The organism is Oceanobacillus sp. FSL K6-0118 (genome assembly GCF_038006665.1).
Taxonomy (GTDB): Bacteria; Bacillota; Bacilli; order Bacillales; family Amphibacillaceae; genus Oceanobacillus; species Oceanobacillus caeni.
Genome location: NZ_JBBOVR010000002.1, coordinates 173,015 through 254,739, shown reverse-complemented (window position 1 = coordinate 254,739; position 81,725 = coordinate 173,015). Strand labels below are relative to the sequence as shown.

Below are 81,725 nucleotides of genomic sequence, written 5' to 3'. Positions count from 1 at the left end.
TGAGGTAGATGAGTGCCCGAATGGAATAGAATTATAAGAGAATGGTCACTCATGAGGTAGATGAGTGACCAAATGGGATGAAATTATAAGAGAACGGTCACTCATAAGGTAGATGAGTGACCGTATGAAATAGAACAATAAGAAATTGGTCACTCATAAAATTCGATGAGTGACCAATTTTGATAGAACGGTAAAAGACCGGGAACACACAAAAATCATTACGGATGCTAAACTTTCTAATACTTCCCCAAAACCTCCCAAATCGGTTTATTCCGTTTCTCCATTTGTGCATATCTTTTTTCAAACACGTCACGTTCAGATTCAGAAAAAGATGTCTCTACTATTTTCTCACTAAAATTACGTAAGGCAGCTTGTACTCTATCCTTCATTTTCTCTACTGTCAGATTTGTTTGAAGTAGTTTAGATAAAGAAGCCATCACATTTGGGTCAACCTCAGGATAGGTGAATTTTGTTTCTTCCTCTTTTTTGCTAATTCGATAAAAATCTCGAATAAGGTTTGCCCGTTCGTAACTATTTCCTTCTACATCTAAATAAATTTGCACGGCTGCACCATCTCGTACTCTTCGTTGAGAGATTCCAGCGAATTTCTTTCCGTTAATACTTAAGTCATAATCACCAGGGCAATAGGAATGAACAATTTCATATGCTTCAATCTCATTCGTTAAATCTTGAAGCATATATTGGACAAAACTTACCATTGCTTCATAGCAATCATGAATAGAAACCTCATGGATCCCCGGAATAACGAGAGAAAGATTTAAGACCCCGCCATCTAAGGCAACGGCAAGTCCGCCAGAATTTCGTATCACCACGTTGTATTCTTTATCAGCCAAAAAACGAACCCCTTCGTCAATATACGGAAGTCGAGCATCAGGTATCCCTAAAACAATCGTTTTTGGGTGAACCCATAGCCGCATAACAGATGGAGAATCGCCATTGCTTACGGAAGTTGCTAAAGCATCGTCTATAGCAAAGGAACTTAAGGCTGTATAAGGTTTTCCGGAAAATGTTTCTATCTCGGAATGATCTATATATCTAAATGTCGTTTGCTGAATTACTTCTTTCCAATTTTTCATTTTCTGCACCTAACCCTTTTTATAAGTCCAGACTCAGTGCCCAGCGACTAGCAAGACTTCCCTCATCTCTGTATGTCGTTAAACGGACACTTCCTCTTTTCCACTAAGTATTATATAATATATATTAAAATTGTCGAAAAGAAACGGATGGAGAAAATGGCATATAAGGATCAGCAACTGTCGGAAGAAAAGGTTTTTAAAGATCCTGTACATCGGTATGTTCATGTTCGGGATCGAGTTATATGGGATTTAATCGCAACACCAGAATTTCAGAGACTGCGTCGAATAAAGCAACTTGGAACAACGAATTTGACTTTTCATGGGGCGGAACACAGTCGCTTTAATCATTCTCTTGGTGTATATGAAATTGTTAGAAGGATAATCAATAATTTTGAAAATCAATCACATTGGAATAAGGAAGAGCGGTTGCTTTGCTTATGTGCTGCTTTATTACATGATTTAGGACATGGGCCATTTTCACATTCCTTTGAAAAAGTATTTAAGCTTGATCATGAATATTTTACCCAACAAATTATAATTGGCGACACAAATATCCATAAAATATTGGAAAGAGTAAGTCCTGGCTTTTCGAAAGAAGTAGCTGACGTCATTGCAAAAACATATGAGGACAAGCTTGTCGTAAGTCTTATCTCCAGTCAAATTGATGCGGACCGAATGGATTATCTGCAGCGTGATGCGTATTATACAGGGGTAAGCTATGGCCATTTTGATATGGAAAGAATTCTAAGAGTAATGCGGCCGATAGAGGATCAAGTTGTCATTAAGTCAACGGGAATGCATGCGGTCGAAGATTATATTATGAGTCGATACCAAATGTATTGGCAAGTATATTTCCATCCCGTGACAAGAAGTGCGGAAGTTATCCTTTCTAAAATTTTACATCGCGCAAAAGAGTTGTATGAATCCAAAGAATTCACATTTAAATTAAAACCTATCCACTTTATTTCTTTTTTTGAGGGTAAGGTAAAGTTAGATGAATACTTAAAATTAGATGAATCGATTGTTTATTTTTATTTTCAAGCGTGGCAAGAAGAACAGGATGAGATTTTACGAGATTTATGCGAACGATTCATGAATCGAAGGCTATTTAAATACGTGGAATTTAATCCAAACTTACAAATGAAACAGTGGATGGAACTATATCAATTATTTCAAAACGCTGGTATAGATCCAGAATATTATCTGGTTGTCGACTCCTCATCCGATTTGCCATATGATTTTTATCGTCCAGGTGAGGAAGGGGAACGCCTGCCTATTCACTTAGTGATGCCTGATAACTCATTGAAGGAATTGTCTAGACATTCCGATATTGTAGAAGCGATATCAGGGAAAAAACGTACGGATCACAAATTATATTTTCCAAAAGACCGCTTGGATGCATTAGAAAATGAAGAACTTAAAAATAAGATTATGGAAATTTTATATGGCCAAGGAGAGGTAAGAGATGTTAGATAATCATGCAAAGTTAATGCAGTTTTTTTCAGTTGCCGAAAATGTAACGGGACGGAAAAAGTTGCAAAAGATGATTTATATCTTGCAAAAATGTAATATTCCATTTGAAGAAAAATATAATTTTCATTTTTACGGTCCTTATTCGGAGGAATTAACTTTACGGGTGGAGGAACTTTGTAATCTAGGTTTTCTCCATGAGATAAAAGAAGATAAAAGCAATTATTATCAATATAATTATACAATTACGGATGATGGTAAAGAATTTTTGCAGCAATTCGCATTAGATATGCCTAATTACGAAGAAAAGGTAGAAAAATTAAAAGAAAAAAGCTCGCGTTTCCTTGAATTAGTAGCCACTATGTTTTACTTTGATTATTTACCAATAGAAGAGATGATAGGAAAAGTTCATAAAGTAAAACCAAAACAAAACTATAGTGAAGAAGAAATAAAAGAAGCAATCCAGTTTATGAAAGAAATCACGCTTAACTAAGACCTATGTAGGATGATGCTGTATCCTGTTCGGTCTTTTCTTTTTTTGAGCCTACGCAAGAAGTCAGAACAGAGTGTATTTGGAATGCGAACGATTTGTATAAATTATAGTTTGCAATAAGTGAAACGAAGTATGAACTCTGGTAAAATTAGTGAAAATAGGAATAGAATAGACGCGAGTAAAAAGGGAGGATTTCTTTTTATGAGTAATGATAAAGATAAGAAAAATGCTTTTACCATTATTAAAGATGACTCAACGGATGGTCATGGTGGCTATGGCGGCGGAGTAATAAGTTTAGAAAACATGTCATCTGTTATTGTCGATCCGAATGAAAATGAAGCGTATGTCGATATGGATGCGATGCATGCACGTAGTAAAATAGAGCGTCGTGTAAAATGGACTCACGTAAAAGAAGAAGTACCAAATGGAAAGTTATACTGGATTGTCTGGGTAAATGTGGAACGTACGGAAGAAGGTAAGAAGTATAGTGGGGTAGCGGCAAGTGAAATTCGAGTAGACCGTGAAAATAAAAGAGCCTATAAATTCATGCCAGAGCATATTAAACATATGGAAAGCTCTTTAAAAGGTAAAGTTATGGTAGACCACATGGATGGCCATTCCAGAAAACTATTAAAAGATTATCTAGAGAACTTTGATAAGGAAATGTGGGAACTATCATCTGACGAGTTGAAAGAAGAGTTATCAAGGTAAGAAAATATGAACATTTTGTGAACATATTGTACTTTGTGATGGAACTTTGTAAAATAGGCTTACATGGACAAACATGTATTACTAGGACAAAAAAGAAACCGACAACGATATCGTTGTTGGTTTCCTTTTTTATGAACGAAAACACTAAATGTTTTAGTTATATTAATGGTTACGTTCCGAATAAGGAATCGAAAATTCTCTTAAAAGGCCCATCGTTACTATCTTCTTCTTTTGGTTTCATATCATGGGGAAAATGATCTGTACAATACTGTTTAGGTTCAGAGCCTTTTTCAAAATACATGACACGACTAACCTTGCAATACGGTGTGGCAAGATTGCCTGTTTGTGGATCGATTGCAACCCCAACAACTCCATTCGGTACTTCAAATGACTTTTCAGGTAAACCTTCATGGGCTTTTTCCATAAAGGAAGCCCAAACCTTTTTCGGATATCCTGATTCTGCTACTACTTCCATCACGCGATTATCATCATATCCGCCCCAAACACCGGCCACTAGCTGAGGACTAAATCCAATCATCCAACTGTCTGATTTTGTTGATCCTGACTTTCCCGCATACACGCGAGATAATTGATTGGCAATGGGAGCACCGGTTACAGAGGCATAGCCATCCAGTTGTCGATCGAACACTCCGGTCATCAAATCTGCAAGTATAAAGGTTTGCTTAGGATCAAGGACTAAATCTCCTAGATTATTATCTTTTTCGTAAATCGTTTTTCCATCACGGTTTATAATCCTTTCAATTGTGTAACTATTGATTTCATGGCCACCATTCGCTATCATTCCATATCCTGTAACCATTTCTTCTAAGGAAACGGAAGCAGATCCTAAAGCTAGTGATGGGACTTCTGGAAGTTCCCCAGATAAACCGAATCTTCTCGCAGTATTTACGAGCTTTTTAGGGGTTAGATATAAATTGGTTTTTACAGCATAGATATTATCTGATAATGCTAGAGCTTGTGCTAATGAAATAGGTTCGTAAGCATAATAGTCATTAAAGTTACTTGGACGATATACTTCTCCGTCCTCTAGCTCGAACGCAGTCGGTTTACTCATTAGCATGGTACTTGGGGTATATCCATTTTCTAAAGCAGCATAGTATAAAAATGGCTTGAAAGTAGATCCAGCCATTCTTCTTGCATTAACTGCACGATTAAATGGACTTTCTGAATAATCACGTCCTCCTACCATTGCTTTAATTGCTCCAGTTTTTGGATCCATAGCCAATGCACCAATTTGCATTTCACTTGCTTGATCTATCGTTTTGGAGACAGAATCTTCTAATCCAATTTGCATCTCACTATCGAGAGTAGTATATATTTCAAATCCACCGGAGCGAATTTCTTCTGTATCCAGTTCTAATATTTTTGCAGCCTCTTTCAAAACGGCATCTTGGAAATAAGGCCCAATCGAATCGTTGTCTTCCTTCTTCGTCTTAGAGTAAGCAAGGGTGGTTGTTTTGGCATTCTGATATTCGTCAGGTGAAATCATATTGTTCGTTAACATTAACTGTAATATTTGTTCTTGACGTTGTTCAGCATTTTCCTTATCATTTAACGGAGAATAATAGGTCGGTCCCTTTGGTATTCCCGCTAACATGGCCGCTTCAGCAACGTCCAGGTCTTTAGAAGATTTATCAAAGAAATAGTTACTTGCTGCTTCAATTCCATAGGAACCATGTCCGTAATAAATGGAGTTCAAATATCCTTCCAAAATTTCACCCTTGGAGTAATACATTTCTAAACGAACGGTATAAAAGGCTTCTTTTATCTTTCGGTCCCAAGTTTTTTCATGGGAGAGATAGAGGTTTCTAGCTAATTGTTGTGTTAATGTACTAGCCCCTTCTTTTAATGTTCCGGAAGTTACATTTTGAAGAATCGCACCAATAATTCGTTTATAATCAAATCCATTGTGTTCTTTAAAATGCTGATCCTCCACAATCAATGTCGCATTAATAATATGAGGAGACATATCGTTTAAATCAACCCAATATCGATCTTCCGCACTACGCTCTTCACCAATCACCTCATTGGAGTTATTGTAATAAATCGTATTCTCTTCATTCATAAGGGGTGGAGGACCTAATATAAAACTAATCGTATAGATTCCAATGATAGAGAGTAGAACAATGCCTACTAAAGTAGTGATTAATTTAAAAAGAAGTCGGTATTTTCTAAGTCTGCTTTTATTCATCACAAAACCTCATCATTCTAGTTTAACGTGTGTATTACTACCATTATGGGAAAAGATAAATACAAATAAACATTGAAATACGAAGGGAATTAGCTTTAGGTTAGGCAAACGCTGGATGTGACCTTTCTTAAGACCTTCTAATTCATTTAAAAAAATACTTGTTTTTTTCAAGAATTTCTCTATAATTTAAAAACGATTTAAAAAACGGTTTTTTACGGAAAAATAGATTTCTACATTAGGAGATGAACGAACGTTGAGTATTTGGTTCACAGAAAAGCAAACGGACAATTTTGGGATTACTGCAAAAATAAAGCAAACCTTTGTTTCTGAACGAACAGATTTTCAAGAATTACAAATGGTTGAAACAGAAGAGTGGGGAAATATGCTCATTTTAGATGATATGGTAATGACAACGGAGAAGGACGAGTTTGTTTATCACGAAATGGTTGCACATGTTCCGTTATTCACCCATCCAAATCCGAAAAATGTACTTGTTGTTGGTGGGGGAGATGGCGGTGCAATACGTGAAGTGTTGAAACACCAATCGGTTGAGAGGGTAACGCTTGTTGACATTGATGGAAAGGTTATTGAGTATTCTAAGAAGTACCTTCCAACTATTGCAAGCGGCTATAATGATAAGCGTGTAGAAGTAAAAGTAGAAGATGGTTTTATGTATATCGCCGATAGTAAAAAAGCGTTTGATGTCATCATGGTTGACTCTACAGAACCGGTTGGCCCAGCAGTTAATCTTTTCACGAAAGGTTTTTATGCAGCAATTCATGAAGCTCTAACAGATGACGGTGTATTTGTGGCACAAACGGATAATCCGTGGTTTAAAGCGGACTTAATTAAACAGGCCTTCCACGATGTGCAGGAGATTTTCCCTGTAACGCGTTTGTATACGGCAAACATCCCAACTTATCCGAGCGGTCTATGGACATTTACGATGGGAAGTAAAATTCATGATCCGTTAAAAGTGAAAGAAGAACGTTTCTTTGAAATGGAGACAAAATACTTTACTCCAGAAATCCATTTTGCCTCTTTCGTATTGCCTAAATTTGTGAAAGATATGACGAAATAAGGGGAGAAACAGACGTGAGATTTGACGAAGCATATTCAGGTAAAGTTTTTATTATGTCAGGTTCAGACTTTGAAAAGGCAAAAGCTGTTATTTATGGAATGCCAATGGACTGGACGGTTAGCTTCCGTCCGGGTTCTCGTTTTGGTCCAGGACGAATAAGGGAAGCATCAATCGGTCTTGAAGAATATAGTCCTTATATGGATAAGCATTTAGAAGAAATTGATTTTTTCGATGCGGGGGACATACCTTTACCTTTTGGAAATGCAGAACGAAGCCTTCATATGATTCGCGATTATATAGACCAGTTATTACAGTTGGAAAAGTTTCCGATAGGGCTTGGTGGGGAGCATCTTGTGACATGGCCCATCATTCAATCGATGTATAAAAAGTATCCCGACATGGCATTTATCCATATCGATGCCCATGCTGATTTAAGAGAGGAATATGAAGGAGAGTCTTTGTCCCACTCTACTCCAGTAAGAAAGATTTGCGATTTAATTGGACCTGAAAATGTTTATTCATTCGGCATTCGCTCAGGTATGCGTGAGGAGTTTCAATTTGCAAACGAAAGTGGTATGCACATGTCTAGATTTCAAGTAGCCGAACCACTACGTAAAATTTTACCGACCTTAAGTGGTAGAAACGTATATGTGACGATTGATATAGACGTCCTTGACCCGGCATATGCCCCAGGAACTGGAACAGCAGAAGCAGGTGGAATTACCTCCAACGAATTATTGGAAGCCATCCAATTAATTGCTGAATCAGACATCAACGTCATCGGTGCCGATCTCGTAGAAGTAGCACCAGTCTACGATCACTCTGAAAAAACAGCCATTGCAGCGAGCAAATTTATTAGAGAAATTTTACTTGGTTGGGTGAAGTAGTTAATCTGGAGCAACATATATTGAAAAAACATGCCTATTATAGCTATAATAGGCATTATATGACTTTAAGTAAAAGGGCGATAATATGAGTTCTGTTCAAAGAAATATAAAAGTTAAACTTCAAACCACTATTGATGACCAAGGTTCTAAGGAACATAATGAAATCAAAAGCACTGGGAAGTTTTATAAAAAAGGAAAAATGGACGTCCTTATCTTTGACGAGATAATGGAGAAAGAAATGAAAGTAAAAAACTTCATTACGATCCAAGAAGGCTCCGTCAATATTAAACGCACTGGCCTAGTATCAATGAATCAAAAATTTGATATCAACCGTCGCACTGAAAATGTATATAAACATCCACATGGTGCAATACATATGGAAACATTCACAAAAAAAATTGCGTATAAATTAAAAGACGAAGCCTGTGGGCAGCTCATTCTATCCTATACGGTAAAATTAAATGGACAGCCTGATGAACGGAAACACGAATTAATACTTAGTTTTAATGAGGAGGATTCCCAATGAATGTATTGGAACAAACAGAGGATACATTAAGACAGGAAATAGCAAATGCGGTAATCAATGCCAATCTAGCAACGAAAGAAGAACTTCCTGATATTGTATTAGAAAAACCAAAAGATAAAGCACATGGTGATTTTGCGGCAAATATCGCTATGCAATTAGCTAGAATTGCGAAAAAAGCACCTCGTCAAATTGCAGATGAAATCATTCAACATCTTGACCAATCGAAAGCATCTATTGAAAAAGTGGAAATCGCTGGTCCAGGATTTATTAACTTTTTTATGAAAAATGACTTTTTAGGCGACATTATTCCAACGATTCTTGAAGCAGGAGAAGCATATGGAAAAACGAATACAGGTAAAGGAGAAAAAATTCAAGTAGAATTCGTTTCCGTTAACCCTACTGGAGACCTTCACTTAGGACATGCCCGTGGTGCTGCATATGGTGATGTACTTTGTAATGTTTTAGATGCTGCGGGGTTCGAGGTTCAGCGAGAATACTATATTAATGATGCTGGAAATCAAATTGACAATCTTGCCTATTCTGTCGAAGCCCGTTATTTACAACAATTAGGAAAAGATGTTGAAATGCCTGAAGATGGTTATCATGGCCAAGCAATTATTGAAATTGCTAAAAAAATTGTTGCACAAGATGGCGATAAATGGGTAGACCGTAAGCAAGAAGAACGGATTGCATACTTTAAAGAATTCGGTTTACAGTCCTCTCTAGAAAATATTAAAAATGATTTAAAGGCATTTCGTGTAGAGTTTGATAATTGGTTCTCTGAAAGATCACTTTATCAAGATAACAAAATTGCAGATGCATTGAAAAAATTAGATGAAGGTAATTATATTTATGAAAAAGACGATGCTACATGGTTTAAGTCAACAGAATTCGGTGACGATAAAGATCGTGTGTTAGTGAAAAAAGATGGAAGTTACACTTATTTAACACCAGATATCGCTTATCATAAAGATAAATTAGATAGAGGCTTTAACCAGCTAATTGACGTTTGGGGAGCGGATCATCACGGCTATGTACCAAGAATGCGTGCGGCGATACAAGCTTTAGGCTACCCATCTGAAAAATTCCATGTAAAAATTATTCAAATGGTTAACCTTTTCGAAGGTGGAGAAAAGGTCCGAATGAGTAAACGAACAGGTAGAGCTATAGCATTACGTGATTTAATAGAGGATGTTGGGGTAGATGCAGCACGTTATTTCTTCGTAACTCGTTCCAATGATTCCCAACTAGATTTTGATATGGATCTTGCACGTTCACAGTCCAATGAAAATCCAATCTATTATGTTCAATATGCACATGCTAGAATTTGTACGATGTTAGAACAAGCAAAAAACAAAGGATTCAACATAGAATCTACATATGATGCAGGGCTACTAACAGCTGAAAAAGAAGTAGATTTATTGAAGAAGCTTGGGGAATTCCCTCAAGTTGTTGCAGAAGCAGCAGAAAAACAATTACCGCATAAAGTGACACAATACGTATTTGATTTAGCTACTTTATTGCATAGCTTTTACAATGCAGAGAAAGTGTTGGATCAAGAAAATAAAGAACGGACAAACGCTCGTATTGCTTTAATGAAGGGTGTACGAACTACGTTAGCAAACGGATTAAAACTGATTGGAGTTTCCGCTCCAGAAAAAATGTAGTAGACAAAGCTGTCATATCTGTAGAACTAGAAACATAAAGATATACTAGAAAACACTATTTCCTAATCATCATAAGGGGATAGTGTTTTTTGGTTGTCTAATAGACTAAAAACTTTAAATTTTTTAATTTTGGTTTGACTGAGTGCTCATTCATCATATATTATAAGTATAACACGATAACTTCAAGATCTTTCAGATAAATGGAATCGCTAACATTAGCTTGGAATTCACTTACAAGGTTGGCGATGGTCTTAGCTATACTCATGCGGGAAGAAAGTTTTATACTTTCCTAACTGCTAAACAAAAGGGGGAGAACGAAATGGAAACATTCCTAATCATCAATTGGATAGCTTTTTTAGTAGTTACGATTTATGCACTTTTCCTATTTGCAAAAGTTGTAGCTACAAGATTAGCTTATATCAAACTTGGTAAGAAATCCAAGTTTGATGGCGAGGTGAAAATGCGTTTAAAACGTGTGGGTACCATTGTCTTTGGTCAGTCCAAATTACTGAAGGATAAAAAATCGGGAACTATTCATGTCATGATGTTCTACGGATTTATCCTTGTGCAATTTGGAGCGATTGACATGTTTGTCAAAGGGCTTTCTCCAGGAAACCATTTGCCATTTGGCATGTTCTATCCGGGATTTGTCTTTTTCCAAGAACTTGTAACATTAATGATTCTCGTTGCAGTTATTTGGGCGTTCTACCGTCGTTACATTGAGAAGATTGTTCGCTTGAAAAGGGGATTTAAAGCTGGACTTGTACTTATTTTTATCGGGACATTAATGCTTTCCGTTTTATTCGGAAATGGAATGGCGATGATTTGGCATGGAGCGGAAGCGGGTTGGACAGAACCTGTTGCAAGTGTCATTGCAACGATCTTCGGTTTCTTATCTCCAGAAGCGGCGGCAGTACTTTTTTATGTCGCATGGTGGGTACATACGATTACACTATTATCTTTCTTAGTCTATGTACCACAGTCCAAACACGCGCACTTACTTGCAGCACCAATTAATGTCTTCTTAAGTAAGAAAGTACCTGGTAAATTGGAAAAAATTGATTTCGATATGGATGAGGAATCTGAGGAAAGTGAAGAGGAAATTTCCTTTGGTGTTGGGAAGGTAGAAGACTTTGAGCAATTCCAAATGTTAGACTTTTATGCTTGTGTAGAATGTGGACGTTGTACAGATGTATGTCCAGCAGCCGGTACTGGTAAAATGCTTTCCCCAATGGATATTATGATCAAGCTCAGAGACCATTTAACTGAAAAAGGAGCAGCAGTTACTGGCAAATCAGCTTGGGTACCTGCATATGCATTTTCTAATACAGCTGGAAATCAAGCAAGTGCTGGTGGAGAAGCAGCTGCAACGATTCAAGAAGTAAGCCTAATTGGTGACGTTATTACAGAAGCTGAACTTAATGCATGTACAACTTGCCGAAACTGTGAAGATGCTTGTCCAGTAACAAATGAGCATGTTGGAACAATCATGGATATGCGTCGCTACTTAGTGATGACGGAAGGAAAGATGGATTCTGATGTACAACGTGCGGTCATGAATATCGAACGTCAAGGAAACCCATGGGGATTATCGAAAAAAGACCGTATTAAATGGCGTGATGAAGATGAATCGATTTATGTACCGACTGTTAAAGAATTGAAAAAGGAAGGAAAAGAATTCGAATATTTATTCTGGGTTAGTTCAATGGGGGCGTATGATAGCCGCAGTCAGAAGATTGCTATCGCATTTGCCAAACTAATGAACAAAGCGGGAATTAGCTTTGCCATTCTTGGTAACCAAGAAGCAAATTCTGGGGATACAGCACGTCGTATCGGTAATGAATTCTTATTCCAAGAAATTGCTGAGAAAAATATTAAGACATTTGAAAAACATGGCGTGAAGAAGATTGTTACCATTGATCCACACGCTTATAATATTTTCAAAAATGAGTACCCTGATTTCGGATATGAAGCAGAGGTATATCACCATACGCAATTATTATATGACCTTGTGAAATCTGGAAAATTAGCACCAAAACGTGAAATTAACGAACGTTTAACATACCATGACTCTTGTTATCTAGGAAGATATAACGGCGTATACGACCCGCCAAGAGAAATCTTGCAATCTATTCCTGGGCTTGAATTGGTAGAGATGGATCGTAGTCGTGAAAATGGAATGTGCTGCGGGGCTGGTGGTGGCCTGATGTGGGCAGAAGATACAACTGGAAACCGTATCAACGTTGCACGTACAGAACAAGCACTAGCCGTTAATCCATCGATGATCTCAAGTGCATGTCCATTCTGTCTAACCATGTTAAGCGACGGAACCAAAGCCAAAGAAGTGGAAGAAGACATCAGTACCATGGATGTGGCTGAAATCCTAGCTCTATCTGTTTTAGTAGAAGAGAAGGAAGTAGTAATGGCATAAGTTAGTATGAAAGGGGGAAATAACATCCCCCTTTCTGAAAGTAAGGAAACTGAACGAATGCTCAGTCGGTCAAATTTATATATAAAAAGGGGAGTTTTAAGTGAAGAAAACCGTAATCGTTTCTGGAGCAAGAACACCTTTTAGAAAATTTGGAGGGGCCCTAAAAGCTTTAACCGCACCCCAACTAGGAGGAAAAGTGATAAAAGAAGCATTAAATCGAGCGGAATTAGACGGGTCAGAAGTAGATGAAGTCATTATCGGAACTGTACTACAAGGTGGTCAGGGACAAATCCCATCTCGCCAAGCAGCAAGGGAAGCAGGAATCCCTTGGGAAGTAAAAACAGAAACGATTAATAAAGTCTGTGCCTCAGGATTAAGAGCCGTTACATTAGCCGATCAGCTTATTCGCTTAGGAGACGAAGAAGTGATCGTTGCCGGTGGAATGGAAAGTATGTCCAATGCACCATATTTCATGCCAGACGCAAGATGGGGGAGTCGAATGGGAGATAGTAAGATAAAAGATTTAATGATTCATGATGGATTATCATGCTCCTTTACAGGCGTTCACATGGGGACATACGGGAATTCCACAGCAGAAGAATTTAACCTAACAAGAGAAGCTCAAGACGAATGGGCATACCGAAGCCATATGAAAGCAATCGAAGCAATAGAATCTGGGAAATTTAAAGAGGAAATCGTTGCTGTTGAAATCCCGCAACGTAAGAGTAATCCAATTCTAGTAGATACAGATGAAGCTCCAAGAAAAGATACAACAGTTGAAAAACTTGCAACCTTACGCCCAGCTTTTGATAAAGATGGAACAATCACTGCCGGGAACGCACCAGGAATTAACGATGGCGCAGGTGCATTTGTTTTAATGTCGGATGAGAAAGCTGAAAGATTAGGGAAAACTCCATTAGCTACTATTATAGGTCATGCAGAAGTCGCAGTAGAAGCGAAGAACTTTCCACAAACGCCGGGGGTTGTTATCAATAGACTATTAGAAAAGACGGGGTATTCCATTGAGGATATAGATTTATTTGAAATTAATGAAGCATTTGCTGCTGTAGCATTAGCAAGTGGGCTAATAGCTAAGGTGGATCCGGAGAAGCTAAATGTAAATGGTGGTGCGGTTGCACTAGGGCATCCAATAGGAGCTAGTGGTGCACGTATTATCCTAACGTTAATTTACGAATTAAAACGACGGGGTGGAGGACTGGGAATTGCTGCAATTTGTAGTGGTGGCGGTCAAGGAGATGCCATCTTAATTGAAGTGCCAAAACAATAATTCAAGTAAAGTATTAATCTATTTAAAAATTTGGAGGCAAAAAAATGAGCATTCAAAAAGTAATGGTAGTTGGTGCAGGACAAATGGGCTCAGGTATCGCACAAGTATTTGCTCAATCTGGCTATGAAGTTATATTAAATGATCTAAATCAAGAAGCATTGCAAAAGGGGATTCGCTTTATTGAGAAGGTTTTAAGTAAAGATGTTGCAAAAGGAAAGATAACGGAAAAAAACAAAGCGGATGCATTAAGTCGATTATCTACTTCTGAAAGGATAAAAGATGCTGGAGATTGTGACCTTGTCGTTGAGGCGATTGTGGAGAGTATGGAAGCGAAGATGAGTGTTTTTAAGGAATTAGATCAAATTGCTCCGAAGCATACCATATTAGCATCCAATACGTCTTCGCTTCCGATAACAGAAATTGCAGCGGTAACCAATCGTCCGGAAAAGGTAATCGGGATGCATTTTATGAATCCAGTTCCAGTGATGAAGTTAGTGGAAATTATTAGAGGGCTTGCGACGAGTGATGAAACATATAACACTATTGCTTATACTTCGAAACAATTAAATAAGATATCGGTGGAAGTGAATGATTTCCCTGGTTTCGTATCGAATCGGATTTTATTACCGATGATTAATGAGGCAATTTATACCGTCTATGAGGGGGTTGCCTCACCAGAAGATGTAGATACAGTAATGAAATTAGGGATGAATCATCCAATGGGACCACTTCAATTAGCCGATTTTATTGGATTAGATACATGCTTATCCATTATGGAAGTTCTTCACGAAGGATTGGGGGACAGTAAATACCGCCCATGTCCATTACTTCGAAAATATGTAAAAGCTGGGTGGCTCGGTAAGAAAACGGCTAGAGGATTTTATGAATATAGTTAATTGCACCTAATAGGGGGCTGTACAGATGGAGCTACGTTTTACAGAAGAACAAGAAATGATATGTAAGATGGTCCGTGGTTTTACTGAGAAAGAAGTAGCCAAAGAGATTGGTAGGATGGAAACAGAGGATCGATTTCCAAAAGAAATAGTTGAGAAAATGGGGAAACTCGGTTTAATGGGGATTTCCATTCCAGAAAAGTATGGTGGGAGTGGGATGGATTTCACTACTTATATCATTGCTATTCATGAATTGTCTAAAGTAAGTCCCGTATTAGGGGTAATACTATCGGTTCACTCTTCTGTTGGCACCAATCCGATTCTTAATTTTGGCACTGATGAACAGAAAAGGCACTACATTCCAAAACTAGCATCAGGGGAATATTTAGGGGCTTTTGCATTGACAGAGCCAGGTTCCGGTTCAGATGTGAAAAGCTTAAAAACAACCGCAAAAGATAATGGCGATCATTTCGTGTTAAATGGATCAAAAGTCTTTATAACCAATGGTGGGGAAGCGGATACGTATATTACTTTTGCTAGAACAGAGAAAGATGAAATTAGTGCCTTTATTGTGGAAAAAGACGCTAATGGACTGCAGATAGGGAAAAAAGAAAAGAAAATGGGGCTCCACGGTTCTAACACGGTACAGTTAAGCTTTGACAATTGTATCGTTCCAAAAAAACAGCTTTTAGGTAAATTAGGGGAAGGATTTAAGATTGCCATGTCTAACTTAAATGTAGGGCGAATTGGCATTGGCGCACAATCCCTTGGTATTGCAGAAGGGGCATTACAACATGCGATTGACTATGCAAAAGAAAGACAACAATTTGGCAAACCGATTGCAGCAAACCAAGGAATATCTTTTAAATTAGCTGATATGGCAACGGAAGTAGAGGCAGCGAAACTGTTAGTCTACCATGCGGCATCTCTAGTGGATAGAGGCCAAAATTGCGCTAAAGAGGCATCCATGGCGAAAATGTATGCTTCCAATACAGCTATGAGATTAGCAATCGAAGCAGTGCAAATCTTTGGCGGAAACGGATATACAGAAGACTTCCCGATAGAACGATACTTCCGCGATGCAAAGGTAACGCAAATCTATGAGGGAACAAATGAGATTCAACATATAGTTATAGCAAATCAATTACTAAATAACTGATTTATAGAAACGAGGGGGATAAATAGTGAATTTCCAATTAACAGAAGAACAACAAATGTTAAGAAAAATGGTCCGAGATTTTGCAGAAAACGAAGTAGAACCTACAGCAGCAGAACGTGATGAAGAAGAACGTTTTGATAGAAGCATATTCGACAAAATGGCTGAGCTCGGTTTAACAGGAATCCCTTGGCCAGAAGAGTACGGTGGGATTGAATCAGATTATGTGAGCTATGTCATCGCAGTGGAAGAATTGTCGCGAGTATGTGCCTCAACAGGAGTTACCTTATCTGCACATCTTTCCCTAGCAAGTTGGCCAATTTTTAAATATGGAAATGAACAGCAAAAGAAAAACTTCCTAACGCGTCTAGCAACTGGTGAAGCATTAGGAGCGTATGCTTTATCTGAGCCGGGAGCTGGAAGTGACGTTGCTTCAATGAAAACAGTCGCGAAAAGAGATGGCAACGATTACATCTTAAGTGGAAGTAAAGTATGGATTACAAACGGTGGAGTAGCAGATATTTATATTGTATTCGCAAAGACCGATTCAGATGCAAAGCATAAAGGGATTAGTGCGTTTATAGTGGAAAAAGGAACAGAGGGATTCTCTTTTGGTAAGAAAGAAAAGAAACTTGGTATTCGTTCATCCCCGACGACAGAACTTATTTTTGAAAATTGCCGTATACCGAAAGAGAACATGTTAGGTGCAGAAGGTGACGGATTTAAAATTGCCATGACTACACTGGACGGTGGAAGAAATGGAATTGCGGCTCAAGCCCTTGGAATTGCACAAGGTGCTCTTGATGCAGCCGTGAACTATGCAAAAGAACGTGAACAATTTGGTAAACCAATTGCAGCAAACCAAGGAATTTCTTTTAAACTTGCAGACATGGCTACCGAAATAGAAGCTGCAAGACTATTAACATATCAAGCAGCCTGGCTAGAATCAGAAGGTCTTCCATATGGAAAAGCATCGGCCATGTCGAAACTCTTTGCTGGAGATACCGCAATGAAAGCAACGGTGGAAGCAGTTCAAATTTTTGGTGGATATGGTTATACGAAGGATTATCCTGTTGAGCGCTATATGCGTGATGCAAAAATCACACAAATTTATGAAGGTACCAATGAAATCCAACGATTGGTTATCGGAAGAATGGTTACTAAATAATTAATTGGTGATAAAGATAGGCGAATACCGATATTCCTGGAGTGAATGCTGATATCCCAGGATAAGTGCCGATATTCCTGGAGTGAATGCTGATATCCCAGGATAAGTGCCGATATTCTGGGGATGAATGCTGATATCCCGAGATTAGTACCGATATTCTGGTGGTGAATGCTGATATCTCGGGATAAGTGCCGATATTCCGGTGGTGAATGCTGATATCTCGAGATTAGTGCCGATATACCTGGGGTGAATGCTGATATCTCGAGATTAGTGCCGATATACCTGGGGTGAATGCTGATATCTCGGAATGAATACTGATATTTCAGAAAGGTGGCCGCCCGAAGACCTTTTTAGCAGATATAGGCCCTGTACTAGAAGTCTATTTGGGCTTCGGATAAAAATACAACAACCTTACCAAATGAACGAATAGATGTAATTTGAAAGGAAGTAAAAAATGCATGAAATAGTAGAACGGATAAAAAACAAGGAAGTGCGTGCATTAGCAAGAGCAATCACAATGGTAGAAAATGACCATTCTGACAAATTAGAACTTCTTAGTGATGTCTTTTCTTTACAAAAGCAAGCAATATATGTAGGGTTAACAGGCTCTCCGGGTGCTGGGAAAAGTTCCCTTGTGAATCGGTTAATCTCACAGATTCGAAAGGAAGGAAAAACGGTTGCTGTCATAGCGGTTGACCCAACAAGCCCATTTAGTGGAGGAGCATTACTAGGGGATCGGGTTCGAATGAATGAACATTTTATCGATGATGGTGTGTACATAAGAAGTATGGCAACACGTGGTAGCTTAGGTGGACTTGCGCGGGCAACTAAAGATGCCGTTCGAATATGTGATGCGTTTGGATTTGATGTTGTCATTGTTGAAACCGTTGGGGTAGGCCAATCGGAATTAGACATTATGAAAATAGTAGATACAACAGCTGTTGTCTTAACTCCTAATAGTGGAGATGTTCTACAAATTTTTAAAGCAGGAATCATGGAAATCGCTGATCTATTTGTTATAAACAAAGCGGATTTAGATGGGGTTAGAAAGCTGAAGCGGTTATTAAGGGAACTTGTCATGATGACTGCAACGGAAGATCATATGGTAGAGATTGTGAAAACAATAACCACCCAAAACGAAGGTATAGATGAATTATGGGAGAAAATCAAGAAACATCACGATTATTTATATTCGACACAAGAAGGAAAACGAAAAAGGAATGCTCAATTCGAATTAGAGGTATACGAGTTAATTCGAGAAGAAATTTGGCGCGAGGTGAAAACCTTTATTGAGCATGATCATGACAACCTTCCAGCAATGGAATCAAATAATGATCCGTACAAGCAAGCGAAAGATTTATTAGTGAAGTGGAAGGAGGCCAAAAAGATTGAATAAAAATAAAGTGGTATCAAACGTAAAGGACCAGGAACTTATAAAAAAACGACGGGACCAAATGATAAAAGGCGCTATTACGTTATTTAAAGAAAAGGGCTTTCATCGAACAACAACAAGAGAAATTGCAAAAGCATCTGGTTTTAGTATTGGAACACTTTATGAATACATTCGAACGAAAGAAGATGTCTTATATTTAACTTGTGATGCGATATATGAACAAGTCCGAGAACGAATAGAGAATGCTTTTGAATTAGAGCAGCCTTCCCGCGAGAGTTTAGTGAAAGTTATTGAATCCTATTTTTATTTAATGGATGAATTACAAGAGGAAATTTTAATTCTATATCAGGAAGCGAAGTCTTTAAAGCAAGAAACAAGAGGTTATATTTTGCAAAAAGAGCGGTATATGGTGAATATACTGGAAAAGGTAATTCTAAATTGTATTCCTGAACAAATAACGAAGCAAGAAGCGATTATTTTAGCGAATAATATTTTTGTTCAAGGTCATATGTGGGGATTTCGCAGATGGATTTTACAAAAGCAATTTTCACTTGAAGAGTATATTCATTTGCAAATCAATGCGATTTTAAAGGCCGCTGAAAAGTAAATGGAAGGGGGAAATACAGTGGAACAAGTAGAAGTATACCGTCCGAAAAATCCTGTTCGTTTTGTAACTGCGTCAAGTTTATTTGATGGGCATGATGCATCCATTAATATCATGAGAAGAATTATCCAAGCTAGTGGAGCAGAAGTAGTTCATCTTGGTCATAATCGCTCTGTAGAAGAAGTAGTTCACGCAGCAATTCAAGAAGATGTTCAAGGTATTGCGATTTCATCTTATCAAGGTGGGCACGTGGAATATTTTAAATATATGATTGATTTATTAAAGGAATTGGGAGCGAGCCACATTAAAGTGTTTGGTGGCGGTGGAGGAGTAATTATCCCAAGAGAAATTAAAGAATTGCATGACTATGGGGTTTCTTGGATTTTCTCACCTGAAGATGGTCGTAAGTACGGACTGCAAGGTATGATTAACAAAATGCTAGAATTATGTGATTTTATACCGCCAATTGATTTGGAGAAAGACATGGAGAAACTTCTTCAAGGTGATCGAAATGCAATGGCTAAATTTATTACATTTGTTGAATCGGAAGAAACAGACCTGGAAGAAAAGCAACGTGTAGTAAACAAGCTAAAAGAAAAAGCGGGACCAAATACACCTGTTCTTGGAATTACCGGTACTGGTGGAGCGGGAAAAAGTTCCTTAACGGACGAATTAATTCGCCGATTTATGAATGAAGTGTTAGATAAAAAGGTAGCAATTATATCCATTGACCCGACGAAAAGGAAAACGGGTGGGGCCTTACTAGGTGACCGAATCCGTATGAACGCTATTTTTAGCGACCGTGTTTATATGCGTTCCTTAGCGACAAGAGATTCTAGAACGGAATTATCCAAAGCGATTCAAGATGTCATTGATGTTGTCAAAGCCTCTGGATTTGACTTTATCATTGTGGAAACGAGTGGAATTGGGCAAGGAGACGCCGCTATAACCGACATTACAGACCTATCCATGTATGTCATGACGTCTGAATACGGGGCACCGACCCAATTAGAGAAAATTGATATGATTGACTATGCAGATTTTATCGTGATTAATAAATTTGAACAAAAGGGTTCTGAAGACGCCTTAAATCAAGTTCGTAAACAATATGAACGTAGCCGTATGTTATTTCAACAAGAGAAGGAAAAATTCCCTGTCTTTGGTACGATTGCTAGTCAGTTTAATGATGAAGGAACCAATGCATTATTTGCTGCTATAATCGACACGCTGAATGAACGTTATGAATGGAATGTGTCTGTTGATTTTGAAAGGAATCGAATTGCCGAAAAACATAATCGTATTATCACCAATGATCGTCGCCACTATTTACGTGAGATTGCAGATTACGTTCGTAAATATAACGAAGATGCTGAAAAACAAAGTACAATTGCTCGTAAATTATATCAATTAGATGGAGCAATAAAGACACTCGAATACGAAGAGGCAACGGAAATATGGAATAAAAATCAGGACAACGTGGAAGAAATGGCAGCGGCTACAGAAGTTAGGTCCTTTAAACGTGAAGATGTTTTAACTAATTTAAAACAGTTATTGGACCGTTATGAAGAGCAATTAAATCCAACTGCGAAGAAGCTTTTAGATTCATGGGATGCTTTAAAGGATAGATATAGTGGAGACAAAATGACTTTCCAAGTACGTAATAAAGAGATTGAAATGGATATTACGACAGAATCTTTGTCAGGTCTTAAGATTCCTAAAGTTGCTTTTCCGAAATATCAAGATTGGGGAGAGCGATTAATGTGGATGCTAAAGGAAAATGTACCTGGCGCATTCCCATTCACTGCTGGGGTGTTCCCGTTCAAACGAGAAGGGGAAGATCCTACTAGACAATTTGCTGGGGAAGGAACACCAGAAAGAACAAACCGAAGATTCCATTATTTATCTAAGAATGATGATGCCAAACGGCTATCTACTGCATTTGATTCCGTAACATTGTACGGAGAGGATCCAGCTTACCGACCAGATATATTCGGGAAAGTTGGAGAAAGTGGTGTGAATGTTTGTACTTTAGATGATATGAAAAAACTTTATGCTGGTTTTGATTTAACAGATCCGCTAACCTCTGTATCGATGACGATTAATGGTCCAGCACCAATCATTTTAGCGATGTATTTTAATACAGCGATTGATCAACAGGTGGATAAGTTTAAAGAGGAACAAGGTCGTGAGCCTAGTAAAGAAGAATTAGAAAAAATTAAAGCAGATACATTATCAGTTGTCCGTGGCACGGTTCAAGCAGATATTTTGAAAGAGGACCAAGGACAAAATACATGCATTTTCTCTACGGAATTTGCGCTTCGAATGATGGGAGATATTCAACAATATTTCATTGATAAGAATGTGCGAAATTATTACTCTGTTTCGATTTCCGGCTATCATATTGCAGAAGCGGGCGCGAATCCAATTACTCAGTTGGCATTTACACTAGCAAATGGTTTTACGTATGTAGAATATTATTTAAGTAGAGGAATGGATATTAATAAGTTTGCACCGAATTTATCCTTCTTCTTCTCAAATGGTCTAGACCCGGAATATACCGTTATTGGAAGGGTGGCAAGAAGAATTTGGGCCATTGTGATGCGTGATAAATATGGTGCAAATGAACGTAGTCAAAAGTTGAAATATCACATCCAAACTTCCGGACGTTCCTTACATGCCCAAGAAATTGATTTTAATGATATTCGAACAACTTTACAGGCGTTACTTGCAATCCAAGATAATACAAACTCACTGCATACGAATGCCTATGATGAGGCGATTACAACGCCAACGGAAGAGTCGGTTCGTCGTGCCATGGCAATTCAAATGATTATTAATAAAGAGTTTGGTTATACGAAAAATGAAAATCCACTTCAAGGTTCATTCATTATAGAGGAGCTTACAGATTTAGTGGAAGAAGCTGTCTTACAAGAATTTGAACGAATGAATGATCGTGGTGGGGTACTAGGAGCAATGGAACGCCAATACCAACGTGGAAAGATTCAAGAAGAGTCCCTTTACTATGAGAGTAAGAAACACTCTGGTGAGCTTCCAATTATTGGTGTGAACACATACTTAAATCCAAACCCAACATCGGATGAAGAAATTGATTCCATGGAACTTGCGCGTGCCACTCAAGAAGAAAAACAACATCAGATTGTCGAATTGAAAAAATTTCAAGAAAAACATCAAGCACAAACACCAGAAGCATTGGAACGGTTAAAAGAAGTAGCAGCTTCTGGAGGAAATATTTTTGAAGAACTAATGGATACCGTAAAAGTAGCTAGCCTCGGCCAAATCACCAAAGCACTATACGAAGTTGGCGGACAGTATAGAAGAAATATGTAAGGAATATAAAGTAATAATGGCAAAAGGTGAAAAGCTTGAAAGAATACAAGGTACATGATCTCGATTATTAAAGTTGAGAAGAGTTATTTTCTCAACTTTTTTATGTTAAAATAAGGCATAAACCATACAAGATTGTTTATAATGTTAGGTATGTCTCTTGAAAAGCATATTACATTGTAGTTAAATATAGTCAGTATGAGTACGTGTTCAAAAAGGAGGATAAAAAGGACCGAGTCGGCTAAAGTCGCAACGTCCTGTTGCAACGCCGACACTAGCACGTCCTGTGCGTCGCAGTTCGAGGCGGCGTAGCTCCCGGCAGCGAAGCGTATGCAGTTAATACGTGAGCAAACGCCCTTGCACGCCGGAAAAGTGGTTTGCTTTTCCAAGGAGCGGAAAAGCAAGCCAACTAGAAACGTCGAAGTGTCATTTTTACCGGACTTTTTGAACACCTTCTACAATGGTTAAACATAGAAGGCATTTAAGCCATCATTATACAAGTCAAAGGAGTGCTAACCGTGAGCTTAAAAGATTATAGCCCGGAACAAATTGAAAATATGTCCATGTTAGAATTGGCAAGTATTATCTTAAAAGAAGAGAAAAAAGCCCTACACTTCAAGGACGTTTTTGACAAAGTTGCAGAAGTAAAAGGTTTTTCTGAAGCCGAAAAGGAAGAAAAAATAGCACAATTTTATACAGATTTAAACGTCGATGGACGATTCACAACATTAGGTTCTAATATGTGGGGATTAAAACGTTGGTACCCAATCGAGCAAGCAGACGAAGAAGTACATACTCCTAAGAAGAAAAAGAAAAAGGCAACGAAGAAAAAGCGTAAAGAAGAGGAAATTGATGAAGAAGAGGACTTCGAGGAGGAAGACGATCTTCTTGAAGATGAAGACATCGATGAGGTTTTCGATGACGAAGCTGAGGATCTGGACGAAGATGATGAGGAATTAGATCCGGACTTAGATGAATTCGATGACTTTGATGAGGATGAAGAAGAGATAGATGAAGAATTCGACGATGAAGAGCTTGATGACGACGAAGAAGAGGAAGAGAAATAAACGGTGGGATTTTACTACCGGACTTTTTGAACAACCTCTAAAAACAATTATTGACTTTTATTGAACTAGTGAGTACAATTTTACTTGGGCTCTATTTGACAGGAACATAGCGTCTCCCTACTGGCTTTAAGGGAGGCGCTTTTTATTTTTTACTCAGTAACCTTAGAATCTGTATAGATCATTTTGGCTTTCCGTGTTTTTCTCATAATAAATACAGGGAAGGTTTTTTGATTGATTGCAGATTTTTTCCATTAGAACTCATTTTATTGTTTTATTAGTACAAAATAGGTTTAAGTAACAACCTAAGAAAGAGGGATGAATTTTGACGAAGTATATTTTTGTAACAGGTGGGGTTGTATCTTCACTTGGAAAAGGCATAACAGCTGCTTCACTAGGCCGATTATTAAAAAACCGTGGTCTGAAAGTAACGATTCAAAAATTTGACCCATACATTAACGTTGATCCGGGTACAATGAGTCCATATCAACACGGTGAAGTTTTCGTGACAGAAGATGGAGCAGAAACAGATTTAGACTTGGGCCATTATGAACGTTTTATTGATATTAATTTAAATAAATATAGCAATATTACAACGGGGAAGGTCTATTCTAGTGTGATACGAAAAGAAAGACGCGGCGACTATTTAGGTGGTACCGTTCAAGTTATCCCTCATATAACAAATGAAATTAAAGACCAAGTATTTCGTGCTGGAGAGGCAACGAAAGCAGACGTCGTTATTACGGAAATTGGTGGAACGGTTGGTGATATTGAATCTTTACCATTCTTAGAAGCCATTCGCCAAATTAAAAATGATGTGGGAAGAAACAGTGTGATGTATGTACATTGTACACTTGTTCCATATATTAAAGCAGCTGGAGAACTAAAAACAAAACCAACCCAACATAGTGTAAAAGAATTACGTTCTTTAGGTATTCAACCTAACGTTGTCGTACTTCGAACAGAAGAACCAATTAGCAAAGAAATGAAAGAAAAGATTTCCCTATTTTGTGATATTGATGAAAAGGCTGTTATCGAAATGCCTGATGCGGATACACTATACCAAGTTCCACTTACATTACAAGAACAAAAATTAGACCAATTAACTTGTGATCACTTTGGCTTAGATTGTAGTCCGGCAAATATGGAAGAGTGGAAAACTCTTGTTTCCAAAGTAAGAAATCTTTCTAAAACCGTTAATATTGGTTTAGTAGGTAAATATGTAGAACTTCAAGATGCGTATATTTCTGTTGTTGAATCCTTAAAACATGCTGGTTATGTGTACAATGCTGACATTAATGTACATTGGATTAATTCAGAAAGATTAACAGAAGATGGAATTAAAGAAGAATTGAAAAGCGTAGACGGAATTCTAGTTCCTGGTGGATTTGGTGATCGTGGAATTGAAGGTAAAATTTCTGCTATCCGCTATGCACGTGAAAATAACATCCCATTTTTCGGGATTTGCCTTGGAATGCAGTTAGCATCGGTAGAATTTGCTCGTAATGTTCTTGGATTAGAAGGTGCACATTCTTCAGAAATTGATCCACAAACTCCACACCCAATCATTGACCTTTTACCGGAGCAAAAAGGTGTAGAGGATTTAGGCGGTACACTTCGTTTAGGTGCTTATCCATGTAAATTAGTGGATGGAACGAAAGCAAAAGCGGCATATGATGGAGCGGATTTAGTGGAAGAACGCCACCGTCATCGCTATGAATTTAATAATGATTACCGTGAACAAATGGAAGAAGCAGGCTTTATTTTTTCTGGTACAAGCCCAGATGGAAGATTAGTTGAAACAATCGAATTAAAAGATCATCCATGGTTTGTTGCTTGTCAATTCCATCCTGAATTCACATCACGTCCAACAAGAGCGCAAAGCTTGTTTAAAGGCTTTATTGGTGCATCTGTTGAACAAAAGGAAAAGTAAAAATAGTCAAAGCCCTGAACAAATTGGTTCGGGGTTTTTGTTTAGGTTAAGATGTAAAAAATTAATTCGATACTTGTGCTCATGAATTCGTTAATCGAAGAGACTAATCTAGTAATCACGGCATTAACCCATTGATTTCTTGAATACCAGATTTTAAAGTGATCTTAAAACCAAAATTTTCTATTGTAACTAAATTACTAACGTGATAGTATAAGTACAAATAAAACCTTTAATTGGGTCCAGAGAGGCCAAAAGGGTGCACGGAATAGAAGTATGCTTTCTTATGCCCTTTTGTCTCTGAGACAAAAGGGCATTTTTAATATATTTGATTTAATCTCTTTTAAATCAAAGTTCTGTGAGACTTGAAAAGAGAATGGAAATGTTAGATAAGTTTCCATTCCCTCCCTTGCTTCACAAATGGAGTAGGAAGGTTTTATCCTTTCCTTTCTAAAAAAAACACATGATACGAATATGGAGGGAAAACGATGGATTATCGTAAAAAAACAGTAGTAGCATCCGTAACTGGTTTGACATTAGAAGGTATGGATATTATGTTCATATCATTTGCAATGTCTATGATTGTTGCTGAATTTAATATCGATCTTGCAACTGGTGGTTTTATTTCTTCCATAACAAATATTGGAATGTTGCTTGGTGGAATGATATTTGGGATTTTAGCGGATAAATTTGGCCGTGTGAAAGTTTTCACGTATACGATTTTCTTATTTGCAATTGGAACAGCATTAACTGCTGTTGCGACAAGTATAGAACAGGTATATATTTTTAGGTTTATTGCTGGGCTTGGTGCAGGTGGAGAATATGGAATTGGAATGGCATTAGTGGCAGAAGCATGGCCTAAAAGTAAACAAGGAAGAGCTTCATCTTATGTAAGTGTTGGGGCACAATACGGAGTGATTTTAGCAGCATTTTTAAGTGCCATGATACTACCTACTTTTGGATGGAGGGCATTATTCTTAGTTGGTGTGATTCCAGTTATTTTTGCCTTTATCGTACGAAGAAACTTAGACGAATCTCCGGAATGGTTGAAAGCACAAAAGGATAATAAAGAGGAACAAAAGAAAGAAAAAGGTAAATTAATTCAATTGTTTGCCACACCAAGAATAGCAATTACAACGATTTCTTTAGCCATTATGGCAACTGTTCAGATTGCTGGATATAATGGTTTAATGATTTGGCTTCCTTCTATGCTCCAAGAATCACAGGGGCTATCTGTATCAAGCTCTGCACTTTGGACGATTAGTACTGCGGTCGGTATGATTATTGGGATGTTGACCTTTGGAATGATTATGGACAAATTTGGTGCAAAGCGTGCCTATGGATTGTTTCTACTTGCCTCTGCTAGTGCAGTATTTCTTTACTCATTCGCAACAGGTAGTGCGGGTGTATTAATTGGTGGTGCGATCGTAGGTTTCTTCTCGAACGGAATGTTTGCTGGCTATGGAGCGTTAATAAGTAGTTTTTATCCTGCGAAAATTCGCAGTACTGCAACGAATACAATTTTCAACTTTGGACGTGCAGTTGGTGGGTTATCTCCAATTTTAGTTGGATTTATTTTACAACATTATAATATGACAATGGCAATGATTTACTTAGCGATTCTTTATATCATCTCCTTCCTCATCATGCTGAGCCTAAATAAAGAGAAAGCTAGCAGAAAAGGAAACGTGGTAGAAACTGTACAAAGTTAAACCATACTCAGGATTATGAAGGTATTACCGTGGAACGGACTCGTTAAGACGGATTCAATTGGGTTAATATACAAAAGACACACAGTAAGCAAATTCGTTTACTGTGTGTCTTTTTTATTATGACTTTAGTCCGTTGAGTACGCGGCAGCGTGCGAAACAGAAAACCACCTGCTATGCGGGTGGGTAACAAGTGGTTATACCAAACAAAAAACTCACTTTCTTCTATAATAGAGATTGTTCAAGCCTCTAAATATAGAAAGGAAAGTGAGTAAATTGGCCAATAAAGCAAATAGCTTGGCACACACAAAATGGTTGTGTAAATACCATATTGTGTTCACTCCAAAGTATAGACGAAAAATAATTTACAATCAATATCGAAGGAGCATAGGCGAGATACTTCGAACACTTTGTAAATATAAAGGGGTAGAAATAATCGAAGGACATCTTATGCCAGATCATGTTCACATGTTAGTGAGTATTCCACCAAAACTAGCAGTATCAAATTTTATGGGATATTTAAAAGGAAAAAGCGCTCTAATGATATTTGATAAGCATGCAAATTTAAAATATAAGTTTGGAAATAGACACTTTTGGGCTGAAGGATATTATGTAAGTACAGTTGGTTTGAATGAAGCTACCATTAGAAAATACATTCAAGAGCAAGAAAAACATGATATTGCACTTGATAAATTAAGTGTAAAAGAATATGAAGACCCTTTTAAGGGTGGCAAGAAATACTAACACTCCTTCAGGGGTTAGCAAAAGAGGCAACGACAATGAGGCTTGAATGCTATATGAAAGCCAGCGCCTTGAGACGCTGGTCGGTAGTATAGGCTTATAGCCGTTGTGCAAACCACCCGTTGGACGGGTGGTCATGATTGTTTAGGAAACTATAAAATTTCTTGTTGTTTAGGAAACTATCACTAGCGTTGCATAAAAAATAATTATAGAAGTCAACCATTTAATTTGTGTCTATGTGTAAAATAGTTCTCGAGGATTTGAAACTAAATTCTAGAAAAAAAAGAAAAGGCACTCTATCATTAATGTATGCTACCAGGCAAATACATTAGAAAGAGGCCTTTTCATGAATACAATTATATCAAAAATAAGTGATTTATTAAAGGGTACAAATAATTTAATTGACTTTGAGGAACAAGTTCAAATATGTTTATATGATCTTCTTACAACACTGATGGGTAACGTTTTTACACAGCTTAATCAAACAATTAAAAGAGAATTGCAAAGTAAGGGTTGGACAGTGGAACGAGAGGATGAAAAGACGATTCAGTTTATCTTTGGGGCGGTTCGTTTTACTCATACATTAATGCACGATGAGAATGGGAAGGCACATTATCCCTTTGATGAGTGGATTGGATTTAGAAAGTACCAACGACACAGTCCTTTGGTTGAAGTAAAAGTGGCAGAGTTGGCTAGTGAGAGTACGTATCGAGAAACGGCACGTATATTAAGGGAATGGACTGCCGTAAACCTAAGTCACACAACTGTGGGAAGTATAGTGAAACGTGTAGGAGAAGCACAAGCAAAAGCCGATGAGGAAATGTTAGTTGAATTAGAGGAGGCTGCCTATTTACCAAAAGGAGAAGAATTAGACTTTTTATTTGCCGAGGCAGATGGTGTATTTGTGCGTGGAACAAAGAAAAAGACAAGTCACGAAGTCCATCATGCGGTACTCCACGAAGGTTGGTGTAGAAATGGAAAGCGCATTTCACTAAAGAATCCACAGGTCATCATGACAACCAAACCAACGAATGATTTTTGGAAAGAAGTCCAAGCGTATACGGCTAATCATTATTCCTTAGAAAAGACTCAAGTGGTTACGAATAGTGATGGTGGCCAAGGCTATACTGCAGAACGTTTTCAAGAAGCTTTCTCACAGTCCGAATATCCAGTTTTAAATCAATTGGATTCCTTTCATATTTCCAAGGCGTTGAACCGAACTTTTGGAGCTAAAAAGAGCCAGTTTAAGGATGGTGTACAAAAGGCAATCAAAGAGCACAATCTTGATGATTTTACACGTTGGATGGATACATTTGAGAGTACTTTAGAAACGGATAAACAACTGGAAAAAGCAGAGGTTTTTCGTAAATATATTGGCGGTAATTGGGATCGGATTTTTGATTGGAGAAAGAAAGTTGAGAATCCACCTAAAGACGCAAGAGGCATGGGCGCAATGGAATCCAACCAACGCCATATTTCATTCCGAATGAAAAAGCGTGGAATGCATTGGAGTTCAGAAGGTAGTGAAGCAATGGTGAAAATTAAGCAAGGGATTCTAAATAAAACATTACGATCTGTATATCTGAAGGATCAAAAACGAAGTGTTAGAAAGCAGCGTGACGTGAAAAAGACGGTTCGTATGACAGAATTCCTACGCCAGGTGACACAACCATCAATAGGAGTAAAACAAGGCAAAATAAGCCTAAATACAGCTCATTCATCAGCTATTGGACAGTTAATAAAAAGTTTTAGTTAACTCCCTGATTTTTAGGTAAGGTTCTTGGTTTTTAGAACGTTACCTAAAAATTGGGGACAGCAAGCGACGGAGGTCGCGCGGTAGCCGAAAAAGTGTACAAAAATAGAGTGCCGAAGATATTGGTGTGAAAGACACACCGAGAAAAACTTGACACATACAATTTGTGTCTTTGATTTGAATGTTGAAATTTTCTGATATATATTATATTTAATTTATGAAAAAAAGATAACAGGGATCTAAAGGTAGTCCTTCATCCATTTTTTGAATATTATATAATATTTTTAAATAATCGGGTCATAGGTTAAATCGTCTAAGAGCAAAACATCTCCTAATTCGTATTGTGCAACAGTTACTTGAAAGACCTTTTCGTGATCAAGCCTTCGTCGGCCACGGGATGATCGCTCAGGTTCCTTGAATACTTTAGAGATAAGGGTTGTGATGGAGTGAGAACAGAAATCCCGTATCCAACGCAACATTTCCAGCAAGGTCCCTTTATAGCCAATTTTGTTTTTCATTAAAAGGGTTAAACAGAAAGAAATCATTGCCAAATAGATTTGATTATATACCGCATTTTCGCTTTTTCCATATAGTTTTTTAATAACCATATGCTGCTTGACCCATTTGAAAAATAATTCTATCTGCCAGCGGTTGCGGTAGAGATCACTCATTTCCTGTGCACTGACTTTAGCATCATTACACACAATTCGAATCTGATTTCCTTTACTGTCTACAGTTTCAACGAGTTGCAGCGGGTTCTTCATCTTTCCGATCTTTACTACCGCATGACGGGTGATCGGTGAAGAGGAATCAATCGGTAATTCCTCGATGACATGTACGACCGTGTTCGTTTTAATTCGTGTGACAAATCGAATACCTTCTGCACAGTAGGTATCAAACTTTTTAAAATTGAAATAGCCTCGGTCAAATACATGAAGAACGTTTTTATCTAATACGATTAATGAATCTAGCTGTGTTTCATCTGCAGGTCTTGCAGGTGTGAGAATGACTTCATTTGGGTAAGAAATGCCCTCGCAAAAAGTAATGGAAGTATGCATTTTCACACCCGATTTTGTATCTCGAAAATCTGCCCATTCATATTGACTAAGGCACATCGAAATCGTTGATGAATCAATCAGATGAAGCTTTCCAAGTGCTTTGCCTGCCGTTTTTGGTCCAAGTATATGGTGAAGTTTTTGAATTAAATGATGTAGGATAACCTGGAAAATCTCGGATGGTATATCCCCATTTTTTCGGGAAAGCTGTGATTTACTAATGCTTTCTATGCCAACTAATCTTTGGACAGTTTTCTTGCGTTTTATCGTGTCACTTATCCGCTGAAGGTTATCTAGTTGCTTCAACTGCGCATAAATAAATGTATTCATAAATGTAAGTACATCAAGCTTTTTGACATATTTATCAATTTGAGCGTGATCAAGCATTTTTTGTATTACTTTCGAATCTAATGGATGAATGTATTCCTTGAATACAGTTTTTATGGTATGATTGTCCATGTGAGCTCCTTATAGTTAGGGATTTGGACAGGACTACCATACCCTAATTATAAGGTTTTTTTATGGATTTTTATAGTGAAAATTCCCATTATTAATAATATTGACACAAAAGGTTTCGCTTGACTTTTTCCTGAAAACTTTATGCAACACTAGTGGGAAACTATAAAATTTCTTGGTTGTGGATAAGTTTATGTTAAAATTTAACTATTACTGATGGAGAGAACAAAGATGATGAAAAAAGGTACAGGTGTTATAAAAGAAATACTAAAAGATCATTTTGCAGGATTTTGGGATTTGCACGATAGAAGGTTTCCCGAATCTTATCGTAATGATATAAAAGAAACTGTTGAGAAGACCATCAAGTGTGGTACCCGTGATATGGGCTTTGCACGTTATGAATGCTTAGGTTGTGAAGGTAATTCCTTACCTAAATTTGTATGTTTCACTTGTAAAAGTAGACTCTGTCATCGTTGTGGGAAAAAATATACGGATGATTGGTCGGATAAACAACAGGAAATGATTTTTAATGTACCTCATCGTCATATGGTATTTACTATTCCTCAAGAATTAAGGAATGTGTTCTTTGAAGATCGTAAAAAGCTTAATGAATTAAGTAAACAGGTGGCGGAAGTTTTTCAATATCATAATTATCACAGAAGTAAAAAAAGAGGATTACGCTCGGGTATTATTACAGTAATACATACTTTTGGACGTGATTTAAAATTCAACCCCCATATACATGCATTGGTAACAGAAGGGGCATTAGATAATAAGAAAGAGTGGGTATCAAGTGGATATATTCCATATGAGTACTTAAGGAAATCATGGCAAAAAGTAGTGTTAGATTTAGTGAAAAAATGGTTTCCTGGGAATCAAAAAGTGAATGAATTGGTGAATGATTTATACCAAAGATACCCTAAGGGATTTTATGTAAATGCAGAAAAGAAAATAACAAACGCCAAAGGAGTAGCACGGTACATTGGGCGATATTTAGCACGACCAGCAATTGCGGAATACCGTATCGTAGAATATGACGGAGATACGGTCCATTATTGGTATGAAGATCATCGTACTGGTAAAAGAGTAGATAAAAAGATCCCCGTTTACAGGTTTATATTTGAAATACTACAACACGTCCCTCCTAAGCATTTTCGTATGGTTGGTAGATATGGATTGTATAGTAGAAGATCCCATCGAAAAGCACAACAAGTATTAAGTTTATATGCGTTCATGAGGACAAAACAAATTTCATTATTACTGGAGACGAAAAGAAAAAAGAAAACATACCGTCAACGAATGATGGAGTCATTTGAAAACGACCCATTTCAATGTCCACATTGTGGAAGACAAATGGACCTTGTAGGAATATGGCATAGTGATTACGGATGGATTTATTACTACATGGAGGAAGTAGAAAAGGAGAGATGTAAAAAATATGGTATTGTCCAACAAAAAAGGACGGGATAATTCGGCAGAAAACTTAGGGTGGTTAAATGAAGACGATCCCTTTGGTTTGAATGAAGAAATAAAGATGGTGATTTTTAAATGTATTGATTGTAATAAAACCGATGAAGTTCCTGAATATATTATCGGTGAATTTAGTGTGGATAAAAAAGAGGGAGAAGAAGTAGAATTACATTGCCCCTACTGTAATGGCACCATGTTAGAAGCGAGAAATATCCCAAGTGATTAATTCTCACTTGGGACGTGATAAGGCGCGTTAGCGCTTTTGTTCTTGGAATTGATAAAATTTTTAATTTACTAGGGTAATTTGTAAATTTGGCAGGAAAATCCCACATAAATATAGAAATGGATGTACTGGGAGAAAAAATGTGGGTTTATGAAAGTTTTTGTTGATTTTGATATGAGGGGGGATTTTGTTGAGCCAGTCTAAAATTCTAATAGTAGATGATCAAATGGGGATTAGATTACTACTTAAAGAAATTTTGAAAAATGAAGGATACGAGATAGAGGAAGCGACCACTGGTAAGGAAGCGATAGATCAAATTAGTGTTAATAGTTTCGATCTAATGATTTTAGATTATAAATTACCAATCATGGATGGGACGGAAGTATTAGAAAAACTAGAGAAAGATAATGTGGAAATTCCTGCCATCGTGATGAGTGGCCTCGTGGAAAATATCGCATCAGAGGCGATGAAATCTAAGCTTGTTAAATCAGTTATTGCAAAGCCTTTCAATATAAATGAGTTTGTAGAAAAGGTTCATGACATTGTTAGGAATCAAGGAAAAATGAAGTAAACGGTGGTTTCTAAAAGCTTGCACCTAATGGGACAAGTTGGTATTCTATTTATGTAGTAAAAAAGTACAACTTATGTGAACGAATTCACTAGAGGAGGATATCATATGCCATTAGTATCTATGAAAGAAATGCTTGAAAAAGGAAAAGAAAATGGTTATGCGGTAGGTCAATTTAATATCAATAACCTAGAATACATTCAAGCAATCTTACAAGCGGCAGAAGAAGAAAAATCACCTGTAATCTTAGGAGTTTCTGAAGGTGCAGGGAAATATATGGGTGGATTTAATGTTGTTGTAGCAATGGTTAAATCTTTAATGGAATCTTACGGTACAACTGTTCCTGTAGCAATCCATCTTGACCATGGTTCAAGTTTTGAAAAATGTGCGGCGGCTATTCATGCAGGATTTACTTCTGTAATGATTGATGCTTCTCATGACCCAATTGATGAAAACATTGCTACTACTAAAAAGGTAACAGAACTTGCACATCTTCACGGCGTATCAGTTGAAGCTGAAGTAGGTACTGTAGGTGGAGAAGAAGACGGTGTTATCGGTGGAATTATGTACGCTGATGTAAACGAATGTAAACGTCTTGTAACAGAAGCAGGAATCGATTGTTTAGCACCTGCACTTGGATCTGTTCATGGCCCATACCAAGGTGAACCTAACCTAGGATTTAAAGAAATGGAAGAAATCTTAAACGCTGTACAAATTCCATTAGTACTACATGGTGGTACAGGTATCCCAACTAAAGATATTCAAAAAGCAATTTCATTAGGAACTGCTAAAATTAATGTAAATACAGAAAACCAAATGGCACAAACTGCTGCCGTTCGTAAAACATTAGAAGAAAAACCTGATTTATATGACCCACGTAAATATCTAGGACCTGGTACAGAAGCTATCAAAGAAACTGTTATAGGTAAAATGCGTGAATTCGGTTCATCTGGTAAAGCATAAAACAACATATTGCGACGAATGGATTGGGAATACCCCTATCCACTCGTCGTTTTATCGTATATAATGGTAAATGATGTATAAACTTTTCTAAATAGGAGTGAAATTACATGCAATTTTTTATTGATACAGCTAATATTGATGAAATTCGTGAAGCAAATGCACTTGGTGTTTTAGGTGGAGTAACAACAAATCCTAGTCTTGTTGCAAAAGAAAAAGGTGTTGATTTCCACGATCGTCTAAAAGAGATCACTGCAGAGGTTACAGAAGGTTCTGTTAGTGCAGAAGTTATTTCTTTAGATTCTGAAGGAATGATTGCAGAAGGTAAAGAACTAGCAGCAATTGCACCAAACATTACTGTAAAACTTCCTATGACTTTAGAAGGGCTTAAAGCAACCAAAGCTTTAACAGATCTTGGAATTACAACAAATGTTACGTTAATTTTTAACGCAAACCAAGCATTACTTGCTGCACGTGCTGGTGCCACATATGTTTCACCATTCCTAGGACGTCTAGATGATATCGGTCAAAACGGTATGACTTTAATTCGTAACATCGCTGAAATTTTTGATATTCACGGAATTGATTCAAAAATTATCGCTGCATCTATTCGTCATCCAATGCATGTTACGGAAGCAGCCCTAAATGGTGCAGATATTGCAACGGTACCATTTAATGTATTAGCTCAACTTGTCAAACATCCATTAACAGATCAAGGAATTGAGAAGTTTTTAGCTGACTGGAATAAATAGTTTGTGGAAAATTGAATGAAATAAAGGCTTATCGTAAATGATATAATTAGAGCGAATAGATTATTCGCTCTAACTCTTTCTTATCTCCTTTGTCATACATATGAAAATGGAGGAAAATGACCTCTAAAAGAAGTTGTTCAAAAAGTCCGGTGAAAATGACACTTCGACGTTTCTAGTTGGCAAGACTCACCGTTCCTCACGTATTAACTGAATACGTTCCGGTAACGGGAGCTGCGCCGCCTTGAACTGCGACGCACAGGACGTGCTAGTGTCGGCGTTGCAACAAATCTTTACGGTGGGGCGAGTAATCGGAGCCCCAGGACGTTGTGACTTTAGCCAACCTCGGTCCTTTTCATCCTCCTTTTTGAACACGCATAAAGCGAGGGTTACACATGCAAAAAATATTAATTGAAGGTGGCCATAAGCTAAATGGCCAAGTAAGAATTAGCGGTGCGAAAAATAGTGCAGTAGCTCTTCTACCAGCTTCGATTTTAGCGAATTCCCCTGTAACAATTGAAGGATTACCAAATATCTCAGATGTCCAACTATTAAGTGACCTTTTAGAAGAAATTGGTGGGGACGTAAGTTGGGATGGACAAACGATTATGATTAATCCGGAAAAGATGGTGGACATGCCTTTACCAAATGGAAAGGTAAAGAAATTAAGGGCTTCATATTATTTTATGGGCGCCATGTTAGGTAAGTTTAATAAGGCGGTAATTGGACTCCCGGGTGGTTGTTTTTTAGGGCCACGACCGATAGACCAACATATCAAAGGTTTTGAAGCACTTGGCGCAGAGGTAACTAATGAACAAGGTGCGATTTATTTACGTGCAAAAGAACTAAGAGGAGCAAGAATCTATCTTGATGTCGTTAGTGTTGGCGCAACGATTAATATTATGCTCGCAGCGGTTCGAGCAAAAGGGAAGACGGTTATTGAGAATGCGGCAAAAGAGCCTGAAATTATTGACGTCGCAACATTATTAACGAATATGGGTGCAAAGATTAAAGGTGTCGGTACCGATGTGATACGGATTGAGGGAGTACCGGAACTTCACGGTTGTAGACATACGATTATTCCAGACCGAATTGAGGCAGGGACATACGCAATAGCTGCTGCAGCACAAGGTAAAGAAGTGATTATTGATAATGTCATCACCAACCATTTAGAAGCTTTACTTGCAAAGCTTAGAGAAATGGGGGTACGTGTGGAGGAAAGCGATGAACAATTATTGATTGCTCCAAGAAACACACTAAAAAGTGTTGACATTAAAACTTTGGTTTACCCAGGCTTTCCAACGGATTTACAACAACCTTTTACGGCGCTATTAACAAAAGCTGAAAATACTGGTGTTGTAACGGATACTATCTATTCTGCTCGACTTAAACACATTGATGAGTTAAGACGTATGAATGCTGCTATAAAAGTAGAGGGTGGTTCCGCCATTGTAAGTGGTCCTACAAAACTTCAAGGGGCTAAAGTGAAGGCTTCAGACCTTCGTGCGGGAGCTGCTTTGATTGTCGCAGGTTTAATGGCCGACGGAATAACGGAAATAACCGGTGTAGATCATATTGATAGGGGATATCAACGTATAACTGAAAAACTAGGCGACCTTGGTGCGAATATTTGGCGGGAAGAAATGGATGAAGTAGAAATTACCCAATTTCAAAATTTATAATGATAGAGGTTGTTCAAAAGTCCGGTGAAAATGACTCTTTGGTACTAAGGGTCTTCGACTAAGTTCCGTCACGTCGTCTTTGAAAAAGAAAAGCATTTTTTCTACATGTGACGTGCAATCGAAGAAGCCTTTTCTAATACTCAAAGCTACAACGCATCGAACTGTGATGCGGAGGAAACGAATTAAAAGAAGGCCAACTAAAAACAGCCTTTGCGGCTAACGTGGACATACCCCTGTGTAGAGGCAGCGTTTATAGGACATTGCGCCTTTAGCAGACCACGATCCTTTTCACCCTCCTTTTTGAAAACGCACTTAAAAAGAAGCAAAGGCGTAAGCCCCCTTAAAGGCCAGGAAAGAGACGTCTGTCGTAACACCTGTACTAGCACGACCTGTGCATCATAGTAACGTATGACTGGTCCATGTCAGGTGGTTCGATGATGTTGCGCATAGCGGCGGTTTTAATCGGACATTTTCCTATCGTAAAAGATAAAGGAAATCTCGCCTGCCGCTAGAGCCGAACGTGGCTATTTGCATGATAAAGCCTAGATTTTTATACTTTCATTTCTATTGAAAAAGAGATAATAAAGGGTTCATTTTATATTTTTTTACAAAATTAGAAGGATTTTAAAGAATTTTATCGAATTAATTAAGTAGCTAGTAAATGTATAGTAATCTTATTTTATGGAGAGAATTGAGTCAAACAGTAGTAAATATGTAAAGGGCAGTACATGACGGGAAAAGACTCCTGAAGAAGCCAAAATTAGTCTTCTAATAAAGGATAGTAAGGGGGAGCTAGACCTTCTCTAGCTTCCTTTCCAATTATATGAAAACTATGAAACTGATATTTTTCCACAAAATTAATGAATACCCCAACGAAAAAGTATTGAATTAGAGTAAATTTAAGGGTAAGATTGTATTGTTTAACTTTAAACAACGAAAAAGGAAATAAACACCGATTAGGTTTCTTCATTTTTACTTCCATATTATTTTCTTCGCAAAGGGCTTAACCTTCTCAAAAAGAAGTAGAATAAATCATTTTTAGCGATTAGAGAGTATAAAACTTTCTTCCTGTATAAGTACAACGAGGTATTCGCCAAAGTCTATGCAAATACTAAGTCTTCTTTCGTATTAGTAAAGAATAAAATTAAGCGCTAGCTAGGAAGTATTTTGTCATAAAGAATTAATGATCAAGTAATGAAAAGCTACTATGCTCGTCGTGTTACAAGGTTATTCAGAGAATCAGTAATCCTCTAAAGGAGCTAGAGGAAGTTATGTTCATGAGTAAATCCAGGGGGACCTATAAACAAAGCAAATGCGAGTTTCTCTAAATGTCTTTTAATGATATAAATGTAAGCCGTCTTTTTTAATGATAGTTTGACTTTTCAAAATAATAATTCATCTTAAGCAGAAGATGGTAAAGGAATGGACGAGGGTGAAAATATGTCAGCATTAACAATCTCTCAATTAGAGACGTTAACTTTAAAAGAATTATATGCACTGGCAAAGGAATATCGAATTTCTTATTATGCTAAATTAACAAAGAAAGAACTCATTTTTGCTATTTTAAAAGCGCAAGCTGAAAAAGATGGGTACTTATTTATGGATGGTATATTGGAAATCATTCCTTCAGAAGGCTTTGGGTTTTTAAGACCAATCAACTATTCACCAAGTGCGGAGGATATTTATATTTCGGCATCACAAATCCGTCGTTTTGATTTGAGAAATGGGGATAAAGTTTCCGGAAAAGTAAGGCCTCCGAAAGAAAATGAACGTTATTATGGGTTATTACATGTTGATGCGGTTAACAGCGAGGATCCTGAGACAGCCAAGGAACGGGTTCACTTTCCGGCATTAACTGCTTTATATCCAGATCGTTTTATGCAATTGGAAACAGACAATAGACAATTGTCTACACGTATTATGGATTTAATGACTCCTGTTGGTTTTGGACAACGTGGATTAATTGTTGCCCCGCCTAAAGCTGGTAAAACGGTGCTACTTAAACAAATTGCAAATAGCATTACTAAAAATCATCCACAAGCAAAATTGATTATCTTGTTAGTGGACGAGCGCCCAGAAGAAGTTACGGATATTGAACGTTCTGTAAGTCCTGACGTAGATGTAGTAAGTTCGACGTTTGATGAAATACCAGAAAGTCATATCAAAGTATCTGAGCTTGTGTTGGAAAGAGCGATGCGTCTCGTAGAACATAAACGTGATGTTATTGTTTTAATGGATAGTATTACACGTTTAGCACGTGCGTACAACTTAGTTATTCCTCCGAGTGGTAGAACATTGTCTGGGGGGATTGATCCTGCCGCGTTCCACCGTCCAAAGCGTTTCTTCGGTGCAGCAAGAAATATCGAAGAAGGTGGAAGTTTTACGATATTAGCTACAGCCTTAGTTGATACCGGATCACGAATGGATGATGTCATCTATGAGGAATTTAAAGGTACTGGGAATATGGAGCTTCACCTAGACCGTCATCTTGCAGAAAGAAGAATCTTCCCAGCGATTGACATTCTGAAATCTGGTACACGTAAAGAGGAATTACTTATTCCAAAAGAAGATTTGGACAAAGTATGGATGCTACGTAAAACGATGCAAGATAACCATGACTTCTTAGACCGTTTCTTGAGAAAACTAAAATCAACCAAGTCTAATGAGGAATTTTATCAAGTCATGGATGAAGAAATGAAGAGAAAGGGAATGAGGCGTTAGTTAGGTCTTATAAAGAAATTTAACGGACCCCCTTGCAAACAAGAAACGACGCTGGTATAATTTATAAATGTGAGTTTAGATATTCGAATCTTAAATAGGTACTTTTAAAAAGGAACTTATAGTACTTTTTTAAAAACCCTTTTAAAATAACTCTGTTTCCAAGGGATTCAGGGCATAAGGAGTGGAAAAGCATGAAAGAAGGAATTCATCCTGAGTACAGAAAAGTAGTATTTCTAGATACTAGCTCAGACTTCAAATTCTTGACTGGTTCAACAAGATCTTCTAACGAAACAATTGAATGGGAAGATGGCAACACTTACCCTTTGATTAAAGTTGAAATCAGTTCTGATTCACACCCATTCTACACTGGTAAACAAAAAGCTGATAAAGTCGGCGGACGTGTGGATCGATTCAAGAAGAAATATAATATGAAATAAGAGGGAAACTCTAGCTTAATGAGTGGAACTAGCTTGATAAAACTGGAATCGTTCATTCCAACTATCAAAAAAACAGGCAAAATACCATTATTTTGCCTGTTTTCGCTTTTTTGTAGAAAGATTTCCATAAAAATTCTTTAAATTAACCTAATTCGTGGTAAACTAATGAAGGTTTGTAATAAATGAAAATTTAATTTTTTGCGTTTGTAATATTAAAAAGTGAGGTTCTCTACCATGTATGTAATGAAACAAAGTGGCTGGATTGAAGTAATATGTGGCAGTATGTTTTCTGGAAAATCTGAAGAACTCATTCGTCGAGTTCGCCGCGCTACTTATGCTCATTTAACGGTGCAAGTGTTTAAACCTGCTATAGATGATCGTTATGATAAAAAGGATATCGTTTCTCATAATGGAATGTCTACCATGGCCCAGCCAATTAACCGGGTAGAAGAAGTCTTTGATCACATCAATCCTAATGTCGATATTATTGCTATTGATGAAGCACAATTCTTCGATAATTCCATCGTTGAAGTTGCAGAACAGCTAGCAAATAAAGGTGTTCGTGTGATAGCAGCCGGATTAGATACAGATTTTCGTGGAGAACCTTTTGGTCCAATGCCTGAATTAATGGCTGTTAGTGAATCAGTTACAAAATTAAATGCCATTTGCCCAATCTGCGGTTCACCAGCTAGTCGTACACAACGCCTGATTAATGGCAAACCCGCTTCTTTCGATGATCCTATTATTCTTGTTGGAGCATCTGAATCCTATGAACCAAGATGTCGTCATCATCATGAAGTCCCAAAAAAGCCGACAAATAAAATATGGAAAAGCATGTTAGAAGTAACGGAATAGAGGATTTAAAAAGAACCCTATAGCGTAGACGTTAAAAATGTCTAGACTATAGGGTTCTTTTTATACACTAAAGGCCTCATATTTAAAACAATTAGAGTTGCATAGCTAATTCCAGTTCAAGCAGCATCGTTTTTTACAGGATGCAAGTAATGATACCGATGGATTTTTTGGAACAGTAGCTGGAGCTATTCACATGGTATTAGTTTGGAAGGAATCAAACCTAAATTTGGTTACTATAATAGGTTTTACATTAATGATCCTTATTTCTGTGGGTATTGTCCATGTTTATACATTATTAAGTGCGCATTAGAGGGGAATTGTATTACTTATTAAACAATAAAAGAGGGTTTGGAAAACATGGTGATTCCAACCCCCCTTTGTAATTCTCTAATTTATGAAGATATCACAAACAGTTATAAAAGATCTACATGCTAAACAATTTAATTTCCTTTGGTTAAATACCTGTTTTATCAAATTTGTTTTGTGTCGTTTTTAACTCAATGCTTTTATTAATTTTTAAGTTTGATATACTGACTCCTATTAATGTTAAGACTCCCCCCACGATTGAAAGTAGGGTTGGTATTTCACCCAACCAAACCCATGATATAATTATTGCAACAAGGGGTGTCAAATAAAGTGAACTTGTTGCTTCTGCAGCACCGACTTTAGATGTTACGTATGCTAGAGCAAAGTAAGGAAGGACAGTAGAAAATAATCCTAAATAGATTACAGCAAGAGTTGAAGACATAGAAGCACTAGATATTTCGGATCCTAATCCTGGTAAGAATATCACCATAAATATGGAACCAGCGATGATAGTATAAACTGTGAAAGGAAGAAATCCGTATTTTTCTTGTGCTAAAAATTTGGAATTATAAACTTTGGGGAGAAAAACATGTTCTAAGGACAAAAATAGAGAAGGATATAAAAGAGGCTGGGACAAAACTCCAGTAATTAAAAATTAAGGCGCTGGAGCTTACACTATAAAAGTGTAGACCCCACGCCTTTTTTGTCGTTATTTTAATAACCAAAAAGGACACCTTTTGATAAAATTAAAGTGAGCAAACAATAATTTTGTAGGTGTCCTTATGTTTAAACATTATACCATGAACCAAGTAGTTTTGCCGCTAGATTTAGAAATTAAATTGAAAGAAAACGATATTGCCTTTGCGATCCATGATCTTGTCGAGAGTATTCCGGAAGAGGCTTTCGAGGACTTCGTACGACAAACCGGCCGTCCTGCGTACCATCCTCGTATGATGTTGAAAATCATTTTGTGTGGGTATACGCAATCCGCGTTTTCTGGTCGTAAAATAGAAGCTTTATTACAGGATAGTATCCGCATGATGTGGTTGGCTCAAGGACATGAACCCAGCTATCGCACCATCAATCGTTTCCGTTCTAATCCACTCATTGAAAACATACTACGTGAATGCTTTGTCCAGTTCCGAAATCAGCTCGTGGAAAAGGAATTGATTGAAGAGGAAGCGATTTTTATTGATGGTACAAAAATCGAAGCGAACGCAAATAAGTTCACCTTTGTGTGGCGGAAATCCGTTGAAAAATATAGTGATAAGCTAATGGAAAAGTCCCATCAACTGTATGATGAGCTGTTAGAGAAGGAGATTATCCCAGCAATAGAGCGAGAAAAAGCAGAGGAACTTTCCGTCAAAGAAATGGAAGAAGTAGTCGAAAAGTTAGACGAGAAAATCGAGGAATATAATAAAGCAATTAAAGCATCTGAAGTTGGGAGTGAACGGAAAAAGCTCCGTTCTGAACGCAAATTACCAAAACAATCTCGGAAGCAATTGATGGATTTCATCACTCGCAAACAAAAGTATCAAAACGATATGGAGATTTTCGGTGATCGCAATAGTTATTCAAAGACGGATCCGGATGCGACGTTTATGCGCATGAAGGACGACTACATGAAGAACGGTCAATTGAAAGCCGGTTACAATGTCCAGATTGCAACGGAAGGTCAATACGTGCTCGCTTACGATGTTTTCCCAAACCCAACAGATACACGCACCTTAATTCCTTTTCTCGACTTGATTGAAGAAAACTTTTTCGAACTGCCGGAACACATTGTCGCGGATGCAGGATATGGCAGTGAACAGAATTATGAAGATGTCATCGAGAACCGAAATCGGACACCACTTATTACATACAATCAATATCGAAAGGAGAAGAAAAAGAAGCATAAGAACAACGCTTTTCATGTAGATAATTGGGATTATAAGGAGGACGAAGATACCTTTCTGTGCCCAAATGGACGGAAGGTACGGTTTAGCCATCATTCCAAACGAACAGACAGGTACGGATTCACCCGTGAATTTAAAGTGTACGAATGTGAGGACTGTTCGGGCTGTCCACTCCGCGATTTATGCACGAAAGCAAAAGAAGGGAACAACCGAACGGTCTACATGAACGAAAAGTGGGAGGCCCAAAAAGAATATGTACGTACGAAGCTTTCAGACGAGAAAACTGGTGAAATTTACGGTAAACGTAAAATTGACGTAGAACCAGTGTTCGGTTTTCTGAAGGCTAATTTGGGTTTCACTCGTTTTTCTGTCAGGGGAAAACAGAAGGTGAAAAATGAACTAGCATTTGCGTTGATGGCGGTGAACTTGAGAAAAAACGCCGTCATGGACGGTAAAATAGTGGCGGAAGATGGAAAAAAGCCACAAAAAAGGTTCCAAGCAAATTTTTTATTGCCTGGAACCTTTTATTTTACTATTTTTGGCTAGTTGTGTCCCAGCCTCAGATATTTGTTCTGAAAAAATAATTCAACTTAATGAAAAATTTGAGAGAGAGAAATTGAGGGTTCGAAATATAGAAAAGAAACTAGAAAGACAGATCATGAAAACAACTGTCTATCAAGATGATATAGATGAATTGAAAATTAAAAATCAAAAGATACTGGGAGAATGTCAAAGACTATACGGTAAATTAAAAGCATATGGAATAAGTATTGATTGAGTAGTTTCTCGCAAAAGGGTTTGAGTGAGAATAGGTTTTAAACAATTTATTAGATGCTATAGAAATTAAGGGATCTTGTGAGATAAGCATCCTATGATACTGGTAGATTATTGCACCTACTTATTCGAAAATAATTTTCGAAGTTCATTTATTCATCAGGAGTTACTTTTTCATCGTATGGTGTTTGCTAAGTGATTCTTTACGGCCCCTGATACGTTGAAGCTAATAGACTTCTTGCTTCCTTTCTTTTGTACTCTTTATACGATAAGCAAGAGCTATAAACATTTGTCAACCCAGCCCTTTTTACAAAAGGAGCCCTTAACTATCAACCTTGATAAGATATTAGCTATTGTCTATTTTTTCCATTCCATTCCTATATTTTCTGTTTACATTTCTATTACTACAGTGATATATTATGTATTAATGTATAATCAGAGTATTTCCAATATAACCTACTTACATCTTTCATAAGTAACGTATCAAATTCACAATTCTAATGAAAAAGGAGGATGTGATAATTAATGTTTTCTTGTTGAGTTTAAAAGTAGGTATATGTATTAATATATTAGAAATATTTTAATAACGAGGAATGAATGATGAAACTGAGAAAAAAGATATTAGTTTTCTCTCTATTATTTTTTTTAATATGTATGACGATATTTATGGTCTTTAAAGATAACGTCTTAATAGATTGTAGTAAAAATTGGGCACTTTGCTCTATCGATAAACAAGCTATTAATCCAATACATAATCCAAAGCAAATAAAGATTGCAATTATAGATAGTGGTATTGATGAACAGGAAGCACGTGTAAAGGTAGAAAAACGCTTTTCACCTGATAGGTATACGGGAGATAGTTTTGGGCATGGAACAGCAGTAGCAAGTATCATTGCTAGTGAAAAGAGTAATAAGGACAATGTTGAAGGATTATATCCTCAAGCTATTATCTATGATGTAAATATTCTAGACGAAAATGGGAATGCAAAAATGGATGAAGTTATATCAGCTATTGAATGGAGTATAGACCAGAAAGTAGATATTATTAATATGAGCTTTGGTATAGAAAACGATGATAGTAGACTACACGATATAGTTAAAAAAGCTGTCGAAAATAAAATCATTATTGTTGCGTCCGCTGGTAACACATTTGGAATGTATACAGAATATCCTGCTAAATATGAAGAAGTATTATCAATATCTGCTGTAGACGAGAAAATGAATCTTTTTAAGTATGCTGCAAAAGGAAAAATTGACTTTGTAGCACCAGGTGTGGATATAGAAGCTGTCAGGATTGGATGGCTTTCTGAACAAGAAAGACTTAGTGGGACTTCTTTTGCTACTGCTTATGCTACTGCTATAATTGCTATCCTTTTAAGTGAGAAAAAAATAGATAAAGATAATTATAGAGATATTTTAATAGATTATGCAGAATTACCAAAAGGGAAATTAGGAAATAATTCATATGGGAGTGGTTTTCTTAAATTCGATGATTAAAATTAATATAATAAGGGGAGTAAAATTTTGAAAAGGTTTTTTGTGAATTTTTTAATTGTTGTTTATTTATTTAGTTATTTGACACCATCATTTGTTCAAGCACAAGATTCTAGTGAGGATTTGGAAGAGAATTTAATTGATTTTACTGAAATTGAGGAACAAATAGATGATGATTTAGCTGTAAATGAGTTAGACGATGTAATTGAAACAGGTAGTTATAAAGATAATGACACGGATTCAATAATAATCCACTCCTCTGCTGAAACAGAAGGTGTTGAAGCAGAAAATGAAATGAGTATAGATTTAGACAATCAAGAAATAACTACATCAACTACAGTTGAAGATGAAGAAACTGGAGAATTGATTGAGTATAATTTTGATATTGAAGTTACTGATATTAATGGTGAGGAATTTAAAGCTATTTTCACTGATCTTGATACAGGAGAGCAATTTGATGTGGATACCGCTGAATTTCAGGCTTCTTGGTATCCTTTAATAGTTGTGGCTATTAAGGTAGCTCAACATGGTGTAAAATGGGCAATTAAAAAATATGGGAAAAGTGCTGTAAACAATGCTACGAAGAAATATGGGAAAAAGGCTTCTGGAAAAACATTATCAAAAATAAAATTTTCCAGCACTAAAAAACTCAATGATCATTGGGAAAAACATAAAAAGGAATTTCCTGGATTGACAAAGGAAGGCTATTTAAAAAGAGCTCAAAGTTTGGCTGGTTCAACCAGTAAAAATGTTTTGAGTAAAAAGAAGAAAGATGGTTCAGGAGATATCGTTAAATATAATACCAATACAGGAGAATTTATTTCATTATCGAAAAATGATGTTATAAAAACCTTTTTCAAACCTAAATACGGTCAAAAAGACTGGAAGAAAAAAGCTAGAAACTATTATAATAATCAATAGGTTGGTGAAATTAAATGAAGATTTATACTTGTCCCATATGTGGATATGACGGTTTAGATGAAGAACCATACGGAAAGAATTTCAATCCTTCTTATGATATCTGTCCTTGTTGCCATTTTGAATACGGGTATAGCGAAGATCATGAAGTAGATTTAGGATATAATGTTGTACCTAATGAAATGAAAGAAGCCGCTTTTCAATTATACCGAAAACAGTGGATTGAAGATGGTGCAGTAGTCAGTCACCCAGAAAACTTTCCAAAAGAATTCCAAGAAAATGGAAAGGTCAAACCAGAAATACTGATTAAACAGTTGAAACGCTTGAATCTACCATTAGATAACCTCACATTTCTTGAAGGGTTTAAACTTTGATATATAATGCTTTACATATCTAACGAAACTCTCTTTTCAAAAATAGTAGCTTTCCAATGAGGGGCACATAGAAGTATATTAAAGCTATTAAATTATAAAATAATGAAAAAGTAAGGGTTCTCCATTTTTAGAGAAATCCTTACTTTTTCATTTTTAGCCTACTTTAATAAAACTGTCTTTCCCTTACACATCTTTCCTTATGAGAAATTGATTGGAAATAATGATAGTAGTACCGTGTGGTAATTTTATAGACATAATATAAGAGGAGCACGCTAAATGAAATAGAGTTGCAAAAAACTTTAATTAGAGAGAATATACGTTTTTTTATAATGGTAGACATAAACGTAAACGTATTATAGGGAACTAAATTGATGAAGCTCAATTCTTCGATAATTCTATCGTTGAAGTTGCAGAACAGCTAGCAAATAATGGTGTTCGTGTTATAGCAGCCGGATTAGATACAGATTTTCGTGGAGAACCTTTTGGTCCAATGCCTGAATTAATGGCAGTTAGTGAATCGGTTACAAAATTAAATGCCATCTGCTCAATCTGCGGTTCACCAGCAAGCCGTAGGCAACGCCTAATTAATGGCAAACCCGCTTCTTTCGATGATCCTGTTATTCTTGTTGGGGCATCTGAATCCTATGAACCAAGATGCCGTCATCATCATGAAGTCCCAAAAAAGCCGACAAATAACATATGGAAAAGCATGTTAGAAGTAACGGAATAGAGCATTTAAAAAGAACCCTATAGCGTAGACGTTGAAAATGTCTGGGCTATAGGGTTCTTTTTATACATCTGAAGGACGCTCATATTTAAAATAATTAAAGTTGCTCATAAATCCATATTGCAATTTGTAAGGACAAAGCATCCTCAAATTTCCTGGGATCTAAACCTGTTTGTTCACTAATCTTGTTAAGTCGATAGATTAACGTATTTCGATGGATAAATAATTCTTCGGCTGTTTTTTGAATATGAAGGTTATGATTGAGAAATGCCTTCAAGGTTTTTATGTTTTCCTCGTTCACTTTTTCCAAAATACGCTTGGCAAACCTCTTAGATAATTGCTGGTTCAGTCGGTGAATTAATACCTTTGTTTCTAATTGAGCATAGGATACGATTTCCTTATTACGATCGCTAACTTTCAAGGCCAAATCACAATCTAAATAGGACTCCCTGAAATCTTTTAATTTATCAAAGGGTAAGCTATAGGACAAACGAAATTGAATATGTAAACCTTTTAATACCTGATAAACAGTAAGAATTTTTTTATCGATCTCTGCTTCACTTATGTTTGTAAATGCAATACATAACTTATTGACATGAATAACTCCAATGAATCCCCTTTTAGGATGGCATGCATTTTCTAAACTTTCTATAAGGGTTTTATTGGATACAATAGAGGAACGCTCTTCTATTTGAATGATGACTGTTACGAATGTAGGAATGAATTCAAAATCTAGTTTACCAATTAAACGATCTATATCATGATAAGATAGTTCTTTCTTTAATAATTGCTCTAGAAGCATATCTTTTGTTGTTTGTTTCCATTCTGACTGTGATGCGATGTACTTTTGGTTAATCATCAATTCAGTCATCATTTTAACGAGTTCACCAATTTCACTAATTTCCTTTGGATCCCCAGTTATTCCGATAACCCCGATTATCTTCTCTTGAAAAACAATAGGCAGATTTATCCCAGGTTTAGCCCCTGATAATTTATCTTCTGGGTAAATAATTATTGTTCTACCATCTTTTATAACTTCTAATGCGCCTGCATGTATTTGATTTAGCCTCGATGGGTCACAGCTGGCGATAATCTTTCCGTTTCTGTTCATGATATTGACATTTCGATCTACTCTTAGGGAAGCCTCTTGAACAATGGTTTCTGCCATTTCTCTTGTTAACATATCGACGCATCCTTTACAATTGGCAAAATAAACAAAATCTATTACAACTATTCTTACTATTTCGTATGTTATAACGATGGATTATTTTCGTCAAGATTTTTATAATAAAGGTATGGAAAACGTCTACTTACGATGAGGTGAGGTTAATGAAAGTTGTCATTGCGCCAGATTCTTTTAAAGGAAGCCTAAACGCTATCGATGTGGCAAGTGCTATCAATCAAGGAGTGAAAAAAGCTTACCCAAATGCGGAGACGACATTAGTTCCTGTTGCGGATGGTGGCGAGGGGACGATGAGTACTTTGGTAGCGGCAACAAATGGTATAACAAAAAAGACAATCGTAATTGGTCCTTTGGGTGAGAAATTGAAAGCAGAGTATGGAGTACTTGGGGATCATAAAACTTGTGTGATTGAGATGGCAACTGCATCAGGGCTAGATTTAGTACCTAAAGAAAAACTATCTCCTTTGCGGGCGACAACGTATGGAACAGGGCAACTCATTAAGGACGCATTAGATAATGGGTATAGATCTTTTATTCTTGCTGTTGGAGGATCTGCGACAAATGATGGTGGAATGGGTATGCTTCAAGCACTTGGATTGAAGGTTTTAGATCGAGATGGGAATGAGATCGGATTTGGTGGAGGTGAGCTGGGAAAGGTTCACTCTATCGATTTACAGACATTGGATAGGCGAATCCCAGATTGCTCCTTTTTAATCGCATCCGATGTACAAAATCCTTTCATAGGACCAAATGGAGCCTCCCATGTCTTTGGGCCACAGAAAGGTGCCAAACCGAATGAAGTGAAGATCCTAGACGATAACCTTAGCCATTGGGCGGATGAAATTGAAAAGGCAACGGGAATTCACCTTCATAACCTGCCCGGTGCAGGTGCTGCTGGGGGGATAGGAGGAGCATTTCTAGCCTTCTTTCCGGCAAAGATGAGGCCAGGTATTGAAGTAGTTTTGGAATATTGCCAGCTAGATAAAGCTTTAGAAAATGCTGATGTAGTGATTACTGGAGAGGGAAAGGTAGACTTTCAAACCGCTTCGGGAAAAACCCCATTAGGAGTTGCAAAGGCAGCCATGAAGAAAAACGTTCCAACCATTATTGTAGCAGGTTCGGTGGGGGAAGGAATCGATGTTCTTTATGATTATGGAATTGTTAGTATCAATAGTATTGCTAAAGAACCAATGACTTTAGAGGAATCCATGAATCATGCTGCGGAGTTACTTGCTTACAGTTCCGAACAAGTTATTCGTTCCTATTTCTATCTAGCAACGAAGGGGAGGTCATTTCTATGCAAATAAAAGCTGCGATTGAAAAAGTTCCGGGTGGATTAATGGTCGTGCCACTTTTATTGGGTGCAACATTAAACACGATTGACCAAATGCATTTATCTGCAGTGATGAATGTTCTAAAATGGCTCGGGGCACCACAGACTGAAGAAGGATATTATGAGTTTTTACGAATTGGTGGGTTTTCCCAAGAACTTTTTAAAGATAGTGCTTTAGTTCTTATCGCACTTTTTCTATTTTGTGTTGGAAGTCAAATGAACCTAAAAATGGGACAAAGGGCTTTGAAAAAGGGTGCAATCGTAACAACAACAAAATATTTATCTGGTTTAGTAATCGGAATGGTATTCGGATATTTCTCTGATCCCATGAATGGAATATTTGGGCTATCAACACTTGCACTCATTGCGGGGATGACAAATAGTAATAGTGGAATGTATGCGGCACTTACCGGCCAATACGGTAATCGTTCGGATGTAGGAGGGTTATCCCTACTTGCGATAAATGATGGACCTTTCTTAACGTTAGTTGGTTTAGGAATTTTAGGGACATCTTTCCCAATGGTAGCATTTCTTTCTGTGTTATTACCAATTGGTATTGGAATGCTGTTAGGTAACCTTGATCCAAAGATTCGTGAATTCCTGGCGCCAGGTGAAAACCTTCTTATCCCATTTTTTGCATTTTCCCTGGGTGCTGGAATGAATCTGGCTAATTTCTTTAATCCCGAAGTACTTGTTGGGGGATTAGTTCTATCAGCACTTACCTTTTTTGTAACTGGTGGAATGGGAATTCTTGCGTTTAGATTATTTGGTGAAAGAAGTTATATAGCGCCTATTGCGGAAGCGTCAACGGCAGGAAATGCTGCAGCAACACCAGCAGCGGTAGCAGCTTCTGCATCAGTTGCAGTCAGTACAGGTGCAATGACCGCTGCAGAGTTTGAGGCAATTCAAGCGATTGTACCAATTGCCACAGCACAGATCTCTATTTCAACCATTACTACAGCACTCCTTTGTCCGCTGGCTGTCATTATTATGGGTAGATATCATAAAAAGAAAGGGTTGGATCCAACTAGAGAGGACCTTGGATTAAAACAAAAGAATAAGGAAACAGCGTAATTATCTTACAATCCAATTTGTAAGCGCTGTAGTATACTAGATATAGAATGACAACAAGGTAGGGATATAAATGAAAAAAGAATTATTATATGGAAGAGAAGGGCTTATACTAGATTTACCTGATCAATCTTTAGAAATTGAACCGAAAAATCTAAAGAAATTAGATGATGAAAAAGAAGCGATACGCAAGGCATTAAGAAATCCGATAGGGACAGCAGCTTTAAAGGAATCGGTACAATCAACAGATACGGTGTCGATAGTTATTAGTGACATTACAAGACCTACTCCAAATCATATATTAGTACCCTTATTAATAGAGGAATTAGATCATGTACCGTTGGAGAACTTCGTCATCATCAATGGAACTGGGACACATCGAGAACAAACACGAGAAGAATTTATCCAAATGCTTGGGGAATGGATCGTTGACAATATTCGAATCGTAAATAATAACTGCCACGATAAGGATACACTTGTCAAAGTTGGAGAAAGTAGATTCGGTTGTGATGTTTATTTAAATAAAAATTATGTGGAATCGGATTTTAAAATTGTAACAGGATTCATTGAACCACACTTCTTTGCTGGTTTTTCCGGTGGGCCTAAAGGAATCATGCCAGGAATCGCGGGATTAGAAACAATCATGACATTCCACAATGCTAGAATGATAGGAGATCCCTTAGCAACTTGGGGAAATATGGAGAATAATCCAGTTCAGGATATGACACGTGAAATTAATGGTATGTGTAAGCCGGACTTTATGTTAAATGTTACGCTTAACCGGGAAAAGGAAATTACAAATGTCTTTGCTGGTGAGCTTTATGAGGCACATAATGTTGGTTGTGAATTCGCAAAAGAACACGCTATGTATCGATGTGAGGAGAGATTTGATGTCGTTATTACGTCAAATTCTGGTTACCCACTTGATCAAAACCTGTATCAAGCGGTAAAAGGGATGAGTGCAGCGCATAAGATTGTGAAAAAAGGCGGCTCGATTATTGTTGCTTCGGAATGTTCGGATGGACTCCCGGATCATGGTAATTTCTCTAAGATTTTCGGAATGGCCAATAGCCCGCATGAATTATTAGACATGATTAACGATCCAAAATTTAAGATGATGGATCAATGGCAAGTTCAGAAGCAAGCAGTTATTCAAACATGGGCTGATGTTTATGTTTATTCCAAATTAACGGATGAACAGGTTAAAGGTGCCATGCTTAAGCCAACACATAATATTGAAAAAACATTGGAACTGTTAAAAGAAACGTATGGAGAAGATATGACAGTTGCCGTCCTTCCGCTTGGTCCATTAACGATTCCTTATGTGGAAGAGTAGACAATATATCAAACGGGTAGTATGAAAAAGGACTGGATGAATCGAATATGGTAGTTTAAGCTTAAGGAAAAGAGGGCGGATAATAGCCCTCTTTTTTGGTTTGTGTAGGGAGATAGAGCTCCTTGTTTCAAAGCGTGGCAGAAAAATTTTGTAACGAATTAACACATTTTGGGATATATAGCTGATTAGACTTTTTTAGAAGCTTGTTGGTAATCAACTGATAATTATCCTACATACGAAAGGAGGTAACTTGTGGATAAAGACAATATATATCAGGATTATGCGGACTTTATTTTTAGATATTTATTAACCCTGACAAATGATGAACATGCTGCCGAGGAATTAACGCAAGAGACGTTTTATCAAGCAATTAAGTCCATTGATAACTTTCATGATAATGGAAAGGCGAAATTTTCCACGTGGTTATGTGCCATCGCAAAAAATGTTTGGCTGCAAGAAGTTAATCGTACAAAGAAAAAGCACCAGCTTGTGAACTCACTGAGCGATGAAAGTACTTTATTTTATAATCTTGAAGAAGAATATTTTAGAAATGAAGACAAAATTAACTTTTTTAAAAAGGCACACCAGCTTAGTGAAACAAAACGTGAAATACTTTATCTCAGGTTATTAGGTGATTTATCTTTTAAGGAAATTGGCTCCATTTTCGGAGAAACAGAAAACTGGGCACGAGTAACATTTTATCGTGCCAAACAACAAATACGAAAGGATGATACGAGTTATGAACCATGACGTTTTTAAAGATTTAGTACCGAGCTATATGGAGAACCTAACGAGTGAAGAGACCAATAGACAAATGCAAAAACATATGGAGCAATGTGACGATTGTCGCGAGTATGTAAAGGGAATGCAGGAAGACTTTCTGATAGAACGTACCAATGAACAAAAAGATCAGAAGAGGAATATCGATTATTTTAAAAAGATACGATCCAAAAATAGGAAAAAGATCTTCACCGTTGCAGGATCACTACTAGCGCTTTTTCTTATGATATCCATTGGTTATTATTTTCTATTTGTCCACATGTGGATAGCGGATGAAAATAATGTACAAACAACCGTTCAACAACAAAATAATATAGCTACGTTAAACTTTAAATCAAAAAAGGACAACCGTTATCTTTTAGCTATGGAACAACAAGAGAATCAGGATTATATCGACTTTATTATTATTTATGAAAACTGGAATATCTTTGCGGATAAAAACTGGAATATCCACTCTGAATTGGCAATTGCCCAACAAGGCGGAACCGACATTACGTATACTTTCTTAGATGAAAACACATTATTACTGCCCAATGGTAAGGAAAAGAAACTAACAGATGAAGACAAAATAACCATTCAATATAAAGACAGTACACAAGAAATACGATTAAAGGATTTGTACCATGCAGGGAGTAATCATTAAATAATGAAGGTTAGGCTATCATGAAAGACTCATTCGGCCACTCATCCCATCGATGAGTGCCCTTTTTCTTTGGTTATTTCCGACTTCGGTCACTCATCCCATCCATGAGTGCCCATTACCTTTGGCTTTTTCCGACTTCGGTCACTCATCCCATCGATGAGTGCCCTTTACCTTTGGTTATTTCCGACTTCGGTCACTCATCCCATCGATGAGTGCCCATTACCTTTGGTTATTTCTGACTTCGGTCACTCATCCCATCGATGAGTGCCCTTTACCTTTGGTTATTTCCGACTTCGGTCACTCATCCCATCGATGAGTGCCCTTTTTCTTTGGTTATTTCCGACTTCGGTCACTCATCCCATCGATGAGTGCCCTTTACCTTTGGTTATTTCCGACTTCGGTCACTCATCCCATCCATGAGTGCCCTTTTTCTTTGGTTATTTCCGACTTCGGTCACTCATCCCATCGATGAGTGCCCATTTCCTTTGGTTTTTCCCGGATCATTCACTTACCCCTCCCAATTGTACATTCTTATATAGTCGAAAGTGTACACGCTTATCTTGGCTTTTATAGACTCAGCAGGAGAAACGAAGGAACGCAATCGTGGGACAGGCTATCACAGCTGAACCAAACGCTCAATCACTTTCCAAAATACTTTGACCCCAACCCACTGTGTATAATATAATATTACTGGTAATCAGAAAGAGGTGTACGTGATGATTGATCGTTTACAGACATTAGAAGATCGTTATAATAAGTTAAATGAACTTCTTAGCGATCCAGAAATCGTGAATGATACAAAGAAGCTTCGTGAATATTCGAAGGAACAGTCGGATTTGTCGGATGTTGTTCAAGCATACCGTGAGTATAAAGATATCGATAAACAATTAAAAGATGCAAAAGAAATGCTAGAAGAAGACTTGGATGATGAGATGTATGAAATGACAAAGGAAGAAATCCAAGAGCTTTCTACTGCAAAAGAAGAGTTAGAAGAAAAAATGAAAATCTTACTTCTACCTAAAGACCCGAATGACGACAAGAACGTATTCATAGAAATTCGTGGTGCTGCAGGTGGGGATGAAGCTGCATTATTTGCCGGTGATCTTTATCGTATGTATTCTCGCTATGCGGAGAATCAAGGTTGGAAGATAGAGGTAATGGAGGCGCACACAACAGGTGTTGGTGGATATAAAGAAATTATCTTTATGGTTAACGGAAATGGTGCATATTCCAAATTGAAATTCGAAAACGGTGCACACCGTGTTCAGCGTGTTCCTGAAACAGAATCTGGTGGTAGAATTCATACGTCAACAGCAACAGTTGCGGTGTTACCGGAGGCTGAAGAGGTAGAGGTGGAAGTGCATGATAAAGATATTCGTGTGGATACCTTTGCATCTAGTGGTCCCGGTGGGCAAAGTGTTAACACCACGATGTCAGCCGTTCGTTTAACACATATTCCAACAGGTATTGTTGTTTCGATTCAGGATGAAAAATCCCAAATCAAGAACAAAGAAAAGGCAATGAAGGTGTTACGTGCGAGAATCTACGATAAGTTCCAGCAAGAAGCCCAAGCTGAATATGATGAAACGAGAAAATCAGCAGTTGGTACGGGAGACCGTTCGGAACGTATTCGTACGTATAATTTTCCACAAAACCGTGTAACCGATCACCGAATCGGATTAACGATTCAAAAATTGGACCAAATTTTAGAAGGAAAATTAGACGAATTTGTGGATGCATTGCAAGTAGAAGAACAGGCGAAAAAGTTAGAGCAAATTGGTGAATAAGATGAGTGAAAAATTATATGAAGTCCAAAATTGGGCTTCTCTTTTTTTAGAAAACCATAATCGAGAACCAAGGGTTGCGGAAATATTAATTCAACATCATTTAAATATATCAAGAAGTCAATATTTCATGATGATGCAGGATGAAATTCCAGAAGAAAAGATAAAACGAATAAAAATGGATGTCCAAAGGCATGCAAAAACTGGAATTCCGGTCCAACATATAATCGGGTATGAGTGGTTTTATGGACGAAAATTTGCAGTGAACGAACATGTGCTGATCCCAAGACCGGAAACCGAAGAGCTTGTCGAGCATGTTATTAATAAAGTGAAAAACGAACCTTTAACGATTGCTGATATTGGAACGGGAAGTGGAATTATTGCAACCACTTTAAAATTAGAATTGCCTCAAACAACCGTTTATGCATCGGATATTTCAGAGCAGGCTTTAGAAGTAGCGAAAAGAAATGCAGAAACATTACACGCGGAGGTAAACTTTTTAAAAGGGGACTTTTTACAGCCATTTTTGAAGGGGGACATCCATATAGATATACTTGTATCAAACCCACCTTATATAGCGAAGTCGGAAGAAAAACTATTAGCGGATACGGTAAAAAACTTTGACCCATCCCTAGCATTATTTGCTGAAGAGGAAGGACTTGCAGCTTATCGAACCATCATTGAACAAGCTAGGCAAATTCCTAATCTGAAAAGGATGGTTTTTGAGATAGGGCATGCACAGAGTACTGCTGTACATCAATTAATTCAAACAAACTTTCCTGAAAGTAAGATACAAACCATACAAGACATCAACGGAAAAGATCGTATCGTATCTGCGTGCCTATAAATGAAAAAAGGGGTGGCAAACCAAGTTAGGTTTGCCACCCTCTACATTATAATAATTTAACTGCCCGTTCTATATTTTCTGCTCTTGTAATCGCGGTAATAATGGACACACCGTCAGCCCCTGCCTCCATGACAGAAGCGGCGTTTTCTGTTGTAATTCCACCAATTCCGACGATTGGAAGACTTGGAAACTCTCTTCTTAATGTGGAAATCCACTTCAACCCAACAGCGGCTTTAGCGTCTGTTTTGGTTGATGTGTGAAAAATAGGCCCCGCGCCTATGTAGTCTACATAAGCAAGCGGACTGTTTTCAAGTTCATTTGCATTAGAGACGGAAAGGCCAATCCATTTATTAGGAAAAACCCTTCTTAAATCCTGGGCAGATTGATCATCTTGTCCAACATGAATCCCATCCGCATCCAACAAGTCTACAAGCTCTACATCGTCATTGACGATAAACGGAATCCCCGCTTTATGGCAAACAGCTTGTAACTGTTTACCTAACTCAATTTTAGCTTCGCCTTTTAGAGATCCTTCTCCTTTTTCACGAAATTGAAAGGCGGTAATCCCAGCTTCAACTGCTGCTTCTAGTATTTCAACTGGATTTCTCGTGCAATTCTGACTGCCCATGATAAAATATTTCCGTAAACTTTTCTTGATGGAATCTGGCATTTTATTTATGCTCTCCTTTCTAGGTCTTCCGGTTCTAATGAAAGAGCATCGATAAAATTTGGTAAGAAGGTTCCAGGACCATGAACATCCGGACGAGAAGCAGCGTATTCCGCTGCTAATCCATAAAATTGTACGGCTGTTAATGCTTGTTCTAGAGTCGGATGATTTGTTGTTAGACAAGCTGTGATGATGGAACCGAGTAAACAACCAGCACCTGTTACTTTCGTTAAAAATGCATGCCCTGTTTCATTTTGAATGATTTGATTCCCATTACAGATGGTATCAATCTTTCCTGTAACAATAGCGGCTGTGCGATACATCTCAGCAACCTTTTGCGCAATCTCCTCCGTATTTCCATCACCGATTGATTCAACCCCTTTTGATTGCCAAGGAATGTGAGCAAGATTGGCAAGTTCTCCCGCATTTCCTTTAATCACCGTTGGCTGTACTTCGGCTAAGATTTGCTTCACAATGTCTGTTCGAAAAGCTGTTGCGGCAACACCAACCGGATCAAGCACGACTGGGATTCCTTTTTCATTCGCGGCTTTACCAGCGAGGATCATTGCTTTTACTTCCGTTTCTGTAATCGTTCCAATATTGATGAGAACCCCATCTGAAGCTTGAGCCATGTCATATGCTTCTATTTCAGATTTTGCCATGATAGGTGCTCCGCCAAATGCTAATAGGCCATTCGCAGTAAAATTCATGACAACCTGATTTGTTAAATGATGAATAAGCGGCGTGTTTTCTCGAACATCTTGAATGATAGCAGGATTCATTGTTTCACTTTCTCCTTTCTAATTGCCCAGTGATTCGTTGGCCCATGACCGGAACCTAAGGTAAAGGAGTCGGCAATTGCTGCTGTGACAAAATGCTTTCCAGCCTTTACCGCTTCATATAAATTTAAACCCTGACTTAAATAGGCAGTAATCGCAGCTGAATACGTACACCCCGTTCCGTGCGTATTCTTTGTGTCAATTCTCTCCGATGAAAATGTGTGAAGGCTTGAACCATCGTAGAGAAAATCTGTTGCTTCTCCCTCCATATGCCCACCTTTGATTAAAGCGGCCCCGGCACCAAACCTCTCCACTAATACTACGGCAGCCTGCTTCATATCATCCATTGATCCAATCTTTTCCCCAGTCAAAAATTCCGCTTCTGGAATATTCGGTGTTACAAGCGATGTGAAAGGTAAAAGGCGCTCACGTAAAAAGTCACGAGCCTCCGCTTCAATTAAGGCATCTCCACTTGTTGCAACCATAACGGGATCCATTACATATGGGGCACGGATTTGTGGGATCTTTTCCGCAATTACTTTCATCATATCTATGTTTGCAATCATTCCTGTCTTAAATGCAAGGATTGGTATATCCGAAATAACAGCATCTAGTTGTTGTTTAATCATTTCTAATGGTACGTGGTGAATTGCTTGGACTCCTGTTGTATTTTGGGCTACGACAGATGTGATGACAGACATACCGTAGCTTTGCACTTCTTGGAATGTTTTTAAATCTGCCTGGATTCCAGCTCCACCACTAGGGTCTGTTCCAGCGATTGTGAGCGCTGTTGCAACTTTTTCCATTACTGTGTCACCGCCTTCTTACTAGGCCATTCCTCACATGTATAAGCCATTTCCCAAAATGCTAATTCAAGTTGACAGCTTTTACGAAAGGCATCCTTCATCCGTAACTTCTCTTCCATGGAAGCATTAGCAGCAAAAGCGTCTAATCGTTTCCGCATTTGCTCTGTCTCGTGACCGGATTCTGCGTAAAAGTGAATCCATTTATAGAAAGGATGGTCCTTTGTCGGCTGATATTTTTTTATTAATTCCTGTCCAATTTCCAAATATGTCCAAGGACAAGGCAATAATGCACTTAAGGTTTCACCTAAACTCCCCATATTAGCATGGTAGAGCATATGCTTAATATAATGATCGCCTGATGGTGGGAGTGGGTGACCTTGGAGATCTTCAAAACGAACTCCTATATAATCTGAGAAGTTTAGATGTGGCTGGACTTCATCATAGAGAGTAAACTGAATTTGCTCATGAAAATATGCCATATCCTCACGGTTTGTAGATTTAGAGAGTGCAATACTATACACCTGTACAAATGCATTTAAAAATTCAAAATCAGCTTTAATATAATGTTCAACCGCTTGTTTAGGAAGTTCCCCTTTTCCTATCCCTTGAACAAAAGGGTGATTAAAAATAAGTTGATAAATATCGTCGTTTTCTTTTCTTAATTCGTCTGTGAAAGTCATTGAAAAAGCCTCCTTGTTTTTGTTATGCAGAAAAAAATTTTAGCTCGTGTCCGTTTGTGGATCGTGTGCATTAATTCGTTAATCGTGCGAGTGAATTCGTTAGTCGCTCACTTAAATTCAGTAATCGTGTCAGTTAATCCGTTAATTGAGCACGTTAATTCGTTAATCATGAGCGTGAATCCATTAAATGAGCTCAATTATCCGTTAGTTTGTGTACCAAATATCAGCATTCGTACCTTAGTAGTTCATAGTCAAATCCGTATGATATTTTTAATCTTCATTCGTGATACGATAAACATACCGATGATCGCTCCGGTTGTACTGCTTACAATAAATGGCGGTACAAACGCTAGAGCACCAACCGAATTTCCCATAAAGATATAGGCAAATGGCACAGCGAAGAGTGCGCCGATAAATCCGCTACCAATACTTTCTCCAAGAGCGGCTAATGCATGTTTTCCTGACATTCTGTAAAAGTAAGCTGCCAAAAATGCACCAATCATGCTTCCGGGAAAAGCTAATAATGTTCCAAGGCCAAGTAGATTACGAAGCAGACTAATCATAAAAGCAATAATCACTGCTGGTCCCGGTCCAAGTGTCACAGCTGCGACAATATTAATGGCGTGCTGGACAGGATATGCTCTCGCAATGCCTGCCGGAAACCAGACAAGTTGAGATGTAAGTGTCCCCATTGCAATAAGCACAGCCATCGTAGTTAATAAACGTGTTCGATTCATCCCATTCCTCCCTAGATTACTAGAGGTAGTAAAAGCGTATATCCATTTTTACCCACCAAAAAAGCCAGATTCTTATTGAACCTGGCTTGATAAGCTGAAATAGGTGGACAAATGAAAATGGAAACGTCCGACTACTTCCCTCCGCTGGTATTATCCAGATCAGGTCCATAAGAGTCGGGAAGTGCTTGCTTCCCTCTCAGCCCACACCTTTTGGGCTCCCCTAGTAGTAAATTTTATATAAAATGAAGCACTTACAAACTAACCTTAACAAAGAAAGTTATTGTTGTCACTAGATTTAATCTAGAAGATTACCAATTTCCCCTGTTTGGAATGTATACCAGTAGAATTTATTGACAAAACTTTTAGTATAGCAAACTATTAATCGGAGGACTTTATATGAAAAAAAACATTTTAATAGGCATTGGTTTTCTTGTTTGTCTATTTATTTTTATACCAACAGTTCACGCGGATAGTGGACAGTTATACAAAGTTAATTCAGAAATAGTAGAGTTACGGAATGCACCAGACCAAAATGGAACTGTTCTAGCTGAACTAAAAAACGGTACAGAAGTTACTATTTTTCAGGAATCATATGGTTGGGGGAGTACATTTTATAATGGAGAACAAGCATGGGTCGCATTACATCAACTTGAAGCGGTGAATGAGACACAGGTAGAAGAGAAAGATGTTGAACAGCCGGAAGCAAAAGAATCGCAAAACCAAACGGCTGCACCTTTGGAAAAAGATACGGCGTCCAGTGATTCTGTAGAGAGTGGAAAATTGTACGAAGTGAAAGTACCTGCCTTAAGATTACGCACCTCCCCTGATAAAAATTCAACGATTATTATTGAATTAAACATGGGAACAGAAGTTACTATTTTTCAAGAATCATCTGGTTGGGGAAGAACATTTTATAATGGAAAAGAAGCATGGATGGCATTAGAATTCCTAGATGAAAAAAACAAATCTACAGAGTTCACGATGTCAGAGGTAAGTGAAGAAGCTGATCTGCAACAAACAACAGAAGTTACCGAAAGAGAAGAGTTAGAAGGAGAACTAGTCCCACCATATGAGGATGAAGAATTGGATGAAGAACGTGATGAAAAAGAAGAATCTGTTGTTGAAACGAGGGAACAGGAGGAAAACCAAGAAGCTCAAAGGAAGCAAAGTGACGGCAAGACTTTGTCTGGTTATCATTTTGTTATTGACCCAGGTCACGGTGGGAAAGATACCGGTGCGGTTCGAACAGAGGTATATGAAAAAACATTAACACTTTATACGGCGAAAAAAGTTGAAGAACAATTACATAATAAAGGAGCTTCCGTTACATTAACCAGGTCGGATGATACATTTATTCCATTGGAGGAACGGGTACAAATTAGTAACTCCACTAATACGGATGTATTTGTTAGTCTTCACTATAATGCATTTGAAGACCAATCTGTACGTGGAATCCATACCTTTTATTATGGTGGGGGTGAGAATCAGAAGCTTGCCGATACCGTTCATAAAGCACTGATCAATGATGTAAAGCTCCATGATCGTGGAACGAAACACGCTGATTTTAAAGTGTTAAAAGATAACAACCAATTGGCTATATTGCTTGAACTTGGTTTTATCAGTAACTCTGAAGAACGGAAGCTTGTCCAAACAGGTAAGTACCAAGAAAAAGCTGCCAAGGGGATTGTCGCTGGATTGGAAGACTATTTTAATTAGGTTTTGTAATTGGCAACAGATTATAAAAAAATTCTAATTAAATTAGTAGATTACTAGTTTAAAATACTTCCCTCCTGTCCATAATAGAATTAAGAGAACAGGGGAGGAAAATAAAGATGAAAAAATTATTATTTACCGCATTTATATTTATTATATTATTTTTTACTTTTCCAAACACAGGTACTAGTCAAGGGAAAGGAATAGATCAGGAGTATCAAGTGATTCCAGATGAAGCGATTCGTCTTCGTATTTTAGCAAATAGTGATGACGATAAGGATCAAGAATTAAAACGTAAAGTTAGGGATGAAGTAAACAAAGAAGTATCTAGCTGGGTTGAATATATGACAGATATTGAAGAAGCACGTCAATTAATTCAAAATAGATTGCCGGAAGTGGAAGAAATTGTAGCCAACGTAATAGAAGAAGAAGGATTTGAAAATGAATTCACGGTTGAATATGGCAAAAATGTAGAATTCCCAACAAAACTCTATGATTCTTACTTATATCCTGCGGGAAAATATGAAGCAATTTTAATTACCATTGGAGAAGGGAAAGGGGATAACTGGTGGTGCGTATTATTTCCACCGCTATGCTTCCTAGACTTCTCATTTGGAACGAGTGTGTCTGCAGCGGATGCAGAAGAGGCAGAAGAATTGGAATTAGAAGAAGAGCAGGAAGAAGAAGAAAAGGAAGTAAAATTTTTCTTATTTGAATGGTTAGGATGGTCATAGTTCCTCTATTTCGTGCATAGGATGATAGAAACAGAAAGAATCAATCTATTACATTTAATAGAAGGGGTGACGAACATGCATATTATACCGGCAAATGAAGTTTCAGATGTGATGTTAGAGCACTTTTTTAAGCGGAATGAAAATCTAGATAGGAATAGTTTAGTGGAAAAGGGATTCGTGGTAAAAATTAATTCCAAAATTGAAGGTTGTTTTATTTTAGATGAAATGGATGAAAAAGATGCTTATTGGTTAAAACAATTATATATTACAAGAACCGAAGCAAATAAATTACCAGTATTACTGGAATCTATTTTAACAATCGCAAAGTCTTTGAAAGCAAAAAGTGTTTATGTACACAGTCATCAACCAGTTGTGGATATATTATTGGAAGCGCTGCAATTCCATCCACAAAAAGATGCGAGTTTTGTGGACAAATATCCACTTAAAAAAGGAAGTTGGTGGACATATAACGTTTCTTAATAATGAAGATGGGGTTGTCCACTGATGGAAGTCAACTTTATAGGAAGAACGGACCGAATTGTATGGAAAATTTTAAAAACATATGCACACAATCCACAAGCTCTTGTGCATAACTTGTTAGAAAACTGTTGGCAATTCGACATATATGTGTATAAAACGACAAATGTAAGTGAAAAGAGTTTAAATGATGGGAAAGCCCTTGTGGATAATTTCTTCGTGCTTTATTATTTTCCCTCATTCCTCTAAAATATAGAAATAGAGAAAAGAGGGAACTAGTGATATGGAAACAAAACGATGGAATGTAACGATAAACGAGTCAATGGATAAGGATGCAATAGAGGAGGCTGCGGCGCTACTAAGATCGGGTGAAACAGTGGCTTTCCCTACTGAAACCGTATATGGTCTTGGTGCGGATGCGACGAACGAAAATGCGGTAGCAAAGATTTTTACAGCGAAAGGCCGTCCACAGGATAATCCACTAATTGCACATGTTGCGACAAAGGAACAATTAAAAAGACTTGTGGATAATATTCCACCATATGCTGAAAAGTTAATGGATCTTTTTTCACCAGGTCCAATAACATATATTTTACCAACAAATGGGACATGTGCGGAAAATGTCACGGCAGGATTATCCACAGTAGGAGTTCGAATTCCGGATCACCCTGTTGCTAGGGAGTTATTGAAAACATGTGATATCCCAATTGCAGCACCTAGTGCCAATGTTTCGGGAAAACCTAGTCCGACATTAGCGGATCACGTATGGGAAGATTTGCAAGGTAAAATATCCGGATTATTAGATGGCGGTGCGACTGGTGTAGGGGTAGAATCTACTGTCCTCGACTGTACACAAGTTATCCCCATTATCCTTAGACCAGGTGGAGTGACGAAAGAGCAATTAGAAGAAGTAGTCGGAACGGTAATAGTGGACCCATCCCTTGCGAATAAAAACGAAAAGCCAAAAGCACCGGGAATGAAGTATCGCCACTATTCCCCAGAAGTACCTATGTGGTTAGTCAAAGGATCTGTGGAAAAAATTCAACAGTTAATTAATGATGAGCGTGAAAAAGGGAAAAAAATAGGAGTGCTCGCTAGTTCACAAACATCTGCAAAACTTGAAGTTGAAGATAGCTATCCACTTGGGGATAACATCCATGAAATTGCTACTCATCTATATGATGGATTACGTAAATATAAACAGGGTGATGTTGACCTTATCATTTGTGAAGCTTTTTCCGATTCAGGGGTTGGTCAGGCGGTCATGAATCGATTACAAAAGGCAGCAACAGAATATATAGTAGAAGGAATTTGATAAGAGAATATAACTTCATATACCATCCACTCATATTCCCCCTAGGACATGCATATAGTTTACAAGCATGATCTAGGGGGTTAATTTATGACTGGATCCTACATAGAAGAAATAATTTCCTTTCTTTTTATGGCATTTGCTTTAGGAATGGATGCTTTCTCGGTAAGTCTTGGATTGGGAATGCAAAAGTTGCGACTAAAACGAATTGCTTTAGTCGGACTAGCAATTGGAGTATTCCACATCATGATGCCATTCATCGGAATTATTTTAGGAAAATTTATATCTGGTGCGATTGGAAACTTTGCAGTACTAGCTGGGGGTGTGTTGTTACTAGGAATTGGGATTCAGATGATCATTAATGCCTTTATTCATGACTCTAAGCAAATGTTAGACCCTAAAGGATTTGGGTTATTAGCAATTGCTTTTACCGTGAGCTTGGATAGTTTTTCAGTTGGTTTAGGTTTAGGAATGTACGGTGCCAAAACTGCGATTGTTATCATCACTTTTGGTGTTATAAGTATGTTACTTACCTGGATTGGGCTCCTTTTAGGACGAAAAGTGCACGGATTTTTGGGAATATATAGTGAAATACTTGGTGGAAGTATTTTATGTGGGTTTGGTCTGAATTTATTAATAGGTTAAGGATTCTTGTTAAGGCAAGGGTCCTTTTCTCTTTAGAGGGGTTCAAAAGGTCTCGTAAAAATGACATTCGATGTTTTTTCAATAGGAAATAATGGAAAATCTATTACTATCGCCCGTGTCCGAGCTCGGTTCTTTTTATCCTTTTTTTGAAAGCGCCTTTAGTTAGGTTTTTGACAAAAATTTGAACAATGTTGGATTAGAATGTGATATATTTGAATTATGAGATTGTGAAAAGGAGAACAAAATGGAGGTACCATTATGAAAATTTTATTTGTATGTACGGGAAATACATGTCGTAGTCCGATGGCAGAAGCCCTATTAAAAAATAAACTGCCAGAAGTCGAGGTGCAATCAGCAGGCATCTTTGCGGGTTATAATCAGCGAGCAAATGATAAGACAGTTCAAGTATTAAAAGAACATAATATTGATATAGATCATAAGTCTCAACCAGTGACAATACCATTGTTAACATGGGCGGATGTTGTGTTAACAATGACCTCACAGCATAAACAATCTTTGATTATGGATTTTCCAAATCAACAAGAAAAGTATTATACGCTAAAGGAATTTGTACTTGATTCCGATAAAAGAGTGTGGGATGAATTGAAAAAGGCGTATGCGGTCTTAGAAGAGAAACGTTTGCAAATCAAACAGCAAAATAGCAAACTACCAGAGTATGAATTAGAAATTTTAACGGATCAACTATTACAAGAAGATATTGCAACGATTCGCAGCTTGGAAGCTAGCTTAATTAATTACGATATATCGGATCCGTTCGGTGGAAGTTTGACCATTTACCAAAATACTTTAAAGGAACTAGATCAATATATTGACCTACTAATTCAGAAGATAAAACAATAATCGGGGGAGCAACTTATGAGGAGAAAGTATCGCTTTAGTTTACGCTTGAAATTGGTTTTATTCATTACGATATTAGCTATGATTACGTATGGAACAAGTGCCTTTTTCATTTATATTTTATATGACTATGTACGAATGTATATACAGATACCGTTGCATTGGTATACCATTCTCACCTTATTTGGTGGAGTATTTTGGTCTGGTCTTTTAGCCTTTTTTGCAGCCTTTCTTATTACAAAACCATTGGAAAAGTTGTCAGAAATCGCCTCAGAGGCAGCGAACGGAAATTTAAATCAGGAAGTTCCCATTCCAAGCTCAGATGATGAAATCAGGGATCTAAGTGTTTCTGTGAATACGATGCTTAAAAATCTAAACCAAATCGTTCTTGATATTAATAAAAACTTTCAATATACAAACGAAGCGGTATTACTAATGAAAGAGACCTCCAATCAATCCACTGAGCATTCTCAAGCAATTAGTACGGCTATAGATGAGATTTCTAGTGGAGCGGAGCAATCAGCTGGGGCGATTCAAAGTACGGCAGAGTCTGTGGAAATGGCTACGGATTTGGCTGCGAAGGTTCAAGATAAGGCTAAACAATCTAAAGAAAAATCAATTACAATGCTACAAACATTAAAGGAAAGTAAACTTGTTTTTCACCAATTAGTAGATGGGATTAATCTACTGGCAACTGAACAAGTTGCTTCATTAAAAGATGTTGAACATTTGCAGCGAAATGCAAAACAAGTAGAATCTATTGTTTCTATGGTTGGAGAAATCGCTGGGCAGACAAATCTGCTTGCACTAAATGCATCGATTGAAGCGGCTAGGGCTGGCGAGCATGGTCGGGGCTTTTCAGTTGTTGCAGAGGAAATTCGCAAGTTGGCAGACGAAAGTGCGAAGGCGGTAGAAAATATTTCTAGCTTAATTTCTTCTATTCAACGTGATGTTCAACTTGTTGTAAATAAGATCAATGGGAATGTTGAAGTTGCGAAGAAAGAATCAAATAATGGGAAAAAGACCAATGAAGCGATTTGTCAAATGGAAGAATCCGTTAATGACGTTGCGGAGGAAATTGGTAACATATCGGGATTAGTAGATAATCAATTACAGCTAATCCAAAATACAGTTAGACAATCACAAGAAGTTGCGGCGATTGCCGAAGAAACTTCGGCAGGAGCAGAAGAAGTTAATGCTGCCGTACAAGAACAATCTGCTATAATAGATAAAGTAGAACAATTGTCTTATAATATAGAAGTGCATGCGCAACAATTAAATCAACAAATACATCAATTTCAAGTGAAAGAGGATGTTTAAAAAGTCCGGTAAAAATGAGGCTGTTTCAAGGCTAGACCTTGGGACAGCCTCATTATAAAATGAATTTTAAAATAGTGGAGAGGTGAACGATGTGGGGAATGACATTCAAAACATTCAACAAAATATAAGTGAAATTGTTCAGGAATGGGTAGAGAGTGGACATCTTCATGATGGAGATATCTTTGTCATTGGTTGTTCAACGAGTGAAGTTGCTGGGAAACATATAGGAACTTCTGGTAGTGAGGAAATAGCAAGTGCTATTTTTACAGGAATGAAGGAGTTGAAGGAAAAAACCGGAGTTTCGTTGGCCTTTCAATGTTGTGAGCATTTAAATCGTGCCCTTGTGGTAGAACGGAAAACATTACAAGCCTCTAATTTGGAAGAAGTTGCTGTTGTCCCAGTACCAAAAGCAGGTGGCTCTATGGCTGCATTTGCCTTTAAACATATGGATGATCCTGTCGTTGTCGAACAAATTACAGCAAATACGGGAATCGATATTGGGGAAACGATGATTGGAATGCATCTGAAACATGTTGCGGTTCCATTACGTTTAAAACAACGCTTTATTGGTGAAGCGAGGGTTACGGCAGCATATTCAAGACCAAAATTAATTGGTGGAATCCGGGCAAATTATGAGAATACAAGAGTAAAATAAAAAGGAAATACTGTTTTTTCGTGGTTAATGTGCGGATTTTTATGAAATGGATGAATCGTCATTGTCTATATTATAAAATTACTATTTAAAAATCGAACAATACACGTTACAATAGAAACATAATTTTTAAAAAAGTGAATGATGGAAAAAATCTCACTAGGAGGCTAAAGAAATGGACCAGGTAATCAAGCACGATCCGGAATTATATCAAGCGATTAAAGATGAAGGGCAACGTCAAAAAGATAAAATTGAACTAATTGCATCAGAAAACTTTGTATCGGAAGCTGTAATGGAAGCGATGGGTACAGTTTTAACGAATAAATACGCGGAAGGTTACCCAGGAAAAAGATATTATGGTGGTTGTGAATTCGTAGACGTTGCAGAAGACATCGCACGTGACAGAGCCAAAAAATTATTCGGTGCTGAACATGCTAACGTGCAACCACATTCAGGTTCGCAAGCAAATATGGGTGTATACTTCGCTGTTTTGGAACCAGGTGATACAGTTCTAGGTATGAATTTAAACCATGGTGGTCACTTAACACATGGAAGCCCTGTTAATTTTAGTGGAAAACTTTACAATTTTGAGGAATACGGTGTAGACAAAGAAACAGAACAAATTGATTACGATGCGCTTTTAGAAAAAGCAAAAGAAGTGAAACCGAAATTAATCATTGCTGGTGCAAGTGCATATTCTCGTATCATTGATTTTAAAAAGTTCCGCGAAATTGCAGATGAAGTTGGAGCATATTTAATGGTGGATATGGCACACATTGCTGGATTAGTTGCAGCAGATCTTCATCCCAACCCAGTACCATATGCTGATTTCGTAACGACAACAACTCATAAAACATTACGCGGACCACGTGGCGGTATGATTTTATGTAAAGAAAAATATGCAAAAATGATTGATAAATCCATTTTCCCTGGTATTCAAGGTGGACCATTAATGCATATCATTGCGGCGAAAGCGGTATGCTTTAAAGAGGCTTTATCAGATGAATTCAAGGAATATGCTGGACAAATAATTAAAAATGCTAAAGCGTTCAGTGATGCATTTATCGAAGAAGGATTACGTATTGTTTCAGGTGGAACCGACAACCATTTATTATTAGTTGATGTGACTCCACTTGGGCTTACAGGAAAAGAAGCGGAACACATTCTTGATGAAATTGGAATTACAACAAATAAAAATACGATCCCATTTGACACAAACAGTCCGTTCGTAACTAGTGGTGTTCGTATGGGTACTGCTGCAGTTACTTCTCGTGGATTCGGCGAAGAAGAAATGAAAGAAGTAGCAGCTATTATTGCGAAAACATTGAAAAATCATGAAGATGAAGCTGTATTAAATGAAGCGAGAGAACGTGTGAATGCTATAACAGCTAATTTTCCATTGTACGAAAAATAATTGATTTGAAAGATGTTCCTTAACATGTTGGGGAGCATCTTTTTTTGGTTATATACTTATGGGATGCCGGTGTGTAGTGAAATTACTGATATCGAGTGCGGGAACCGCTGATAAGAGTAGTGTGATTGCTGATATTTGAAGTGTGAATACCAATTCAAGCTAGCGAACCTAATTAACCTTAGAAAAAATACTGAAAAAATACTCTTTTCGACATTATTCCGCAAAGCTTGAATCCCTATCATTTTTTAAGTACAATTTGATAGAATGAAAATTGAAGGAGTGAACGGAAAGTATGGGCAATGTATTCGTTTTGGATCATCCATTAATTCAACATAAATTAACGTATATTCGAAATAAAAACACTGGTACAAAGGAATTTAGAGAGCTTGTTGATGAAGTTGCAATGTTAATGGCTTTTGAAATTACAAGAGACCTACCATTAGAAGAAGTAGATGTAGACACACCAGTTATGAATGCAAAAGCGAAGATACTAGCTGGGAAAAAGATTGGACTTGTCCCCATTTTACGTGCAGGATTAGGAATGGTTGATGGAATGCGTAAACTAATCCCAGCGGCAAAAGTAGGACATGTTGGGCTGTATCGCGACCCAGAAACATTGCAACCTGTAGAGTATTACATTAAATTGCCTTCTGATATTGAAGAACGTGAACTAATTGTAATTGATCCAATGCTTGCCACAGGTGGTTCAGCAAACGATGCTATCCACTCATTGAAAAAACGCGGAGCAAAAAATATTCGTCTTATGTGCATAGTAGCAGCCCCTGAAGGTGTAGAAGTGATTAAGAAAGAGCATCCGGATGTAGATATTTACTTAGCAGCATTAGATGAAGGACTTGATGATCACGGTTATATCGTGCCAGGACTTGGTGACGCAGGAGATAGGTTGTTCGGAACAAAATAAAAAACATGAAAAAAGCTGTTATGTAAGTAGCAGCTTTTTCTGTAGCCGATATATTCAGACTGTTTAGTAAACATTGCAATATAGTGTATAGGGTTATATAATTAAAACAATACTAAACCAAAAAAGTTGGGGGTAATAAAATGCATATTAGATCTTCAGCTAATCTTAAAGAAAATTACAAACAAATTTCAGAATTAGCTCATCAAAAGGCTGAACCAATATACATTACAGACAATGGAGAAGAAGACCTTGTGTTAATGAGTGTAGACGCGTTTGAGAAAAGAAAAGCCATAATTGAATTAAAGGAAAAATTATTAATTGCGGAGGACCAACGTTTATCTGGAGAACCATCCATACCACTTCACATTGCCAAAAATAGAATAAAGGAAAAGATAGATGAAAAGTTACAAAGTTGAGCTATCGCTTGAGGCGAATAGAGATTTAGATGCTATATTTGATTATATTTTGCTTCATAACTCTCAGGCTGCGTATGAGATGTTAAATAAGATTTTTAGTTCGTTGGAGCAACTTTCTCACTTCCCTGAATTGGGTGCAGAGGTAAGGGGGCTTGAACTAAGTACTTACCAATTTAGAATGTTAGTTATAAAACCATATTTGGCATTCTATAGGATTTTTGATAATAAGGTATATGTATATCGTGTATTACATGCATCTCAAGATTATATTAGTATCTTCACCTCAAACTAAACAAACAAAATCCACTATAAACATCCACATTCACTGCATAATTCCCTATTACTTTACAGAAACTACCTGTAAAAAGGGGAACTCCATTTTATGTATCGTTTGATCTTCTTACTTTTACTTATAAGCTTATTTAATATTTTCCAACCCCAAGTATCACTGGCGGAAGAAGAAAAAAAGGTAGATTCAATTATTATAGAGGTTGAGGGAGACCCTGAAGAGCGGAAAGAATATATTGAGAAAAATTACCCCTTTATTGATGTCGTAGCAACATATGAATTGCTTTTTAATGGGGTGGCGTTACAAGGAAAACCACGAAACTTAGAGAAATTGGAATCACTCGAATTTATTAGGGCGATTCATACGGTTCAAACTTATGAGGCTTTACCTTATTTCAAAGCAAATCAAACTCTTAGGCAATCGTATGAGGGATTAAAAGAGAAAAAATCTGATGTCATTCCTTCTGACTTAAATGATACGGAATACACGGGAAAAGGAATTAAGGTTGGTGTTGTGGATACTGGTATTGATTACAACCACCCGGATCTTTCTAATAATTATAAAGCCGGATATGACTTAGTAGACCTTGATGATGATCCAATGGAAACATTGAAAGAAGAGGGTATCCCGACTATTCATGGCTCTCATGTTGCAGGTATTATCGCAGCGGATGGTGATTTGAAAGGTGTTGCACCGGATGCGGAAATCTATTCATACCGTGCCCTAGGACCAGGGGGGGCTGGAACATCCGTACAAGTACTGGCTGCAATGGAGCAGGCTGTAAAAGATGATGTGGATGTATTGAATCTATCTTTGGGTAATTCGGTGAATGGGCCTGATTATCCAACGAGTGTAGCGGTGAACCGTGCCGTTGAACTTGGTGTACCTGTCGTTATTGCAAATGGAAATAGTGGGCCAAATCATTGGACCGTTGGAGCTCCTGCAACCGCATCAAAAGCATTCTCAGTAGGTGCTTCTACCAATCCGCAAAAAATACCTTATCTTGTGGAACCGAAGTCGAATCGGCCTTTTCTTATTCAAGTAATGATGGGGTCTGTTCCTTGGGACTTTGAAAGGTCCCACCAAATTGTAAAAGATACAGAAAAGGAAAATATGTACGGTAAAATTGCTTTATTACAACGAAGCGATATTCCTTTTTATGATTTGGCAAAGGAAGTGGAAGAAAAAGGAGCAGAGGCTGTTTTAATTGCAAATAATGAAGATGACATGATTAGTGGATCCATTGATACGGGGGAAGAACCAATCAAAATTCCAGTTGCGATGATTTCCAAAGAAGATGGGGAATGGCTAAATAAACTAGTGGCCAAGGATTCTGTTTACCTTGAAACAGCTTATCAACAGGTGGATACAACGATTGCTCCTTTCAGCTCTAGGGGGCCAGTAACAGTGAATTGGGATATTAAGCCAGATATATTAGCACCGGGGACGAACATATTAAGTACTGTTCCAGGGGGATATCAATCTTTACAAGGGACAAGTATGGCTGCGCCTCATGTTGCTGGAGTTATCGCATTAATAAAAGAAGCACATCCAAATTGGACTACCGAACAAATTTATGGAGCAATCGAAACGACTGCTATACCATTGAAGGATGAGGAAGGAAATCTTTTTGATCCAATCGTTCAAGGGATGGGCGAAATTCAACCGAGTGATGCAATTGAAACAGATGCCATTATTCATGGGGCGAAGCTATCCTTTGGCAAAATAGAAAAATATAATGAAACAAAAATGGTTCAAGTCAAAATAGAAAATAAAACTAATCAAGATCAAACCTATTATTTTGATATACCAAAGAAACAAAAAGGAATCACTTGGGAATTACCGCAAACATTTACAGTAAAGAAACAAGAAACGAAGACATTCCCCATAAAATTAACGATAACAAGTCCTCAAGTTGAGGAAGGTTTACAACAAGGATGGTTGCAATTAAATAGGAAGGATAGTGAACAGTCCTATCAATTACCGTATTTATTTATTAATCAAACTACGGATAATCCAAAGGCAATGGGATTTCAATTTGCTTTAAAACCTTTTTCGGAGGATTCTTATACGTATCAATTATACGTCACGGAACCCGCTAAAAAAGTGAAAGTAGATTTGTATGATCCACAGACACTACTCTTTGACCGAACGTTATTAACAACGGAAGAATTACAAACGGGGATGAATGAAGGGGAAATGAAGAAAAAGGAAATCGGAAACCCAGGAAATTACCTGGCAATTATAACGGTCTATTTAGAAGATGGAACGTATGAAAGTTATGAAACAATACTAATGATTGAATAGGAACAAGAGACGTGCGCTGCTTTCTTCTCTATTAAAAAAGACCGATCATGAGGGTTAAAACACTCTTTTGATTGGTCTTTTTTTGTTAAGTTCTTTCGTTCACAAATTTGTCAATAATAGTTCAAAAAAGACTTGGATTTAGCGACATCTTGATGCGGATGTTGTGGTACTATGATGGTAAAGAAAAGATGGGGGAAACACCTTGCAAAATAGAGCTTTTTTCTGTTGTTAAATTAATGCAAATTAACTTACAAAAGCGATTGACAATGGTAGTCCTGCTAATGTAAACTAACTTAGTGTGGGATGGTAAGGTTTTCATTAAACAACATATAGATAGTGAAAACTCAAGTACATAGTATTCGCTTATCCTTACTGTCGTAAACATGAAAAAAATGCTGAATAACAACGAATAATGGCAAATGATTCCCTAAAGATGTGTTCAAAAGAACTTTTTGAACAACTTCACAAAAGGTTAGAGCAATCTGGGGCTTTAGACTAAGCATAAAGGAAATAGGAGAGAGAAAATGTCAGAATATGAAAGTATGGTTCGACGACAACGTAAATGGATGCTCTATTTTCTGTCGATATTAGTGCTAGGGGCTGGTTTTACACCATATACCCATGTTTTTAACGGTCTAATCTTAGGGTCAGCCATAAGCTTTTATAATTTATGGTTATTACAGCGAAAAACCGAAGCATTTGGTAAATCCGTTGTAGATACTGGTGCAGCTCGGAGTGGACTAGGAGTTTTTTCAAGACTAGCTGCAGTGGCGATTGGGATTTTACTGGCACTACGTTATCAAGAGGTCTTCCATATTATGGGTGTAGCTATAGGGGTTTTATCTTCTTATCTTATTATTCTATTTGACATGATTCTAGAAATTATCAAACAGAAGAAAGTGAAGGAATCGTAAAGGTTACTCATATGATGGCAGACCTTTTTGCAGATTGGAGAAATGTTTCCTGCTGCAGTATAGATTGTCTATCGGCAATCAAAGAGGTTTCTAGATACTATAAATCTGAAAAGAGGTGATAGTTTTGGATCATACAGCTCCAATAGTTGAAGATGTATTCGGGATTTCCTGGCTAGACTTTAATTTGGCTAATGTCTTCATGATAGCTGTAACATCATTGATTGTTTTTGTTATTAGTGTACTAGGTGCTAGAAATTTACAAATGAAGCCAAAAGGTGCACAAAACGTAATGGAGTGGATTCTTGACTTTGTTAAGGGAATTGTCAATGACACGATGGACTGGAAGACTGGTAAACTGTTTTTGCCATTAGCCTTAACCCTATTTAGTTATATTTTAGTAGCCAATCTGTTAGGCGTAATGACCAATGGGGTAGTAAATGGTGACTTATGGTGGAAATCTCCAACAGCAGATCCGGGTCTAACCCTGTCATTAGCTGTCATGGTAATTGTTCTAAGCCATTTCTATGGAATTAAGTTGCGTGGGGGTAAAGCTTATATAAAAGACTATTTTACTCCAATTTGGCCGCTATTCCCTATTAAAATAGTGGAGGAGTTCTCCAACACCTTAACATTAGGTTTACGTCTATTCGGTAACATCTTTGCTGGTGAAGTATTGTTAACATTATTAGTAGGTTTAACAACATCCGGCGTATTAGGATTTATTGGAGGAGCTATTCCTTTCCTAGCTTGGCAAGGATTTAGTGTGTTCATTGGTGGTATTCAAGCATTTATCTTTACAATGCTATCAATGGTTTATATTTCACACAAAGTTAGTGATGAACATTAATTAAGTGACTCAGCCAGTTTTAATTTATCATTAAAATTGGAAATAATAAAAAAATTAATATAAATTATCAAGGAGGAAATTATATTATGGGAGCTTTAGCAGCAGCAATTGCAGTAGGTTTAGGTGCACTTGGAGCAGGTATTGGTAATGGTTTAATTGTTAGTCGTACAGTAGAAGGGATTGCACGTCAACCAGAACTTAAAGGTCAATTACAAACAACCATGTTTATTGGGGTAGGTCTAGTTGAAGCGGTGCCGATTATCGGTGTAGTTATTGCGTTAATGGTAATGTAGTCTATTAACTAAATGATAGATCATTTAAAAGAATGGCGAAGGAAATCTTCCAAAGGAATCTTCGCCGTTGTTTTCATGTAGGTAAGTAGTTAAATAGGGGGTCGCTCTAGAGAAACTCTAAAACGACCATTTAATTGGAACTTGTAATATTCACTGATAAAAGTGAAAGGAGTGAATTTTGTGCAGGTATTTGCGAATTCTTATGTATATGCAGCATTAGGTGGACTTAACGTAGGAGATATGCTAGTGCAGTTATTCTTCTTCATAGTATTGCTATTACTACTTAGGAAGTTTGCATGGGGTCCAGTAGTAAACATGATGCAAAAACGTGAAGAATATGTTGCAAACGAAATTGAGGTTGCTGAGAAAAACCGTAAAGAAGCGGAAGAGACAGCCCAAAAGGCTCAGGCTGAATTGAATCAAGTAAAACAAGAAGCACAGAAAATGTTTGAAGATGCAAAAGTTGCCGGAGCAAAACAAGAACAAGATATTATCGAAACTGCTCGTAAAGAAGCAGACCGTATAAAGAAACAAGCCCAACAAGAAATTCAAAACGAAAAAGAGCAAGCATTGCAAGCACTTCAAGATCAAGTTGCTTCGTTATCCGTTTTAATTGCAAGTAAAGTAATTGAAAAGGAATTGAATGAAAAGGATCAAGAAAGATTGATTCATGATTATCTTAAAGAGGTAGGAGAAGAGCGATGAGTGAAACGGTAGTTGCCAATCGTTATGCAGAGGCTCTTTTCGAACTCGGACAAGAAAAACATATATTGGATAAGTTTGTAGAGGAATTCACTGTTGTTCGTGAAGTGTTTCAAACAGAAGAGCAATTTGTTAAATTTCTTACATATCCAGGGATTAATAATGACAAGAAGAAAGAGCTAATTGAAGCTGCATTTAAAGGATGTCAAAAAGATGTTATAAACACAGTGAAACTGTTGGTTGAACGTCATCATACTGTAAATGTTCCAATCATTATTGATCACTTTATCCAATTAGTGAACGATTCAAAAGGTATTGCAGAAGCTACGGTATATTCTGTTCGTGAATTATCAAGTGACGAATTACTCAAAGTAAAACAGTCATTTACAAAACGTTTAAAAAAGGAAAAAATTCATATTACCAATATTGTGGACCCATCTATCATGGGGGGCATTAAAATCCGCGTTGGAAATACCATTTATGATGGTTCCATTAGCAATAAATTAAAACGTTTTGAACGGAATATCGTAACTGCAAACATATGATGATAGGGGTGAAGATGGTATGAGCATTAAAGCTGAAGAAATCAGCACACTGATTAAACAGCAAATCGCAAATTATGATGCGGAAATCGAAGTTAGTGATGTTGGAACAGTTATTGAAGTTGGGGACGGTATCGCGCGTGCGCACGGTCTTGACAATGCAATGGCTGGTGAACTTTTAGAGTTCCAAAACGGTGTCATGGGCTTAGCGCAAAACCTTGAAGAAGCTAACGTTGGTATCGTTATTTTAGGACCATATACAGAAATTAAAGAAGGCGATGAGGTTCGTCGCACAGGTAGAATCATGCAAGTACCAGTAGGAGAAAGTTTATTAGGACGTGTAGTGAACCCGCTTGGGCAAGCAATTGATGGACTTGGCCCAATCGAAACAACAAAAACTCGTCCAATCGAATCTCCAGCGCCAGGGGTTATGGATCGTAAATCGGTTGATGAACCACTACAAACTGGTATTAAAGCAATTGATGCCCTTGTACCAATTGGACGTGGACAACGTGAGTTGATCATCGGTGACCGCCAAACTGGTAAAACCACTCTAGCAGTAGATACAATCATTAACCAAAAAGATCAGGATATGATTTGTATTTATGTTGCAATTGGACAAAAACAATCTACAGTACGCGGAACGGTTGAAACACTTCGTCGTTATGGAGCGTTAGATTACACAATTGTTGTTTCCGCTGGTGCATCTGACCCAGCTCCATTACAATACCTAGCACCATATGCTGGTGTATCCATGGGTGAAGAATTCATGTACAACGGTAAACACGTATTAGTAGTTTACGATGACCTTTCTAAACAAGCGGTTGCTTATCGTGAACTTTCTCTACTATTACGTCGTCCACCGGGTCGTGAAGCATTCCCAGGAGATGTATTCTACTTACACTCACGTTTACTAGAACGTGCAGCTAAATTAAGTGATGCAAAAGGTGGCGGTTCTTTAACTGCATTACCATTTGTTGAAACACAAGCTGGGGATATTTCAGCATATATCCCAACAAACGTAATCTCCATTACAGACGGACAGATTTTCTTGCAATCTGACTTATTCTTCTCAGGGGTTCGTCCGGCAATTAACGCAGGTTTATCTGTATCACGTGTTGGTGGTTCCGCACAAATTAAAGCGATGAAGAAAGTTGCAGGTACACTACGTCTAGACTTAGCTTCTTTCCGTGAGTTAGAAGCATTCAGTCAATTCGGTTCTGACTTAGATAAAGCAACTCAAGCGAAACTGAACCGTGGTCAACGTACAGTAGAAGTTCTAAAACAAGGATTGCATAAACCACTAGCTGTTGAAAAACAAGTTATGATCATTTATGCATTAACAAAAGGATTCCTAGATGATATTCCGGTAGAAGACGTTCTTCGCTTTGAAGAAGAAATGAACAACTGGTTGGATTCTAACCGTGCGGAACTGCTTGCTTCTATTCGCGAAACTGGAAACCTTCCAGATGCTAAAGACATGAACGAAGCAATCGAATCATTTAAGAAAACATTTTTAACTTCAAATTAATCGACCGTTTATAGAGAAATAAGATGCAGAAATCGGTGCAAATGACCCGATTTCTGACATCTACCTCATGTTTTGAAAGTGTGGTGAAATAAATTGGCATCACTAAGAGATATAAAAGCAAGAATTGATTCAACAAAGAAAACAAAACAAATTACAAGTGCGATGGAACTTGTTTCTGCATCTAAAATGAACAAAGCAGAGCAACATGCAAAAGGTTATGTACCATACAGTGAGAAAATGCAAGAAGTAGTTGCACATATTGCAAAAGGAACGGATGCATCTCACCCAATGCTTGAAACACGTGAAGTAAAGAAAACTGGCTATTTAGTTATTACTTCTGACCGTGGTCTAGTAGGTGGATATAATAGTCATGTTTTAAAACTATTACAAACTACGATTAATGAGCGCCATAACTCACCTGATGAATATACTGTTATCGTCATCGGACGTAAAGGGTTTGACTATTGCAGGAAACGGAATATTCCGGTTTCTAATAGTATTATCGGTGTTGCTGACCATCCACAATTTGCAGATATTAAAGATATTGCAAAAGCAACTGTTCAAATGTTTACTGATAAGGAAATTGATGAATTAAACATCATTTATAACCACTATGTAAGTGCAATATCTCAAGTACCAACAATGAATAAATTGTTGCCAATTGAAGATATACAAGGACAAAACGGTACTACTAGTCAGTATGAATATGAACCAAATGAAGAACAAATATTGAAGGTATTATTACCACTTTATGCCGAGAGTTTAATTTTCGGTGCATTACTAGATGGTAAAGCAAGTGAACACGCAGCAAGTATGACGGCAATGCGTAGTGCAACAGATAATGCTAATGATCTGATTGGAGATTTAACATTGTCCTATAACCGTGCTCGTCAGGCGCAAATCACTCAACAAATTTCTGAAATTGTTGGTGGAGCAGCTGCTATAGAGTAACTTTTTTCCATCTAAACGCTAGGAGGGAATTTTTTTGAGCAAAGGACATGTAACACAAGTTATGGGACCAGTTGTTGACGTGAAATTTGATGACGCTGACCTCCCGGAAATTTATGATGCTCTTACTGTTAACATTGAAACAGAAGAAAATACAAGTGAACAACTTACATTAGAAGTAGCGTTACAATTAGGCGATAACGCTGTCCGTACGATTGCGATGTCATCTACAGACGGATTAAAACGTGGAGCGGAAGTTACAGGCCTAGGACGCCCTATTTCTGTACCAGTTGGGGATGTAACTTTAGGGCGTGTGTTCAACGTTTTAGGTGATAAAATTGACCTAGATGAAGCATTACCAGAAGGAATTCGTAAAGACCCAATTCACCGTGAAGCACCTAAATTCGAAAACCTTTCCACTGAAACTGAAATTTTAGAAACTGGAATTAAGGTTGTAGACTTACTTGCACCATATATTAAAGGTGGTAAGATCGGTCTATTCGGTGGTGCGGGTGTAGGTAAAACCGTACTTATTCAGGAATTAATTAATAACATCGCACAAGAACACGGAGGTATTTCCGTATTCGCTGGTGTTGGAGAACGTACTCGTGAAGGTAACGACCTTTACTATGAAATGAAAGACTCTGGCGTTATTTCTAAAACAGCCATGGTATTCGGACAAATGAATGAGCCACCTGGAGCACGTATGCGTGTAGCTCTAACTGGACTTACGATGGCTGAATATTTCCGTGATGAACAAGGACAAGACGTATTGCTATTCATTGACAACATTTTCCGATTTACACAAGCTGGTTCAGAGGTATCCGCTCTACTTGGACGTATGCCATCTGCCGTTGGTTACCAACCAACACTAGCTACGGAAATGGGTGCACTTCAAGAGCGTATTACGTCAACTGATAAAGGATCCGTTACATCTATCCAGGCTATTTATGTACCTGCGGATGACTATACTGATCCTGCGCCAGCTACGACGTTCGCGCACTTAGATGCTACAACAAACTTAGACCGTAAATTGTCTGAACAAGGTATCTACCCAGCAGTGGATCCATTAGAATCTACTTCACGTGCACTTGACCCTGAAGTGGTAGGGGAAGAACACTATAAAGTAGCAACTGAAGTACAACAAACACTTCAACGCTACAAAGAATTACAAGATATTATCGCAATCTTAGGTATGGATGAATTAGGAGACGAGGACAAACTAGTCGTTGCTCGTGCACGTCGTATCCAATTCTTCCTATCTCAAAACTTCCACGTTGCGGAACAATTTACTGGTCAACCAGGTTCTTATGTTCCAGTAGCTGAAACAGTGAAAGGATTTAGAGAAATCCTTGACGGTAAATATGATGATCTACCAGAAGATGCATTCCGTCTAGTAGGCCGTATCGAAGAAGTAGTAGAAAAAGCACAACAATTACAAGGTTAAACGAAAAGCGAAGGCGACCGTTTAGGGAAGTTTACTAGTCCCTGGTCGCCGGAGCTAGACAATAAGAAAAGCGGAATCGTTCGTATAGAGACGTACGGGCTGGACTGAGCCGCAGGAGACAAAAGAAGCCTCGCTAGTCTCTGGACGATCGAGCTAAACAATGGGTTGTTAAGCGAAAAACCAGTTCGGCTGGATTCAAGCTTAGGTCTATAAAAGAGGGAACAATGGGGTAACGTGTATCGTTATCTCTTCCTCTATGCAAATCCTAGGAGGGATTACATTGAAAACACTAACTGTGAGTGTTGTTACTCCTAATGGTCCCGTTTTGGAAGATGAATATGAAATGGTTGTATGTCGTGCGGAAAGTGGAGAAATTGGCATCATGCCACACCACATTCCGATTGTTGCCCCATTATCCATCGCTGCCGTTCGTTTGAAGAAAGCGGGTAGTGAGGATAAACTCGCTGTGAATGGAGGCATCATGGAAGTTAGCTCAAACAAGGTTTCTATCCTTGCACAATCAGCTGAAAAGCCATCTGATATTGATGTAGAACGTGCAAGAAAAGCTAAAGAAAGAGCTGAACGCAGACTTCAATCAAATCAAGATAATATCGATAAATTACGGGCAGAATTAGCACTCCAACGCGCAATTAACCGTTTAGATGTTTCAAGTAAATAATTGTAAAAATCTCTTGCGACTTTGTTGCAGGGGATTTTTTGGGCTCTACGTCAAGTGACGTTGGTACTGTATTTTAGTCGACTTTTAATATGTATTTGATTATCACACTCTAGGGAAGCTATGCTACTCTAGAGTGTGATTTGTTTACTACGGGTTTCAGTTTAAAATGTAATCTTATTCGGTTTTTGTAATGCTTAAAATTCCGATAGCCATATGCAATCCGATTGAGTACCTTGATTTTATTGTTAATACCTTCAATTCGCCCATTGTTATACGTATATTGAAAACTGTTTTTCGTATAGGGCAAGTGCTTTCTTAATGTTTTAATGCTTGTTCTTAAATAGGTTGATGACTGGGTTGGACACTTTTTGTTTAATGTGTTCTCTAATGCATGATAGTCCTTTTCGTCAATTGCCTCCAACAGGTCCTGATATATACCATAATTGACTTTAAGTTCCTCACTATAATCCAACATTTCTTGCACTATTGAACTTTCAAGACGTTGGCCAAATAAGCCGTAATATTTATATTCTGTATAAGATAAACTCGATCTTTTTTTCAGTAAAAGCTTCCAATAACGTTTAAGGCGGCGATACTTTTTCTGATCTTCCCCATTAGATGTTCTGAGTTGGTTCATGATTTTAACACGCGTTTTGTTCATCGCTCTTGATATGAGTTGAACTAAGTGAAAACGATCAATAATAATATCTGCATTTGGAAACATCTCTTTTATCAAACTTACATAACCTGCGTTCATATCGATTGTCACGGTTTCTACTCGTTGTCTAGCTGATAAGCTATAATTTGTGATGAAGTGATCTGTAATAGACC

The 81,725-nt window shown here is 37.6% G+C and carries 74 protein-coding genes, 1 pseudogene and 1 riboswitch (1 of these 76 cut by a window edge); of the genes and pseudogenes, 64 read left to right on the top strand and 11 right to left on the bottom strand.

Annotated elements, in window-relative coordinates; translation table 11 throughout:
* Positions 1-236: 236 nt before the first annotated feature.
* Positions 237-1,097, bottom strand: a complete 861-nt coding sequence (locus tag MHI02_RS17785; protein ID WP_047186656.1) for a lipoate--protein ligase family protein — start codon at positions 1,095-1,097, stop codon at positions 237-239.
* A 156-nt stretch (positions 1,098-1,253) separates the two neighbouring features.
* Between MHI02_RS17785 and MHI02_RS17780 the strand changes: the two genes are divergently transcribed.
* The 3 genes from MHI02_RS17780 to MHI02_RS17770 all read left to right on the top strand — a co-directional run bounded on the left by MHI02_RS17780 (position 1,254) and on the right by MHI02_RS17770 (position 3,771).
* The gene (locus tag MHI02_RS17780; RefSeq protein ID WP_060668882.1) at positions 1,254-2,573 is read left to right on the top strand and encodes an HD domain-containing protein; all 1,320 of its coding nucleotides are present in this window, start codon (positions 1,254-1,256) and stop codon (positions 2,571-2,573) included.
* Positions 2,563-3,060, top strand: a complete 498-nt coding sequence (locus MHI02_RS17775; RefSeq protein ID WP_047186658.1) for a YwgA family protein — start codon at positions 2,563-2,565, stop codon at positions 3,058-3,060. The genes MHI02_RS17780 and MHI02_RS17775 overlap by 11 nt, the downstream gene beginning before the upstream one ends.
* Positions 3,061-3,261: 201 nt before the next feature.
* A complete protein-coding gene (locus MHI02_RS17770) occupies positions 3,262-3,771 on the top strand; it encodes a YwhD family protein (protein WP_204797963.1) in 510 nt (169 codons plus the stop codon).
* A 169-nt stretch (positions 3,772-3,940) separates the two neighbouring features.
* On the opposite strand, the gene MHI02_RS17765 is transcribed toward MHI02_RS17770, so the two are convergent.
* Positions 3,941-5,983, bottom strand: a complete 2,043-nt coding sequence (locus tag MHI02_RS17765) for a transglycosylase domain-containing protein (protein WP_341166185.1) — start codon at positions 5,981-5,983, stop codon at positions 3,941-3,943.
* 253 nt (positions 5,984-6,236) lie between these two features.
* Between MHI02_RS17765 and speE the strand changes: the two genes are divergently transcribed.
* The 17 genes from speE (at position 6,237) to MHI02_RS17680 (ending at position 29,622) form a co-directional block, all read left to right on the top strand.
* Positions 6,237-7,064 carry a polyamine aminopropyltransferase gene (gene speE, locus MHI02_RS17760; RefSeq protein ID WP_060668879.1) on the top strand — a complete coding sequence of 276 codons (828 nt, stop codon included), beginning with the start codon at positions 6,237-6,239 and terminating at the stop codon, positions 7,062-7,064.
* A gap of 14 nt (positions 7,065-7,078) precedes the next feature.
* The gene (gene speB / locus MHI02_RS17755; RefSeq protein WP_060668878.1) at positions 7,079-7,951 is read left to right on the top strand and encodes an agmatinase; all 873 of its coding nucleotides are present in this window, start codon (positions 7,079-7,081) and stop codon (positions 7,949-7,951) included.
* 85 nt (positions 7,952-8,036) lie between these two features.
* Positions 8,037-8,477, top strand: a complete 441-nt coding sequence (locus tag MHI02_RS17750; RefSeq protein ID WP_060668877.1) for a DUF1934 domain-containing protein — start codon at positions 8,037-8,039, stop codon at positions 8,475-8,477.
* Entirely contained in the window at positions 8,474-10,144 is a 1,671-nt protein-coding gene (argS, locus tag MHI02_RS17745) for an arginine--tRNA ligase (protein WP_047186664.1), read from the top strand. The genes MHI02_RS17750 and argS overlap by 4 nt, the downstream gene beginning before the upstream one ends.
* 319 nt (positions 10,145-10,463) lie before the next feature.
* Positions 10,464-12,575 (top strand): (Fe-S)-binding protein, encoded by a 2,112-nt coding sequence (locus MHI02_RS17740; RefSeq protein ID WP_257457273.1) that lies wholly within the window; start codon positions 10,464-10,466, stop codon positions 12,573-12,575.
* Positions 12,576-12,675: 100 nt separating this feature from the next.
* The gene (locus tag MHI02_RS17735; protein WP_341166184.1) at positions 12,676-13,863 is read left to right on the top strand and encodes an acetyl-CoA C-acetyltransferase; all 1,188 of its coding nucleotides are present in this window, start codon (positions 12,676-12,678) and stop codon (positions 13,861-13,863) included.
* Positions 13,864-13,907: 44 nt separating this feature from the next.
* Complete coding sequence (locus MHI02_RS17730) at positions 13,908-14,759, top strand: 3-hydroxybutyryl-CoA dehydrogenase (RefSeq protein WP_047186667.1); 852 nt, start codon at positions 13,908-13,910, stop codon at positions 14,757-14,759.
* 25 nt (positions 14,760-14,784) lie between these two features.
* Positions 14,785-15,915: an acyl-CoA dehydrogenase gene (locus tag MHI02_RS17725; RefSeq protein WP_145524041.1), complete on the top strand. Its 1,131-nt coding sequence runs from the start codon at positions 14,785-14,787 to the stop codon at positions 15,913-15,915.
* A gap of 25 nt (positions 15,916-15,940) precedes the next feature.
* On the top strand, positions 15,941-17,080 hold the full coding sequence (locus MHI02_RS17720; RefSeq protein ID WP_060668875.1) for an acyl-CoA dehydrogenase: 1,140 nt from the start codon (positions 15,941-15,943) through the stop codon (positions 17,078-17,080).
* A 454-nt stretch (positions 17,081-17,534) separates the two neighbouring features.
* On the top strand, positions 17,535-18,476 hold the full coding sequence (gene meaB, locus MHI02_RS17715) for a methylmalonyl Co-A mutase-associated GTPase MeaB (protein WP_047186670.1): 942 nt from the start codon (positions 17,535-17,537) through the stop codon (positions 18,474-18,476).
* The gene (locus tag MHI02_RS17710; RefSeq protein WP_047186671.1) at positions 18,469-19,080 is read left to right on the top strand and encodes a TetR/AcrR family transcriptional regulator; all 612 of its coding nucleotides are present in this window, start codon (positions 18,469-18,471) and stop codon (positions 19,078-19,080) included. The genes meaB and MHI02_RS17710 overlap by 8 nt, the downstream gene beginning before the upstream one ends.
* A gap of 18 nt (positions 19,081-19,098) precedes the next feature.
* Complete coding sequence (locus MHI02_RS17705; RefSeq protein ID WP_341166183.1) at positions 19,099-22,425, top strand: methylmalonyl-CoA mutase family protein; 3,327 nt, start codon at positions 19,099-19,101, stop codon at positions 22,423-22,425.
* Between the two features lie 515 nt (positions 22,426-22,940).
* The gene (gene rpoE, locus MHI02_RS17700; RefSeq protein ID WP_341166182.1) at positions 22,941-23,489 is read left to right on the top strand and encodes a DNA-directed RNA polymerase subunit delta; all 549 of its coding nucleotides are present in this window, start codon (positions 22,941-22,943) and stop codon (positions 23,487-23,489) included.
* A 322-nt stretch (positions 23,490-23,811) separates the two neighbouring features.
* Positions 23,812-25,419, top strand: coding sequence for a CTP synthase (locus MHI02_RS17695; protein ID WP_047186674.1), 1,608 nt, complete (start codon positions 23,812-23,814; stop codon positions 25,417-25,419).
* Between the two features lie 485 nt (positions 25,420-25,904).
* Positions 25,905-27,128 (top strand): MFS transporter, encoded by a 1,224-nt coding sequence (locus MHI02_RS17690; RefSeq protein ID WP_204797970.1) that lies wholly within the window; start codon positions 25,905-25,907, stop codon positions 27,126-27,128.
* 273 nt (positions 27,129-27,401) lie between these two features.
* Positions 27,402-27,869, top strand: a complete 468-nt coding sequence (gene tnpA / locus MHI02_RS17685) for an IS200/IS605 family transposase (RefSeq protein WP_216884347.1) — start codon at positions 27,402-27,404, stop codon at positions 27,867-27,869.
* Positions 27,870-28,212: 343 nt separating this feature from the next.
* Positions 28,213-29,622, top strand: a complete 1,410-nt coding sequence (locus MHI02_RS17680) for an ISLre2 family transposase (RefSeq protein WP_341165774.1) — start codon at positions 28,213-28,215, stop codon at positions 29,620-29,622.
* Positions 29,623-29,903: 281 nt separating this feature from the next.
* Here the strand turns inward: MHI02_RS17680 and MHI02_RS17675 are convergent, their stop codons facing one another.
* Positions 29,904-31,133: an IS4 family transposase gene (locus tag MHI02_RS17675; protein WP_047185988.1), complete on the bottom strand. Its 1,230-nt coding sequence runs from the start codon at positions 31,131-31,133 to the stop codon at positions 29,904-29,906.
* Between the two features lie 228 nt (positions 31,134-31,361).
* Here MHI02_RS17675 and MHI02_RS17670 point away from each other — a divergent pair, with 228 nt between their 5' ends.
* The 9 genes from MHI02_RS17670 (at position 31,362) to MHI02_RS17630 (ending at position 40,795) form a co-directional block, all read left to right on the top strand.
* On the top strand, positions 31,362-32,600 hold the full coding sequence (locus tag MHI02_RS17670; RefSeq protein ID WP_341166181.1) for an IS91 family transposase: 1,239 nt from the start codon (positions 31,362-31,364) through the stop codon (positions 32,598-32,600).
* Positions 32,569-32,826, top strand: coding sequence for a hypothetical protein (locus MHI02_RS17665; protein WP_047185117.1), 258 nt, complete (start codon positions 32,569-32,571; stop codon positions 32,824-32,826). Before MHI02_RS17670 ends, MHI02_RS17665 begins: the two co-directional genes overlap by 32 nt.
* 187 nt (positions 32,827-33,013) lie before the next feature.
* On the top strand, positions 33,014-33,394 hold the full coding sequence (locus MHI02_RS17660) for a response regulator (protein ID WP_225344061.1): 381 nt from the start codon (positions 33,014-33,016) through the stop codon (positions 33,392-33,394).
* 105 nt (positions 33,395-33,499) lie between these two features.
* Entirely contained in the window at positions 33,500-34,354 is an 855-nt protein-coding gene (gene fba, locus MHI02_RS17655) for a class II fructose-1,6-bisphosphate aldolase (protein WP_047186684.1), read from the top strand.
* A 107-nt stretch (positions 34,355-34,461) separates the two neighbouring features.
* Positions 34,462-35,103, top strand: coding sequence for a fructose-6-phosphate aldolase (gene fsa, locus MHI02_RS17650; protein WP_047186685.1), 642 nt, complete (start codon positions 34,462-34,464; stop codon positions 35,101-35,103).
* Positions 35,104-35,495: 392 nt separating this feature from the next.
* Complete coding sequence (locus MHI02_RS17645; RefSeq protein WP_047186686.1) at positions 35,496-36,782, top strand: UDP-N-acetylglucosamine 1-carboxyvinyltransferase; 1,287 nt, start codon at positions 35,496-35,498, stop codon at positions 36,780-36,782.
* 1,440 nt (positions 36,783-38,222) lie between these two features.
* Entirely contained in the window at positions 38,223-39,503 is a 1,281-nt protein-coding gene (gene rho / locus MHI02_RS17640; protein ID WP_047186729.1) for a transcription termination factor Rho, read from the top strand.
* Between the two features lie 191 nt (positions 39,504-39,694).
* Complete coding sequence (locus MHI02_RS17635; RefSeq protein WP_047186689.1) at positions 39,695-39,940, top strand: type B 50S ribosomal protein L31; 246 nt, start codon at positions 39,695-39,697, stop codon at positions 39,938-39,940.
* Positions 39,941-40,174: 234 nt separating this feature from the next.
* Positions 40,175-40,795 (top strand): thymidine kinase, encoded by a 621-nt coding sequence (locus tag MHI02_RS17630; protein ID WP_257457294.1) that lies wholly within the window; start codon positions 40,175-40,177, stop codon positions 40,793-40,795.
* Between the two features lie 454 nt (positions 40,796-41,249).
* Here MHI02_RS17630 and MHI02_RS17625 read toward each other — a convergent pair whose 3' ends face one another.
* Positions 41,250-41,705, bottom strand: a complete 456-nt coding sequence (locus MHI02_RS17625) for a DMT family transporter (protein ID WP_257457299.1) — start codon at positions 41,703-41,705, stop codon at positions 41,250-41,252.
* A gap of 178 nt (positions 41,706-41,883) precedes the next feature.
* Here MHI02_RS17625 and MHI02_RS17620 point away from each other — a divergent pair, with 178 nt between their 5' ends.
* From MHI02_RS17620 to MHI02_RS17595, 6 genes and pseudogenes are all read left to right on the top strand, one after another.
* On the top strand, positions 41,884-43,545 hold the full coding sequence (locus MHI02_RS17620) for an IS1182 family transposase (RefSeq protein WP_341166180.1): 1,662 nt from the start codon (positions 41,884-41,886) through the stop codon (positions 43,543-43,545).
* A gap of 70 nt (positions 43,546-43,615) precedes the next feature.
* Positions 43,616-43,777 carry a hypothetical protein gene (locus MHI02_RS17615; protein ID WP_257457509.1) on the top strand — a complete coding sequence of 54 codons (162 nt, stop codon included), beginning with the start codon at positions 43,616-43,618 and terminating at the stop codon, positions 43,775-43,777.
* 593 nt (positions 43,778-44,370) lie between these two features.
* A complete protein-coding gene (locus tag MHI02_RS17610; protein WP_341166179.1) occupies positions 44,371-45,270 on the top strand; it encodes a S8 family serine peptidase in 900 nt (299 codons plus the stop codon).
* Positions 45,271-45,297: 27 nt separating this feature from the next.
* The gene (locus MHI02_RS17605; RefSeq protein WP_257457505.1) at positions 45,298-46,188 is read left to right on the top strand and encodes an SAR2788 family putative toxin; all 891 of its coding nucleotides are present in this window, start codon (positions 45,298-45,300) and stop codon (positions 46,186-46,188) included.
* A gap of 14 nt (positions 46,189-46,202) precedes the next feature.
* The gene (locus MHI02_RS17600) at positions 46,203-46,559 is read left to right on the top strand and encodes a CPCC family cysteine-rich protein (protein WP_257457503.1); all 357 of its coding nucleotides are present in this window, start codon (positions 46,203-46,205) and stop codon (positions 46,557-46,559) included.
* A 367-nt stretch (positions 46,560-46,926) separates the two neighbouring features.
* Positions 46,927-47,289: pseudogene (locus tag MHI02_RS17595) on the top strand (thymidine kinase); the annotation flags it as partial.
* 94 nt (positions 47,290-47,383) lie between these two features.
* Here MHI02_RS17595 and MHI02_RS17590 read toward each other — a convergent pair.
* Entirely contained in the window at positions 47,384-48,469 is a 1,086-nt protein-coding gene (locus MHI02_RS17590; protein ID WP_341166178.1) for a CdaR family transcriptional regulator, read from the bottom strand.
* 146 nt (positions 48,470-48,615) lie between these two features.
* On the opposite strand from MHI02_RS17590, the gene MHI02_RS17585 reads away from it, so the two are divergent.
* From MHI02_RS17585 to prmC, 7 genes are all read left to right on the top strand, one after another.
* Entirely contained in the window at positions 48,616-49,776 is a 1,161-nt protein-coding gene (locus MHI02_RS17585; protein WP_341166177.1) for a glycerate kinase, read from the top strand.
* Positions 49,767-50,876, top strand: coding sequence for a 2-keto-3-deoxygluconate permease (locus MHI02_RS17580; RefSeq protein ID WP_204797985.1), 1,110 nt, complete (start codon positions 49,767-49,769; stop codon positions 50,874-50,876). Before MHI02_RS17585 ends, MHI02_RS17580 begins: the two co-directional genes overlap by 10 nt.
* Before the next feature lie 70 nt (positions 50,877-50,946).
* Entirely contained in the window at positions 50,947-52,209 is a 1,263-nt protein-coding gene (larA, locus tag MHI02_RS17575) for a nickel-dependent lactate racemase (RefSeq protein WP_341166176.1), read from the top strand.
* A 252-nt stretch (positions 52,210-52,461) separates the two neighbouring features.
* Positions 52,462-52,959: an RNA polymerase sigma factor gene (locus MHI02_RS17570; protein ID WP_060668184.1), complete on the top strand. Its 498-nt coding sequence runs from the start codon at positions 52,462-52,464 to the stop codon at positions 52,957-52,959.
* Entirely contained in the window at positions 52,949-53,632 is a 684-nt protein-coding gene (locus MHI02_RS17565) for a zf-HC2 domain-containing protein (protein WP_060668183.1), read from the top strand. The genes MHI02_RS17570 and MHI02_RS17565 overlap by 11 nt, the downstream gene beginning before the upstream one ends.
* A 716-nt stretch (positions 53,633-54,348) precedes the next feature.
* On the top strand, positions 54,349-55,419 hold the full coding sequence (prfA, locus tag MHI02_RS17560; protein WP_047186696.1) for a peptide chain release factor 1: 1,071 nt from the start codon (positions 54,349-54,351) through the stop codon (positions 55,417-55,419).
* A gap of 1 nt (position 55,420) precedes the next feature.
* A complete protein-coding gene (gene prmC / locus MHI02_RS17555) occupies positions 55,421-56,263 on the top strand; it encodes a peptide chain release factor N(5)-glutamine methyltransferase (RefSeq protein ID WP_257457497.1) in 843 nt (280 codons plus the stop codon).
* A gap of 46 nt (positions 56,264-56,309) precedes the next feature.
* On the opposite strand, the gene thiE is transcribed toward prmC, so the two are convergent.
* From thiE to thiW, 5 genes are all read right to left on the bottom strand, one after another.
* Positions 56,310-56,933 (bottom strand): thiamine phosphate synthase, encoded by a 624-nt coding sequence (gene thiE, locus MHI02_RS17550; RefSeq protein ID WP_047186698.1) that lies wholly within the window; start codon positions 56,931-56,933, stop codon positions 56,310-56,312.
* A gap of 5 nt (positions 56,934-56,938) precedes the next feature.
* Positions 56,939-57,712: a hydroxyethylthiazole kinase gene (gene thiM / locus MHI02_RS17545; RefSeq protein ID WP_341166175.1), complete on the bottom strand. Its 774-nt coding sequence runs from the start codon at positions 57,710-57,712 to the stop codon at positions 56,939-56,941.
* Positions 57,709-58,515, bottom strand: coding sequence for a bifunctional hydroxymethylpyrimidine kinase/phosphomethylpyrimidine kinase (gene thiD / locus MHI02_RS17540; protein ID WP_047186700.1), 807 nt, complete (start codon positions 58,513-58,515; stop codon positions 57,709-57,711). The genes thiM and thiD overlap by 4 nt, the downstream gene beginning before the upstream one ends.
* Complete coding sequence (tenA, locus tag MHI02_RS17535) at positions 58,515-59,195, bottom strand: thiaminase II (RefSeq protein ID WP_047186701.1); 681 nt, start codon at positions 59,193-59,195, stop codon at positions 58,515-58,517. Before tenA ends, thiD begins: the two co-directional genes overlap by 1 nt.
* A 251-nt stretch (positions 59,196-59,446) precedes the next feature.
* Positions 59,447-59,932 (bottom strand): energy coupling factor transporter S component ThiW, encoded by a 486-nt coding sequence (thiW, locus tag MHI02_RS17530; protein WP_047186702.1) that lies wholly within the window; start codon positions 59,930-59,932, stop codon positions 59,447-59,449.
* A gap of 119 nt (positions 59,933-60,051) precedes the next feature.
* A riboswitch (TPP riboswitch) is annotated at positions 60,052-60,164 on the bottom strand.
* Between the two features lie 164 nt (positions 60,165-60,328).
* On the opposite strand from thiW, the gene MHI02_RS17525 reads away from it, so the two are divergent.
* The 22 genes from MHI02_RS17525 to MHI02_RS17420 all read left to right on the top strand — a co-directional run bounded on the left by MHI02_RS17525 (position 60,329) and on the right by MHI02_RS17420 (position 80,894).
* Positions 60,329-61,648 (top strand): N-acetylmuramoyl-L-alanine amidase, encoded by a 1,320-nt coding sequence (locus MHI02_RS17525; protein ID WP_052771794.1) that lies wholly within the window; start codon positions 60,329-60,331, stop codon positions 61,646-61,648.
* Between the two features lie 116 nt (positions 61,649-61,764).
* Positions 61,765-62,379 (top strand): stage II sporulation protein R, encoded by a 615-nt coding sequence (spoIIR, locus tag MHI02_RS17520; protein ID WP_047186703.1) that lies wholly within the window; start codon positions 61,765-61,767, stop codon positions 62,377-62,379.
* 75 nt (positions 62,380-62,454) lie between these two features.
* Positions 62,455-62,859, top strand: a complete 405-nt coding sequence (locus MHI02_RS17515) for a hypothetical protein (RefSeq protein WP_341166174.1) — start codon at positions 62,455-62,457, stop codon at positions 62,857-62,859.
* 280 nt (positions 62,860-63,139) lie between these two features.
* A complete protein-coding gene (locus tag MHI02_RS17510) occupies positions 63,140-64,171 on the top strand; it encodes an L-threonylcarbamoyladenylate synthase (protein WP_204797992.1) in 1,032 nt (343 codons plus the stop codon).
* Positions 64,172-64,258: 87 nt separating this feature from the next.
* Positions 64,259-64,813: a manganese efflux pump MntP gene (locus MHI02_RS17505; RefSeq protein WP_257457491.1), complete on the top strand. Its 555-nt coding sequence runs from the start codon at positions 64,259-64,261 to the stop codon at positions 64,811-64,813.
* 258 nt (positions 64,814-65,071) lie between these two features.
* Positions 65,072-65,674 (top strand): low molecular weight protein arginine phosphatase, encoded by a 603-nt coding sequence (locus MHI02_RS17500; RefSeq protein WP_047186708.1) that lies wholly within the window; start codon positions 65,072-65,074, stop codon positions 65,672-65,674.
* 15 nt (positions 65,675-65,689) lie between these two features.
* Positions 65,690-66,991: a methyl-accepting chemotaxis protein gene (locus tag MHI02_RS17495; RefSeq protein ID WP_341166173.1), complete on the top strand. Its 1,302-nt coding sequence runs from the start codon at positions 65,690-65,692 to the stop codon at positions 66,989-66,991.
* A 103-nt stretch (positions 66,992-67,094) separates the two neighbouring features.
* On the top strand, positions 67,095-67,646 hold the full coding sequence (locus tag MHI02_RS17490) for a TIGR01440 family protein (protein WP_216883598.1): 552 nt from the start codon (positions 67,095-67,097) through the stop codon (positions 67,644-67,646).
* A gap of 172 nt (positions 67,647-67,818) precedes the next feature.
* Positions 67,819-69,057, top strand: a complete 1,239-nt coding sequence (gene glyA, locus MHI02_RS17485) for a serine hydroxymethyltransferase (RefSeq protein WP_047186710.1) — start codon at positions 67,819-67,821, stop codon at positions 69,055-69,057.
* Positions 69,058-69,349: 292 nt separating this feature from the next.
* A complete protein-coding gene (upp, locus tag MHI02_RS17480; protein ID WP_047186711.1) occupies positions 69,350-69,979 on the top strand; it encodes a uracil phosphoribosyltransferase in 630 nt (209 codons plus the stop codon).
* Between the two features lie 140 nt (positions 69,980-70,119).
* The gene (locus tag MHI02_RS17475) at positions 70,120-70,395 is read left to right on the top strand and encodes a type II toxin-antitoxin system Phd/YefM family antitoxin (RefSeq protein WP_060668171.1); all 276 of its coding nucleotides are present in this window, start codon (positions 70,120-70,122) and stop codon (positions 70,393-70,395) included.
* Positions 70,376-70,687, top strand: a complete 312-nt coding sequence (locus MHI02_RS17470; RefSeq protein WP_047186713.1) for a type II toxin-antitoxin system RelE/ParE family toxin — start codon at positions 70,376-70,378, stop codon at positions 70,685-70,687. The genes MHI02_RS17475 and MHI02_RS17470 overlap by 20 nt, the downstream gene beginning before the upstream one ends.
* A 90-nt stretch (positions 70,688-70,777) precedes the next feature.
* Positions 70,778-72,991, top strand: coding sequence for a S8 family serine peptidase (locus MHI02_RS17465; protein ID WP_341166172.1), 2,214 nt, complete (start codon positions 70,778-70,780; stop codon positions 72,989-72,991).
* 524 nt (positions 72,992-73,515) lie between these two features.
* Complete coding sequence (locus MHI02_RS17460) at positions 73,516-73,905, top strand: ATP synthase subunit I (RefSeq protein ID WP_047186715.1); 390 nt, start codon at positions 73,516-73,518, stop codon at positions 73,903-73,905.
* A 124-nt stretch (positions 73,906-74,029) separates the two neighbouring features.
* Positions 74,030-74,752 (top strand): F0F1 ATP synthase subunit A, encoded by a 723-nt coding sequence (gene atpB, locus MHI02_RS17455; protein ID WP_047186716.1) that lies wholly within the window; start codon positions 74,030-74,032, stop codon positions 74,750-74,752.
* An 86-nt stretch (positions 74,753-74,838) separates the two neighbouring features.
* Positions 74,839-75,045, top strand: a complete 207-nt coding sequence (gene atpE / locus MHI02_RS17450; RefSeq protein WP_047186717.1) for a F0F1 ATP synthase subunit C — start codon at positions 74,839-74,841, stop codon at positions 75,043-75,045.
* A gap of 240 nt (positions 75,046-75,285) precedes the next feature.
* Positions 75,286-75,750 (top strand): F0F1 ATP synthase subunit B, encoded by a 465-nt coding sequence (atpF, locus tag MHI02_RS17445; protein WP_083452523.1) that lies wholly within the window; start codon positions 75,286-75,288, stop codon positions 75,748-75,750.
* A complete protein-coding gene (locus tag MHI02_RS17440) occupies positions 75,747-76,292 on the top strand; it encodes a F0F1 ATP synthase subunit delta (RefSeq protein WP_047186719.1) in 546 nt (181 codons plus the stop codon). Before atpF ends, MHI02_RS17440 begins: the two co-directional genes overlap by 4 nt.
* Positions 76,293-76,311: 19 nt before the next feature.
* Positions 76,312-77,820 carry a F0F1 ATP synthase subunit alpha gene (gene atpA / locus MHI02_RS17435; protein ID WP_047186720.1) on the top strand — a complete coding sequence of 503 codons (1,509 nt, stop codon included), beginning with the start codon at positions 76,312-76,314 and terminating at the stop codon, positions 77,818-77,820.
* A gap of 93 nt (positions 77,821-77,913) precedes the next feature.
* The gene (gene atpG, locus MHI02_RS17430) at positions 77,914-78,771 is read left to right on the top strand and encodes an ATP synthase F1 subunit gamma (protein WP_047186721.1); all 858 of its coding nucleotides are present in this window, start codon (positions 77,914-77,916) and stop codon (positions 78,769-78,771) included.
* A gap of 34 nt (positions 78,772-78,805) precedes the next feature.
* Positions 78,806-80,215 (top strand): F0F1 ATP synthase subunit beta, encoded by a 1,410-nt coding sequence (atpD, locus tag MHI02_RS17425; protein ID WP_216883547.1) that lies wholly within the window; start codon positions 78,806-78,808, stop codon positions 80,213-80,215.
* Between the two features lie 280 nt (positions 80,216-80,495).
* Positions 80,496-80,894 carry a F0F1 ATP synthase subunit epsilon gene (locus MHI02_RS17420; RefSeq protein ID WP_047186723.1) on the top strand — a complete coding sequence of 133 codons (399 nt, stop codon included), beginning with the start codon at positions 80,496-80,498 and terminating at the stop codon, positions 80,892-80,894.
* A gap of 118 nt (positions 80,895-81,012) precedes the next feature.
* Here the strand turns inward: MHI02_RS17420 and MHI02_RS17415 are convergent, their stop codons facing one another.
* On the bottom strand, positions 81,013-81,725 hold the 3' portion of the coding sequence (locus tag MHI02_RS17415) for an ISL3 family transposase (RefSeq protein WP_047185367.1). It continues 598 nt past the right edge of the window; 713 of the gene's 1,311 nt are visible here — the last part of the coding sequence; its start codon lies beyond the right edge, outside the window; the stop codon is at positions 81,013-81,015.

Bases quoted from the DNA above. Each gene is read 5' to 3' on its own strand.
- larA (WP_341166176.1), top strand. From the start codon at position 50,947: ATGAAAAAAGAATTATTATATGGAAGAGAAGGGCTTATACTAGATTTA.
- MHI02_RS17750 (WP_060668877.1), top strand. From the start codon at position 8,037: ATGAGTTCTGTTCAAAGAAATATAAAAGTTAAACTTCAAACCACTATT.
- MHI02_RS17515 (WP_341166174.1), top strand. From the start codon at position 62,455: ATGCATATTATACCGGCAAATGAAGTTTCAGATGTGATGTTAGAGCAC.
- MHI02_RS17675 (WP_047185988.1), bottom strand. From the start codon at position 31,133: ATGGACAATCATACCATAAAAACTGTATTCAAGGAATACATTCATCCA.
- meaB (WP_047186670.1), top strand. From the start codon at position 17,535: ATGCATGAAATAGTAGAACGGATAAAAAACAAGGAAGTGCGTGCATTA.
- fsa (WP_047186685.1), top strand. From the start codon at position 34,462: ATGCAATTTTTTATTGATACAGCTAATATTGATGAAATTCGTGAAGCA.
- MHI02_RS17765 (WP_341166185.1), bottom strand. From the start codon at position 5,983: ATGAATAAAAGCAGACTTAGAAAATACCGACTTCTTTTTAAATTAATC.
- MHI02_RS17665 (WP_047185117.1), top strand. From the start codon at position 32,569: ATGGTATTGTCCAACAAAAAAGGACGGGATAATTCGGCAGAAAACTTA.
- MHI02_RS17440 (WP_047186719.1), top strand. From the start codon at position 75,747: ATGAGTGAAACGGTAGTTGCCAATCGTTATGCAGAGGCTCTTTTCGAA.
- MHI02_RS17465 (WP_341166172.1), top strand. From the start codon at position 70,778: ATGTATCGTTTGATCTTCTTACTTTTACTTATAAGCTTATTTAATATT.
- tenA (WP_047186701.1), bottom strand. From the start codon at position 59,195: ATGACTTTCACAGACGAATTAAGAAAAGAAAACGACGATATTTATCAA.
- prmC (WP_257457497.1), top strand. From the start codon at position 55,421: ATGAGTGAAAAATTATATGAAGTCCAAAATTGGGCTTCTCTTTTTTTA.
- MHI02_RS17580 (WP_204797985.1), top strand. From the start codon at position 49,767: ATGCAAATAAAAGCTGCGATTGAAAAAGTTCCGGGTGGATTAATGGTC.
- atpE (WP_047186717.1), top strand. From the start codon at position 74,839: ATGGGAGCTTTAGCAGCAGCAATTGCAGTAGGTTTAGGTGCACTTGGA.
- thiE (WP_047186698.1), bottom strand. From the start codon at position 56,933: ATGCCAGATTCCATCAAGAAAAGTTTACGGAAATATTTTATCATGGGC.
- MHI02_RS17780 (WP_060668882.1), top strand. From the start codon at position 1,254: ATGGCATATAAGGATCAGCAACTGTCGGAAGAAAAGGTTTTTAAAGAT.
- MHI02_RS17740 (WP_257457273.1), top strand. From the start codon at position 10,464: ATGGAAACATTCCTAATCATCAATTGGATAGCTTTTTTAGTAGTTACG.
- MHI02_RS17620 (WP_341166180.1), top strand. From the start codon at position 41,884: ATGTTTAAACATTATACCATGAACCAAGTAGTTTTGCCGCTAGATTTA.
- MHI02_RS17500 (WP_047186708.1), top strand. From the start codon at position 65,072: ATGAAAATTTTATTTGTATGTACGGGAAATACATGTCGTAGTCCGATG.
- MHI02_RS17630 (WP_257457294.1), top strand. From the start codon at position 40,175: ATGTATGTAATGAAACAAAGTGGCTGGATTGAAGTAATATGTGGCAGT.
- MHI02_RS17565 (WP_060668183.1), top strand. From the start codon at position 52,949: ATGAACCATGACGTTTTTAAAGATTTAGTACCGAGCTATATGGAGAAC.
- MHI02_RS17725 (WP_145524041.1), top strand. From the start codon at position 14,785: ATGGAGCTACGTTTTACAGAAGAACAAGAAATGATATGTAAGATGGTC.
- upp (WP_047186711.1), top strand. From the start codon at position 69,350: ATGGGCAATGTATTCGTTTTGGATCATCCATTAATTCAACATAAATTA.
- MHI02_RS17585 (WP_341166177.1), top strand. From the start codon at position 48,616: ATGAAAGTTGTCATTGCGCCAGATTCTTTTAAAGGAAGCCTAAACGCT.
- MHI02_RS17680 (WP_341165774.1), top strand. From the start codon at position 28,213: ATGAATACAATTATATCAAAAATAAGTGATTTATTAAAGGGTACAAAT.
- glyA (WP_047186710.1), top strand. From the start codon at position 67,819: ATGGACCAGGTAATCAAGCACGATCCGGAATTATATCAAGCGATTAAA.
- MHI02_RS17475 (WP_060668171.1), top strand. From the start codon at position 70,120: ATGCATATTAGATCTTCAGCTAATCTTAAAGAAAATTACAAACAAATT.
- argS (WP_047186664.1), top strand. From the start codon at position 8,474: ATGAATGTATTGGAACAAACAGAGGATACATTAAGACAGGAAATAGCA.
- spoIIR (WP_047186703.1), top strand. From the start codon at position 61,765: ATGAAAAAATTATTATTTACCGCATTTATATTTATTATATTATTTTTT.
- atpF (WP_083452523.1), top strand. From the start codon at position 75,286: ATGCTAGTGCAGTTATTCTTCTTCATAGTATTGCTATTACTACTTAGG.
- MHI02_RS17730 (WP_047186667.1), top strand. From the start codon at position 13,908: ATGAGCATTCAAAAAGTAATGGTAGTTGGTGCAGGACAAATGGGCTCA.
- MHI02_RS17460 (WP_047186715.1), top strand. From the start codon at position 73,516: ATGTCAGAATATGAAAGTATGGTTCGACGACAACGTAAATGGATGCTC.
- MHI02_RS17690 (WP_204797970.1), top strand. From the start codon at position 25,905: ATGGATTATCGTAAAAAAACAGTAGTAGCATCCGTAACTGGTTTGACA.
- MHI02_RS17505 (WP_257457491.1), top strand. From the start codon at position 64,259: ATGACTGGATCCTACATAGAAGAAATAATTTCCTTTCTTTTTATGGCA.
- MHI02_RS17635 (WP_047186689.1), top strand. From the start codon at position 39,695: ATGAAAGAAGGAATTCATCCTGAGTACAGAAAAGTAGTATTTCTAGAT.
- MHI02_RS17600 (WP_257457503.1), top strand. From the start codon at position 46,203: ATGAAGATTTATACTTGTCCCATATGTGGATATGACGGTTTAGATGAA.
- thiW (WP_047186702.1), bottom strand. From the start codon at position 59,932: ATGAATCGAACACGTTTATTAACTACGATGGCTGTGCTTATTGCAATG.
- thiD (WP_047186700.1), bottom strand. From the start codon at position 58,515: ATGGAAAAAGTTGCAACAGCGCTCACAATCGCTGGAACAGACCCTAGT.
- MHI02_RS17785 (WP_047186656.1), bottom strand. From the start codon at position 1,097: ATGAAAAATTGGAAAGAAGTAATTCAGCAAACGACATTTAGATATATA.
- MHI02_RS17610 (WP_341166179.1), top strand. From the start codon at position 44,371: ATGATGAAACTGAGAAAAAAGATATTAGTTTTCTCTCTATTATTTTTT.
- thiM (WP_341166175.1), bottom strand. From the start codon at position 57,712: ATGAATCCTGCTATCATTCAAGATGTTCGAGAAAACACGCCGCTTATT.
- MHI02_RS17645 (WP_047186686.1), top strand. From the start codon at position 35,496: ATGCAAAAAATATTAATTGAAGGTGGCCATAAGCTAAATGGCCAAGTA.
- rho (WP_047186729.1), top strand. From the start codon at position 38,223: ATGTCAGCATTAACAATCTCTCAATTAGAGACGTTAACTTTAAAAGAA.
- MHI02_RS17470 (WP_047186713.1), top strand. From the start codon at position 70,376: ATGAAAAGTTACAAAGTTGAGCTATCGCTTGAGGCGAATAGAGATTTA.
- MHI02_RS17670 (WP_341166181.1), top strand. From the start codon at position 31,362: ATGATGAAAAAAGGTACAGGTGTTATAAAAGAAATACTAAAAGATCAT.
- fba (WP_047186684.1), top strand. From the start codon at position 33,500: ATGCCATTAGTATCTATGAAAGAAATGCTTGAAAAAGGAAAAGAAAAT.
- MHI02_RS17590 (WP_341166178.1), bottom strand. From the start codon at position 48,469: ATGTTAACAAGAGAAATGGCAGAAACCATTGTTCAAGAGGCTTCCCTA.
- prfA (WP_047186696.1), top strand. From the start codon at position 54,349: ATGATTGATCGTTTACAGACATTAGAAGATCGTTATAATAAGTTAAAT.
- atpA (WP_047186720.1), top strand. From the start codon at position 76,312: ATGAGCATTAAAGCTGAAGAAATCAGCACACTGATTAAACAGCAAATC.
- MHI02_RS17775 (WP_047186658.1), top strand. From the start codon at position 2,563: ATGTTAGATAATCATGCAAAGTTAATGCAGTTTTTTTCAGTTGCCGAA.
- MHI02_RS17525 (WP_052771794.1), top strand. From the start codon at position 60,329: ATGAAAAAAAACATTTTAATAGGCATTGGTTTTCTTGTTTGTCTATTT.
- MHI02_RS17510 (WP_204797992.1), top strand. From the start codon at position 63,140: ATGGAAACAAAACGATGGAATGTAACGATAAACGAGTCAATGGATAAG.
- MHI02_RS17495 (WP_341166173.1), top strand. From the start codon at position 65,690: ATGAGGAGAAAGTATCGCTTTAGTTTACGCTTGAAATTGGTTTTATTC.
- MHI02_RS17770 (WP_204797963.1), top strand. From the start codon at position 3,262: ATGAGTAATGATAAAGATAAGAAAAATGCTTTTACCATTATTAAAGAT.